108 protein-coding genes and 2 pseudogenes (1 of these 110 only partly in view) are annotated in these 111,372 nt (G+C 65.2%); 61 read left to right on the top strand and 49 right to left on the bottom strand.

Annotation, left to right across the window (positions count from 1 at the left end; all coding sequences use genetic code 11):
- The 3 genes in view from gsiD to AB4Y44_RS19675 are tightly spaced (each overlapping or abutting the next) and all read left to right on the top strand, a layout consistent with a single transcriptional unit that may run on beyond the window.
- Positions 1-141, top strand: the end of a protein-coding gene (gsiD, locus tag AB4Y44_RS19685; RefSeq protein WP_368700602.1) for a glutathione ABC transporter permease GsiD. 753 nt of this gene lie to the left of the window's left edge; the window shows 141 of its 894 coding nt (coding positions 754-894); its start codon lies off the left edge, out of view; it ends in the stop codon at positions 139-141.
- Positions 138-1,214 carry a P1 family peptidase gene (locus AB4Y44_RS19680; protein ID WP_368700601.1) on the top strand — a complete coding sequence of 359 codons (1,077 nt, stop codon included), beginning with the start codon at positions 138-140 and terminating at the stop codon, positions 1,212-1,214. Before gsiD ends, AB4Y44_RS19680 begins: the two co-directional genes overlap by 4 nt.
- Positions 1,211-2,044 (top strand): M55 family metallopeptidase, encoded by an 834-nt coding sequence (locus tag AB4Y44_RS19675; RefSeq protein ID WP_368700600.1) that lies wholly within the window; start codon positions 1,211-1,213, stop codon positions 2,042-2,044. Before AB4Y44_RS19680 ends, AB4Y44_RS19675 begins: the two co-directional genes overlap by 4 nt.
- 102 nt (positions 2,045-2,146) lie before the next feature.
- Here AB4Y44_RS19675 and glgX read toward each other — a convergent pair whose 3' ends face one another.
- The 3 genes and pseudogenes from glgX to AB4Y44_RS19660 all read right to left on the bottom strand — a co-directional run.
- Positions 2,147-4,324 (bottom strand): glycogen debranching protein GlgX, encoded by a 2,178-nt coding sequence (gene glgX, locus AB4Y44_RS19670; protein WP_368700599.1) that lies wholly within the window; start codon positions 4,322-4,324, stop codon positions 2,147-2,149.
- Positions 4,325-4,552: 228 nt separating this feature from the next.
- The gene (locus AB4Y44_RS19665) at positions 4,553-4,876 is read right to left on the bottom strand and encodes an antibiotic biosynthesis monooxygenase (RefSeq protein WP_069265901.1); all 324 of its coding nucleotides are present in this window, start codon (positions 4,874-4,876) and stop codon (positions 4,553-4,555) included.
- A 124-nt stretch (positions 4,877-5,000) separates the two neighbouring features.
- Positions 5,001-5,234, bottom strand: a pseudogene (locus AB4Y44_RS19660) (methyl-accepting chemotaxis protein); the annotation flags it as partial.
- On the opposite strand from AB4Y44_RS19660, the gene AB4Y44_RS19655 reads away from it, so the two are divergent.
- Positions 5,191-5,574, top strand: coding sequence for a hypothetical protein (locus AB4Y44_RS19655; protein ID WP_368700622.1), 384 nt, complete (start codon positions 5,191-5,193; stop codon positions 5,572-5,574). The pseudogene AB4Y44_RS19660 and the gene AB4Y44_RS19655 overlap by 44 nt on opposite strands.
- 165 nt (positions 5,575-5,739) lie before the next feature.
- Positions 5,740-7,866 carry a TonB-dependent receptor gene (locus tag AB4Y44_RS19650; RefSeq protein WP_368700618.1) on the top strand — a complete coding sequence of 709 codons (2,127 nt, stop codon included), beginning with the start codon at positions 5,740-5,742 and terminating at the stop codon, positions 7,864-7,866.
- Positions 7,867-7,879: 13 nt separating this feature from the next.
- Here the strand turns inward: AB4Y44_RS19650 and AB4Y44_RS19645 are convergent, their stop codons facing one another.
- Genes AB4Y44_RS19645 through AB4Y44_RS19630 form a run of 4 tightly spaced genes read right to left on the bottom strand, consistent with a single transcriptional unit; the run spans position 7,880 to position 11,351 of the window.
- Complete coding sequence (locus AB4Y44_RS19645) at positions 7,880-9,049, bottom strand: betaine/proline/choline family ABC transporter ATP-binding protein (RefSeq protein WP_368700598.1); 1,170 nt, start codon at positions 9,047-9,049, stop codon at positions 7,880-7,882.
- A complete protein-coding gene (locus AB4Y44_RS19640; RefSeq protein ID WP_368700597.1) occupies positions 9,046-9,699 on the bottom strand; it encodes an ABC transporter permease in 654 nt (217 codons plus the stop codon). Before AB4Y44_RS19640 ends, AB4Y44_RS19645 begins: the two co-directional genes overlap by 4 nt.
- Positions 9,700-9,714: 15 nt before the next feature.
- Entirely contained in the window at positions 9,715-10,638 is a 924-nt protein-coding gene (locus tag AB4Y44_RS19635; RefSeq protein ID WP_368700596.1) for a glycine betaine ABC transporter substrate-binding protein, read from the bottom strand.
- A complete protein-coding gene (locus AB4Y44_RS19630; protein ID WP_368700595.1) occupies positions 10,635-11,351 on the bottom strand; it encodes an ABC transporter permease in 717 nt (238 codons plus the stop codon). Before AB4Y44_RS19630 ends, AB4Y44_RS19635 begins: the two co-directional genes overlap by 4 nt.
- Between AB4Y44_RS19630 and AB4Y44_RS19625 the strand changes: the two genes are divergently transcribed.
- The 7 genes from AB4Y44_RS19625 to AB4Y44_RS19595 all read left to right on the top strand — a co-directional run bounded on the left by AB4Y44_RS19625 (position 11,350) and on the right by AB4Y44_RS19595 (position 19,151).
- Positions 11,350-11,649: a hypothetical protein gene (locus AB4Y44_RS19625; protein ID WP_368700594.1), complete on the top strand. Its 300-nt coding sequence runs from the start codon at positions 11,350-11,352 to the stop codon at positions 11,647-11,649. The two genes, AB4Y44_RS19630 and AB4Y44_RS19625, sit on opposite strands and share 2 nt — an antisense overlap.
- 617 nt (positions 11,650-12,266) lie before the next feature.
- Entirely contained in the window at positions 12,267-13,289 is a 1,023-nt protein-coding gene (locus tag AB4Y44_RS19620; protein ID WP_368700593.1) for a peptidoglycan DD-metalloendopeptidase family protein, read from the top strand.
- Positions 13,290-13,457: 168 nt separating this feature from the next.
- A complete protein-coding gene (gene eat / locus AB4Y44_RS19615) occupies positions 13,458-14,888 on the top strand; it encodes an ethanolamine permease (protein WP_368700592.1) in 1,431 nt (476 codons plus the stop codon).
- 27 nt (positions 14,889-14,915) lie between these two features.
- Entirely contained in the window at positions 14,916-16,313 is a 1,398-nt protein-coding gene (locus AB4Y44_RS19610) for an ethanolamine ammonia-lyase subunit EutB (protein WP_368700591.1), read from the top strand.
- Positions 16,310-17,110: an ethanolamine ammonia-lyase subunit EutC gene (gene eutC, locus AB4Y44_RS19605; protein ID WP_368700590.1), complete on the top strand. Its 801-nt coding sequence runs from the start codon at positions 16,310-16,312 to the stop codon at positions 17,108-17,110. The genes AB4Y44_RS19610 and eutC overlap by 4 nt, the downstream gene beginning before the upstream one ends.
- Before the next feature lie 225 nt (positions 17,111-17,335).
- The gene (locus AB4Y44_RS19600; protein ID WP_368700589.1) at positions 17,336-18,352 is read left to right on the top strand and encodes a helix-turn-helix domain-containing protein; all 1,017 of its coding nucleotides are present in this window, start codon (positions 17,336-17,338) and stop codon (positions 18,350-18,352) included.
- A 16-nt stretch (positions 18,353-18,368) separates the two neighbouring features.
- Positions 18,369-19,151 carry an alpha/beta fold hydrolase gene (locus tag AB4Y44_RS19595; RefSeq protein WP_368700588.1) on the top strand — a complete coding sequence of 261 codons (783 nt, stop codon included), beginning with the start codon at positions 18,369-18,371 and terminating at the stop codon, positions 19,149-19,151.
- Positions 19,152-19,166: 15 nt separating this feature from the next.
- Here AB4Y44_RS19595 and AB4Y44_RS19590 read toward each other — a convergent pair whose 3' ends face one another.
- Both AB4Y44_RS19590 and AB4Y44_RS19585 read right to left on the bottom strand, forming a co-directional pair.
- Positions 19,167-19,703 carry an N-acetyltransferase family protein gene (locus AB4Y44_RS19590; protein WP_368700587.1) on the bottom strand — a complete coding sequence of 179 codons (537 nt, stop codon included), beginning with the start codon at positions 19,701-19,703 and terminating at the stop codon, positions 19,167-19,169.
- Positions 19,704-19,719: 16 nt separating this feature from the next.
- Positions 19,720-20,292, bottom strand: a complete 573-nt coding sequence (locus AB4Y44_RS19585) for a helix-turn-helix domain-containing protein (protein WP_368700586.1) — start codon at positions 20,290-20,292, stop codon at positions 19,720-19,722.
- Positions 20,293-20,546: 254 nt separating this feature from the next.
- Here AB4Y44_RS19585 and AB4Y44_RS19580 point away from each other — a divergent pair.
- From AB4Y44_RS19580 to AB4Y44_RS19565, 4 genes and pseudogenes are all read left to right on the top strand, one after another.
- Positions 20,547-21,680: pseudogene (locus AB4Y44_RS19580) on the top strand (CBS domain-containing protein); the annotation flags it as partial.
- A 124-nt stretch (positions 21,681-21,804) separates the two neighbouring features.
- The gene (locus AB4Y44_RS19575) at positions 21,805-23,118 is read left to right on the top strand and encodes a putative bifunctional diguanylate cyclase/phosphodiesterase (RefSeq protein WP_368700585.1); all 1,314 of its coding nucleotides are present in this window, start codon (positions 21,805-21,807) and stop codon (positions 23,116-23,118) included.
- Between the two features lie 48 nt (positions 23,119-23,166).
- Positions 23,167-23,475 (top strand): hypothetical protein, encoded by a 309-nt coding sequence (locus tag AB4Y44_RS19570; protein ID WP_342922084.1) that lies wholly within the window; start codon positions 23,167-23,169, stop codon positions 23,473-23,475.
- A 15-nt stretch (positions 23,476-23,490) separates the two neighbouring features.
- On the top strand, positions 23,491-25,125 hold the full coding sequence (locus AB4Y44_RS19565) for a methyl-accepting chemotaxis protein (protein WP_368700584.1): 1,635 nt from the start codon (positions 23,491-23,493) through the stop codon (positions 25,123-25,125).
- A 4-nt stretch (positions 25,126-25,129) separates the two neighbouring features.
- Here the strand turns inward: AB4Y44_RS19565 and AB4Y44_RS19560 are convergent, their stop codons facing one another.
- Positions 25,130-25,873, bottom strand: coding sequence for a FadR/GntR family transcriptional regulator (locus AB4Y44_RS19560; protein ID WP_368700583.1), 744 nt, complete (start codon positions 25,871-25,873; stop codon positions 25,130-25,132).
- A gap of 390 nt (positions 25,874-26,263) precedes the next feature.
- Here AB4Y44_RS19560 and AB4Y44_RS19555 point away from each other — a divergent pair, with 390 nt between their 5' ends.
- The 4 genes from AB4Y44_RS19555 to AB4Y44_RS19540 are packed head-to-tail and all read left to right on the top strand — an operon-like array spanning position 26,264 to position 30,956.
- A complete protein-coding gene (locus AB4Y44_RS19555; RefSeq protein ID WP_342922081.1) occupies positions 26,264-27,391 on the top strand; it encodes a sugar ABC transporter substrate-binding protein in 1,128 nt (375 codons plus the stop codon).
- Between the two features lie 36 nt (positions 27,392-27,427).
- Entirely contained in the window at positions 27,428-28,996 is a 1,569-nt protein-coding gene (locus tag AB4Y44_RS19550) for a sugar ABC transporter ATP-binding protein (RefSeq protein ID WP_342922080.1), read from the top strand.
- Complete coding sequence (locus tag AB4Y44_RS19545) at positions 28,993-29,973, top strand: ABC transporter permease (protein WP_342922079.1); 981 nt, start codon at positions 28,993-28,995, stop codon at positions 29,971-29,973. Before AB4Y44_RS19550 ends, AB4Y44_RS19545 begins: the two co-directional genes overlap by 4 nt.
- Entirely contained in the window at positions 29,970-30,956 is a 987-nt protein-coding gene (locus AB4Y44_RS19540) for an ABC transporter permease (protein ID WP_368700582.1), read from the top strand. The genes AB4Y44_RS19545 and AB4Y44_RS19540 overlap by 4 nt, the downstream gene beginning before the upstream one ends.
- Before the next feature lie 56 nt (positions 30,957-31,012).
- Here the strand turns inward: AB4Y44_RS19540 and AB4Y44_RS19535 are convergent, their stop codons facing one another.
- Positions 31,013-31,816 (bottom strand): SDR family oxidoreductase, encoded by an 804-nt coding sequence (locus tag AB4Y44_RS19535; protein WP_342922077.1) that lies wholly within the window; start codon positions 31,814-31,816, stop codon positions 31,013-31,015.
- A 142-nt stretch (positions 31,817-31,958) separates the two neighbouring features.
- Between AB4Y44_RS19535 and AB4Y44_RS19530 the strand changes: the two genes are divergently transcribed.
- Positions 31,959-32,912 (top strand): GlxA family transcriptional regulator, encoded by a 954-nt coding sequence (locus AB4Y44_RS19530; protein ID WP_368700617.1) that lies wholly within the window; start codon positions 31,959-31,961, stop codon positions 32,910-32,912.
- 22 nt (positions 32,913-32,934) lie between these two features.
- Here the strand turns inward: AB4Y44_RS19530 and AB4Y44_RS19525 are convergent, their stop codons facing one another.
- Both AB4Y44_RS19525 and AB4Y44_RS19520 read right to left on the bottom strand, forming a co-directional pair.
- Positions 32,935-33,930, bottom strand: coding sequence for a GlxA family transcriptional regulator (locus AB4Y44_RS19525; protein ID WP_368700581.1), 996 nt, complete (start codon positions 33,928-33,930; stop codon positions 32,935-32,937).
- A 21-nt stretch (positions 33,931-33,951) separates the two neighbouring features.
- Complete coding sequence (locus AB4Y44_RS19520) at positions 33,952-35,367, bottom strand: MFS transporter (protein WP_368700580.1); 1,416 nt, start codon at positions 35,365-35,367, stop codon at positions 33,952-33,954.
- Positions 35,368-35,528: 161 nt separating this feature from the next.
- Here AB4Y44_RS19520 and AB4Y44_RS19515 point away from each other — a divergent pair, with 161 nt between their 5' ends.
- A complete protein-coding gene (locus tag AB4Y44_RS19515) occupies positions 35,529-35,816 on the top strand; it encodes a hypothetical protein (RefSeq protein ID WP_368700579.1) in 288 nt (95 codons plus the stop codon).
- 22 nt (positions 35,817-35,838) lie between these two features.
- On the opposite strand, the gene AB4Y44_RS19510 is transcribed toward AB4Y44_RS19515, so the two are convergent.
- The 3 genes from AB4Y44_RS19510 to AB4Y44_RS19500 are packed head-to-tail and all read right to left on the bottom strand — an operon-like array spanning position 35,839 to position 39,859.
- Entirely contained in the window at positions 35,839-38,133 is a 2,295-nt protein-coding gene (locus AB4Y44_RS19510) for a molybdopterin cofactor-binding domain-containing protein (RefSeq protein ID WP_368700578.1), read from the bottom strand.
- The gene (locus AB4Y44_RS19505) at positions 38,130-38,591 is read right to left on the bottom strand and encodes a (2Fe-2S)-binding protein (RefSeq protein ID WP_342922072.1); all 462 of its coding nucleotides are present in this window, start codon (positions 38,589-38,591) and stop codon (positions 38,130-38,132) included. The genes AB4Y44_RS19510 and AB4Y44_RS19505 overlap by 4 nt, the downstream gene beginning before the upstream one ends.
- Entirely contained in the window at positions 38,588-39,859 is a 1,272-nt protein-coding gene (locus AB4Y44_RS19500; protein ID WP_368700577.1) for a cytochrome c, read from the bottom strand. Before AB4Y44_RS19500 ends, AB4Y44_RS19505 begins: the two co-directional genes overlap by 4 nt.
- A gap of 168 nt (positions 39,860-40,027) precedes the next feature.
- Between AB4Y44_RS19500 and AB4Y44_RS19495 the strand changes: the two genes are divergently transcribed.
- The 13 genes from AB4Y44_RS19495 (at position 40,028) to yicI (ending at position 54,391) form a co-directional block, all read left to right on the top strand.
- Positions 40,028-40,927 carry a LysR family transcriptional regulator gene (locus tag AB4Y44_RS19495; RefSeq protein WP_368700576.1) on the top strand — a complete coding sequence of 300 codons (900 nt, stop codon included), beginning with the start codon at positions 40,028-40,030 and terminating at the stop codon, positions 40,925-40,927.
- 169 nt (positions 40,928-41,096) lie between these two features.
- A complete protein-coding gene (locus AB4Y44_RS19490) occupies positions 41,097-42,425 on the top strand; it encodes an MFS transporter (protein ID WP_368700575.1) in 1,329 nt (442 codons plus the stop codon).
- A gap of 34 nt (positions 42,426-42,459) precedes the next feature.
- Complete coding sequence (locus tag AB4Y44_RS19485; RefSeq protein ID WP_368700574.1) at positions 42,460-43,500, top strand: amidohydrolase family protein; 1,041 nt, start codon at positions 42,460-42,462, stop codon at positions 43,498-43,500.
- Positions 43,497-44,168, top strand: coding sequence for an RraA family protein (locus tag AB4Y44_RS19480; RefSeq protein WP_368700573.1), 672 nt, complete (start codon positions 43,497-43,499; stop codon positions 44,166-44,168). Before AB4Y44_RS19485 ends, AB4Y44_RS19480 begins: the two co-directional genes overlap by 4 nt.
- A gap of 80 nt (positions 44,169-44,248) precedes the next feature.
- The gene (locus tag AB4Y44_RS19475; RefSeq protein WP_342922066.1) at positions 44,249-44,641 is read left to right on the top strand and encodes a hypothetical protein; all 393 of its coding nucleotides are present in this window, start codon (positions 44,249-44,251) and stop codon (positions 44,639-44,641) included.
- Positions 44,642-44,778: 137 nt separating this feature from the next.
- Positions 44,779-44,952 (top strand): hypothetical protein, encoded by a 174-nt coding sequence (locus AB4Y44_RS19470; RefSeq protein ID WP_368700572.1) that lies wholly within the window; start codon positions 44,779-44,781, stop codon positions 44,950-44,952.
- Between the two features lie 314 nt (positions 44,953-45,266).
- On the top strand, positions 45,267-46,412 hold the full coding sequence (locus tag AB4Y44_RS19465; RefSeq protein ID WP_368700571.1) for a hypothetical protein: 1,146 nt from the start codon (positions 45,267-45,269) through the stop codon (positions 46,410-46,412).
- Positions 46,413-46,582: 170 nt separating this feature from the next.
- Positions 46,583-47,629 carry a substrate-binding domain-containing protein gene (locus AB4Y44_RS19460; RefSeq protein ID WP_342922063.1) on the top strand — a complete coding sequence of 349 codons (1,047 nt, stop codon included), beginning with the start codon at positions 46,583-46,585 and terminating at the stop codon, positions 47,627-47,629.
- 210 nt (positions 47,630-47,839) lie between these two features.
- Positions 47,840-49,051: a sugar ABC transporter substrate-binding protein gene (locus tag AB4Y44_RS19455; protein ID WP_368700570.1), complete on the top strand. Its 1,212-nt coding sequence runs from the start codon at positions 47,840-47,842 to the stop codon at positions 49,049-49,051.
- An 86-nt stretch (positions 49,052-49,137) separates the two neighbouring features.
- Positions 49,138-50,076 carry a carbohydrate ABC transporter permease gene (locus AB4Y44_RS19450; RefSeq protein ID WP_368700569.1) on the top strand — a complete coding sequence of 313 codons (939 nt, stop codon included), beginning with the start codon at positions 49,138-49,140 and terminating at the stop codon, positions 50,074-50,076.
- A 1-nt stretch (position 50,077) separates the two neighbouring features.
- Positions 50,078-50,908, top strand: coding sequence for a carbohydrate ABC transporter permease (locus AB4Y44_RS19445; RefSeq protein ID WP_368700568.1), 831 nt, complete (start codon positions 50,078-50,080; stop codon positions 50,906-50,908).
- A gap of 18 nt (positions 50,909-50,926) precedes the next feature.
- Entirely contained in the window at positions 50,927-52,006 is a 1,080-nt protein-coding gene (locus AB4Y44_RS19440) for an ABC transporter ATP-binding protein (RefSeq protein ID WP_368700567.1), read from the top strand.
- A gap of 54 nt (positions 52,007-52,060) precedes the next feature.
- Entirely contained in the window at positions 52,061-54,391 is a 2,331-nt protein-coding gene (yicI, locus tag AB4Y44_RS19435; protein WP_368700566.1) for an alpha-xylosidase, read from the top strand.
- A gap of 118 nt (positions 54,392-54,509) precedes the next feature.
- Here the strand turns inward: yicI and AB4Y44_RS19430 are convergent, their stop codons facing one another.
- Positions 54,510-54,776 (bottom strand): DUF4148 domain-containing protein, encoded by a 267-nt coding sequence (locus AB4Y44_RS19430; protein WP_069265932.1) that lies wholly within the window; start codon positions 54,774-54,776, stop codon positions 54,510-54,512.
- A 191-nt stretch (positions 54,777-54,967) separates the two neighbouring features.
- Positions 54,968-56,044: a diguanylate cyclase gene (locus AB4Y44_RS19425; RefSeq protein ID WP_368700565.1), complete on the bottom strand. Its 1,077-nt coding sequence runs from the start codon at positions 56,042-56,044 to the stop codon at positions 54,968-54,970.
- Between the two features lie 210 nt (positions 56,045-56,254).
- On the opposite strand from AB4Y44_RS19425, the gene AB4Y44_RS19420 reads away from it, so the two are divergent.
- Positions 56,255-57,508: a serine hydrolase domain-containing protein gene (locus AB4Y44_RS19420; protein WP_342922056.1), complete on the top strand. Its 1,254-nt coding sequence runs from the start codon at positions 56,255-56,257 to the stop codon at positions 57,506-57,508.
- 133 nt (positions 57,509-57,641) lie between these two features.
- Here the strand turns inward: AB4Y44_RS19420 and AB4Y44_RS19415 are convergent, their stop codons facing one another.
- The 4 genes from AB4Y44_RS19415 to AB4Y44_RS19400 all read right to left on the bottom strand — a co-directional run bounded on the left by AB4Y44_RS19415 (position 57,642) and on the right by AB4Y44_RS19400 (position 60,130).
- The gene (locus AB4Y44_RS19415; protein WP_368700564.1) at positions 57,642-58,328 is read right to left on the bottom strand and encodes a type 1 glutamine amidotransferase domain-containing protein; all 687 of its coding nucleotides are present in this window, start codon (positions 58,326-58,328) and stop codon (positions 57,642-57,644) included.
- Positions 58,329-58,400: 72 nt separating this feature from the next.
- Positions 58,401-58,634: a 4-oxalocrotonate tautomerase family protein gene (locus tag AB4Y44_RS19410; RefSeq protein ID WP_018442101.1), complete on the bottom strand. Its 234-nt coding sequence runs from the start codon at positions 58,632-58,634 to the stop codon at positions 58,401-58,403.
- A 103-nt stretch (positions 58,635-58,737) separates the two neighbouring features.
- Complete coding sequence (locus tag AB4Y44_RS19405) at positions 58,738-59,448, bottom strand: SDR family NAD(P)-dependent oxidoreductase (protein ID WP_368700563.1); 711 nt, start codon at positions 59,446-59,448, stop codon at positions 58,738-58,740.
- 259 nt (positions 59,449-59,707) lie between these two features.
- A complete protein-coding gene (locus tag AB4Y44_RS19400; protein WP_368700562.1) occupies positions 59,708-60,130 on the bottom strand; it encodes a VOC family protein in 423 nt (140 codons plus the stop codon).
- Positions 60,131-60,398: 268 nt separating this feature from the next.
- Here AB4Y44_RS19400 and AB4Y44_RS19395 point away from each other — a divergent pair, with 268 nt between their 5' ends.
- The 5 genes from AB4Y44_RS19395 (at position 60,399) to AB4Y44_RS19375 (ending at position 65,937) form a co-directional block, all read left to right on the top strand.
- Positions 60,399-60,836, top strand: a complete 438-nt coding sequence (locus AB4Y44_RS19395) for a MarR family transcriptional regulator (RefSeq protein ID WP_342922052.1) — start codon at positions 60,399-60,401, stop codon at positions 60,834-60,836.
- An 87-nt stretch (positions 60,837-60,923) separates the two neighbouring features.
- Positions 60,924-62,486, top strand: coding sequence for a DHA2 family efflux MFS transporter permease subunit (locus tag AB4Y44_RS19390; protein WP_368700561.1), 1,563 nt, complete (start codon positions 60,924-60,926; stop codon positions 62,484-62,486).
- 103 nt (positions 62,487-62,589) lie between these two features.
- Positions 62,590-63,027 (top strand): MarR family winged helix-turn-helix transcriptional regulator, encoded by a 438-nt coding sequence (locus AB4Y44_RS19385; RefSeq protein ID WP_368693785.1) that lies wholly within the window; start codon positions 62,590-62,592, stop codon positions 63,025-63,027.
- 56 nt (positions 63,028-63,083) lie between these two features.
- A complete protein-coding gene (locus AB4Y44_RS19380) occupies positions 63,084-64,607 on the top strand; it encodes an efflux transporter outer membrane subunit (RefSeq protein WP_368700560.1) in 1,524 nt (507 codons plus the stop codon).
- Between the two features lie 34 nt (positions 64,608-64,641).
- Entirely contained in the window at positions 64,642-65,937 is a 1,296-nt protein-coding gene (locus tag AB4Y44_RS19375) for an HlyD family efflux transporter periplasmic adaptor subunit (protein ID WP_368700559.1), read from the top strand.
- 269 nt (positions 65,938-66,206) lie between these two features.
- Here the strand turns inward: AB4Y44_RS19375 and AB4Y44_RS19370 are convergent, their stop codons facing one another.
- From AB4Y44_RS19370 to AB4Y44_RS19360, 3 genes are all read right to left on the bottom strand, one after another.
- Entirely contained in the window at positions 66,207-66,632 is a 426-nt protein-coding gene (locus AB4Y44_RS19370; RefSeq protein ID WP_368700558.1) for a nuclear transport factor 2 family protein, read from the bottom strand.
- Positions 66,610-67,638, bottom strand: a complete 1,029-nt coding sequence (locus AB4Y44_RS19365; protein ID WP_368700616.1) for an LLM class oxidoreductase — start codon at positions 67,636-67,638, stop codon at positions 66,610-66,612. Before AB4Y44_RS19365 ends, AB4Y44_RS19370 begins: the two co-directional genes overlap by 23 nt.
- A 120-nt stretch (positions 67,639-67,758) precedes the next feature.
- Positions 67,759-68,658, bottom strand: a complete 900-nt coding sequence (locus AB4Y44_RS19360) for a LysR family transcriptional regulator (protein ID WP_368700557.1) — start codon at positions 68,656-68,658, stop codon at positions 67,759-67,761.
- Between the two features lie 509 nt (positions 68,659-69,167).
- Here AB4Y44_RS19360 and AB4Y44_RS19355 point away from each other — a divergent pair.
- Entirely contained in the window at positions 69,168-69,809 is a 642-nt protein-coding gene (locus AB4Y44_RS19355; RefSeq protein ID WP_368700556.1) for a DsbA family protein, read from the top strand.
- 104 nt (positions 69,810-69,913) lie between these two features.
- Positions 69,914-70,276: a nuclear transport factor 2 family protein gene (locus tag AB4Y44_RS19350; protein ID WP_368700555.1), complete on the top strand. Its 363-nt coding sequence runs from the start codon at positions 69,914-69,916 to the stop codon at positions 70,274-70,276.
- A 59-nt stretch (positions 70,277-70,335) separates the two neighbouring features.
- Here AB4Y44_RS19350 and AB4Y44_RS19345 read toward each other — a convergent pair whose 3' ends face one another.
- The gene (locus tag AB4Y44_RS19345; protein ID WP_368700554.1) at positions 70,336-71,787 is read right to left on the bottom strand and encodes a PLP-dependent aminotransferase family protein; all 1,452 of its coding nucleotides are present in this window, start codon (positions 71,785-71,787) and stop codon (positions 70,336-70,338) included.
- A 434-nt stretch (positions 71,788-72,221) separates the two neighbouring features.
- Here AB4Y44_RS19345 and AB4Y44_RS19340 point away from each other — a divergent pair, with 434 nt between their 5' ends.
- The 6 genes from AB4Y44_RS19340 to AB4Y44_RS19315 all read left to right on the top strand — a co-directional run bounded on the left by AB4Y44_RS19340 (position 72,222) and on the right by AB4Y44_RS19315 (position 76,566).
- On the top strand, positions 72,222-72,425 hold the full coding sequence (locus AB4Y44_RS19340) for a DUF2970 domain-containing protein (protein WP_324156278.1): 204 nt from the start codon (positions 72,222-72,224) through the stop codon (positions 72,423-72,425).
- 194 nt (positions 72,426-72,619) lie between these two features.
- Entirely contained in the window at positions 72,620-72,784 is a 165-nt protein-coding gene (locus AB4Y44_RS19335; protein ID WP_368700553.1) for a hypothetical protein, read from the top strand.
- A gap of 184 nt (positions 72,785-72,968) precedes the next feature.
- A complete protein-coding gene (locus AB4Y44_RS19330) occupies positions 72,969-73,280 on the top strand; it encodes a DUF485 domain-containing protein (protein WP_368700552.1) in 312 nt (103 codons plus the stop codon).
- Positions 73,277-74,947 (top strand): cation/acetate symporter ActP, encoded by a 1,671-nt coding sequence (actP, locus tag AB4Y44_RS19325; protein WP_368700551.1) that lies wholly within the window; start codon positions 73,277-73,279, stop codon positions 74,945-74,947. Before AB4Y44_RS19330 ends, actP begins: the two co-directional genes overlap by 4 nt.
- Before the next feature lie 23 nt (positions 74,948-74,970).
- Positions 74,971-75,525 (top strand): cytochrome b/b6 domain-containing protein, encoded by a 555-nt coding sequence (locus AB4Y44_RS19320; protein WP_342922013.1) that lies wholly within the window; start codon positions 74,971-74,973, stop codon positions 75,523-75,525.
- Between the two features lie 3 nt (positions 75,526-75,528).
- Positions 75,529-76,566 (top strand): NAD(P)H-dependent flavin oxidoreductase, encoded by a 1,038-nt coding sequence (locus tag AB4Y44_RS19315; RefSeq protein WP_368700550.1) that lies wholly within the window; start codon positions 75,529-75,531, stop codon positions 76,564-76,566.
- 24 nt (positions 76,567-76,590) lie between these two features.
- Here AB4Y44_RS19315 and AB4Y44_RS19310 read toward each other — a convergent pair whose 3' ends face one another.
- Positions 76,591-77,541, bottom strand: a complete 951-nt coding sequence (locus tag AB4Y44_RS19310; protein ID WP_342922011.1) for a LysR family transcriptional regulator — start codon at positions 77,539-77,541, stop codon at positions 76,591-76,593.
- Positions 77,542-77,648: 107 nt separating this feature from the next.
- Between AB4Y44_RS19310 and AB4Y44_RS19305 the strand changes: the two genes are divergently transcribed.
- From AB4Y44_RS19305 to AB4Y44_RS19295, 3 genes are all read left to right on the top strand, one after another.
- Complete coding sequence (locus AB4Y44_RS19305; protein WP_342922010.1) at positions 77,649-78,320, top strand: MOSC domain-containing protein; 672 nt, start codon at positions 77,649-77,651, stop codon at positions 78,318-78,320.
- Positions 78,321-78,402: 82 nt separating this feature from the next.
- Entirely contained in the window at positions 78,403-78,855 is a 453-nt protein-coding gene (locus AB4Y44_RS19300) for a MarR family transcriptional regulator (protein ID WP_342922009.1), read from the top strand.
- Between the two features lie 14 nt (positions 78,856-78,869).
- Positions 78,870-80,093, top strand: a complete 1,224-nt coding sequence (locus AB4Y44_RS19295; protein ID WP_342922008.1) for an MFS transporter — start codon at positions 78,870-78,872, stop codon at positions 80,091-80,093.
- A gap of 22 nt (positions 80,094-80,115) precedes the next feature.
- Here AB4Y44_RS19295 and AB4Y44_RS19290 read toward each other — a convergent pair whose 3' ends face one another.
- A complete protein-coding gene (locus AB4Y44_RS19290) occupies positions 80,116-81,462 on the bottom strand; it encodes an MFS transporter (protein WP_368700549.1) in 1,347 nt (448 codons plus the stop codon).
- 418 nt (positions 81,463-81,880) lie between these two features.
- Between AB4Y44_RS19290 and AB4Y44_RS19285 the strand changes: the two genes are divergently transcribed.
- Both AB4Y44_RS19285 and AB4Y44_RS19280 read left to right on the top strand, forming a co-directional pair.
- Positions 81,881-83,440: a methyl-accepting chemotaxis protein gene (locus AB4Y44_RS19285; protein WP_342922006.1), complete on the top strand. Its 1,560-nt coding sequence runs from the start codon at positions 81,881-81,883 to the stop codon at positions 83,438-83,440.
- A 53-nt stretch (positions 83,441-83,493) separates the two neighbouring features.
- A complete protein-coding gene (locus AB4Y44_RS19280) occupies positions 83,494-84,588 on the top strand; it encodes a beta-propeller fold lactonase family protein (RefSeq protein WP_342922005.1) in 1,095 nt (364 codons plus the stop codon).
- A gap of 25 nt (positions 84,589-84,613) precedes the next feature.
- Here AB4Y44_RS19280 and AB4Y44_RS19275 read toward each other — a convergent pair whose 3' ends face one another.
- The 4 genes from AB4Y44_RS19275 to AB4Y44_RS19260 form a co-directional block, all read right to left on the bottom strand.
- Positions 84,614-85,906 carry an MFS transporter gene (locus tag AB4Y44_RS19275; protein ID WP_342922004.1) on the bottom strand — a complete coding sequence of 431 codons (1,293 nt, stop codon included), beginning with the start codon at positions 85,904-85,906 and terminating at the stop codon, positions 84,614-84,616.
- Positions 85,907-86,040: 134 nt separating this feature from the next.
- Positions 86,041-87,255 carry an MFS transporter gene (locus AB4Y44_RS19270; protein WP_368700548.1) on the bottom strand — a complete coding sequence of 405 codons (1,215 nt, stop codon included), beginning with the start codon at positions 87,253-87,255 and terminating at the stop codon, positions 86,041-86,043.
- The gene (locus AB4Y44_RS19265; RefSeq protein ID WP_368700547.1) at positions 87,252-88,043 is read right to left on the bottom strand and encodes a DeoR/GlpR family DNA-binding transcription regulator; all 792 of its coding nucleotides are present in this window, start codon (positions 88,041-88,043) and stop codon (positions 87,252-87,254) included. Before AB4Y44_RS19265 ends, AB4Y44_RS19270 begins: the two co-directional genes overlap by 4 nt.
- A gap of 127 nt (positions 88,044-88,170) precedes the next feature.
- On the bottom strand, positions 88,171-89,205 hold the full coding sequence (locus AB4Y44_RS19260; RefSeq protein WP_342922001.1) for a LacI family DNA-binding transcriptional regulator: 1,035 nt from the start codon (positions 89,203-89,205) through the stop codon (positions 88,171-88,173).
- A 251-nt stretch (positions 89,206-89,456) separates the two neighbouring features.
- On the opposite strand from AB4Y44_RS19260, the gene AB4Y44_RS19255 reads away from it, so the two are divergent.
- From AB4Y44_RS19255 to AB4Y44_RS19240, 4 genes are all read left to right on the top strand, one after another.
- Positions 89,457-90,515: a fatty acid desaturase gene (locus AB4Y44_RS19255; protein ID WP_342922000.1), complete on the top strand. Its 1,059-nt coding sequence runs from the start codon at positions 89,457-89,459 to the stop codon at positions 90,513-90,515.
- Positions 90,516-90,564: 49 nt separating this feature from the next.
- On the top strand, positions 90,565-90,888 hold the full coding sequence (locus AB4Y44_RS19250; RefSeq protein WP_342921999.1) for a Rieske 2Fe-2S domain-containing protein: 324 nt from the start codon (positions 90,565-90,567) through the stop codon (positions 90,886-90,888).
- Positions 90,889-91,000: 112 nt separating this feature from the next.
- On the top strand, positions 91,001-91,978 hold the full coding sequence (locus tag AB4Y44_RS19245) for a sugar ABC transporter substrate-binding protein (RefSeq protein WP_342922146.1): 978 nt from the start codon (positions 91,001-91,003) through the stop codon (positions 91,976-91,978).
- Positions 91,979-91,995: 17 nt separating this feature from the next.
- Entirely contained in the window at positions 91,996-93,243 is a 1,248-nt protein-coding gene (locus AB4Y44_RS19240; protein WP_342921998.1) for an FAD-dependent oxidoreductase, read from the top strand.
- Between the two features lie 100 nt (positions 93,244-93,343).
- On the opposite strand, the gene AB4Y44_RS19235 is transcribed toward AB4Y44_RS19240, so the two are convergent.
- From AB4Y44_RS19235 to AB4Y44_RS19190, 10 genes are all read right to left on the bottom strand, one after another.
- Entirely contained in the window at positions 93,344-94,474 is a 1,131-nt protein-coding gene (locus AB4Y44_RS19235; protein ID WP_342921997.1) for a patatin-like phospholipase family protein, read from the bottom strand.
- A 143-nt stretch (positions 94,475-94,617) separates the two neighbouring features.
- Positions 94,618-95,331: a GGDEF domain-containing protein gene (locus AB4Y44_RS19230; RefSeq protein ID WP_342921996.1), complete on the bottom strand. Its 714-nt coding sequence runs from the start codon at positions 95,329-95,331 to the stop codon at positions 94,618-94,620.
- Between the two features lie 49 nt (positions 95,332-95,380).
- Complete coding sequence (locus tag AB4Y44_RS19225; RefSeq protein WP_342921995.1) at positions 95,381-95,767, bottom strand: DUF1987 domain-containing protein; 387 nt, start codon at positions 95,765-95,767, stop codon at positions 95,381-95,383.
- An 18-nt stretch (positions 95,768-95,785) separates the two neighbouring features.
- Positions 95,786-96,349 carry a SiaB family protein kinase gene (locus tag AB4Y44_RS19220; RefSeq protein ID WP_342921994.1) on the bottom strand — a complete coding sequence of 188 codons (564 nt, stop codon included), beginning with the start codon at positions 96,347-96,349 and terminating at the stop codon, positions 95,786-95,788.
- A gap of 14 nt (positions 96,350-96,363) precedes the next feature.
- A complete protein-coding gene (locus AB4Y44_RS19215) occupies positions 96,364-97,596 on the bottom strand; it encodes a SpoIIE family protein phosphatase (RefSeq protein WP_342921993.1) in 1,233 nt (410 codons plus the stop codon).
- 176 nt (positions 97,597-97,772) lie between these two features.
- Entirely contained in the window at positions 97,773-98,081 is a 309-nt protein-coding gene (locus AB4Y44_RS19210) for a non-heme iron oxygenase ferredoxin subunit (protein WP_342921992.1), read from the bottom strand.
- 43 nt (positions 98,082-98,124) lie between these two features.
- Positions 98,125-99,195: a fatty acid desaturase family protein gene (locus AB4Y44_RS19205; RefSeq protein WP_368700546.1), complete on the bottom strand. Its 1,071-nt coding sequence runs from the start codon at positions 99,193-99,195 to the stop codon at positions 98,125-98,127.
- 131 nt (positions 99,196-99,326) lie between these two features.
- Complete coding sequence (alr, locus tag AB4Y44_RS19200) at positions 99,327-100,448, bottom strand: alanine racemase (RefSeq protein ID WP_368700545.1); 1,122 nt, start codon at positions 100,446-100,448, stop codon at positions 99,327-99,329.
- Positions 100,449-100,581: 133 nt separating this feature from the next.
- Positions 100,582-101,184: an alpha/beta fold hydrolase gene (locus AB4Y44_RS19195; RefSeq protein ID WP_342921989.1), complete on the bottom strand. Its 603-nt coding sequence runs from the start codon at positions 101,182-101,184 to the stop codon at positions 100,582-100,584.
- Between the two features lie 37 nt (positions 101,185-101,221).
- Entirely contained in the window at positions 101,222-102,115 is an 894-nt protein-coding gene (locus AB4Y44_RS19190; protein WP_342921988.1) for a LysR family transcriptional regulator, read from the bottom strand.
- 102 nt (positions 102,116-102,217) lie between these two features.
- On the opposite strand from AB4Y44_RS19190, the gene AB4Y44_RS19185 reads away from it, so the two are divergent.
- A complete protein-coding gene (locus AB4Y44_RS19185) occupies positions 102,218-102,643 on the top strand; it encodes a VOC family protein (RefSeq protein WP_342921987.1) in 426 nt (141 codons plus the stop codon).
- A gap of 26 nt (positions 102,644-102,669) precedes the next feature.
- Here AB4Y44_RS19185 and AB4Y44_RS19180 read toward each other — a convergent pair whose 3' ends face one another.
- Entirely contained in the window at positions 102,670-103,785 is a 1,116-nt protein-coding gene (locus AB4Y44_RS19180; RefSeq protein WP_342921986.1) for a linear amide C-N hydrolase, read from the bottom strand.
- Between the two features lie 155 nt (positions 103,786-103,940).
- A complete protein-coding gene (locus AB4Y44_RS19175) occupies positions 103,941-104,225 on the bottom strand; it encodes a hypothetical protein (RefSeq protein ID WP_342921985.1) in 285 nt (94 codons plus the stop codon).
- Positions 104,226-104,416: 191 nt separating this feature from the next.
- On the opposite strand from AB4Y44_RS19175, the gene AB4Y44_RS19170 reads away from it, so the two are divergent.
- Positions 104,417-104,899 carry a hypothetical protein gene (locus AB4Y44_RS19170; RefSeq protein WP_342921984.1) on the top strand — a complete coding sequence of 161 codons (483 nt, stop codon included), beginning with the start codon at positions 104,417-104,419 and terminating at the stop codon, positions 104,897-104,899.
- 105 nt (positions 104,900-105,004) lie between these two features.
- Here AB4Y44_RS19170 and AB4Y44_RS19165 read toward each other — a convergent pair whose 3' ends face one another.
- Positions 105,005-105,310, bottom strand: a complete 306-nt coding sequence (locus AB4Y44_RS19165) for a hypothetical protein (RefSeq protein ID WP_342921983.1) — start codon at positions 105,308-105,310, stop codon at positions 105,005-105,007.
- A gap of 352 nt (positions 105,311-105,662) precedes the next feature.
- Here AB4Y44_RS19165 and AB4Y44_RS19160 point away from each other — a divergent pair, with 352 nt between their 5' ends.
- Entirely contained in the window at positions 105,663-107,873 is a 2,211-nt protein-coding gene (locus AB4Y44_RS19160; RefSeq protein WP_368700544.1) for a TonB-dependent siderophore receptor, read from the top strand.
- A gap of 63 nt (positions 107,874-107,936) precedes the next feature.
- On the opposite strand, the gene AB4Y44_RS19155 is transcribed toward AB4Y44_RS19160, so the two are convergent.
- The 4 genes from AB4Y44_RS19155 to AB4Y44_RS19140 form a co-directional block, all read right to left on the bottom strand.
- Positions 107,937-108,602, bottom strand: coding sequence for a DUF2278 family protein (locus tag AB4Y44_RS19155; RefSeq protein WP_342921981.1), 666 nt, complete (start codon positions 108,600-108,602; stop codon positions 107,937-107,939).
- 161 nt (positions 108,603-108,763) lie between these two features.
- Positions 108,764-109,117 (bottom strand): RidA family protein, encoded by a 354-nt coding sequence (locus tag AB4Y44_RS19150; protein WP_342921980.1) that lies wholly within the window; start codon positions 109,115-109,117, stop codon positions 108,764-108,766.
- A gap of 55 nt (positions 109,118-109,172) precedes the next feature.
- The gene (locus tag AB4Y44_RS19145) at positions 109,173-110,354 is read right to left on the bottom strand and encodes an NAD(P)/FAD-dependent oxidoreductase (RefSeq protein ID WP_368700543.1); all 1,182 of its coding nucleotides are present in this window, start codon (positions 110,352-110,354) and stop codon (positions 109,173-109,175) included.
- On the bottom strand, positions 110,347-111,372 hold a 1,026-nt coding region (locus AB4Y44_RS19140), incomplete at its 5' end, for an FAD/NAD(P)-binding oxidoreductase (protein ID WP_368700542.1). The genes AB4Y44_RS19140 and AB4Y44_RS19145, both read right to left, overlap by 8 nt.

Genomic DNA, 111,372 nt, shown 5'->3' with positions numbered 1-111,372 from the left:
AACGAGGCGCGCGCCGATATGGTGACCGCGCCGCATATCGCGCTGTTCCCGAGCCTCGCCATCTTCCTCACCGTGCTCGCGTTCAATCTGCTCGGCGACGGTTTGCGCGATGCACTCGACCCGAAGCTGGACCGCGCATGAGCGGCTATCGTGGGGATACCGCGCCGCATGTCGGCACACTGGCGAGCGGCGCAACGGGCACGATTGCCGACGTCAGCGGCGTGCGTGTCGGCCATTGCACGCTCGATGCGGGCGAGGTGCAAACCGGCGTGACCGTGCTGCTGCCGCATGGCGGCGACCTCTTTCGCGAGAAGGTGCCGGCGGGCGCCTGTGTGATCAACGGATTCGGCAAGAGCATCGGGCTCATGCAGCTCGAAGAGCTGGGCGTCCTCGAAACGCCGGTCGCGCTGAGCAACACGTTCGCGGTGGGCGCGCTCGCCCAGGCGCAGATTCGCGCAGCGGTCGCGGCGAATCCGCAAATCGGGTGCGGCTTGCCGACCGTCAATCCGGTCGTGTTCGAGTGCAACGACGGGTATCTGAACGATATCCAGGCGCTGGCGGTTCATGAAGAACACTATGTTGCGGCCTGCGCCGCTGCGTATGCCGACTTCGCGCGTGGCAGCGCAGGCGCGGGGCGCGGCATGTCGAGCTTCGACCTGAAGGGTGGCATCGGCACGGCGTCACGCGTAGTGCAGGCGGCGGCCCTGCAGTACACCGTGGGCGCGCTCGTGCTGGCGAACTTTGGCCGCCTGCCGATGCTCACGATCGGCGGCGTGCCCGTGGGGCGCGAGCTGGCGGCGCGCGCGGCGCCCAATCGCGCGACGCAGGAGCCCGAGAAGGGCTCGATCATCATGCTGATCGCCACGGACGCGCCGCTCGACGCGCGGCACCTTCGGCGCGTTGCGATGCGCGCGGCGGCGGGTCTCGCGCGCACGGGGTCCGTCTATGGGCACGGCAGCGGCGATATCGCCATGGCGTTCAGCACCGCATACACGTTGGCGCACGACGCGCCGACCCACGCGTTGCCGCCCCTGCTCGCCGACTCGCAGCTCGATCCGCTGTTTCAGGCGAGCGCCGATTGCGTCGAGCAGGCGATTCTCGACGCCTTGTGGAGCGCGAGCACCGTGCACGGCCGCGATGGCCACGTGCGTCTCGCGCTGCGCGACGCGGCGCCCGATCTCGCCGATCTGCTTGCAGGCGGAGCGCAAGCATGAAGGTCCTCATTTCGGTCGATATCGAAGGCATCGGCGGCGTCTTCAACGTTCAGCAAACGCGCGCAGGAAACGCCGAGTACGAGCAGGCGCGCCGCTGGATGACGCTCGAAGCGAACGCGGCCGTGGAAGGCGCGTTTTCGGGCGGGGCGAGCGAGGTGTGGGTCAATGACTCGCATGGCGGCTTCAACAACCTGCTGCTCGACGAGATCGACGCGCGCGCCCGCGTGATACTCGGCAAGCCGCGCATGCTCGGCATGATGGCAGGCCTCGAGCACCGGCCCGCGCTCGTGTTCATGATCGGCTATCACGCCATGGCGCAAAGCCGCGGCATGCTCGCGCACACCATCAACAGCTTTGCGTTCGCGCGCGTGCTCGTCGATGGCGTGGCGACGGGCGAGGCGGGGCTGTATGGTGCGCTCGCGCAGGAATACGGCGCACGCGTGGCGCTGCTCAGCGGTGACGATGTGTTCGAAGGCGAAACGCGGCCCGCTTTTCCCGATGCGAAGTTCGTGGTGGTGAAGCGCGCCGGCGGCCACGCGAGCGGCGACCTGCTGACGCCCGCCGCGAGCCGCGAACGGCTTCGCGACGCGGCGCGCGAAGCCGCCGGGCAGGTCGCGCGCGACGGCGAATGGTGGGACCGCGCGTGTGCGGCGCCGCGTATGCGCACATGCGAGCTGCATACGCAGACCAATGCGCTGGCCGATCTCTTTGCACAGTGGCCCGGCGTCGAGCGCACGGCGGGCTGCGTGATCCGGTTCGCGGCGCCAACCGCCGAGGCCCTTGTGCGCACGCTCAATAGCCTGTCGGCGATGTCGGCGGTGCTGCGATGAGGCGCTCGCTATTCTCTGTATTGTGCAACTAACTGTCAGTCCCGCGACACGCCACACGACGGATTGGCGGCTTCGCCGCCAATCCGCGAAAAAGCCTGTCGCTCACCCCGTGAGGTCTTCCTCGAGCCGGTCGAACACCCGTTGCGTCGCGCCACGCGCGTGCAGCGCGAACAGCAGCAGCGAACGACCCGTCACCTGGTAGATATCACCCGCCTCGAATTCGGGCAGTTCGTCGCGCACGGGCATGTTCGTGTCGATGAGGCAGCTCCACTGATCGTTGCCCGGTACGGAGGGCAGCGTGAATTCCACCACGTCGTGATAGGCGTTGAACACGATGAGCATGGTCGCATCCGAGGCGAGGCGCATGATGCCGCTCGTTTGCGATCGTCCATCGATGAGCACGCCGAAACAACGCATCGCCGAATCGTCCCACTGCTCCTGAGCGAGCGGTACGCCGGCGGGCGAGAGCCATTCGACGTCGGTGACGTCGAGCGTGGCGTTGTGCTCGCCGATGAGAAACCGGTTGCGTCGCAGCACCGGCAGCGCATGGCGCAGCGCGGTGAGCTTGCGCACGAAGTCGGCGAGCGCGCGGCCCGAGTCGTCGATGCCCTCCCAGTCTACCCAGCTCACGTCATTGTCCTGGCAATACGCGTTGTTGTTGCCGCGCTGCGTGCGGCCGAATTCGTCGCCTGCGAGCAGCATCGGCGTGCCCTGCGAGAGCAGCAGCGTGGCGAGGAAGTTGCGCTTCTGGCGCTCGCGCAGCGCGCGGATCTCGGGGTCGTCGGTCGGGCCTTCCGCGCCGCAGTTCCACGACAGATTGTCGCCGTGGCCGTCGCGGTTGTCTTCGCCGTTGGCTTCGTTGTGACGCTCGTTGTACGAAACGAGATCGTTCAGCGTGAAGCCGTCGTGCGCGGTGACGAAGTTCACGCTCGACCATGGTCGCCGCCCGCGCCGGTTGAAGCTGTCGCCCGAAGCGCACAGGCGTGTGGCGAGCTCGGGCGCCTTGCCCTCGTCGCCTTTCCACCAGGCGCGCGCGGTGTCGCGAAAGCGGTCATTCCATTCCATCCACCCGGGCGGGAAGCCGCCCACCTGGTAGCCGCCCGGCCCGCAGTCCCACGGCTCGGCAATCAGCTTGACGCTCGCGAGAATCGGGTCCTGGCGGCAGCTGTCGAGAAAGCCGCCGCCTTCGTCGAAGCCATAGGGCTCGCGCCCGAGGATCGTCGCGAGGTCGAAGCGAAAACCGTCCACGCCCATTTCGAGCACCCAGTAGCGCAAGCTGTCCGTGACCATCTGCAGCACGCGCGGGTGCGAGAGGTTGAGCGTATTGCCCGTGCCGGTGTCGTTGATGTAGTAGCGCCGATCTTCGGGTAGCCGGTAGTACGAAGCATTGTCGATGCCTCGAAACGAGAGCGTCGGACCGAGTTCGCTGCCTTCCGCGGTGTGGTTGTACACCACGTCGAGTATCACTTCGAGACCCGCCTGGTGCAGGCGGTCCACCATGTTCTTGAACTCGTCGATCGAGCCGTGCGCGCCCACCGAGTAGCGCGGGTCCGGTGCGAAAAAGCCGATGGTGTTGTAGCCCCAGTAGTTCGTGAGACCGCGTTCGAGCAGGTGCGAGTCGTTCACGAAGGTGTGGATGGGCAGCAGCTCCACGGATGTCACGCCAAGCCCCCGGATATATTCGAGCACCGGCGTTTGCGCGAGCCCCGCGAAGGTGCCGCGCTCTTCGTGCGGCACGTCGGGATGGCGGATCGTGAAGCCGCGTACGTGCGTTTCGTAGATGATCGTGCGCTCGCGCGGCACACGCTCGCGCATCGGGTGGTGCCAAGTGAAGCCCTGATCGACCACGCGGCAGCGCGGCACATAGCGCGCGCTGTCTCGCGTGTCGAACGAAAGATCGCCGTCGCGGCTGCCGATCGTGTAGCCGAACACTGCGGGATGCCAGCGCAGCGCGCCCACATGCGCCTTCGCATAGGGGTCGAGCAGCAGCTTGTTCGGATTGAAGCGATGGCCCGCCTGCGGCTCGTACGGTCCATGCACGCGATACCCATAGATGGCGCCCGGTTCGAGTTCGGGCAGATAGACGTGCCACACCTCGTCGGTGTATTCGGGCAACTCGATGCGTTCGAGTTCGCGCAGGCCGCTCTTGTCGAACAGACACAACTCGACCTTGGTCGCATTTGCGGAGAAGAGCGCGAAGTTCACGCCGCGGCCGTTCCAGGTGGCGCCGAGTGGGAACGGCTGGCCTTCTACGATGCGGGTAGCGGTTTTTTTCTTCATGGGCTCGTCGGTTGGGGGCGCGAGGGCGCGCGCCGCCAACACCGTTGCGCGCGAGGGCAGGGGCTTCAATCAAGCAAGGTTTGGGCCTAAGAGGCCCGGCGCAGGGGGAGACGAGGGGAGAGGGGCCGGATGCGCGGGGCACCGCGGTGGTGCGCGCTGCAAGCGTGTAGCTTTGGCGCAGCGCGTGCACAGATTTACCGATTCTTTTGATGACTTCGCGTGCAGCGCCTACTTCACGGTTTGCACGACTTCGAAGCCTTCGAACTCGGGATGGCTCAAATAGACTGGACGGTTTGCACCGCCCGCGTTGCCCGCGTTTCGATGTGCCGCGCGAAAGGCGTCGGAGCGCGTCCAGTCTTCGAAGTGCGCGTGGCTCGCCCAGATCGTGTGGCTCGCATAGAGCACGTGGTCTTCGCGCTGCGGGCCTTTGAGCAGATGAAATTCGATGAAGCCGGGCACTTGCTTCAAGTGCGTGTCGCGCGTGGCCCAGACTTCCTCGAATGCGGCCTCGGAGCCTGGCGCGACCTTGAAGCGGTTCATGGCGATATACATGCGGCGTTCCTCTTCGCGTACGGAAAATCGATTTGCAAGGCGGCGGATGACTGTGCCCGCCGCTGCTTCGAGTTCCGATTATAAGAGGCCGTGATAGCGCCCGCGTCGCGGCGGGCCGCCGGCCTCAGGCCACGCGGAACACCTGTACGGTGCCGGCAAGCTTCGTGGATTGCGTGTCGAGCGCCTGGGCCGCGGCGGTCACCTGCTCGCCGGGCGCCGCGTTTTGCTGCGTGACTTCGTCCATCTGCGTGACGGCGGTGTCGACCTGTTCGATGCCGCTTTGCTGCTGCTCCGAGGCGGAGGCGATCTCGTTCATGATGGCGGTCACGCGCTGCACCGATGTGCGCAACTCGGCCATGCGCGCGCACGGCCTGGCTCAGATTGCCGGAGGAGATTTCATCGAGGCTCTTGAGCGCGTAGTTGAGCGGCTCCATGATCGCGCGGCGCAGCGTCACCCAGCCGAGGCCCGCGCCGAGCAGGCCGAGCGCGACCATGGCGGCGCTCACGCCCGAGAACAGATGGAAATTTGCTTCGGCCTCCTCATATCGCATCTTCGCGTTGTTGTAGAGGTACTTCTTGACCTCAGGGCGATGGAGAGGCTTTTGAGTCGGAGCGAGCAAATAGCGCGCAAGTTCGTGCGTTTTCGCAGCGTAATCGGCAACGTTTGCGAAAACGCCGCGCGCGCATGGCGGTTGTGAGCTGAAAGCCATCCGTCAAAATTCCCTTCCCAAATAGTAATGTTATAACGTAACATTCGCGTCGAGCTGCAGCCACAACAACTGCGCGGCGTGCGTCCACCCTGGGCCCCGGACGTCCGCCGCGCATCACTCCAACGACGCAAACAAGAAACCATCGTGGCGACCATTCCTTTTACGTCCTTGTCCGCGCTGCTGGCGGGGCTGCGCTTCGCGCGCGTCCTGCCGCTCGCTCCCTTGCCGCTCGCGCTCTGCGGTGCGCTGGCTCATGCCCAATCGCCGGCGACGAACGATGCCAATGCGGTGGCTGGCGACACCCAGCAGGGCGTCGCGACGCTCGCGCCGGTGTTCGTCACCGCGAACCCGCTCGGCAGCATCGCGCTCACGGCGCCTTCCACGGCGCTCTACGGTGACGCGCTCGTCCTGCGCCGCGCCAACTCGCTCGGCGAAACGCTCAACGGGCTACCGGGCGTTTCCACGACGACCTACGGTCCGATGGTCGGGCGTCCGATCATTCGCGGCATGGACGGCGACCGCATCCGACTGCTGCAGAACGGCGTGGCCGCGTTCGACGCTTCGTCGCTGTCGTACGACCACGCGGTGCCGCAGGACCCGCTCTCGATCGAGCGCGTCGAGATCGTGCGCGGGCCGGCCGCGCTGCTGTACGGCGGCAATGCGATCGGCGGCGTCGTGAACACGATCGACAACCGCATTCCGCGCGAGCCGGTTTCGGGCGTCACCGGCGCGGTGGACGCGAGCTACGGCGGCGCGAACGACGCGCGCGCCGGCGCGGCGCAGGTGGAAGGCGGCAACGGCGGCTTCGCCTTCCACGTGGACGCCTTCGCCCGCGACACGAGCAACCAGCGCATTCCCGGATACGCGCACTCGGCGCAGCAACGCGCGCTGGACGGTCCCGATGCTGCCCAGCCCTACGGCAGCATCCCGAACAGCGACGGCCGCTGGCACGGCGGCGCGGTCGGCTCCTCGTACACCTGGGCCGACGGCTACGCGGGCATCTCCTACAACAGCTTCGACGCGAACTACGGCTCCGTGGCCGAAGACGATGTGCGGTTGCGCATGCATCAGGACCATGTGGCGCTCGCTTCCGAGGTGCGCAACCTGCAGGGGCCGATCAGCCAGCTCAAGTTCGATTTCGGTTATACGGACTACGAACATCGCGAGATCGACAACGGCGAAACAAGCACGACGTTCCGCAATCACGGCTACGAAGCGCGCCTGGAAGCGCGCCACGCGACACTCGGACCGCTGCAGGGCGCGTTCGGTGTGCAGGTGAGCCAGAACACCTTCTCGGCGCTGGGCGACGAGGCGCTCGTGCCGACCACGCAAACCACCAATGTCGCGTTGTTCGGACTGGAAGAATGGAATGTGACGCCCGCGCTCAAGCTGAGTCTGGGCGCGCGCATCGAGCATGTGAAGCTCGATCCGGTGGCGGGCGAAGACGGCACGAAGTTCGCGGGCGTGTTGGCGCGCGACTTCAACGCGGGCAGCCTCTCGGCGGGCGCGCTCTACAAGCTCACACCAGTATGGTCGATGGTCGGCAACGTGGCGTACACCGAGCGCGCGCCGACCTTCTACGAGCTCTACGCAAACGGCCCCCACGACGCGACCGGCCAGTATCTGATCGGCAACCCCGACGCGCAGAAGGAAAAGGCTGTATCCACGGATCTTTCGCTGCGCTACGCGAGCGGCCCGAACAAGGCGAGCGCGGGCGTGTTCTACAGCCGTTTTCGCAATTACCTCACCGAGTACAACACGGGCCGCCTCGTGGACGACGACGACACGCCCGTGCCCGCCGGCACCGCGGATGCGCTCAACGAGGCCGTCTATCGCGGCGTGCCCGCGGAATTCTATGGGGTGGAACTGGAAGGGCGCTGGCGCGTGCTGGAGCGCGGCGCGCATCGGCTCGATATCGGCTTGGCCGCCGACTACACGCACGCGCGCAACGTGGACACGGGTGCGCCGCTGCCGCGCATTGCGCCGCTGCGCGCGACGCTCAACGCCGACTACGGCTACGGCCCGTTCGGCGCGCACGCCGAACTGGTGCGCGCATGGGCACAACACCGCGTGCCAGAAGACGATCTGCCGACCGCCGGCTACACCACGCTCGCGCTGGCGCTCACCTACAAATTCCATGTGGGCGCAGCGAACTGGCTCGCATATGTGCGCGGCGACAATCTCACGAATCAGGACGTGCGCTATGCCAGCTCCGTGGTGCGCGACATCGCGCCCGAGGGCGGGCGCAGTGTCATGGTCGGATTGCGCACCACGTTCTAGCGCGTCCTGCGGCTCACACGGCGGCAGCCGCCGGCCGCATCGCCGCGCTCGGCGGCTGCCCGGTCTGCTGCCGCGAGCGGCCCGAGCTCAGATAGTCGGCGATCGAATCCTGCGTGATCTCGCCCACGTAGGCGCCCTCGGCGTCGAGCACCGGCATCCACGAGGCGCGGAACTGGTACATCTTCGAGAGCACGATGCGCAGGTTGTCGTCGACCGACACGATGGCGGGGAAGGGCGTGATGCGATCGCCGCACACGCCTTCGGCCCCGCGCGCGGCGCGGCGCGCCACGAAGCCGAGCGCGTGCTGCGCGTCGTCGAGCACGGTGAGGTAGCGCGAGTCGCTTTCGTCCATCGCGGCGAACGCGTGCGAAAGCGGCGTTTCGGCACGCGCCGTTTCGGGCTGCGTAGCGGCGTCGCCCGCCTTCACGAGCAACAGGCGCTTGAGGGTGCTGTCCTGGCCCACGAACTGCGCGACGAAGTCGTCATGCGGGCGCGCGAGCAGCGTATCGGGATGGTCGTACTGCACGAGCTTGCCGCGCCGGAACACCGCGATGCGGTCGCCCAGCTTGATCGCCTCGTCGATATCGTGGCTGACCATGATGACGGTCTTCTTCAGTTGCCGCTGCATCTGGAAGAACTCGTTCTGGATGGCCTCGCGATTGATCGGATCGACCGCGCCGAACGGCTCGTCCATGAGCAGCACGGGCGGGTCGGCGGCCAGCGCGCGAATCACGCCGATACGTTGCTGCTGGCCGCCCGAAAGCTCGCGCGGATAGCGCTTCAAATACAGCTTCGGGTCGAGCGCGACCATCGACATCAGTTCCGCCGCGCGCTCGGCGCAACGCTTCTTGTCCCAGCCGAGCAGGCGCGGCACGACCGTGATGTTCTCCGCGATCGTCATGTTCGGAAACAGGCCGATCTGCTGGATCACATAGCCGATGCGGCGGCGCAGGTCCACTTCGTTCAGGCCCGTGGTGTCCTCGCCGTTGATGAGCACGCGGCCCGAGGTCGGCTCGATCAGCCGGTTGATCATCTTGAGCGTGGTGGTCTTGCCGCAGCCCGAGGGGCCGAGGAACACGCAGATCTCGCCTTCGGCCACCGAAAGGCTCACCGAATCGACGGCGCGTACGGCCTGGCCGCCTTTCTGCGTGAAGGTCTTCGTCAGTTGGTCGAGTTCGATCATGTCTTCTGTACTCCTTTCGGTGTCAATGCGCGCTGCAGCATCTGCAACAACAGGTCGGCGACGATCGCGAGCACGCTCACGAGCACGGCGCCCACGAGCAGCTTCATCATGCTGCTCTGGCCAATGGCGCGAATGATCAGCGTGCCGAGGCCGCCCGCGCCGATCACGGCGGCAATGGTCATCACGCCGATGTTCATCACGACCGCCGTGCGCACGCCCGCGAGAATCACGGGCACGGCCAGCGGCAAATCGACGAGAAGCAGCCGCTGCCACGACGTCATGCCGATGCCGGTGCCGGCCTCCTTGATGCCCGCATCGACGTTGCGCAGCGCGAGGTAGGTGTTGCGCATGATGGGCAGCAGCGAGTAGAGGAACACCGCCGTGATGGCGGGCAGCGCGCCGATGCCCTGGCCGAAGCGCGAGAACACCGGAATCATCAGGCCGAACAGCGCGATGGAGGGCAGCGTGAGGATGATGGTCGCCAGTCCCAGCAGCGGCGCCGCGAGCCAGTCGTGGCGGCTGATGAGCACGCCGAGCGGCACGCCCGCGATGATCGCGCAGCCCACGGCGATGCCCACGAGGTAGAGATGCTGGAGCGTGAGCTGCAGCAGCTCGGGCCAGCTCGAAGCGAGATAGTCGAATACGTTCATATGGCCTGGCCTCCTTCAGGGGAGCGAATGCGTGCGCAGGAACTCCGCCGCCACCTGCTGGGCGGGCTTGCCGTCCAGATCGACGGCCTTGTTCATGTCTTGCATCACGTCGTTATTGAGGGCGGCGGACAGCGCGTTGAGCTGCGCGGCCAGTTTGGGATTGCGCTCGAGCACTTCCTTGCGCACCACGGGCGTGGCGTTGTACGGCGGGAAGAAGTGCTTGTCGTCTTCGAGCGGCACGATGCCGAAGCCCTTTACGCGGCCATCGGTCGTGTAGACGAGGCCGATCTTCAGCTGGTTGCTATGCAGCGCCGTGTAGACGAGACCGGGGTCCATCTGCTTCATCTGCGAGCGGTGAAAGCTCATGCTGTAGGTGGCGAGCAGTGGCTTGAGACCGTCCGGACGATTCGCGAACTCGGCGTCCATGCCGAACACGTAACGCTTCGCGTCGGGGTCCGTCTTCAACCTTTGCGCAAGCTGCGAGACAGTGGTGATGCCGGTTTCCTCGGCGAACTTGCTCGGCAGACCGATTGCATACGTGTCGTTGAGTGGCGAGGCGTTGAGCCAGACTAGACCGCGCGGCGCATCGAGCGCCTTCACGCGCTCGTACATCGCTTCGGGCGAAAGCTTGTCCGTCAGTTTGTCGTAGACGAGCGCCGCCGTGCCCGTGTAGTCCCATACGAGGTCGAACTGGCCGTTCTCCAGCGCGCTGCGCATGAGCGTACTGCCGAGGCCGGAGCGCACCTCCACGGTATAGCCGCGCGCGCGCAGGTATTGCGCCGTGACCTCGGCGAGCACGTATTGCTCGGTGAAGTTCTTCGCGCCGAGTACGAGCTTGGGCTGCGCGAACGCAGGCGTGGCGGCGGCAACGAGCGCCGTGCCGATCACGCAGGCCCGAACGAAGCGGCGCAGGGATTTGAAGGGTGACGCGAACATCATGCGAGCCCTCCGTGACGCGAGAGCCACTGCTGGCTGCCGGCGGCGACCACGCCGTCGAGTACGAGCGCGAGCGCGGCCGTGAACGCGGCGCCGAGCAGCAGCAAGGGCTGATCGTTCAGATAGATGCCGGGGAAAATGAGCGAGCCGAGGCTGTCCGCGCCGATCAGATAAGCGAGCGGCGCCGTGCCCACGTTGATGGCGAGTGCGGTGCGCACGCCGCCCACGATGATGGGCAGCGCACCCGGCAATTCCACGCGCGTGAGCGATTGCCAGCCCGTCATACCGATGCCGCGCGCGGCTTCGCGCAGCGCGCCGGGGACGTTCTTCACGCCCTCATACGTATTGCGCGTGATGGGCAGCAGCGACGCGAGAAACAGCGCGACGATCGCGGGAATGTCGCCGATGCCGAACACGCCGAGTGCAATGGCGAGCACCGCGAGCGACGGAATCGTGTTGCCCACGTTGAAGATCTGCATGAAGCGTTCGGCCTGGCGCGCGAAGCGCGGCCGGCTGAGCAGCACGCCGGCGGGCACGCCGACCACGATGGCGAGCGCCATCGAATAGCCGACGAGCAGCAGGTGCCGCCCGGTGTAGTAAGCGAGGTCGCCTGCGTGGCTTTGCCACGTATCGGCGCCGATGGCGCGCGAGAGGGCCCACGCGATGAGGGCAAGGACGATCAGGCTGCCCGCGAGCAGGGCAGAGCGTCGAGTCATGAAGGTACGCCTCCTTGTTTTTTTGCCGCGCGGCGCAACGCTGCGCAGCGGGGACGCCCATGAGGATGCTCAAGGCGCCGCGAAGGAAGTTCGTGATCCCGGCATGGCCGCGATTGGAACCGACGAAAACAACGGACAAAAAAGCGGGCAAAAACGCGGGCAAAAACCAGTCCGCCCGCGCACGATGGCGACGTGGCCGCAGTGGTATGAACGCGCTTTTATGGCGTTCTTCTGGTTATCATGTTCAACTCAACGGCACCGAGCAGATCGATGCGCGCTGGAGCAGGAAACCGCCTGATGACGGCTTGGATGCGGCGGCGTTGAACCGCTACGCGAGGGCCGGAGGCCCATTTGAATGGCGCTTGCAACACAGCGGCCCTTTAGCGTGGACCGGGTATCTCAATGCGCACGAGAACGACTTCGTTGTGATCGAAACGAGATGAGTATAGATCATTCGATTAGGTGCGTCTACCTTGGGGAACGATCGCGAGTTGACGTATAACAGGTTGGGTTGCATTCGGCATGTCATTTCGGGAAATTAATCAGTTATCCGGATAAAAATATTTCGGTAGCATTTCCCGTTTCTTAAAAGTGACAGAAAGTGACGTACAGGTACGCGTTTTCTGCATCGTGGGCTTTAGCAAGCGGCGTTCCCGGTACTGCATCGAGGCACTGCGGCAGAATGTTCCGCTCTTTGTGCGATCTTAAGTTTCGTTTAAGAAAGGCCATTTAATTTGAAGCGCTTCGCATCATCGATGCTCGCCGGTTCAACGATGCGGCCATCGATCTCACTTCCGATTTCACCTCGAGAAGCGCGGCACGCGTGCGCGTTTCTCTGCTCTGCAATTCGTCATTCGATTCATGGCTTTTCGTGCAATAGCGGCCTCCCCGGGCCTGGCGGGGAAACTCATCGTTGTGTCAGCAATCGGTTTGACGAGCGCCGCGTGGCTCGCCCATCGACATGCGGAAGTTGCCGCCGACGATCCGCTTGCCGACGCGGCGACGATGACGCCCGCGGCGCCGGCGCAAGATGCGGCGTCGCAGGCGGCGGCCAGCGCGGCGCCCGCGAGCGCAAGCGCGCCGGCGTTTCGCGTGGAGACCGCCGTGGTCGAGCACAGCTTCTCCGAGGCGGCCCAGCGTCTCGGGGTGGATGCGGCGACGACAGCGAGGCTGGCGCGCGCCTTCTCGGGCCGGCTCGATTTCCGGCGCGATCTGCAACGCGGAAGCGAAATACGCTTCGTGTTTCGCGATGACAAAGACGGTGCGAACGGCGCGAGCGAAGCAAATGATGCAAGCGACGTGAGCGCTGCGAATGCCGGTGCAGCGCCACAGAACACAGCGTCTTCAGACGACACGCCGGTCGCGATCCGGATCTCGAACGGCAACGTCTCGCACGATCTCTTTCTCTACCGGAACCTCGCGGGCAAGGCGTTCTACTATTCGGCCGACGGTCATGCTGCCGCGCCATCGTTCCTGCGCTATCCCGTGAAGTTCTCGCGCGTGTCTTCGCATTTCTCGATGCGACGGCTCGATCCGGTCACGCATCGCGTGCAGCCGCACGAAGGCGTCGATCTCGCGGCGCCCGTCGGTACGCCCGTTCACGCGACCGCGCGCGGCACCGTGACGTTCGCCGGCTGGCAGACGGGTTACGGCAAGGTCGTGAAGCTCGAGAACTTCGGCCCTTACTCCACGACCTTCGCCCATCTTTCGCGCTTCGCGAAGCACTTGAAGGTCGGGCAGACGGTGAGCAAAGGGCAGGTGATCGGGTATGTGGGCGCGACGGGTTGGGCGACGGGTCCGCATCTGCACTATGAGGTGCACGTCGATCAGGTCGCGCAGGATCCGCTTACCGTCGACTTGCCGCATCGCGATTCCTTGCAGGGCGAGGACAAGCAGCGTTTCGCGCAGCAGGTTGCGCTCATCGACCCGCTGCTTTAGGCGCAACGCGCGAAAGGCCGTCGCAAGGAAGCCCGCAACGGCCTGTGCTGCGCCGCGGGCACGATTTGCCGATTTTCGATAACACGTCGATTAATGACTCAATAGCATGGTTCCACTCAACCGAGGCGGCCAGGGCCGGCCGCCCGGGCCACCCAGAGGGAGAAAACCATGCAAGGCGAATCGAACGCACGCCCCGCTGCAGTTGGCACCGTAGTCGGCAAGGCAGGCGGCGCCGGCGCTCCGGCGCTCAATCAGACGCTCGGCACGTGGCAGTTGTGGGGCATCGCTGTCGGCCTCGTGATCTCGGGCGAGTACTTCGGCTGGAGCTACGGCTGGGCCAGCGCCGGCACGCTCGGCTTCGTCGTCACGGCGCTGTTCGTCGCGGCGATGTACACCACGTTCATCTTCAGCTTCACCGAACTCACCACCTCGATTCCGCATGCGGGCGGGCCTTTCGCCTACGCACGCCGCGCGTTCGGGCCGACCGGCGGGTATCTGGCGGGTGCGGCCACGCTCGTGGAATTCGTGTTCGCGCCGCCCGCCATCGCGCTCGCCATCGGCGCGTACCTGCACGTGCAGTTCCCCGGGCTCGAGCCCAAACACGCGGCCATGGGCGCGTATCTCGTCTTCATGGCGCTCAATATCGTGGGTGTGCAGATTGCCGCGACCTTCGAGCTGATCGTCACGCTGCTCGCCATCTTCGAACTGCTCGTGTTCATGGGCGTCGTGTCGCCGGGCTTCGCATGGAGCCACTTCATGAAGGGCGGCTGGTCGGGTAACGATCACTTTTCGCTGGGTTCGTTTCATGGCATGTTCGCCGCGATCCCGTTCGCCATCTGGTTCTTCCTCGCGATCGAAGGCGTCGCCATGGCCGCCGAGGAAGCGAAGAACCCGCGCCGCTCGATTCCGATCGCCTACGTGGCCGGCATTCTCACGCTCGTCGCGCTCGCCGTGGGCGTGATGGTGTTCGCGGGCGGCGCGGGTGACTGGACCACGCTCGCCAACATCAACGACCCGCTGCCGCAGGCCATGAAGTTCATCGTGGGCGAGCACAGCGGCTGGATGCACATGCTCGTCTGGCTCGGGCTGTTCGGTCTCGTGGCCTCGTTTCACGGCATCATCCTCGGCTATTCGCGGCAGATCTTCGCGCTGGCCCGCGAAGGTTATCTGCCCGCGTGGCTCGCGAAAATCCATCCGCGCTTCAAGACACCGTATCGCGCGATTCTCGCGGGTGGCGTGGTGGGCATTGCGGCGATCTATAGCGACGAGCTGATCCAGTTCGGCGGCCAGACGCTCACGGCCAACATCGTCACGATGTCGGTGTTCGGCGCAATCGTGATGTACATTGTCAGCATGGCGGCGCTCTTCAAGCTGCGCCGCGTGCAGCCGGCAATGGACCGGCCGTTTCGCGCGCCGCTGTACCCGTTTTTTCCGGCGTTCGCGCTCGTCGCCGCGCTCGTTTGCATCGGCACGATGGTGTATTTCAATGCGCTGGTCGCGGGGGTGTTCGTGGTGTTTCTCGCGCTCGGCTACGCGTATTTCCTCGCCACGCGCACACAGCGCGAGGGGGTGCCCGCCGAGGGGTTGCTCGAGGAGTGAGCCTCCAGATTCGCAGGAGTCCAGCACATGAACTATACGGAGACGATCGGCGCGCGCATCTACCGCTTCGCGGACCTCAAGACGCTGCTCGCCAAAGCCAGCCCGCTGCGCTCCGGCGACCAGCTCGCGGGCGTGGCGGCGGCGAGCGAAGAGGAGCGCGTGGCCGCGAAAATGGCGCTCGCCGCAGTGCCGCTCAAGGCGTTTCTCGCGGAAGCGCTCGTGCCTTATGAAGACGACGAGGTCACGCGCCTGATCGTCGACGATCACGACGCCGCCGCGTTCGCGGCCGTTGCGCACCTCACCGTGGGCGACTTCCGCGACTGGCTGCTGTCCGGCGCGGCAACCGCCGAAGCGCTCGAGCGCCTGGCGCCGGGCCTCACGCCCGAGATGGTCGCGGCGGTGTCGAAGCTCATGCGCAATCAGGACCTGATCGCCGTGGCGAAAAAGCGGCCCGTGGTCACGCGCTTTCGCAACACCGTGGGGCTGCCAGGCCGCATGTCGGTGCGCCTGCAGCCGAACCACCCCACCGACGACGTAAAGGGCATCGCCGCCTCGATGCTCGACGGCCTGATGTACGGCTGCGGCGACGCAATGATCGGCATCAATCCCGCTACGGATAGCCTTGCGGCCATCGTGAAGCTGCTCGCGATGATCGACGGGTTTCGCGAGCGCTACCGCGTGCCTACGCAGTCCTGCGTGCTCACGCACGTCACCAACACGATCGCGGCGATCGAGAAGGGCGCGCCCGTCGATCTCGTGTTCCAGTCGATCGCGGGCACGCAAAAGGCGAACGCGAGCTTTGGCATTTCGCTGGCGCTGCTGCAGGAGGCGCGCGAGGCGGCGCTCTCGCTCAAGCGCGGCACGGTCGGCAACAACCTCATGTACTTCGAGACGGGGCAGGGCAGCGCGCTCTCGGCGAACGCGCACTACGGCGTGGACCAGCAAACCTGCGAGGTGCGCGCTTATGCAGTCGCGCGCAAGTTCGAGCCGTTCCTCGTCAATACGGTGGTCGGTTTCATCGGCCCCGAGTATTTGTACGACGGAAAGCAGATCATTCGCGCGGGGCTCGAAGATCACTTCTGCGGCAAGCTGCTGGGCGTGCCTATGGGTTGCGATATCTGCTATACGAATCACGCCGAAGCCGACCAGGACGACATGGACACCCTGCTCACGCTGCTGGGCGCGGCCGGCATCAACTTCATCATGGGCATTCCGGGCGCCGACGACGTGATGCTCAACTACCAGAGCACCTCGTTTCACGACGCGCTCTACGTGCGCGACCTGCTCGGCCTGCGCCGCGCGCCGGAGTTCGAGGAGTGGCTGGAGACCATGGAGATCGTCGACGCGAAAGGCGCGCTCCTGCCAGGCTCCGCGCGCGTGCCGCTGCTCGCGGGCGCGCACGAATGGATGGGGATCGACGCATGAGCGACGCCGTCGAAAAGAACCCGTGGGGCGGTCTCAAGGCGTTCACGAACGCGCGCATCGCGCTCGGGCGCGCGGGCAACGGCTTGCCCACGGCGCCGCTGCTCGCGTTCAATCTCTCGCACGCGCAGGCGCGCGACGCCGTGCATCACCCGCTCGACGCCGAAGCCTTGCGGCGCACGCTCGAAGCCGAGGGGTTCGCGACGCTCGGCGTGGAAAGCGCGGCGCCGGACCGGCAGCATTATTTGCGCCGGCCGGACCTGGGGCGGCGCTTGTCGGAGGCGAGCCGGGCCGCGTTGGTCGAGGCGGCGGGTTTGGCCACGGCGGCGCGTGAGGAGCCGCCCGAAGTCGTGTTCGTGATCGGCGACGGCCTTTCGGCGATTGCCGCCGCGAAACAGGCCGCGCCGCTGCTCCTCGCCGTGCGCGCGCGTCTTGCGGACTGGCGCATCGGCCCAGTGGTGGTCGCGCGCCAGGCACGCGTGGCGCTCGGCGACGAGATCGGCGAACTGCTGGGCGCGAAACTCGTGGCGATGCTGATCGGCGAGCGGCCCGGGCTCAGCTCGCCAGACAGCCTCGGCGTCTATCTCACCTACGCGCCGAAGGTGGGCTGCCATGACGCGCAGCGCAACTGCATCTCGAACGTGCGTCCCGAAGGGCTGCCGTATGAAGCGGCCGCGCACAAGCTCCATTACCTCCTCACGCATGCGCGGCGGCTCGGGCTGACCGGCGTCGGACTGAAGGACGATAGCGAGGCGACGCTGCCGGGCGTCGGGGCGGCTGGGCAGATCACGTCTGCATGAGGGTCCGCGCGCGGGCGGAGACTGCGTCTGCCGCAACCGTTGGAGCAGGCGACGCACCGCGGCGGTGCTGCCGCCTGTGCAGGGATTGAGCACTCCGCTCACCGCCATTGCGCCGCCGTGGAGCAGCGCGGCGCCCGGCATGGCCATTGCGCATACCGTTCTCGCTGGCGCGACTCTTGCATCAATCGACGATCGATCGAAGCAAGCGCGTGCTGGGAGGCAACCATGAACGAAACGGCAGAGCGAACCGAAACCACGGCCGGGCAGGCGCGATGCAAGGCGCCTGGCGCCCGCACCGTGGTCAGCGTGGCGCACGACGCCGACGAGCAGGCGCGCAACCTCGTGGGCTGGCGGCAGACCTACGACCAGCTGGCGGCGGGCCGCTTCGTCGGCACGCTCACGGAGCTGCCGCTCGACACCATGAAGGTGTTCCGCGAGACCACGAGCCACATGTTGCGCCAGGCGTGCGAGGTGCGCGGCGACGCCTGGTGGTTCGGCATACCGGTCGTACGCGAAGGCGAGGCGCGTGTCGACGCGCAGCCCATTGGCGCGCAGGCGTTTGCGCTGCGCCCGGGCAACGTAGAGTTCGAGTTGCTCACGCCGGCGCAATTTTCGATCTACGGCGTGGTCGTGCGCGGCGACGTGCTGCGCCACTATGCGGCCGCGGTCGAGCACACGGCGCTCGAAGAGCGTCTGCCGGCTGCACCCGTCGTGCAGGCGGGCGCGGCGAGCATCGAACGCCTTTGCGCGCGGCTCGCGAGGTGTCTCGACGATGGCGGCCACGCGCAGGAGAACGTGCCGAACGCACCGCTTTCGGACGCCGAGCGCAATGCATTGCAGGCGGAAGTGCTCGCCGCGTTGTTCGACGCCTGCGCGGGCAGCGGGGATGCGGTGGTCGAGCCCGCGTCACGGCGCCGCTGGATCGTTGCGCAGGCGCGCGACTACGTGCTCGCGCATCGCGCGCGGCCGGTCGGTGTGCCGGAGCTTTGCGAGCAGCTGCACGTGAGCCGGCGTACGCTCCAGTACTGCTTTCAGGACGTGCTTGGCATGGCGCCCGCCACCTACCTGCGCGCGCTGCGCCTGAACGGCGCCCGGCGCGACCTGTGCGCTCGCGCGGCCGGTTCGGTGCAGGACGTGGCCACCGCCTGGGGCTTCTGGCATCTGAGCCAGTTCGCCACCGATTACCGGCGCATGTTCGGCATGCGGCCTTCCGAGGCGTTGCGCGCGGAGGCAACGCCCTGAATTCGCGGACCGCAGTATGAACCCGTTCACCACTGATGACAGAGGGAACATTCTTCGCTACCTGGATTTATATTCCGGCACGCACTCCTCCGAGCCACTTCTGTTCATTCATGGTTTGGGTTGTGCGTCCAGCAGTGATTACCCACCGGTAACGGGCTCCCATTCATGCTCGAAACGCCGATCGCTCCTCGTCGATCTCACGGGGGCGGGGTTCAGCGACAAACCAGAGGACGGAAAATATGATTCGGATAACCAGGCGAATGTCCTCTCAAACTTCGTCACGAGCGAGCCCTTCACGCAAGTGAATCTCTTCGGTCATAGCGCTGGCGCGTTCATCGCGCTGAAGCTCGCGAAACGCCTGCCGGTCCAGGTGAGTACCGTGATCTTATGTGCGCCCGGTCTGAACGACTACGGCAAAGCAATGTTGTCGGAAATCACGTCGATGACCGAAGCGCAATTCGTCGCCGAAGGGTGTTCGCAACTTCTGGCGCAGTTGAGAGCCGCGGGCGGCAATGACGCCTGGCTGGGCCCATTTGCCGTCGCATCGCCTCATGCCATTTACCAATGGGCAAGATCCGCGCTGGACGACAACGCGCAAGACTGGCTCGGCGATCTCGCCAGGTTGAATGCGAGAAAAGGGGTGATTCTTCCGGATACGGTCACGAGTTGCGAAATTGCCCCATTCGAGCAAGCCGGCTGCGCCGTCGAACTCGTTGCCGACACCGAGCACATGATGGCGTACGACAATCCCGATGGCCTCGCGCTCGCCATCAGCAACATTCTCGAACGAGGCGCTTGAGGGAGCGGCGGCGCCTCACCGGCTCACCAGCTGCTTGTGATAGAACGTGGTGCCGCAAAACGCGCCGTCCGGCATCAGCGCGTAATTCGGCACGGCGCCCACGCGCTCCCAGCCCGCGCGCGCATAGAGCCGTTCGGCCGCACCGCCCGTCACGGTGTCGAGCACGAGCACCGATTTTCCGGCTTGCCTTGCCGCCTCGTCGATCGCGAGCATGAGGCGCAGCCCGATACCTTGTCCGCGCACGGCGCGGTGCACCAGCACCTTGGCGACATCGGCGCGATGCGGCTGGTTTTCCGGCTGCGCCGTCACGAGTTGCGCCGTACCCACAATGCGCTGCTGCGCGTCTTCGGCCGCGAACAGAATGCGGGCGCCTCGCGCCACGTCTTGCGCCACCCCGTGCCAGAACGCAAGCGCCGTCTCGCGCGCAATCGGCAGCATGAAGCTCACCGAGGCGCCGCCCTCCACGCAGTCGATGAGTACGTCCGCAAGCGCGGGTGCGCAGGCTTGCGCCTGTTCGGCGGTGAGGCGGCGTACCTCGATGGCTTCGCTCATGGAAATGTGAACCCGGTCAGTTAGTGGTCCTGCAGAGCGCGACGACGTAGCGCGCCGGCGCGTTCGTGGGATTGCGATAGGCGATGGGGCAGTCGAGGCGCATCGCGAGGCAGTCGCCGGTTTCGAGCCGCCACACGCGCTCGCCCACCGTCATCTCCATCGCGCCTTCCATCACCCAGACCTGTTGATGAATCTCCGCGTCGCGCAGGCTCGTGTCGTAGGCCACACGCTGGCCGGGCGGAAAGTGCACTTCCACGAGCTGGATGGGCGACCATGCGGGCGGCGAGAGATTGCGCCGCACGTAGCCCGACTCGGGATCGGTCCAGACCGCTTGATCCTGGGCCGCGGCGTGCGGGGAAGGGGCCTGCCGCGCATCGTCGCCCGGCGCTTCGAAGAGCGAGGCGAGCGAGACGCCGAGCGCCGTGGCGAGCTTGTCGAGCACGACGGCCGTGGGGCTGCTTTGCCCACGTTCGATGAGCGAGATGTTCGAGCGGCTCACCGAACTGCGCTCGGCCAGCGCTTCGAGCGACCAGCCTCTTGCGTCGCGCAGTTCGCGCAGGCGGCGGGCGATAGTGGTGTGAATATCCATGTCGTCCAGTTTAATGGATCTGTTCGTCTAGTAAACTAGATTATGCAATTCCGTATATAAAAGTTTATGCGCATCAAGTTTTGTCGCAGGCGTGCGACACATGATGTGTCCCTGATATTCCGGTTAGCCGGCACGCAAACGTTTGCGTCGTCTTGGGCGGTCAAAACCTTGATTTTCGTCAATTGACGGCCGTCTACCCGCTGTTAGTTTCCCGCTATCTCATAAAGACATCGCCGTGCGGTTCGGGACGCAACATGCAACACCACACGCTGGACCTGGAAATCGGGCAGCTACTTTCAGGGCCGCCGCTGGCCTGCGGGCCCGACGTGCCGATACGCGAAGCGGCGCGCATGATGAGCGAGCGGCGCTATAGCGCCATCGTCATTACCGAAATGGGGCGACCCGTCGGCATCTGGACCGAGCACGACGCGCTCGCGCTGGGCGAAGACGCCGCCGCGCTCGCGCTGCCCATCCGCCATGCAATGAGCCACCCGGTGCGCGCGCTGCCGGCGAGCACGCGTCTGCGCGATGCCGCCCTGCGCTTCAAGCGCGAGGGCATCCGCCATTGCCTCGTGGTGGATCAGGCGGGCCGCTCGCTCGGCATCGTCACGCAAACCGACCTGGTCATGAACCAGGGTCTCGAGTGCTTTCTGCGGCTGAAGACGGTCGGCTCGGTCAACGCGGCGATGCCGCTCGTGGTCGACGCGCGCTTGCCCATGCACGAGGCCATGCAGCGCATGCGCGCGCGGCGTCTGAGCGCGCTCGTCGTGAGCTATCCCGAAGGCGACTTCGGCATCGTCACCGAGCGCGACGTGGTGCGCCTCGCTGCCGACGGCGCGCTCGATGGCACGGCCGGCGCGCGTGCGAGCCGGCCGCTGCGCTCGCTCGCGCATTCGCAGAGCCTCTATGCCGCGCGTCAGTTTCTCATTGAGCACCGCATGCGCCACGTGGGGGTGATCGGCGAAGACGGGCGTCTCGCGGGCCTGCTCGACCTCTCTCATATCCTGCACGACATCGAAGACGGCTTCGTGCGCGAGTTGCAGATGGCGCTGCGTGAGCGCGACGACGCGCTGCTCGCCTCGCGCGCGAACCTGCGCCTCGCCGACCAGGTGGTGGAGTCGACGCTCGACGGCGTGATGATCACCGACCTCGACGGCACCATCGAGCGCGTGAATCCCGCTTTTACGCGGCTCACGGGCTATACGGAGCACGAGGCGCTGGGGCGCAACGCGAGCCTGCTCAACTCGGGCCGCCAGGGCCCGGCGTTCTACGGCGCGCTCTGGCGCAGCCTGCAGCAAAACGGCCACTGGAAGGGCGAAATCTGGAACCGCCGCAAGGACGGCGCGCTTTACCTGGAATACCTGACGATTTCCAGCATCTGCGACCCGAGCGGCCGCTGCACGCATTACGCCGCGATCTTCGCGGACATCACGCAGCGCCGCGATCTTCGCGGACATCACGCAGCGCCGCGAGACCGAGGAGCGCCTGAGCTACCTCGCGACGCACGACGCCTTGACGGGCCTGCCCAATCGCACGCTCTTCACCGAGCGCCTCACGCTCTCGCTCGCGCGCGCACGCCGCACGGGCAAGCGCGTCGCGGTGATGTTCCTCGACCTCGATCGCTTCAAGCTCATCAACGACACGATGGGCCACGGCGTGGGCGACGAGGCGCTCACCGTGATCGCCGCGCGCCTGCGCGAAGCCGTGCGCGAGACCGATACGGTGGCGCGCCTCGGCGGTGACGAGTTCACGCTGCTGATCGAGGATATCGAAGACATTCGCCACGTCGGGCAGATCGCCCAGGGGCTGCTCGCGCGCGTGGGCGCCGCGATGCACATCGGCGAGCACCTGCTGTTCGTCACGCCGAGCATCGGCATCAGCATGTATCCGGACGACGCGCACGATCCGCGGCAACTGCTCATGCAAGCCGACCGCGCGATGTACGAGGCCAAGGACGCAGGCAAGAACAACTTCCGCTTCTTCGCCACGCCGATGACGTCGTCGGCAATGGAGCGCATCGTGCTCGAAAGCGAGCTACACCATGCGCTCGAGGCGGGCGAACTCGTGCTCCACTATCAGCCCGAATTCGATGTGGCGAGCGGGGCGCTCGTCAATATCGAGGCGCTCGTGCGCTGGCAGCACCCGCGCCGCGGCCTCGTGCCGCCCGACCAGTTCATCCCGATTGCCGAGGAATCCTCATTGATCGTGCCGCTCGGCGCGTGGGTGTTGCGCGAGGCCTGCCGGCAGGCGCGCGAGTGGCTGGACGAGGGCTTCGATTTCGGCCGCATCAGCGTGAATCTTTCGGCGCGGCAATGCCTGCACGACGGCTTTCTGCATCAGCTCACGACCGTGCTCAGCGAAACGGGCCTGCCGGCCACGCGCCTGCAGCTCGAACTCGTGGAGAGCATGGCGATGATGTCGGGCCGGGGCGGCATCGAAGCGTTGCTGCAGGAACTCGCGGCGCGCGGCATCAGCCTCGCGATCGACGACTTCGGCACGGGCTATTCGTCGTTCAAGTACCTGCAGTCCTTACCGGTCGACACGCTCAAGGTGGACCGTTCGTTCCTCGCGGATATGGCCGAACCGGGGCCGGGGATGTCGCCGCGTGTGAAGAAAAGCGCCGCGCGAGACCGCTCGATCGTGCGCGCGATCGTCGCGATGGCGCGCTCGCTCGGTGTCACGGTGGTGGCCGAGGGCGTCGAGACGCCGCGGCAACTCGAGTTCCTGCGCGAGATCGGCTGCGACCGCGCACAAGGTTTCCTGCTTGCGCGTCCCGCGCCGGCTGAATTGATGCCGCGCGCGCTCGAGGCGTGCGTGGCGGGCTGAAGACGGTCTTTTCTTTCCCCCCTTTAGCCCAAGTATCCGGAGAATCCCGTGAGCACCAGTGACGAGATGCTGTTGAACTCGATGACCGCGCTAGTGAGCGCGCATGGCAAGGCCATCTCGCGCTTCGGCGCGAGTGTGGTGGTGATGACGAAGCTCGTCGAGGCGGTGCTGCCGCAACTGTCCACGGCGCAGATCGAGCGCACGATCCTCGCGTTTCGCGCGCAGCTTGGCGAAGCGATGGCCGTGGCCGACGACGTGCTGTTGCCCGGCGAATACCGCGCCACACTGATCGAACAGGCGAACATGCTGCTGGCCCGGCTGGGCAGCGATGCCGTGCCAACCACGTTGAGGCCCTGAAGCGGGAATAAGGCAATGCGTAATCTGACGATTCGAAAAGGGCTGCTGCTCGTGCTCTGCACGTTCGCGGCGATGCTGGTGGTGGGCGCAGCGGTAGGTGTCCAGATGATCGGTCGCGCCGACGACTCGGCGCGTTACATCCACGAAGTCGCGCGCCAGGACGCGCTCGCGCTCGCCTTGCGCGAGGACGCGGCGCTTGCGCAAACGGCCCTGGCGCGCGCGTATCAGGCCAGAAAGGAGAATGGCGCCGCCGACGCGCAACAGCGGGCGCAGCAGGACGCACGCGATCTCTTCGAGCAGGCCGCGAAGCACAGCGCCACGCTGCGCGAGAGCGCCCCGTTCGACGCCGATGCGGCCCAGCAGCGCGACGCCTTGCTCGGCGCGTGGAGCGCGCTCGCTCAGGCGCTGCAGCGTGCGGCCACGGCGCTCGAATCCGGCGACACGGCAACCTATGCCACGCTGGCCGCCGGGGATGTCGCCAGTGCGAATTCGCAGTTTTCGGCCAGCGTTGCCGCACTGCGCGCGAACGCCGATGCTGCCACGCGCGCGACGCTCGACCAGTCCGAGCGCGAGCACAACTGGGTGATGGCGATGGTGGCGGTGGGTTTGCTGGGTGCGCTGGCGCTCGTCGTGGCGACTCATATGGCGCTGCGCCGCCTCGTGACGGCGCCGCTCAAGGAGGCGGTGGAAGTGCTGAACCAGATCGCCGCGAACGATCTCTCGGTCCACATCGAAGGCGGCGGGCGCAACGAAATCGGCCAGTTGCTCGGCGCGATGCGGCGCATGCAGGGCGGCCTGAGCCACGCGGTGCGCAGCGTGCGATCGAGCTGCGATGCGATCAACACGGGCGCACGCGAAATCGCGGCGGGCAATCTCGATCTGTCGAGCCGCACGGAACAGCAGTCTGCGTCGCTCGAGCAGACGGCGTCGAGCATGGAGCAGCTCACGTCGAGCGTGCGTCAGAACGCGCAGCATGCGAACGCGGCGAGCGCGCTCGCCGCGGGCGCCGCGGATGTCGCGCAGCGCGGCGGACGCGTGGTCGAGCAGGTGATCGACACGATGGAGGAGATCAGCCGCAGCTCGGGCAAGATCGCGGACATCACGGGCATCATCGACGGCATTGCGTTTCAGACCAATATTCTCGCGCTCAACGCGTCGGTCGAGGCCGCGCGCGCGGGCGAGCAGGGGCGCGGCTTCGCCGTCGTCGCGGGCGAGGTGCGCATGCTCGCGCAGCGCAGCGCCGCCGCGGCGCGCGAGATCAAGTCGCTGATCGACGCCTCGGTGCACGACGTGCGCAACGGCCGCTCGCTCGTGGGCGAGGCGGGCGCGACGATGGCCGAGATCGTCGCTTCGGTGGACAAGGTGTCGGGCCTCATGAAGGAAATCGCCTCGGCCACCGTGGAGCAGAGCGCCGGCATCGAGCAGGTCGAGACCGCGGTGAGCCAGATGGATCAGGTCACGCAGCAGAACGCGGCGCTCGTGGAACAGGCGGCGGCTGCCGCGGAGTCGCTCGAACAGCAGGCGAGCCAGATGGCCGATGCCGTGGCGACGTTCCGCGTGAGCGATACGGCGGACACGCCGTCGCTGACGCCGCCCGTCACGCCGCTGGCGGTTGCGCACGAGGCAAGCGCGCTGCCTGCGGCGGCATGAGGGGCTAACGCCAGGCCTGCGTGAACTCGCCGATCACGCGTGCGAGATGCGCCTGCATCGCCGCACGCGCGGCGTGGGCGTCGCGCGCCATGATGGCCGAAAAAATCCGCTGATGGTCTTCCTGCGAAGCCGCGCGCAAGGCAGGCGTATGGAAGTGCTCCTCGATCTTCTTCCACAACGGGTCGGCGCGCGAGTTGTCCCACATCGCGCTCACCACGTGCCGCAGCATGTCGTTGCCGGTCGCGCCCGCGATCGCCAGATGGAACTCGCGGTCGGCGGCCTCGTTTGCGGCCTTGTCGTCCATGTTTTCGCGCATCGTGCGCAACGCGGCGAAGATGCGGTCGAGGTCCGCATCCTTGCGTTCGGTCGCGGCGAGTGCCGCGATCCCGCTTTCGATCACTTCGCGCGCGCGCAGCGTCTCGATCGGGCCCGGCCCGCGCGGCAGTTCGAAGGCGACGGTGCGCGCCTCCTGCGCGTCGGCTACATAGATGCCCGACCCCACGCGCACCTCGACCACGCCCTGCACTTCGAGCGCGATGATTGCCTCTCTGACCTGCGTGCGGCTCACGCCGAAACGCTCGGCGAGCGTGCGCTCGGAGGGCAGGCGGGTGCGAGGCGCGCCCGGCGCGCGCCCGACGTCGCCTGCCGCGATCAGGTCGTAGATTTGTTTCGCGAGGCCGACGTAGGAGCGGTCGGTTGCGTCCGCATCGGCGGCGCGGCCGATTGGCGTGTGCGAAAGATCGGCCATCCAGGATTCTCGAAAGCGTCGATGCCGCCGGAAGGCGGCTGAACTTCGCCAGAATGGTACACCAGTTGCCGCGCCGCCAAGCGTCGAGGCGACGCGGGTTTCCGCCCGATTGGCGCCAACCCGGATCCTGCGCGGATCCAGTGGTAAACCACTATCGCGCGCTGATTGGTATGCCAGTACTGTCAGACGGGGAGGCGTTCACGCATGCCCGTCGTTTTGCTTCGAGGGGACGCCTTTGAAGAGGTCATTCCGCTGGTCCGGCGCGTCCGGTCCAGTCCCGCTGCAGCACATCCAGCAAGATTCCCTGCGTCACGCACACGGTGTCGGCCATTCCCGACGAACCCGGTGTGCCGGCAATCAGTAAGTTCTATCCGACAAAAAGGAGACAACATGCTTTCAGGAATCCACGTGCTTCGAGCGGCGGCGACCGCGGCAATGGCGTTGTGCGCGAGCGCGGCATTCGCGCAGGCATCGATCGTTTCCGGTCCGTCCAGCGACCCCACCTGCATGGTCCCCTGGAAGACCGACACGAAATTCATCAAGTATCCGAAGAAGAGCGGGCCGTATCGCGTCGCGCTCGTGAACGGCTACATCGCCAACACCTGGCGCATCCAGATGATCAAGACGGCCAAGGCCTATACGGCGGAACCGGCCGTCGCCGCCAGGCTCAAGGAGTTCAAGGTCGTCTCGACGGGCGAGGACGTGCCCGCGCAGATCTCGGCCGTCAACAACTTCATCGACGCCGGCTACGACGCGATCATCGTCGACGCGCAGAATCCCGCCTCGTTCGGACCCGCGATCCGCCGCGCGAAGAAGGCCGGCGTCGTGCTGGTCGCGTTCGACAACACGCTCGACAGCGAAGACGCGATCAACGTGGACGTCGACCAGTACGGGCTCGGCGTGCTGTGGGCCAAGTGGCTCGCGACTCATGTGCCCAACGGCGGCAAGGTGCTGGAAGTCCGCGGCGTGGCCGGCACCTCGGTCGACACCGATCGGCACAACGGCTTCACGAAGACGCTCGACGAGACCGGCAAGAAGTGGAACGTCGTGCAGGTCTACGGCAAGTGGGACGACGCGGTCGCGCAGAAGGCCACCGCCGACGCGATCGCCGTGCAGGGCCATTTCGACGGCATTTCGGCGCAGGGCGGCGACACGGGGGTGGTGCGCGCGATGATCGATGCGAAACATCCGTTCGTGCCGTTCGGCGGCGAGACGGAGAACGGCTTTCGCAAGTTCTGCGCGCAGTACGGCGCCCAGGGTCTGAAGTGCACGTCGGCGGGCACCGGTCCCGCGCAGGTGGCCGTGGCGATCAAGACGGCGCTCGCGGCGCTCGATGGACAGACCATTCCCGTGGCGATCAAGCTGCCGCTGGACGTCACCGACGATTCGATGCTGAAGGCGGGCGTCAACTATTTCCCGAACGAGTCGGACAACTTCTTCGTGGGCAACTCGTTTCCCACTTGCGGCATCAACTTCTCCGCTCAGGCAATCATGAAGCAGAGCCAGGGCAACCAGTGACCGCGTGATTGCCGGCGACGAGACGGGAGACGAAGCATGCAGCAGGGTGCAGAGCAGCCGTTCTTTCAGATGTCTGGAGTGTCGAAGAGCTACGGCGGCGCCGTCGCGCTGGATCACGCGGAACTCGCGGTGCGAAAGGGCCGCATTCACGCGATCCTCGGCGAGAACGGCGCGGGCAAATCCACACTGCTGAAGGTGATGTCCGGCGTGGTGCAGCCGGACGAGGGTGTGATGCACCTCGATGGCCGTAAAGTCGCGTTCGCCTCGCCCGCGGAGGCGAACGCGGCCGGCATCGTCTGCGTGTATCAGGAGCTGTCGCTGATCCCCGACCTGAGCGTGGCCGACAACATCTTCGCGTCGAACCCGCCGCGCCGCTTCGGCATGATCGACCGCCGGGCCCAACGCCGCCAGGCCGAGGAAGCGCTGGCCCGCGCGGGTGCGGCCGACATCAATCCGCTCGCGAAAGTGCGCGACCTGCCGCTGTCGCGCCAGCAGATGGTCGAACTGGCCAAGGGGCTCGCGCACGAACCGCGCATCCTGATCCTCGACGAGGCCACCTCGGCGCTGACCGCCGCCGACGTGGCGCGCGTGATCGAGGTGCTCAAGCGCCTGCGTGAAGAGGGGCTCGCGCTGCTTTTCATTTCGCACCGCATGCACGAGGTGAAGGCGCTCGCGGACGAATGCACGGTGTATCGCAATGGCCGCCATGTGATGAGCTTCGAGGCGGGCACGCGCTCGGATAATGAGGTCATCGAAATGATGATCGGCCGCAAGTACCAGCACGTGTTCCCCGACAAACCCGCGGAAAAGGCCGAGCGCCCACCGGTGCTCGCCTGTCACGATCTCGCGTGGAGCGACACCCTGCAGGGCATCAGTTTTTCGCTGCAGCCCGGTGAAATTCTCGGGCTGGGCGGCCTCGACGGGCAAGGGCAGCGCGAACTGTTGCTCGCACTGTTCGGCGTGTTGCGCGGCTGCGCGGGCAAGATCGAGATCGACGGCAAAGCGGTGTCGATCGGCAGCCCGGTTGCCGCGCGCGCCAAGGGAATCGGTATGGCGCTGATCCCGGAGGACCGCAAGACCGAAGGCCTGATGCTGCCGATGTCGGTGCGCGAGAACCTCTCGTTTGCCGCGCTCGATCGCATGTCGACGGCAGGCGTGATTGATCGCACTCGCCAGCAGTCCCTCGTCGACCGGATGATCGAGCTTCTCGCGATCAAATCGCACAGCGTCGACGCGCCCGTGGGCTCGCTGTCGGGCGGCAACCAGCAAAAGGTGGTCATCGCGAAGTGGCTGATGCGCAAGCCCAGGATCCTGCTGCTTAGCGACCCGACGCGCGGCATCGACGTGGGCACCAAGCAGGAGCTTTATCAGCTGCTCAGGCGCCTCGCCGACGAAGGCGCCGCGATTCTGTTCTATTCGACCGACTACGACGAACTGATCGGCTGCTGCGACCGCGTGCTCGTGCTGTACGAAGGCAGGATCAAGAAGGAACTGGTCGGTCCGGCGATCACCGAACAGAACCTGATCGCGAGCGCACTGGACCTGCCGGTTGGACAAGTCGGACAGGTTACGCAGGGTTCGCCTTCCAAGGGAGTCGCGCCATGAGCGGGCTGCGTTACTGGTATGCGGAAAATCGCGGGACCGTGTTCGCGTTCGGCCTGTTCGTGCTGATGTTCGCTATTTACCTCGTCAACTATCCGTCGAGTCTGTCGGCGAACGTGTTTCAGACCGCGGCGAACAAGGCGGTGCTGCTCGCGCTGGTGTCGATGGGGCAGGCGCTCGTCGTGCTCACGGCCGGCATCGACCTCTCCATCGGCATGATGCTCGTGCTGACGAACTGCATCGGCTCGTGGATCGTCACGGGCGACGCGCTGCACAGCGCGCTCGGCATCGTCGGCGTGCTCGCGGCGGGCGCGTTGTGCGGCGCGCTCAACGGCGTGATCATCATTTTCGGCCGTTTGCAGCCGATCGTGACGACGATCGCGACGGGCGCCGTGTTTTACGGGCTGGCGCTGCTGCTGCGCCCCGTGCCCGGCGGCACGATCAACGAAGATCTCGCCGACGCCCTGACCGGCAAGGTCGCGGGCGTCGTGCCGGCGAGTCTGCTGATCCTGATCGCAGCCGTGGTGATCGTCTGGATTCCTTTCAAACGCTCGGCGGTGGGCCGCGCGGCGTATGCGACCGGCTCGTCCGAACCCGCGGCCTTCCTCTCCGGCATGCCGATCCGCCGCGCCAGGTTTGCGAGCTACACGCTGGCGGGCCTGCTCGCCGCCATTGGCGGCCTGTTCCTGACCTTCTTCACCGACACCGGCGAAGCGAGCCTCGGCAGCGCCAACTCGTACACGCTCTTTTCGATTGCCGCCGTGGTGATCGGCGGCGTGTCGCTGCTCGGCGGCAAGGGCAGTGCGATCGGCGCGATCTTCGGCGCGTTCGCGTTCCGCTCCATCGGCGACCTGCTGTTCGTGTTCAACGTCGACGCGCTCTGGCAGCCGCTATTCCAGGGCGTGATTCTCCTGCTTGCCGTCGCGATCGGCGCATGCGGGCTGTTCAGGGTGCGCAACCGTCTGGAGTGGTTCCAATGAGCGGCGTTTCTGCAAGCACCCGGACCACCTTCGTGTCGAGGCTCACGCGCAGGATCGACAAGCCGATCCTGATCTCGTTCGGGTGCATCGTTGCGCTCCTGCTCGTCGGCGGGATGTTTTCGCGCAACTTCACGTCGCCGGAATACATCCTGCTGCAGCTGAAGGTCGGCGCGTTTCTCGGCATCATCGCCACCGGCTTGATGATGGTGATTCTGCTCGGCCATATCGACCTCTCGTTGCCGTGGACGATCACGGTGGGCGCGATGATGGCCTGTGCCGTCGCCGGGCATGGCGAACTCGGGCAGATTCTCGCGATTCCGGTCGGCATTGGCTGCGGCGTGCTGATCGGCATCGTCAACGGCATTCTCGTCGCACTCCTGCGTATTCCCTCGATGATCGCGACGCTCGCGACCAACGCGGTCGCGCAGGGCATCATGATCGTCTATACGGGCGGCTCGTCGCCGCAGGATTCGGCGCCGCACGTCATGCGCTGGCTCGCCGCGGGCTGGCTCGTGCCGGGCGTGCCGAATGCCGTGGCGCTGTGGGTCGTGATCGGGGCCGCGACGATGTTCCTGCTCTCGCGCACGACCTTCGGGCGCACGCTGTACGCGATCGGCAACACCGAGCGCGCCGCGTATCTTTCCGGCATCGATACGCGCATCGTGACCGTGGCCGCGTTCGCCGTGTGCAGCGCCTTCGCGGCGTTCGGCGGCGTGCTGCTCGCGGGCTATGCGTCGAAGGCGGCACAGTCGATGGGCGACGCCTACCTGCTGCCCGCGATCGCCGCGGTGGTGCTGGGCGGCACCTCCATTCTGGGCGGACGCGGCTCGTACCTCGGCACCGTCGCCGGCGCGATCCTCATCACGCTGCTGCAGTCCATTCTCTCGGTCGCGCAAATGCCGGAGGCGGGGCGGCAGATCATCTACGGCGTGGTGATTGCCGCGATGCTGCTGCTGTACGGGCGCAGCAAGCGGGAAGTGTAGGGTGCGGGGGGCGGGCCCCCCGCTTCACGCTCAATCCAGCCGATCGAACCCGAGCGTCACTGCGCAATGCGATAGCGCGGCGCCGGCGTGTTGCTCGACAGTTGCGTCGACATCGACCGGCGAGCCGTCTCGAACGCGTTCCATTGCTCCACGTCGTGCAGCGAAGGAATCGTCACGGTTTCGCCGCGCTCGAAGCCGGTGAGAGCGGCACTCACCATGTCCTGCGCGGACATCACGATCGCGCTGTCGAGATGTTCGAGCGGCAGGCCGCCCGTCTCCCAGAACTCCGTGGCCGTGGCGCCGGGCAGCACCGCCTGCACGCGGATGCCCTTGGCCGCCAGTTCGTGATGCAGCGACTGGCTGAACGCGAGCACGAAGGCCTTGGTGCCGCCATACACGCCGTTGAGGATCTCGGGCGCGATGCTCACGATGGAGGCGATGTTGATGATCGCGCCCTGGCCGCGCGCGACGAAACCCGGCACGGCCGCATACGTGAGCCGCGTGAGCGCGGTGACGTTCAGCTCGATCATGCGCGTCATGTAATCGACGTCGCTCTCCACGAGCGGCGTGTGCGTGCCGATGCCCGCGTTGTTCACGAGCAGCGTGAGGCTGGCGTCGTCGCGCAGGCGCGCTTCCACGGCGGCGAGATCGTCACGGTCGTTGAGATCGGCGGCGAGCACTTCCACGTCGCGCCGGGTTTCGCTCGTGATGCGCCCGGCGAGCGCGGCGAGCCGCTCGCGATTGCGCGCGACGAGCACGAGGTCGTAGCCCTGGCGCGCGAGTTCGGCGGCGTAGACGGCGCCGATGCCGGACGATGCGCCGGTGACGAGCGCGGTGCCGCGATGGGTTGGCTGGTTCATGATCAGGCTCCTTGGCGTAGCGGCGCGGGTGGTTAGGTAACATGCAAGTGGCGCTGCTGTGAATGCATTCTGGCCGCGATTGACTGTGGCGCAAATGACGTATAGGGTCGTGATTCAGGACACGCAGCGACAGGAGCAGGACATGCACCGCATCGGCTACCTTTTGAGCGACGAATTCCAGGTGATGGCGCTCGCGACCCAAAGCGTTTTCGAATACGCGAACATGGCGGCCGGCTCGCCGTTCTACGCGATCGAGAACTATTCGGTGGAGGGCGGCGCGGTGCGTTCGTCGCTCGGCATGAGCGTGGACACGTTGCGCGCACCCACGCCCACACGCAGCCGCGTGGACACCTGGATCGTGGCGGGCGTGAACGACCCGCGTACCGTGGACACCGCGCCCGCGGTGCTCGCGTTCCTGCGCCGCGCGAGCGGCCGCGCGAGGCGGGTGGCGGGCGTCTGCACGGGCGGTTTCGTGCTGGCCGAGGCGGGCCTGCTCGACGGGCGCCGCGCCACCATGCACTGGTACTACGCGCGCGATCTGCAGCAGCGCTTTCCCGAGGTACGCGTGGAAGACGACCGCATCTATATCGTCGACGGGCCGGTCTGGACATCGGCGGGCATGACGGCGGGGCTCGATCTCGCGCTCGCCATGGTCGAACGCGACCTCGGCGCGGAGGTCGCGCGCTCGGTGGCGCACAAGCTCGTCATGCATCAGCGTCGTTCGGGCGGCCAGTCGCAGCATTCCGAAATGCTCGCGCTCGCGCCGAAATCGGACCGCATCCAGAACGCCCTCGACTACGCGCGCCGCAACCTGCGCAGCGCGCTCACGGTGGAGCAGCTTGCAGAGGCCGTGCACCTGAGCCCGCGCCAGTTCAGCCGCGTGTTCACGGCGGAAACGGGGCAGTCGCCGGCGCGCGCCGTGGAGGGCCTGCGCCTCGAGGCGGCGCGGCTCATGATCGAGCAGAGCACGCATCCGCTCGACGTCATCGCTCGCGAAACCGGCTTTCGCGATCGGCGGCACATGCGCGAGGCGTTCGTGCGCGGCTTTGGCGTGCCGCCGCAGGCGGTGCGGCGCGAGGTGCGCGCGGGGGCGTAGGCGCGTAGTTTCGACCGCGCGGCTACGACCCGGCCTTTGCGGTGCGTTTGGCCCTGGCGGTTATGGCGCCGAAGTGCGCGCGATATTGCTGCGGCGTGGTGCCCAGCTTGCGCCTGAAGGCCACGCGCAAATGGTCGGCGTCGCGCATGCCGCAGCGAAAGGCCACCGTTTTCAACGGCGCCGTGCTGTTTTCCAGCATCACGCGCGCCGCGTCGATGCGCGCGCTCTCGACGAATTCGGCGGGCGTCACGCTGGTGTCGCGCACGAAGATTCTCGCGAAGTTGCGCTTGCTCATCTTCGCAACGCCGGCGAGCACTTCGACGCCCAGATCTTCATTCAGATGCCCGAGCACGTACTGCTGCACCTGGGCAATGGGCGACGTCGCCTCCGCGTAGGGCGTGAGATACGGGCTGAACTGCGACTGGCCGCCCGCGCGCTGCACGAACACCACGAGCCGTCGCGCCACCTTCAGCGCGATTTCGGGGCCGTGATCCTGAGCGAGCAGGTACAGCGAGAGATCGATGCCCGCCGTCACGCCCGCCGACGTATAGAGATTGCCGTCCTGAATGAAGATGCGGTCGAATTCGACGTTCGCGGTCGGACACATCGCGGCGAGCGCGGCCGCGTCGTTCCAGTGTGTCGTCACCGTGCGCCCGTCGAGCAAGCCCGCGCGTCCCAGCGTCAGCGCGCCGTTGCAGATGGACCCGAAGCGCCGGGCGCGTGCGCTGGCTTCGCGCAGCCACGCGTGCGCCGCATCGGCGAGCGGCTGCTCTACGAGCGAGGGTCCGCCCGCCACGAGCAGCAAATCGTAATGGCCGCGTGCTTCGTCGAAGTAACTGTCCGCGCCGATGCGTACACCGCTGGAACAGCGCACGGTGTCGCGTTCCGTTGCGATCAGCTCGAGCTCGTATTGCGCCTCGGGCGGCAGCAGGCGATTGGCCTCCGAGAAGACGTCGGTGGGCCCGAACACGTCGAGGGCCTGGACGCCTGGGAAGACGAGAAGCGCAACGGTCAGCATCGTGTTGAACGCAGAACGGAGTCAGGGGTTGGAGGCGCGCGGGCGTCGCGCGAGAATGTGCGCGCCCGCGCTGCGCGGCAGCAGCACGCTGTCGACCACGCCCAGCGCCGCGAGCGCCGTGATGAACCAGAACGCGAGATGGAAGTCGGCGGCGCCCGCCGTGCCTGCATGCGCGCCGCGCAGCGCCTCGGCAACCGAAAGCGCCAGCGCGCCCACGGCGATCCCCATGCCGGCGTTCATCTGCTGCAGTACGGAGAAGAGCGTCGTCGCGTCGCGCATCTGCGCCAGGGGCACGTCGGCGAAACCGATGGTGTTCAGCGCGGTGAACTGCATCGAGCGCACGAGGCCGCTGAAAAACAGCAATGCGGCCACGACGACGCGCGGTGTATCCGCGCCGAGCAGCGTGAAGCCCGCGAAGCCGAGCGCGACCAGCGTGCCGTTGCCGATCAGCACGGTGCGAAAGCCGAAGCGGTTCATGACCCACGTGGTGCCCGGCTTCATGCACAGATTGCCGGCGAACAGCCAGAGCAGCAGCGCGCCCGATGCCACGGCGCTCCATCCGAACGCCACCTGGAACATGAGCGGCAGCAGAAACGGCGCAGTGCCGATGGCCGTGCGAAACAGCGAGCCGCCGAACACGGTCACGCGAAAGGTGTTGATCTTCACGGGCGCGAGATCGAACAGCGGATGCGGCACGCGCCGCAAATGCACGACGGCCGCCGCCAACAGCGCGATGCCCGCCACGCACGTGCCGATCGACACGGGCGCGGTGACGTCGGAGCGGCTCGCCATCTCGATGCCGCTCATGACGGACGCGAAGCCGAGGCCGCTCAGCACGAAGCCGAAGGTATCGAAGCGGCGCGGTTGCGTGTGCTCGTCGCGCAGGAGCAGCAGGGCGGCCACGAGCGCGGCCACGCCGAGCGGCAGGTTGAGCAGGAAGATCCAGTGCCAGCTCCAGTGCGTGCTGATCCAGCCGCCGAGCGGCGGCCCGAGAATCGGCGCGACCAGCGCGGGCCAGGTCAGGATCGCGATGGCGCGCACGATCTCGTGCTTCGGCGTGTCGCGCAGCACGACGAGCCGGCCCACCGGCACCATCATCGCGCCGCCCAGTCCCTGCAGCACGCGCGCGGCGGTGAAGGCGAACAGGCCCGAGCTCAGCGCGCACAGCAGCGAGGCCACGCTGAATACGGTGATGGCCGTGGCGAACACGCGCCGCGCGCCGAAGCGCTCGGCGAACCAGCCGCTCACGGGGATGAACATGGTCAGCGCGACGAGATACGCGGAGACGCCGATCGAGAGATACGCGGGCGCCGTGTGAAAGTCGCGCGCGATGATGGGCAGCGAGGTGGTGATGACGGTGGCGTCGAGGTTCTCCATGAAGAACGTTGCGGCCACAAGGAATGCGACGGCGGTGCGGCGATCGAGGGCGTGCGGCATCAGGCGTGTTCCAGGATTTTCCGGGCGTGCTTCTTCGTCGGCCGCCGGATTCGGCGCTCAGTGTCCCTCATTCTACTGAAGTTGGGCCCGCTTCCGCTGGCACGGTTCCTGCATGACCTGGCGCGACCATGCGATATCCATCGCGAAGGGAGGTCGATACGATGAGCAACCAGTCCGACGAGTCCGAACATACCGAAAAGCCCGACGATGCGCCGGAACCGCGCGGCACGGATCTGCCCAAGCCAATTGGGGACGCTGTGCCCGCACCGACCGAGCCCGGTCTCGACCAGCCGTTGCCGCCCAAGACGTTGCCAACTGAGGAGGCGGGCGAGGACCCGGGCGAGAAAGATCGAGCGTCGCCCAACGATATTTCCAGGCCGCTGGGCGACGCGGTGCCCACACCGGTCGAGCCGGGCCTCGACCAGCCTCTGCCGCCTAAAAAGCACTAGCGAAACAAAAGCGGCGGTTTGGTTACGCCTTGAGCGCATTGCGCGACTTCGCCCCGAGCAGCGGCAAGTCGCGGATTCTCACACCGGTCGCGTCGGCAATCGCGTTGGCGAGCGCCGCCGCGGCCGGTCCTTGCGCCGCTTCGCCCACGCCGAGGAACGGCAGGCCGGGGCGATCGATCAACAATACCTCCACGCGTCCCGGCACCGACGCAAAGCGCATGATCGGGTAAGTGCTCCAGTCGAAACTCGTAATACGTTCGCGGTCGAAATGCGTTTCTTCGAAGAGCGTCCAGCTCGTGGACTGCAAAATGCCGCCTTCGACCTGGTTGCGCACACCATCCGGATTGACGATCTGGCCGCAGTCGATGGCCGCGACCACGCGCTCGATGTGCACCTCGCCGGTATCGCGCACGACGGTCACGTCCATCGCAATGGCCAGGTAGGCCATCAGGTTCTTGTATTGGGCGAATGCAAAGCCGGAGCCGGACGCGTGCACGTCCGGGTGCTTCGCGCGTGCGGCATGCGCTTGCCAGCCGGATCGATCGGCCACGGCATGGATGACGGCTTGTGCGCGCGGATCGTCGAGATGCTTGAGGCGGAACGCGACGGGGTCCGCTTGCGCGGCACTCGCAAGCTCGTCGATAAAGCTCTCGATGGCGAACACGTTCATATGCGCGCCGAGCGAGCGCATGGCCGAAACGCGTATCGGCATGTCGGGCAGGAAGTGATGCTGCACGTGCAGGCTCGGCACGCGGTAGAGCGGAATGCTGTTGCGGTCGCCGCCGCCTTCGGGCATGGGAATCGGCTTGGGCGGCGCGGGCGTGAACGGTTGCGCGAGCAGCTGCGCGGGCAACAGCCGGCCCGCGTTCTCGATGCGGTTGTTATGGGTATTGCTCCATAGTTCGTATTGCCAGGCGACGATCGATCCGCCGGCATCGAGCGACGCGCTCGCCTCCACCGTCATCGCGGGACCGAGCGGCTCCCACATATGTTCCTGCTCGCGCATGAACTGCACGCGCACCGGGCGGCCCGGCAGCTCGCGGGCGATGAGCGCGGCGTCCCCGGCGGCGTCGTCCGCACCGTTGTGTCCGTAGCAGCCCGAACCTTCCACGTGCACACAGCGCACCTTCTCACGCGGCATGCCGAGCATCCCGGCAATGCCGGCGCGCAGCGGGTAGACGCCTTGCGTGTGCGTCCAGACCGTCATGACGCCGTTGTCGAGGTGCGCGAGCGCGCATGACGGCCCGATCGATCCGTGGGTCAAATAAGGCTTCGAATAGCGGGCTTTCAACGTCGCCGCCGGTTGTCCGGCGGCCGCGCCCTGGTCGGCCACCACGATTTCCTGTGCCGGCAGGCTCATCAGAAACGCGTGAATGCCAGCCGGATCGGGCAGCGCAGGGCCCGGTTGCCACTGCGCCGCGAGCGCGAGTTCGCGCATCGCGTCGATGGCGCGCCATTCGTCGTCGGCGACCACGGCGAGGTAATCGCCGTTGCGCACGACCTTGACGACGCCAGGTAGCGCCGCCACGCGCGCGCTATCGACGGCAACGAGCCGCGCGCCATAGGAAGGCGGCCGCACGACGCGCGCATGCAGCATGCCGGCGGGCCGCAGGTCCTGAACATAGCTCGCGCCGCCCGTGACCTTGCCCGGAATATCCACGCGCGGCAGCGTGTTCCCGATCACGGCGTAGTGCGCGGGCGGCTTTGTCGCGGCGTTGGGCTGCGCGTCCTGATGCAGGTTCGCGTGCTGCACCGCTTCGCCATAGCTCACGCGCCTTCCGTCGGCGGCGACGATTGCGCCGTCGCGCGTGGTGAGCGCGGCGGCATCGATGCCCAACTGCGCCGCTGCGCTTTCGACGAGCAGCGTGCGCACCTGGGCCGCCGCGTTGAGGATCGCCGTGCCGCTATCCGCCATCGTGTGGCTGCCCGCCGTGTAGCCCTCGTTTGGCGTGGCGGCCGTATCGGCCGTGACCAGTTCGATCGCATGAGGCGCGAGGTCGAGTTCTTCGGCGGCGAGTTGCAGGAGCGCCGTGCGAACGCCGGTGCCCAGTTCCACCTTGCCCGTGAATACACTCACGTGGCCGTCGGGTCCGACCTTGATCCACGCGTCGAGCGATGGCGTGGTCTTGAGGCTGCCGGGCAGCTTTGGGGCGCTCGCGTGGAAGGTGCCCGCTTCGGTGGTGGTTTGGGCGAGGGCGGCCATGCCCGGCACGATGGCGAAGCTCACCATCAGCGAGCCGCCCACGAGGAAACGGCGGCGCGCGGCGTCGTCGGGACCGCCAGGGTCGAGCGAAGACGATGGGCGTGTGCGGCTCATGACTGCGTGCCTGCCGTCACTTGCCGGATCGCCGCGAGAATGCGCATATGCGTGCCGCAGCGGCACAGATTCGGCTGCATATAACGGCGAATCTCGTCGTCGGTGGCGTGCGGCGTGCGCTCCAGGAGGGTTTGCGCACGCATGATCATACCCGCGATGCAGTAGCCGCATTGCGCGGCCTGCTGGTCGATAAAGGCCTGTTGCAGCGGCCCCGGATGATCCGCGCTGCCGAGTCCTTCGACGGTGCGCACGGGCCGCTCGCCCACGGCCACGACCGGCAGCAGGCACGAGAACACCGGCTCGCCGCCCACGCTCACCGTGCACGCGCCGCATTGGCCGAGCCCGCAGCCGAACTTCGCGCCATTGAGCCGCAACTGGTTGCGCAGCACATAGAGCAGCGGCGTGGACGGATCGGCATCGACGGTATGGCTGACGCCGTTGACGTTGAGCGTAATCATCGTGATGGGCTTTCCTTGCGTAGACGCGCCACGGCCTGAGCATCGAGCGCGGACCAGGGGCCAAGCGCGCTGAAGCGCGCGCGCGTGTAGTTGGCAAGCTCCGCGATCTGCGTGTCCGTGAAGGTACCGGCGAATGGCGGCATGAAAGACGCGGCTTCGCTCTCGTGCCAGGCGATGCCGTCGAGCAGGATGCGCACCATGTTGCGCGGGCTGTCGGCGTTGACGGTGGTGGAGAGCGACAGCGACGGACGATAGCCGTCGGTCGACATCGCCGCGCCTTCAGCGTGGCACGACGCGCAGGCCGCGGCAAACAGGGTAGCGCCGCTGGCGGGCGCGGTCGAGACATGGACGCTGGCGGCGGCAGGCGGCGCGGCGGCATGCGGGTTGGACGGCAGTGTCAGCAGATAGGCGGCGATGGCGTCGATGTCTTCGGGAGCGGCGTCGGCGAGCGAGCGCGTCACCGTACGCATCGGGCCCGTCGCCGCGCCGTGTTCGCTGGCGTAGCCCGTACGCAGATAGTTCGTCAGTTGTGCTTGCGTCCAGGGTCTTGGGCGTGCCGTGAGCTCGGTCAGCGCAGGCGCGTCCCAACCCTCGAGGGTGCCGCCTTGCAACGCATGGTCGCGGCGCTCGGCGTCGAGATGGTTGAGCGGCGTGTGGCACGCGCCGCAATGACCGAGGCTCTCGACGAGATAGCGGCCGCGCGCGATCTCGGGCGCTTGTGTGTCCGTCGAGGTAGCAGACGTAGCGGACTCGGGCGGCAGATAGAGGCGGTTCCATACGGCCATGAGCGGCCGGAACCCCAGCGGAAACCTCAGCGCATTGTGCGGCGCTGGCGCGTTGACGCTCGCGCGGCTCATCAGCCATGCATAGAGCGCGGCGATATCGGCGTCGCTCATCTGCGCGAAGTGCGGATACGGAAACGCGGGATAGAGCAAATGCCCGTCGCGTGACACGCCGCGCCGCATCGCACGCGTGAACGCGTCGAGCGACCAGTCGCCGATGCCGGTGTCCTTGTCCGGGGTGATGTTGGTCGAGTAGATCACGCCGAAGGGCGTTCGCAGCGGCAGGCCGCCCGCGAGCGGCTGACCGCCCGTCGCGGTATGGCACGTCATGCAGTTGCCGATGGCCGCGAGCTTCGCGCCGCGCGCGACGGCTTCGGCGTTGCCCGCCGGCAGCGAGGGCGCGGCCACCGGTGCGAGCTCGCGTTCCCAGGCGCGCGCAACGTGGCCGCCATAGGCGGCAGCGAGCGCAACAAGAACGACGGCCACGACCGCGATCCGTACCCGCCTGCCTTTCATCGAGCCTCCAGAGCCGAGAGGGCCATCGCTGCGCATGGCGATCGGCATGCGCCGTTCGATCGCGAGCAAATGACGTGCCTGGTCTGCTGCTTGTTCGCTGTATTACGATGCTGGGCAAATCGATACGGAGAGGACGAGATGAACGAGCTTCGGGGCCTGCAGTGTTTCGTGACACTCGCCGAGGAACTGAACTTCAGCCGCGCCGCGGAGCGTCTGCACATTGCGCAGCCGGCCTTGAGCCAGCAGATCCGCGCCCTCGAGGACCGGGTGGGCACGCAACTGATCGATCGCACGCGCCGCCCGCTGCGCCTGACGGAAGCGGGCCAGTACCTCGCCACCGAGGCGCGGCAGATTCTCGGTTCGCTCGCCGAGGTGACGCACGGCGCGCTGGAGATCGGCGTGGGCCGGCGCGGCTGGCTCAGTGTCGGCTTCACGCGCTCGTCGATGTACAGCGTGCTGCCGCCCGCGCTCAAGGCGTTTCATCAGGCGTATCCGCAGGTCGAGCTCAAGCTGTTCGAAATGCTGACCGACGAGCAGACCGACGCGCTGCGCGACATGCGCATCCATGTCGGCATCGGGCGCCAGCCGCTCGCCGTGCCCGGTTACACGACCTTGCCGCTGCTGCGCGAGCGGCTCGTGGTGTTGATGGCGTCGGATCACCCGCTCGCCAAACGAAAGAAGGTGCGCATCGACGAACTCGCCGATACGCCGTTGATCCTCTACCCGAAGCATCAGAACGCGCAGTTCAAGCGCACGGTTCAGGCGCTCTACCGCGATGCGGGCGTGACGCCCCTCGTCGCGCACCAGGCCTATGAGATCCAGACCGCCATCGCGCTCGTGGCGGCGGGGCTCGGCGTGACCGTGGTGGGCGAGTCAGTGGCGCGGCATGGCCGCGCCGACGTCGTGGCGCGCCACCTCGATGGCCCCGGCGCTTCACAGCGCACCGTGCTGGCCGCGACGTTCCGCAGCGACGACGCCTCGCCGCATCTGCGCGCGTTTCTCGAATGCCTGCCGCCGCCGCTCGCCGGCACACTATAAGCGCACGCTTATAGAAGCATAAGCATCGCGTCTTGGACTCGACGCCCCCCGCTTCTTATTATCGAAACTCAGGCGCCCTGTCTCGCGGGGTGCCGCCGGCAGCGCTCACCGCTGCCGGCCGATAACTATGCAGCGACGGCACTGTCCGTCGCCATGAAGCGGAGACAGCATGGGTCACTTCGATGAAGCAGCAACCATGCGAAAGGTTTACAAGCGGCTCGTGCCGCTCCTTTTCTGCATGATGTTTTTCAATTATCTGGACCGTATCAATATCGGTTTCGCCGCACTCGACATGAACTCGGACATGGGCTTCGACCCGGCCGTGTTCGGCTTTGCGGGCAGTATTTTCTTTGTCGGCTACATGCTGCTGGAAGTGCCCAGCAACCTGTTGTTGCACCGCGTGGGCGCGCGCCGCTGGATCGCGCGCATTCTGCTCACGTGGGGCGCCGTTGCGGCCGCAACGGCCTTCGTGTTCAACGCGTCGAGCTTCTACGTGCTGCGCTTTTTGCTGGGCGTGATGGAAGCGGGCTTTCTGCCCGGTATCGCCGTGTATCTGACCTACTGGTTTCCGGAGCGCTACCGCGCCCGCGCCGTGGGCGGGTACATCATCGCGGGATCGTTCTCGGCCGTGCTGGGCGGCCCGCTTTCGACCGCGGTCATGACTTGCGCGAACGGCGTGCTGGGCATGCACGGCTGGCAGTGGATGTTCATTATCGAAGGCGTGCCCGCCATGCTGCTCGGCCTCGTCACGCTGCGCATCATGACTGAGCGCCCGGCGGACGCCGACTGGCTTTCGGCGCAAGAGAAGCGATGGCTCGAAGCCACGCTCGCCACGGAGCGCGAGGCGCTGGGCGGCCATCGGCATTTCCCGCTGCTGAAGGTGGCGAGCGATATTCGCGTCTGGAGCCTCGCCTGCCTGTTCGGCTGCGCGCTGGTCGGCATTTATGGGCTGTTCCTGTGGCTGCCGCAGATCGTGAAAAGCCTTGGCCACCTCAACAATATCGAAGTGGGCTTCCTCTCTGCCGCGCCGCCGCTGCTGGGCGTGCTGGGCACGTACCTCGTGAGCCGCAGCTCGGACCGCACCGGCGACCGCAAGTACCACCTCGCATTCGTCTACGGCATGAGCGCACTGGCGATTGCGGGCAGCGCGTATGCGCCGAATCTGCTGCTGGCGTATGCGCTGCTTTGCGTGACGGGCCTTTTCATCTATGCGGGCAACCCGCTGTTCTGGAGCCTTGCCGCTTCGTTCAGAACCGGTGCGGCGGGCGCGGCGACGATCGCGCTCATCAACACGATCGCCCAGTTCGGCGGCGTGGTGGGGCCGTGGACCATCGGTCTCGTGCGTCACGCCACCGGCAGCTTCAAGCTCGCGCTGCTCACCATTGCCGCTTTCCTCGTGGTCGCCACGCTCATCGCCATCGTGATGCGCGTGAAGCCCGCCGAGCGCGGCGCCTCGAATCCGGCGCTCGTTGGCCACGACGAAGCGACGGAAAGCTGATCTCAATCGTCCGTCCACCTGATGGAATTGCTACATGATCATTGATTGCCACGGTCACTACACGACCTCGCCTCCGCAGCACGAAGCCTGGCGCGCCAAGCAGATCGCCGCGCTCAAGGACGGCACGCCAGTGCCGCCGCGCCCGTCGATCAGCGACGACGAGATTCGCGCAAGCATTGAAAACGGCCAGCGCCGCATTCAGCGCGAGCGTGGCACGGACCTGACGATATTCTCCCCGCGCGCCGCGGGCATGGGCCACCACCAGGCGGGCGCAGCGGCGAATGCGCTGTGGTCGGCCGAATGCAACGATCTCGTGCATCGCGTGTGCGCGCTGTTCCCGCAGCATTTCGTGGGTGTTTGCCAGTTGCCTCAAGCGCCGGGCGTGACGCCGGAAAACTGCATTCCCGAGCTGCGCCGGTGCGTGGAGGAACTGGGGTTCGTCGGCTGCAACCTCAACCCGGACCCCTCGGGCGGGCACTGGTCGGGGCCGCCCGTCACGGACCGCTCGTGGTATCCGCTGTACGAGGCCATGGTGGAGCTCGACGTGCCGGCGATGATCCACGTTTCGTCGTCGTGCAATCCTAACTTTCATGCGACGGGCGCACATTACCTCAACGGCGACACCTCGGTATTCATGCAGCTGCTGCAGGGCGACCTGTTCGCCGACTTCCCGACCTTGCGCTTCATCATCCCGCATGGCGGCGGCGCGGTTCCGTATCACTGGGGTCGCTATCGCGGCCTGGCGCAGGACATGAAGCGGCCGCTCCTGAAGGACTACCTGCTCAAGAACGTGTTCTTCGATACCTGCGTTTATCACCAGCCGGGCTCCGACCTGCTCGCCAAGGTGGTTCCGGTGGAGAACATCCTGTTCGCCTCGGAGACGATCGGCGCGGTGCAGGGCATCGACCCGGAAACCGGCCACTACTACGACGACACGCGCCGCTACATCGACGCGATCGAATGGCTCAGCGAGGCCGACCGGCAACGCATTTACGAAGGCAACGCGCGTGCGGTGTACAGCCGTCTTTCCGCGCAGATCGAACAACAAACCGCACTCGAAGGAATCACGAAATGAACCAGATTGGCTGGCGCGAACACGAGTCTGCCCCGCAGGCCAGCGCAGCGACGCTCGCCGCGTTGCGCGAACTGCAGGTGTCGCTCCTGAGCGACAACATGGCGCGCTCGAGCGGCATTCTCGGCTTGCAGCCGTTCCACAGGCCCAGGCCGATGGCGGGCACGGCCGTGACGGTGCGCACGCGTCCCGGCGACAATCTCGCCATCCATCGCGCCTTCGACTTCTGCAGGCCGGGCGACGTGCTCGTGATCGACGGCGCGGGCGAGCTGACCCAGGCCCTGATGGGCGACATCATGTCGAGCTACGCGGAAAGTCTCGGCGTGCAGGGGCTCGTGATCGACGGGGCGATCCGCGACGTCGGCGCCATTCGCCAGCGCGACTTCCCGGTGTATGCGCGCGGCGTGACGCATCGCGGGCCCTACAAGAACGGTCCGGGCGAAATCAACGTGCCGGTGACCATCGGCCGGATGGTCGTCAATCCCGGCGACATCATCGTGGGCGACGAGGACGGCTTGCTCGCCATCGCGCCCGCTGATGTGGAGGCCGTCATTGCGGGCGCGCGCCGGCAGGGCGAGAAGGAGGCCGCCGCCTTGCAGGCGATCGCCGAAGGGCGCTTCGACCGCGCATGGGTGATGCCGCACATCGAGCGCATGAGAAGCGGCGCCTGATGAACCCAGGCGGCATCAGGCGTTAAGATGCGCGCTGGAGCCCGTGCTCCCTCGCTCAACCGCAGATCCACTCTTGTTCCATGACCCGATACCTTGACGCTGCCGCGCTGCGCGAACTCGCCGAACACGCGGAGCAAACCGACGCGCCGCCTTGCACCTGCACGAAAACGCCGCTGGATGGCTGGCAATCGCAGCCGCTCTCGCTCGACGAGCGGCAACTGGAACAGATCGGCACGCTCGTTGGCGCGGACGAAGCCGAACCGACCTTCGCCGAACATCTGCCGGGAGAGACGGGCTACTGGTCGGAGAATGCGCCGATCGCGCCCCGGTACTTTCCGTATAACCGTTGCGGCGTGTGGAAATGCACGCTGTGCGGACGCCTTTATCTTCGTTATACGGAAGGCGGCGGCTATTTCGTCGATCAGCGCATCCGCGCCTTGAAAGCGCGTTTGATCGAGGATGTGCCGCTTTGAACTTCTGATTCCCGCGCGCTTATATTCCTGGTGAATCAAACAGAGGTCAGGCTTTTCCCTGGCCTCTATTGCATTTCTGGCGGATCAACATTCGAACGACCGCCAATGTCGCTTTCGACTTCACAACCGAATCTTACATGCGCGCGCCGTTCGCGCGGCTCAACCCGCACCTGCGTCAAACCCCGCATTTCGATGTGCCCTCGCATCAAAATCTCAACGACAAGCTGAACTGCGCGCTTCAAGGCCATCGTGGCACTGCAGGTGCAGGAAATGGCGCGGCGCAGCACGCCGAAATGATTTCCTCGATCTGATCAATTCTGAGTTTCATTCCAGAAGTAAAGCAATGAATCGAAACTTACTGGGCGCGTTGATTCTATTCGTCGAGAAGTTTCTTTAGCCATACATTCATAGCCGCTTTTAAATAGAAACGATCAATTTCTTTGCTGTGCATTATTACCGCTCCTTGCGCATCCTTACGTCCATATCGAAGCCCGCCGTTCGGCCGCTTCAAGAAAATGGATGACGTGAGCCGCGGTGCGATGACGTTTCATCGAGGCGCTCCCGCAGATTCCGTGAAGCATTCGCGTGTTGATCCAACTGTTCTGCTGCTCAAAGGAGCCGACTGATGAATAAACCCTTATTGGCCTTTCTACTCGCGGCGACGGTGGCCGTTGCCGGTTGCGGAGGCTCGGACTCCTCGAGTTCCAACCCGGCGTCGGCCGCGGCCACACCGTCCGCGCCCAAACTGCTCTCGAACATTGTCGTGCCCAATACGACGAGCCCGGCGTTCAGTTTCGATATCGGCTATGTCGAAGCGGGCCGGTACTATCTGGCCGATCGCAACAACAAGTCCGTCGATGTCGTCGATACCAAAACGAAGGCGCTGCTCGCGCAGATTCCGGGCAACTTCACCGGTGCGGGCGCGAGCACCGATGCGTCCGGACCTGACGGCATCGTGGGCGTGACGGGAACGAATACGCTGTACGTAGGGGACGTCGATAGCGTGAAGATCGTCGACACGTCCGCGATGCAAACGGTCAAGACGATCCCCATCAGCACGTCGGGCTCGCGCGTCGATGAAGGCTGCTACGATCCCGACGACCATCTCGTCATGTTTGCGAGCCCCGGCGACACGCCGCCCTACGTGACCTTCATTTCGACCACGACGCAAGCTGTCGTCAACAAACTGGTATTCAACGGCTCTTCAGGCCTGGAAGCCTGCGTGTACGATCCGGCCTCGAAGAGCTTTCTCATCAACAACGACGGCACCACCGCCAACCCCGACGGCGAACTCGACGTGATCACCGCGAGTTCGGTCACGTCGGGCGCGCCTGCGGTGAGCAAGGCGTTTGCGCTCGGCAAATGCGGCCCCTCTGGCATTGCGCTCGGTCCCAACAGCGACGTGCTGATTGGTTGCGATCCTTCTGCGGGCGATCCGCTCATTACGCTGATCCTCGATCGCAATACGGGTACGCAGCTCGCGTCGGTGCCGTTCGGCGGCGTGGACCAGGTGGCTTATGATCCCGCGTCGAATCGCTACTTCCTGCCTGCGCGCCACTACGTCACGAGCGGCACCGCGGCGTCTTCGGGCTTTACCCCGACCATGGGTGTGATCGACGGTGCGACGCGCAAGCTCATTTACACCGTGGCGGTGGGGACAGGCGCGCACTCGGTAGGCATCGACAGCGGCCTCGGTGAGGTGTTCGTGCCGTACCAACCCGGGTCGGCGGCATTCCCGAATGGCGGGATATCGGTGTTCTCGACGCAGTAGAGGCAAAGTTTCAGGCCTTGCCTGGCGCTCAGCCAGCGGACGTGAGGAACGTCCGCTGGCTTTTTTTGCTTTTCCGATTCCATCGGCCCTTCGCGAACTTACGGTTATGATGTTTCGCACCGTGCGGGCTCCGCGAGCCCGCACACATTCCAACATCATTCAACCAGCGCATGGGTATTCGGGAACTCGCCAAAGTACTGAAACTGTCTGTTTCGACCGTGTCGCGCGCCTTGAACGACAGCGACGAGGTGAGCGCCGAAACGCGCGAACGTGTGCGCGCCGCCGCGCTCGAGCATGGCTACGCGCCAAGCAAGTCGGCCGCGAGCCTGCGCCGGGGCAGGCTCGACATCGTCGGGCTGATGCTGCCGGTGCGGCGCGAGGAAGAGACCTACACGCTCGGCATTTTCATGAAGCTGGCGGACGGCCTGCAGTCGGTCCTGTCGCGCCACGGCATGGACCTCGTCATGTACTCGAGCGAGTCGTGGGACGACGAGTTCGCGCGGCTGCGGCGCATCGTCGATCGCCGTCACGTGGACGGCGTGATTCTCGCGGGCACGCGGCGGCACGACGAACGGCTCGACTACGTCGCGAGCCGCCATTTCCCGTTCGTGGCGCTGGGCCGCAGCGAGTCGGGCGGAAAGCACGCATGGGTCGATCTCGACTTCGAGGCGGCCGCCAGGGAGGGTGTCGAGCGGCTCGTCGCGCAAGGGCATCGCCGTATTGCGCTCGCCATTCCCGGTGGCGATGCGATGCAGGCGCATATCTACCTGCAAGCCTGGAAGAAGGCGATGAAGAAGCACGGGCTGCCGGTGCCCGAAGGGTTCGTGCAGCGCAATGAACTCTCCGAGCGCGGCGGCTATCTCGCGACCGAGGCGCTGCTCAAGCTGGGCGTGCCGCCCGATGCGCTCATGTTCCAGAGCGACTGCATGGCGATCGGCGCGTATCGCAAGCTGCACGAAACGGGCCGGGCGCCGGGCCGCGATCTGGCGATTTCGGGCGGCGTACTGGCGGGCGAAGTGTCGGAGTACCTCGCGCCGCGCCTCTCCGGTTTCACGCTCGACGCCTATGGGCTGGGACAGCGCCTCGCGCAGGCGCTGCTCGCGCAGTTCCCCGACCTTGGCGACACCTACCGCGCCGCGCGCGAGCCGTTGCTGTGGCCGCTGACGCTGCGCGAGCGCGACGACGACACGGTGACGTCCGAGGCCGCGCAACGCTAGTCCGCGCCCGCCGCCATCGGCATTGCGGTTTCCGCGAATCGGCATTGTGATTTTCGCAGGCAGCTTGACAGCGCTATCTGCAGAAGCAACTATTTGCCTGTTTCCGGAAACGTTTCCGGAAAATGCGGTTGCAGCGGCACGGGCCCCGCCTGGCCCCAGAAAAGAGCCTGGAAGAAAGCGCGATTCCCAACGCGCGAAAACGGAGACAGCATGAAGAAGCTACTTGCCGCATCCGCGGCCATTGGTTTGGCATTCTCGCTTTCCTGCGCGTCGCTGCATGCCGCGACGCTCTCGGTCTGGGCCGTGGACGAGCCCGACGACTACACCGCGAAGATGGCGCAGGAATTCGGCAAGCTGCATCCCGATGTCCATGTGCAGATCCGCAAGGTGGGCTTTGCGGCGCTCAACGACGAAACCATGCGCGCCGTGATGTCCGGCAACATGCCGGACGTCGTGCCGATCGACAACCCGAACACGGCGATGTTCGCTTCGAAGAACGCGCTGCTCGATCTCGACCCGTACCTCGCGAAGTCGAAGGTCATCGACGCGAAGCAGATCTTCCCCGGACCGCTCAAAAACGCCACCTGGAACGGCAAGGTCTATGCGATTCCGCGCGGCACGAACACGCTCGCGCTGTACTACAACAAGGACATGTTCAAGGCGGCCGGGCTCGATCCCGAGCACGCGCCGCAGACCTGGGATGAACTCTATACGGACGCACAAAAGCTCACGGACGCAAAGAAGGGCGTGTACGGCCTCGCGTTTTCCGCCATCAACACGGAGGAGGGCGTGTTCCAGTTCCTGCCGTTCGTGCAGGCTGCGGGCGCGGACTGGGACCGCATGAGCGACCCGGGCGCCGTGCGCGCGGCCGCCTTCTGGCAGAAGCTGCTCGACAGCAAGGTCGCGTCGCCGGACACGCTCACGCATAGCCAGTCGGAGGCGGCGGCCACCTTCATCAACGGCAATGCCGCGATGGACGTCGACGGGCCGTGGGAGCTGGGCGCCGTGGAAAAGGGCGCGAAGTTCAAGTGGGGCGTGGCGCTCCTGCCGGTCGAGAAGGCGGGCGGCCCGCGCGCCTCGGCGCTCGGTGAGCAGAATCACGCGATCCTGCGCGGCGCGAAGAACCCGGACGTGGCCTTCCAGTTCCTCGAGTACATGTATGCGCAGCGCGGCCGCGACTGGAACGAATTCGGCATGCTGCCGCCGTCGAAGGACACCGTGACGCCGGACCCGAAGTGGCCGCAGGCGTACAAGGTCTTCAACGAGCAGATGCAGTACGCGCGTCCGCGCGGTCCGAACCCGAACTGGCCGAAAATTTCGAAGTCGATTTCCGACGCGATCCAGTCCGTGCTGACGCATCAGGCCACGCCGCAACAGGCCATGGCGGCCGACGCGCGGACTGTCCAGGCCGCAGCCAGGTAAGCAGACCGAAGTATGGCATCGAGGTTGTTGCCGCCCGGGGAACTCCGGTTCGTCGGGCGCCGTCCCGCCTTTGAGCGAAGAACGCCATGAACACACTTTTGCACCGTGCTCCGCGCGACCCGGCAGCGGGATTCCTGCGCCGCTTGCCGCGCGCCCATGCCTTCGAGATCTCGCTGGCGGTGTTCGCACTGCTGTATCTGCTGGTGTTTGCGGGGCTGCCGCTGATCTACAACATCGTCCTGTCGTTTCAGCAGGTCGATCTGATGGCGCCCGCCACGCTGTTGCGGCCGTTCGTCGGGCTCGCGAACTATCGCGATGTGTTCAGTCGCCCCGAGATGCGCCAGGTGATCGTGAACACGGTGCTGTTCGTCGGGCTCTCGCTCGTTTTCCAGGTGGTGATCGGTTTTCTGCTGGCGCTGCTGTTCGCGCAGGACTTTCCGTTCGCGAGCCTCATGCGCGGCCTGTTTCTCGCGGGCTGGATCATGCCGGGTCTCGTGGTCGGCGTGATCTGGAAGCTGATTTTCGCAGGCGATTATGGCGTGCTCAATCATGTGCTGATGCAGACGCACATCCTGCAGGAGAAGATCTTCTGGCTCTCCGATCCGCACTGGTCGCTCTATGCAGTGATCGCCGCGAACGTGTGGCTTGGCGTGCCGTTCAACATGCTGCTGCTTTCGGTCGGGCTCGCGGCCATTCCGGCCGACCTCTACGAAGCGGCCGAACTCGATGGCGCAAATGCGCTGCAGCGTTTCATCGGCATCACGCTGCCGATGATGAAGGCCACGCTCGGCGCCGTGATCGCGCTGGGCGCGATTCTCACGATGCAGCAGTTCGACCTGATCGCGGCGCTCACGCAAGGCGGCCCGGCCAATTCGTCGCTGGTCGCGCAGTACTGGTCGTGGCAGCTTTCCCTGCAGACTTTCGAGGTGTCGGCGGGCTCGGCGGTGGCCACGGTCATGCTGGTGCTCGTGCTGATCGTCGCGGTGATCTACGTGCGCTCCACGCGCAACGAAAGGATGGTCTGAGATGAGGCGCTCAACCGGGACGAAGCGCTACGTACTGTTCGTCATCGCGCTGTGCGTCACGGCGGTTTATCTGTTCCCGCTCTACTGGATGTACATCACCGCATTCAAGAGCGCGAGCGAGATGTTCCAGTATCCGCCCACGTTCTGGCCGCAGCATCTGCAATCGCACCTGTGGCAGGTGTTCAGCAGCAGCGGCATGGGCAACTTCCTGTGGAACTCGTTCGTGACCGCATGCGGCACGGTGGCGGTGACCGTGTTCGTCGGCACCGGCGCGGCTTACGCGCTCGCGTTCGTGCAGAACCGCTGGACCAGTCTCGCGATCTTCGCGGTGCTGGTGCTGCAGGCGCTGCCGTCGAGCCTCATGGTCACGCCGATCTTCACGGCGTTCAAGATGCTCGGGCTGCTCGACACGCCGCGCCTCGCCATGGTGCTTGCGCAGATCACCAAGACGCTGCCGTTCTATATCGTGCTGTGCCGCCCGAGTTTCGTGCAGGTGCCGCGCGAACTGCGCGACGCGGCGCTCGTGGATGGCGCAACGCCGGCGCGCGCGTTCTTCGGCGTGATCCTGCCGCTCGCGGTGAACGGCATTCTCGTTTCGGCGATCCTCGTGTTCCTGCAATCGTTCGGCGAGTACGTCTACGCCCGCTCGCTGATTCTCGACGACCAGTATCAGACCGCCACGGTGGGCCTCTCGGCATTCGTCGGCGCGACCAAGGTCGACTGGATCGGCATCATGACCTACTCGGCCATTTTCGTTACGCCCATTCTCGTGGCGTTCATGCTGCTGCAACGCAAGATCGTCGCCGGGCTGACGGCCGGCGCGCTCAAGTAACGCATACGGAGAATCGCTGTGGATCGCATACAGATCGAGCGCCTGAGCAAGAGCTACGGAGCCGTGCAGGTATTGAAGGACATCGATATCAGCGTGCCCGAAGGGTGTTTCGTTGCATTGGTCGGCCCGTCGGGATGCGGCAAGTCCACCTTGCTGCGAACCATTGCCGGACTCGAACCGATCACGGGCGGCACGCTGCGCATCGACGGCCAGGTCGTCAACGACGTACCGCCGCGCAAGCGCGACGTGGCGATGGTGTTTCAGAGTTACGCGCTCTATCCGCACATGAACATCGAAAAGAACATGTCGTACTCGCTGCGGCTGCGCCGCGCTGCGCCGAAGGTCATTCGCGAAAGCGTCGACGGCGTGGCGCGTACGCTGGGTCTCGATCATCTGCTCGCGCGCATGCCGCGCCAGCTGTCGGGCGGCCAGCGTCAGCGCGTGGCGATGGGCCGCGCCATCGTACGCAATCCGAAGGTTTTCCTGTTCGACGAACCGCTCTCGAATCTCGACGCCGCCCTGCGCGTGCATATGCGCACGGAAATCCGCAAGCTGCATCAGCGACTCTCGGCGACTTCGGTGTACGTCACGCACGACCAGATCGAGGCGATGACGATGGCCGATCACGTGGTCGTGATGCGCGCAGGCGAAGTCGAGCAGCAGGGCGCGCCGCTCACGCTCTATCACCGGCCGGCCAACCGCTTTGTCGCGGGTTTCATCGGCTCGCCGTCGATGAACTTCATCGAAGCCGTGATCGGGCCGGACGGGCGCAGCGTGCAGTTCGGCGGCACGCAAGGCGGGGGCCTGCAGACGCTCGACCTGGGTCGCGCGCTGCCGGCGGGCGCCGAGGTCTGGATCGGCCTGCGTCCCGAGCATCTGCGGTTGCACCGCGAGGCGCATGGTCTGCGCGGCGTGATCGACACTGTGGAGACTACGGGCTCCATGAACTTCATCGCGGTGAAGCTCGACGGCGTCGCGGCGCCCGTGATGATCGCGCAAGCCGGCGCGTGCGCCATGCGCAGCGGCGATGCGATCGGACTCGACATGGCGGGCGAACATATCCACGTGTTCGACAGGAAGACCGAGCGGGCGCTCTAGACGCACCGCAGGTGGAGACGGATTGGCTGTTCAATGAGCTATGAGTACATCTAAATGAAAATCAGCGATGGCAACTGGTTGATCCGGGACGGCCTGAACGTCTCGTACTCGGCGTCGCCGCACAGCGTGGAGATCGTCGGCGACGAACTGCTCGTGCATGTGGCGCCCCGCGACGTGTCGAACCGCGAACGGCAGCTCGACACGGGCCTCTTCACGTGGCGCTTCTTTTCGCCGCAAAGCGGCGTGATCGGGGTGCGCGTCGAGCATTTTGCCGGCGCGCTCGACCGCGGCCCGCATTTCACGCTCCAGCGCACGAACACGGAAGTCGTCACGCACAACACCGGGACCGAGGCGAGTCTCACGAGCGGCTCGCTGACCGTGCGCGTCGTCAAGTCGGGCGACTGGTCGGTGGATTTCCTGCGCGACGGCGAGCGTATCACGGGCAGCGGCTTTCGCGCGAGCGGCCAGGTCCACGACGCCAACCAGCAGGGCGCCGCGTTCATGTTCGAGCGGCTCGATCTGGGCGTTGGCGAGAACGTCTATGGGCTCGGCGAGCGCTTTACCGCGTTCGTGAAGAACGGGCAGGTGGTCGAAAGCTGGAACCGCGACGGCGGCACGGGCACCGAGCAGGCGTACAAGAACGTGCCGTTCTATCTGACCAACCGCGGCTACGGCGTGCTCGTGAATCATCCGGAAAACGTGTCGTTCGAGGTGGCCAGCGAGAAGGTGGCGAAGGTGCAGTTCAGCGTGGCGGGCGAGCGGCTCGAATACTACGTGATCGACGGCCCGACGCCCAAAGCCGTGCTGGAGCGCTTCACGCAGTTGACCGGACGCCCGGCGCTGCCGCCCGCGTGGTCGTTCGGCCTGTGGCTCACCACGTCGTTCACCACCAGTTACGACGAAGCCACGGTGAATCACTTCATCGACGGCATGGCACAGCGCGGCATCCCGCTGCACGTGTTTCACTTCGACTGCTTCTGGATGAAGGCCTTCCACTGGTGCGACTTCGAGTGGAACCGCGAGACCTTTCCCGATCCGCAGGGCATGCTCGCGCGGCTCAAGGCGCGCGGGCTGAAGATCTGCGTGTGGATCAATCCGTATATCGCGCAACCTTCGCCACTCTTTGCCGAAGGCATGGCGAAAGGCTACCTCCTGCGCAAGCCCAACGGCGACGTGTGGCAGTGGGACCGCTGGCAGCCCGGTCAGGGCATCGTCGACTTCACGAATCCCGCTGCGGCACAGTGGTACGCGGGCCATTTGCGGCGTTTGCTGGAAATGGGCGTGGACTGCTTCAAGACGGATTTCGGCGAGCGCATTCCCACCGACGTGGTCTACCACGACGGCTCCGATCCGCAGAAGATGCACAACTACTACAGCTACCTCTACAACAAGGTGGTGTTCGACGTGCTGCGCGACGTGCGCGGCGAGGGCGAAGCGGTGGTGTTCGCGCGCTCCGGCACCGTGGGCAGCCAGCAGTTGCCCGTGCATTGGGGCGGCGACTGCAGCGCGACCTACGAGTCGATGGCCGAGACGTTGCGTGGCGGCCTCTCGCTGGGCCTGAGCGGCTTCGGTTTCTGGAGCCACGACATCGGCGGATTCGAGCACACCGCGCCCGCCGACGTCTACAAGCGCTGGTGCGCATTCGGGCTGCTGTCGAGCCACAGCCGCCTGCACGGCAGCAAGTCGTATCGCGTTCCATGGCTGTTCGACGACGAAGCCGTGGACGTGGTGCGCCATTTCACCGAATGGAAGTCGCGCCTCATGCCGTACCTGTTCGACGCCGCGCAGCAGGCGGTCGATCACGGTACGCCGATGCTACGCGCCATGCTGCTGGAGTTTCCCGGCGACCCGGCCTGCGAGCATCTGGACCGCCAGTATCTGCTCGGCGAATCGCTGCTGGTGGCGCCGGTGTTCAATGCCGCGGGCGACGTGGACTTCTGGCTGCCCGCAGGACGCTGGACGCATCTGCTCACGGGCCGGCAGGTCGAGGGCGGCAGGTGGGTGCGCGAGCGGCACGGGTTTCTGAGCCTGCCGGTCTACGTGCGGCCGAATACGCTGCTCGCGTTCGGCACCGAGGACCAGCGGCCCGATTACGACTACGCATCGCGCAGCGAACTGCACCTGTTCGAACTGGCCGATGGCGCGAGTGCGGCCGCGACGCTGCGCGACGAGCGCGGCGCGCGCGTGACCCACGTGAGTGTGACGCGGCGCGGCGACACGCTGAACGTGCGCTACGAAGGCGTGAAGGGACCGCTACCGCTGACGCTGCGGCAATGGCCCGAACTGCGCGATGTCGGAGGGTTGAAGTCGCAAGCCGGAGAACTGGGCGTGCGAGTGCAGTTGCCGACGGGCGACGAAGAGGTCGTGTTGCGCATTCAGGCTTAACAAGGCGCGACGCGAAGCATTGCGAACGCCAGAAATACAACTGGCCCGCCATCGCAACACACTGCGATGGCGGGCCAGAAGGCAACGACTACAAAGCGCGGCTTTTCAGCCGGGCAGCTTACTGCGCTGCCTGACCAGCTTGCGACGAACCGTTGTTCACGCCGCCCACGGCGCTGTTTTGCGCAGCGACGCGAGCTTCGGCAGCCTGAACGTTCGCCGGATATTCATTGGGGTTCGAACGTGCCGGATTGAAGCCGGCCTTTTCGACCTGGACCATGTCTGCACGGACTTGCGCGCGGGTCACGGGCTGGTTCGACTGGGCGAACACGGCAACGGGAGCGGCGAGGGCGGCAGCGATAACGACGGCTTGGACGAGCGATTTCATGACTAACCTCCAGATTTACTTTCTTCTTGAACTGCCTACAGGGTTGTAAGCAGCGGTGAAGTCAGTGTAGGAGGGTCGGGCACTAGGGTAAATACCTAATAGCCGAATTCACTGTTTCCGCCAGAAGAACAATCCGGGCATGACCGTGGCGCCGGCCCGCCATTTCCCGAACGAGACGGGAACGAGTGGGGTCAGACCATGCCGGGTGCGACGCCGACTGTATCGACGAACTCGGTCTTGCCCATGCCGCGCGACTTGGCCCGGTACATGGCGCTGTCGACGGCGCGCATCAGGGTTCGCGCATCGAGCGAGCGGCTGCCGCTGCCTTGCGTGAGCAGGCACACGCCGATACTGCACGACACGGTCACCGGATAGCCGGCCACGGTGCGCATGTTGGCGAGAATGGCGTGGATGCTGTTGGCGACGGTGAGCGCGTCGTTCTTGTCGTAGACGTGGCGCGCCAGCACCACGAACTCGTCGCCGCCCAGCCTCGCGAGCGTATCGCCGCGCCGCATGCGGCGCACCAGGGCCGCGGCGAAACTGCGCAGCAGTTCGTCGCCCACCGCATGCCCGAAGGAGTCGTTCACTTCCTTGAAGCCGTCGAGATCGACGAGCAGCATGGCGGTGCGATCGACTTCGCCGGCACGCGTAAAGAGCGTGCGCCTAATTGCCCGTTCGAGCCGCACGCGGTTGTAGAGCCCGGTGAGCGGATCGGTCGACGCCTGGCGTTCCAGCCGGTAGACGAGCACAGCCAGATAGACGGACGTCGCCACGATGCTCAGCGCAATGCCGAGTGCGGCCGTGATGTTGTCGCGCCACCACGGTTGCCAATGCATCAGTCCCATGATGCCGCCGATCGCCACGACACAGGAAAGGCCCAGCATGCGCTGGCCATAGCGGCAGCCCGCGCCGACCAGAAACCAGAAGGCCACCCACAGGAGCGGCAGTGCGGCCGTTCCGCCCACGGCCAGCGCGCCGGCGACGATGGCCTGATCGGCGAACGTGAAGAGCGCGAGGCGCACGGGCGAGCGCGTTGGCGCGACGGTGATCGCCACATAGGTGACGACGCCGAACGCCACATAAGCTGTGACCGCCAGAAGCGTTGCGTAGACGTGGGTCGAGCGATAGATCGAGCAGGCAACGAGGTAGGCGAGAAGCACGACGGAACCGAGTGTGATGCGCAGTACGGCCTGCTCCTTCTCTGGGTCCTTCGGAAATGCGCGAAACAACGCTTTCCCGGGCCAGGAATGTGTTTCCGTCTCGCCCATGGCAGCCCCCCGCTGTAATTCTGTATTTTGTCGCCCGGTAGTGTACCCCACACATACTGCGTGTCGAGGCGCTAAAAAACGAAATTTCGACGTGCACGATGGCGACGCGGGTGGCAATGCGACTTCGCGCCGAATGACCGATACTGTGACGCGCATCGCGTGCAATCCATCGGTTCCGAATTCGCTCGGTCAACCATCAAAGGAGGCGTCATGAGTAGGGAAGGTCTGGAAAAGCAGGGTATGTCGTGTGAGCGGCTCGCGCGGATCGAACGTTTTCTTGACGAGAACTACGTTGCGGCCGGCACGCTCGCGGGCACCGTCACGCAGGTGTGGCGGCGCGGCGAACTCGCGCTGAACTCGGTGCTGGGTCTCGCGGACCGCGAACGGCGCACGCCGATGGCCGAGGACTCGATCTTCCGCATCTATTCGATGACCAAACCCATTACGTCGGTGGCGATCATGATGCTGGTCGAGGAGTGCAGGATCGCGCTCGACGACCCCGTCAGCAAGTACATCCCGTCGTGGGAAAAACTTGCCGTGTACGCGGGCGGCTTCATGGAGAGCTTCCAGACGCGCGCGAGCGCGCGCCCGATGCGCGTGGTCGACTTGTTGCGGCATACCTCGGGGCTGACCTACGGCTTTCAGCAGAACACCAATGTCGATGCGGCCTATCGCAAGCTGAAGGTGGGCGAGCTTGCGACCGCGGGCACGCTCGATGAAATGATCGAGAAGCTGGCCACGCTGCCGCTGGAATTTTCGCCGGGCGACGCCTGGAACTATTCGGTTTCCACGGACGTGCTCGGCTATCTCGTCGGCAAGGTCAGCGGCATGGCCTTCGAGGACTTTCTGAAAACGCGGATCTTCGACCCGCTCGGCATGGTCGACACGGCCTTTTACGTGCCACCGGAGAAGGTGTCGCGTTTTTGCGCCTGCTATGCCATCGGCGCGCTCGGTTCGAAGGTCGTTTCCGAAAAAGGTCCGGAGCTGCAGGACGATCCTCACACGAGCCCGTATCGCGAGCCGCCCTCGTTCGTTTCGGGCGGCGGCGGCCTCGTTTCCACGGCGGCCGACTACATGCGCTTTGCGCGCATGCTGCTGCGGGGCGGCGAGCTGGACGGCGTGCGGCTGCTCGGGCCGAAGACCATCGCGCTGATGACCGCCAACCATCTGCCGGGCGGCGTCGACCTGCCGCGCCTCTCGCGCTCGATGTTCACCGAAGCGGCTTACGAAGGCGTGGGCTTCGGGCTCGGCTTCGCCACGACGATTGCGCCCGCATCCACGCTGATTCCGGGCAGCGCGGGCGACTTCTTCTGGGGCGGCGCGGCCAGTACCTTCTTCTGGGCCGATCCTCGCGAGGACATGATCGTGTTGTTTCTCACCCAGCTCCTGCCTTCGACCGCGTACCCGATTCGCCGGCAGTTGCGCACGCTCGTTTACAGCGCGATTACGGAGTGCGAACGCTGAGCAGCGCGTTTAGCTGCGCGAGTGGCAATGAAAATATAAGAGGCCTGTTACCTGGATTTTGGCGGTTGTTGTGGGGGGTGGGGCGGCCCCCGAGCCGGGCAGCCGCCATTATCCTGCTCTCGAGGGCCGAGACTCAGTGACGCTTGCCCAGCATCTCCAGCAATGCCTTGGCGGCCGGCCCGGACGACGCGGGATTCTGCCCGGTGAGCAGTAGCCCGTCTTCGAGCACATACGGCTGCCAGTCGGGGCCCTTCGAATAGTTGCCACCCTTCGCCTTGAGTTCGTCTTCGACGAGGAACGGCACCACCTTGGTCAGGCCAACCGCTTCTTCTTCGCTGTTCGTAAAGCCCGTGACCGACTTGCCGTTGACGAGCGGTTTGCCATCGGGACCCTTCACGTGCCGCAGCACGCCGGGCGCGTGGCAGACGAGATCGACGGGCTTGCCGGCTGCGATCGTGCGCTCGATCAGGCTGATAGAGTCAGGGTCTTCTGCGAGATCCCACATCGGACCGTGGCCACCGGGGTAGAAGACGGCGTCGAATGCGTCGTGGGCGACGTCCTTGAGCTTTGCGGTGTTGCCCAGATCCGCCAACGCAGCCGGGTCGGCTTCGAAGCGACGCGTCAGGTCGGTCTGAAAGTCCGGCTCGTTGCTCTTGGGGTCCAGCGGAGGTTTGCCGCCCTTGGGCGACGCGAGCACGATCTGTACGCCGGCGTCCTTGAACACGTAGTACGGCGCGGCGAGCTCCTCAAGCCAGAACCCGGTCTTGCGTCCCGTATTGCCCAGCTCGTCGTGCGAAGTCAAAACCATCAGAATCTTCATGACGCTCTCCTTGAATACGTACGTTTTCACAACGAATTGCGCGCGGCCCGCTCTCGAGCGGGCCGCGCGCGCTTACTTGATGAGTCCCTTCTGTCGTCGATAGACGTCGGTAGGCAGGCCGCCCCATCCCCAGTTTTCCGTTGGCACTTCCTCGATGACGACGAAGGTCGCCTCCAGCGGTTTGTTCAGCACGTCGAGCAGGAGCTGACTCACGCCCTTGATGAGCTGGGCCTTTTCTTCCGCCGTGACGGAGTCCGTGCCGGGCCGTGTGCCCTCGCGTGTAACCTGAATTGTGACGATCGGCATTTCGCTTTCCTCGATGGTGATCGTTGCAGGGAGCGCCGGCGAGCGGCGCTCCCTCGTCGGCCCGGTGGGGCCCCGTGGAGCGCAGTGCGCCCGCAGTGCGCCTTTAGTGGCCGGCGACCTGGCCGCCGTCGACGTGGAGGATTTCGCCCGTCACGAAGGGCGCCGAGTCGAGATAGAGGATGGCGTCGACGATGTCGCTCATCTCGCCCATATGTCCCATCGGGTGCAGCGCGCCGAGTGCGGCGTGGGTTTCGGGCGCGTGCATCGGCGACTTGATGATGCCGGGCGATACCGCGTTGGCGCGAATGCCGCGCTTCGCATATTCGATCGCCAGCGAGCGCGTGGCGGCGGCGAGACCGCCCTTGCTCAGCGAGGCCAGCACTGACGGCACGCCGTCGATCGCGTGATCGACGAGCGTCGTCGTGATGGTGAGGACGTGGCCGCTCTCGTGCTTTTCCATCTCGGCAATCGCGAGTTGCGTGATATGGAAGAAACCGTCGAGGTTGGTGCCCTTGATTGCCGCGTAGTCTTCCGCCGTGTATTGCGTGAACGGCTTCGCGATGAAAATGCCCGCGTTGTTGATGAGCGTGTCGACGCGGCCAAAGCGTGAGACGGCGGTTTCGATGACACGGCGCGCCGTGGCGGGGTCGGCGATATCGCCGGCCACTGCGACGAGATCGCTATCGTCAGTCTGTTTGATGTTGCGCGAGGTCGCGACCACCTTGTGGCCGAGTGCCCGGAATGCCCTGGCGGTTTCGGCGCCGATTCCTTGCGATGCGCCAGTGATCACGATGACTTTGGGGGATTGACTCATATGAACCTCGAAGTAAGTTGGACTCTGTTTCTGATCGGGCTTGCTGCTCCGATGTCGATCAATTTACGCATCCACGCCCCCGCTTTGAATACAGGACGCGGACAAACAGTTGTGAGTCGCAGGAACAAATGAGAGCAGGCTGGGCGCGACGGCGTGCGGCGGAAAATGACACGCGAAAGACGTCTATTTAACTTTGGATAACTGACTAAAAAGGGCGGACCCAGTTGCGTGGCTGCTCACACGCGGCTTGCTGCGTGGTTCAGGAGGTCTGCGCGCGCGGATCGTGGTCGAATTCGAGCCTGATCCCGCCCGGTTCGTACACCATGGTATGGCGTTTCGGCCCCGGACCGAGTTTTTCGGGCGCAAATTCAACTTGCACGCCCGGCCAGGCGGACACGCGCGAGAAGATATCGTTGAGCGCTTCTTCGCTGCCTACGCGCAAGGCAAGATGGTGCAGGCCCACATGGGTCTTGCGGTCGAACTCGACGAGGCGGCCCGGATCGGTCACTTGCCAGAGGGTCAACATGACGTGCCCGTCCGAAACGAACGCCGCAGGGTAACTGGGTCTCTCTCCGACCTGCTTCCAACCGAGGCAGTTCACGAAGAAGTCACGGGTGAGGTTCAGATCGCGCACGGTGAGTCCGACGTGATCAATGCCCAACGTAAGCGGTTTGTCAGTCATGCTTCGATTCTCCTGAATAAAGTGCGCGTCGATCTGGAGTTCCTCGCCTCACGGCTCAAACCTTCGCCGAAACAATATAGCTGCCAGCAACGACGCCGATCATTGCTTGCCGTTCACATCACTTTTTACATGGTGTATCGCGTTGGGCGCAGACGGCGGTTCGGCGGCGTATCTGGGCGCTGCTGCGTCTCTCGCGGCTTCGGAAACTCGCTTGCACACATCTGCAATGTCAGATATATTCCGCATCAGATATCGAGGAGGGAAATCGATGAACGATCCCGTGAATGAAGATTTCGAGCGCACGCAGAAGCTGGTGTTCGCGCTGGGTCAGGCGCATCACCTGATGGCCACCGAACTCAGGGCAGGCCTCAAGGACGCAGGGCTGAACCTGCAGGAGCGCGGCATTGTGCTGACGCTGGCCAGCGGTAGCGCGAAAACGCCGGCAGCACTGGCGAAGCTGCTTGGCGTCCACCCGGCCCGGATGACCCGCGTGCTGGACAAGCTCGAAGCCAGCGGGCTCGTGGAGCGTGCTCGCAATGGCACGGACCGGCGGCTCGTGGACGTTTCGTTGACGCGGGAGGGCCACCTGGTCGCGGCGCGAAATACAGATGTCGCGCCTGGCGCCTGGAGCGAGCGGCTCTCGCACCTCTCGAAGTCCGACTTCGACGCCTTGAGCACGCTGCTGTTCAGATTGCTTCATGGCTAGGACGGCATTTTTTTGCCCAATTATCAGACATGTCAGATAACTGCCCGTGGTTGACGGGACATTCGCATCCAGACGAGAGAACCTAAGATGAATTCATCGACTAACCCAGGCGGGCCGCCCCAGTTGACTGGCGCGAAATTCGCACTTGGCACCTTCGCCGTGGCGCTCGCCACCTTCATGAACGTGCTGGATTCGTCGATCGCAAACGTTGCGATTCCCACGCTCTCCGGCAACCTCGGCGTGTCGATCGACGAAGGCACGTGGGTCATCACGCTCTTCGCCGCGGCCAATGCGGTGTCGATTCCGTTGACCGGGTGGCTTACGCAGCGCGTGGGCCAGGTCAAGCTGTTCGTCTGGGCGATCCTGCTGTTCGTGCTTTCATCGGCAGCGTGCGGCATGGCCCCGAACCTGCTGATACTGCTGGTCGCCCGTGTCATTCAGGGCGCCGTGGCGGGGCCGCTGGTGCCGTTGTCGCAAGCCTTGCTGCTCGCTTCCTTCCCCAAGGAAAAGAGTTCGAACGCGCTGGCGCTGTGGGCGATGACCGCAACCGTCGGACCGATCGCGGGCCCGGCGCTCGGCGGCTGGATCACCGACAGCTACAGCTGGTCGTGGATCTTCTATATCAACGTGCCGGTCGGCCTCTTTGCCGCCGGCGTGGTATGGGCGATCTACCGCGACCGCGAGACGCCGGCACGCAAACTGCCGATCGACAAGGTCGGGCTGATCTCGCTCATCGCCTGGGTCGCGCCGCTGCAGATCATGCTCGACAAGGGCAGGGATCTCGACTGGTTCAGCTCGCCCGTCATCTGGGCGCTCACCATCGTCGCTGCGGTCAGCTTCGTGTTTTTCCTGATCTGGGAATTGACTGAGGAAAAACCGATCGTCAATTTGCGGCTGTTCACCAGGCGTAACTTCCTCGGCGGCACGATTGCGATTTCCGTCGCGTATGCGATCTTCTTTGCAAACCTCGTGATCCTGCCGCAGTGGATCCAGGGCTTTCTCGGCTACCGCGCGGTGGATGCGGGGCTCGTTACCGCGCCTCTGGGGATTTTCGCGGTGATCCTGGCCCCCATGATGGGCAAGGTCATGCCGCGCTCCGATCTGCGGGTGCTCGCCACCCTGGCGTTCGTTGGCTTCGCCGCCGTGTTCTTCATGCGCTCGAACTACACGACTGGCGTGGATGCCTGGACGCTGATTCTGCCGACGCTGCTGCAAGGCATTCCCACGGCGCTGTTCTTCACGCCGCTCACCGGCATCATCCTCTCGGGTCTGCGGCCCGACGAGATTCCGGCGGCTGCGGGTCTGTCCAACTTCGCGCGCATTTTTGCCGGCGCCGTAGGCACGTCGCTCATGAGCAACGCATGGAACGACCGCACGATCCTCCATCACGCCCGGCTCGCCGAGCAGACGAGCGTGGAGAATCCGGCTTTCACTGGCGCCATTGCGCACCTGCAGGCGACGCTGGGTGGCGGCATTCCGAAGGCCACGGCCTTTTACGCAACCTCGCTCAACGCGCAGGCCACCATGCTGGGGTTGAACGACATCTTCTGGATCTCGGCGGTGATCTTCGTCGTCATCATCCCGCTGATCTGGGTGACGAGGCCGGTCAAGGGCGGTGGCGCGGGCGCGGCAGCCGCTGGCGGACACTGAATCCTGCAGTTGAACCCGGTTCAGACGGCAATGCACTAGCGTGTTTATCTTGACAGTATCTGATAATGCAGATATTGTGCTGTTCAACACGGAGGATGTCGCGATGGACCACTATACGACGAAAAATTTCATGCTTACGGAAAGTGTCGGTTTCAGGATCGTCAAGGCGCGCAACGTGATCGTCGCGGAAATGGACGCGGCGCTCAAGGACCTCGGGATCACGGGCCAGCAAATGGGCATTCTGGTTTCCCTGATGCAGGATGTGGCGACCACGCCGTTCGAACTGTCGAAGTTGCTCGGCATCGATACGGGCCTCATGACGCGGATGCTGGACAAGCTGGAAACGAAGGGTCTGCTGGAGCGTTCCCGCGACGCAGACGACCGTCGTGTGGTCAATCTGCACCTCACGGCAAAGGGACTCAAAACGGCGGAGCAGATTCCGGAAGTCGCGCCGCAAGTGTTGAACGCACGCCTGCGCAAATTCACCAAGGCGGAGTTCGCCGAACTGAACCGCCTGCTTCGCAAGTTCGCAGACGACTAAACGGTGCGGCCGTGGTGCCGCGCTTTTTTTCGGCCATTAATCTGATATGTCAGAAAATGAAATCTCAGACTTCTAGAGCAAGCATCGGTGCCCGTACGCTGAAGCTGGGTGTATCGGCGATCGCAATGGCCACGCTGGCGGCTTGCGCCAACTACGCGGGCATCCACAGCGACAAGCAGATGGCCCAGCCGCAACAGTTCGAGACGGCGCAGAGCCTGCCGCAGGAACAGGGGCACTGGCCGTCCGCCGATTGGGTCGACCAGTTCGGCGACGCGCAGCTGAAGGCGCTGATCGCCGAAGCGCTGCAGGGCAGCCCGAGCATCGAGCAGGCCAAGGCGCGGGTGGCCCAGGCGCAGGCCTATAGCGAAACCGCGAAGGCGGGTACGCTGCCGCGCGTGGACGCCAGCTACACGCTGACACGCCAGCAGTTCAGCAGCACGGCGCTGATTCCGCCGCCGTATGCCGGCTCGTGGCAGACCGAGAACAAGGGGCTGCTCACCGCTTCCTACGATCTCGACCTCTGGGGCAAGAATCGCGAGGCGCTGCGAGCAGCCGTTTCGGAGACGGCCGCGAGCGAGGCCGACGAGGAAGTGGTCAAGCTCACGCTGGATACCTCGATCGCACGCACCTACAACCAGCTGGCGCGGCTCTACGCGCTGCGCGACATCGCGCAGGAAGAAGTCACGCGCCGCGAGCAGATCGACCGCATCACGGCGGGCCGCATTGCCACGGGCCTCGACACGCAGGTGGAACGCAAGACCGCGCAGGCGAACCTGGCGACGAGCCGCTCGCGGGTGAGCGCGCTCGACGGCAGCATTCTCACGACGCGCTACCAGTTGGCCGCGCTGTTGGGCAAGGGCCCCGACCGCGGACTCGCGATCACGCGGCCAACGCTCGGCGTGGGCGACGAGGTGCGTTTGCCGGACAACCTGCCCGCCGACCTCGTGAGCCGGCGCCCGGACATCGTCGCGGCACGCTGGCGCGTGGACGCGATCACGCACGAGGTCAAGGAAGCCAAGGCCGAGTTCTATCCGGACATCAACCTGAGCGCCGCGCTCGGTCTCGACGCGTTCGGCTTCGGCCGCTTCCTGACCGCCGCGAGCCGCACGGCGTCGGTGGGCCCCGCGGTCCACCTACCGATCTTCGACGGCGGCGAACTGCGTGCGCAGTTGAAGGGCCGCTACGCAGAGTTCGACTACGCCGTGGCCGCCTACGACCAGACGCTCATTGGTGCGCTCAGCGGCGTGGCCACGCAGCTCGCGCAGATCCATTCGAGCGATGCGCAGCTCGTCGATGCCGAAACCGCGCAGCAGGCAGCGCGCGACGCCGACCAGCTCGCGATCACGCAATACAAGGGTGGCTTGACCAATCAGCTCACGGTGCTCAACGCCGACGTCACGGCACTGAACGCCGACGAAGCCATCGCCAACCTGAAGATGGATCGCCGCGACGAGCAGATCGCGCTGGCTTCGGATCTCGGTGGCGGCTATGTCGATACTTCAGCCGATACCGGCCACCACGCCGACGTTGCCGCGCAATCCAACCCTCAAACCCATTCCGTTATTGCTGCCGCGCGTTGAACGGCACGTTTGCAAACCCGTCAGGAGAACTGAAATGAGCGAAACGATCACGACCGACCGCGAGCAGGTAGATCAACTCGGCGAGAAGAAAGGCGGCGCGCAAGCGGCCCCGGCCAACAACGACCAGCAGGGCACGCCCCCTGGCCGCCGCAAGCGCCTGATCGCGCTGCTCGGCGCCGTGACGTTGATTGCGGGCGCGGCATATGGCGCGTACTACTTCACGGAAGGCCGCTTTCACGAATCGACAGATGACGCCTACGTGAGCGGCAATCTCGTGCAGCTCACGCCGCAGGTCACGGGCACGGTGGTGGCCGTCAACACCGACGACACGCAGATCGTGAAGCAGGGCGACCCGGTTGTGACGCTCGATCCGGCCGATGCAAGAATCGCGCTGGCCGATGCCGAAGCGTCGCTCGGCCAAACCGTGCGCCGCGTGAGCGGCCTCTATGTCAACAACGACTTCTATGCAGCGAACGTGGCGCAACGCGAATCGGACCTGGCCCGCACCAACGACGATCTGCGCCGTCGCACGGCCGTCGCGGACTCGGGCGCCGTTTCCGCCGAAGACATCGCCCACGCGCGCGACGCCGTACAGGCCGCCCAGGCCGCGCTCGACGCCGCACGCCAGCAAGGGGCGGCGAATCACGCGCTGACCGATCGCACGTCGGTCGAACAGCATCCGGATGTGCAGGCGGCCGCCTCGAAAGTGCGTGCAGCGTGGCTTGCGTATGCACGCGATACCTTGCCCGCGCCCGTGACGGGTTATGTGGCGCAGCGCCAGGTGCAGGTGGGCGAGCGCGTGTCGCCCGGCACGCCGCTCCTGGCGATCGTGCCGCTCAACGGGGTGTGGGTCGACGCGAACTTCAAGGAAGTGCAGCTCAAGCACATGCGCATTGGTCAGCCGGTCACGCTCACTGCCGATGTGTACGGCTCGAGCGTGAAGTATCACGGTCGTATCGAAGGCTTTTCGGCGGGTACGGGCAGCGCCTTCGCGACGCTGCCAGCGCAGAACGCCACGGGCAACTGGATCAAGATCGTGCAGCGCCTGCCGGTGCGTATCGCGCTCGATCCACGCGAACTCGCGGCGCGTCCGTTGCGCATCGGCCTTTCGATGACGGTGGATGCCGATACGCGCGACGAGTCGGGCTCGCAGCTCGGTGCGGCGCAAAACACGCGCTATCGCACCGACGTCTTCGCACAGTACGACGCGCAAGCCGACGGCGAGATCGAAAAGATCATCAAGCAAAACGAAATGGCTGCACCGGCGACTGCGTCACAACCCTCGCCGCAACGTGTGGCTTCGCACGATCACAAGGGCAACGCGGGCTAAGGAAGTCTGGCGGCCCGGCAAAGCGCTTGCGCATCGGCGGCAAGCGCTTTGGGCACCGCCTCGCGCAGGTAATCCATGAACGTCCTGATCCTGGTGTCGAAGGAACGTTAACGTCGTGACGAACATGCAGGCATGTGTGAGCCTCGAGGTCCTGCACCGTGCCTGGCACGCCGTGGGTACTCAAATGGGCAGGTGCCGCACACAGCACGTTGTGGACATCGCCGAGCCGGTGCGACACGAGCAGCGAGTCCGGCAGATCCGGTACTAAATCAGAGGGCGGCAAACGCGGCAAGCGCGTGCAGGCGTTGGGTGGTCGTGATTTTCTGAACCCATTGGCTGCGCCAGGCGGGCGCTTCAAAGGATTCCGAAAAATATTGGGTCTCGTGAACGACCTTGCCGTCACGAAATTCCATGATGCTCACGGTGAAAGCGGATTGCCCCTGGTAGGCGATGGTGTATTCGGTTACCCAGAGATCGCCTTCGCCCTGCATGCGTCTGACTTCGAAACCGGACGGCTTGCCCGGATGATGTCCGCGCAGCGCCTGCAAATTCCTGCGCCCGAAAGTGCGTTCGCCCGATTGAGGGTAGTCGCAGATGGCGTCGTCGGCGTAGATGTCATGTTCGGCTTCGAGATCGCCGGCCGCCGACGCCTGCCAGTGCGCATTCAGCGCTTCACGTATGGACGCGTGTTGCATGAAACACCTCCGGGACAAAGTACGGCAGCACTTCGCTGTGCAACTCGTCAAGTACGTCGGCATACGGGCGCGGCGTGACTTTCGGATTCAGCGCGACGTGGCTCACGCCCGCTTCGCGTGCCGCTTCGAGAAAATGCCTGAGCGAACGGCTGCCGATGGCGAAGCCGCCCTTGATCGCGCGAAACGGGTAGTCGGGCCGCGGGTGCAGATAGAGGTAGCCGCCAAAGGCAACCGGCTTGAAGGCGTCGCGGCCCATCGACTGGGCGACCTCGTCTTTCCAGCTGCGCACGAACGCATCGAGCGCGGCGGGGCCGGGCACGAAGCCGAGGTAACCGTCCATGTGCGCCGCGATCCATTCGAGACTCTGCTGCGCCCGGCCAACGGCAATGGCCGGGGTGCGTCCGTACGGCGGCTTGGGCAGCATGTCGAGCGTGCCGCCCGATTTGCCGAACCGCGGCGAGGAGAACACCGGAAAGGGCTGCTCGCTGACCGTGCGGTACGTCTGAAACGCGTCGCGAAACCGCTCGCCACGCGTATCGAAGTCGATGCCGAAGACGGGATACTCGGAAGGTCTATCGCCGGAAGACATTCCTAACAGGAGCCTTCCGTTCGTCAACTGGTCGAGCGAATTCACCTGCTTGGCCAGCAACAGCGGTTCGCGCATCGGCAAGACGATGCCGGTCGTGCCGAGCGCGATTTCGCTCGTCACCGCTGCGAGGCTGGCGATATACACCAGCGGTTCGAAGATCTGGCCCGCATCGCCGTACGCGGGATCGTAGAACGGGATGTCGCGCATCCACAGCGCGGCCACGCCCATCGACTCGGCGCGCTGCGCCATGGCGACGTGGTCGCGCATGGTCGGGACGGGCGAGTCCGGATGCGTTTCGAGTGGCAGGATCAGGCCGACCGTGAGCGCGCCCTCGCGAAACACGCGCCGCCACGCGGGCTGCTCCGAAAGCGCATGTTCGACGGGCGCGGAAGTCTTCATGGCGGTGATTGCTGACATATCCATTGCGTTTCGCCTTGCGTTTTCCCATTTGTGAGCCAAGGGTACGCACGAACGGCGCTGACAAAAACCACCTGCGATGAATAACAGTTGATACTCGCGCTCAATAGCGCGGGGAATTCAAACGGCGGACATGCGCGCCTTGAGACGCGGCGACATGAAATCGAGAAACGCGCGCAGCTTGAGCGGCAGGGGCGCTTGCCCCGCATGTACGAGATTGACGGGCAGGGGCGCCGCTTCAAACGCGTCGAGCACGACGCGCAGCTCGTTGGCGCGAACGGCGCGTGCAACCTGGTAGGACAGCACGCGTATTAGCCCCACGCCGAGGATCGCGGCTTCGATCGCGGCGTCTGCGGTATTCACGGCAAGCCGCGAATGAACGGGTACGGACTGCTCCGACTTGCCGGAGCCGAACGCCCACGCGCGCAGGGACGCGAGCGCCTCGAAGGTAACGCATTGATGGCCGGCCAGGTCCGCGGGTTCGGCGGGCACGCCATGCTTTGCGAGATAGGCCGGGCTGGCGCAAATGACCCGGCGCACCATGCCCACGCGCGACGCGATCAACGTGCTGTCGGGCAACTCGCCGATGCGGACCGCGACGTCCGCGTGTTCATCCATCAGATGAACGACACGATCGGTCAGCAGGAGATGGATGTCGATCTCCGGATAGTGCGCGAGGAATTCTGCCACCACCGGCACCACGTGCAAGCGGCCGAACGCAATGGGCGCGGTGACCATGAGTTCGCCTTTGGGCGCGGCGTATTCCCCCGTTGCTGCGCGTTCGGCTTCGCCGATGTCTTCGAGAATGCGCCGGCACGCGGCCACGTATGCGCTGCCGGCTTCCGTCAATGAAAGCTTGCGCGTCGTGCGGTGAAAGAGGCGCGTCTTCAGGTGCGCTTCCAGTTCCCCAACCTTGCGGCTGACCGTGGCGAGTGGCATGTCGAGGCGCCGCGCGGCAGCCGAGAGACTGCCCGCGTCGGCGACCGAAACCAGGATGGCCATGGCATCGAGGCGATTCATGGACCCTATCAAATAGTGGAAGGATGAATCCTGATCGTGAGGGATTCTCTTCGTAAATGCAAGCGCGTAAACGTTCGACCTCAAACTGGATCGCGGCAAATCGCTGCTGTGGTCGCCGACATGGGGGGCGACGCGAAGGACATCGTTTTTTCGCTGATGCAAAGCGAAGCGCTCGTTCCAGCGCCTTTGACGTGGTTCGACCAGATCAGGGAACTGGAGCCGCACTACGACATGAAAGATGACCGCGCCAGCCTGCTCATTCAGCCGCCGTCACCGTCGATGTCGATCACAAGGGCATTTGGCGTCCGATCTGGGTGCCGATCGCTCACATGCGCATGAATTGCTCGACTCGCGCGGCGCAATGCGTCTTTCCGCCATGTAACAAAAGATGTTCTGGCTACGGCGTTTATCGAGTCAGGCGGCAACCCTATAGTCCTTCCGATGGCTGGGCGCGATGCGGGGCATGGGGTCCTGCGGGCCCCGCGTTGTCTCTTCATGAGCGAGCAAGAATGAAACTGATCTATGTTGGCGATCCGATGTGTTCGTGGTGCTATGGCTTTGGCAAGGAGCTTTCGGCGCTCGTCGCGCGCGTGCCGGACCTGAAACTGGAAATCGTGGTCGGCGGGATTCGCGCGGGCGCGACCGATGTGCTCGACACGGCCGGCAAGCGTTTCCGGCTGCAGCACTGGCAGCGCGTGGAAGCGCTGAGCGGCTTGCCGTTCAACCGCGAAGCGTTCATGGCGCGCGAGGGGTTCGTCTACGATACAGAGCCCGCGTGCCGCGCCGTTGTGGCGGCGCGTCGCTTCGCTAGTGGCGACGCGTTGCTTGCGGTGTTCCGTGCGCTGCAGAACGGCTTCTATGTGGAAGGGCTGGATACGACCGACGGACGCGTGTTGAGCGAAATCGCCGCATCGGCGCTGGATGCCGTGGGCGTTCAGGTGAGTGGCGACGTGTTCCACCAGACATGGGAAGCAGCGGAAACGAAAGAAGAGACGCAGCGCGATTTCGCCCGCGCGCGAGCGCTTGGCGTCGCGTCCTTTCCGACCTTGCTGCTCGAAGAACAAGGCCGGACGTACGCCGTGCATTCGGGCTATGCGAGCGTCAACGCACTCGAAGAAAGGCTCAACGAGATCGAGGGGCCGCTTGCCTGATCGTTTTGGACCGTGGTCGTTCGAAGCGGGCTGCGCAAGCGATGGTATAGCCCGCTTCGAATTTCCACGCAGCCGAGGCGGAAATCAATAAGGAGTGTGATGCAATGAACGACAGCAACGAAATCGTCGAACTTGTCCAGCGCTATTTCGATGCAACCTGGCGCGGCGATGTGGCGCAGTTGAAAACGGTGTTCGATGCGCGCGCGACTGTGGCGGGGGAAGTCAATGGCGAGCCCTACTACAAGACGATCGGCGAGTATCTCGCGGGTGTCGCAAACAGGCAATCGCCGGCCGAACTGGGCGAGCCGGTCGAAACGGAACTGCTGATGCTCGATGTTCAGAAGAACATCGCGACGGCGAAACTGCATGTCCGCATGCTGGGTTTCAATTACTACAATTATTTTTTGATTATGCGCCAGCGCGACACATGGCTCGTCATCACGAAGACGCTGACCAACGTGGCATAAGCGGCCACGCCCACGCCCCGGCGAGTTTCTGCAACCTGTTCTTTGGTAGTTAAGGGCTGCTATGGGTTGGCGCCGCGCGCATCGGTCGATGGCGATTGGGCGCACACATCGGGATGAACGAGCAGTTCACCGAGCGTGCGGATCGCTTCATCGATGCGCGCCGACCATGGATGCCCGTAATTGAGCCGTATACAGTTTTCGAATGCGCGTGACGCGGAAAAGAGCGGACCGGGCGCGACACTGATCCCGCGTTCGATCGCGAGACGATGGAGCGCCATGGCGTCGATGCGCTCGCGGAACGTAAGCCACAGAAAATAGCCACCCTCGGGCCGCGTGTACTGCGTGCCTTCAGGCAGCCATCGTCGGATCGCCTCGATCATCGCATCGCGCTGGGTCTGCATGGCCAGCCGGATCTTCTTCAAATGACGCTCGTAGCCGCCATGCTCCAGGTAGTCGGCAATGCCGGCCTGGGCGGGAATGCTGGCCGAGATCGTCGTCATGAGCTTCAGGCGCTGCACGCGTTCTGCGAAGCGCCCAGCGCTCGCCCAGCCTACGCGATAACCCGGCGCCAGGTTCTTCGAAAACGAGCCGCAGTGCATGACGAGGCCGCGCCGGTCGAATGCTATAGCGGGCGGCGGATAGTTCGGCGCGTAGTGCAGCTCCCCGTACACATCGTCTTCGATGAGCGGGACTTCGTGTTTCGCGAGCAGCTCGACGAGCGCTTCCTTCTTCTCAGCCGACAACGTGACGCCCGTGGGGTTCTGGAAATTCGTCATGAACCAGCATGCGCGGATAGGGTGCTTGTCCAGCGCTTGCGCCAGCGCCTCGAGGTCGAGCCCGGCGGCGGTATCCACGGGAATTTCGACCGCGCGCAGGCCAAGCCGTTCGATCGCCTGAAGCGCTGCGTAAAAGCCCGGCGATTCCACGGCGACGATATCGCCGGGCTGCGTGACCGCCATCAGGCAAAGATTGAGCGCTTCCAGCGCGCCGTTGGTGATGATGATGTCCTCGGCCGGCTGTGAGATGCCAACCCGCATGTAGCGCAGCGCAATTTGCCGCCGCAGGTTCTCGTTGCCGGGCGGCAGATCGACCACGGTGCTCCACGGGCTCACGCTGCGCGCGGCCTGCCCGAGCGATTTCGCGAGGCGCGACAGCGGAAACAGCAGCGGAGAAGGGAAGGCGGAGCCGAGCGGCACGATGCCGGGGCGCTTGGCGGCGTCGAGCACCGAGAACACCAGTTCGCTGATATCGACGGTGGCGGACTCGCCCGTCGTTGCGCGCGAATCCGTCTTGCTGGCCTTCGAGAGCGGCGCGACGTAGTAGCCCGAACGCTCTTCGGCGCGCACGAGGCCCCACTGTTCGAGCACGTAGTAGGCACGGGCGGCTGTGGACTGACTGACACCGTGCTGTGCAATGATTTGCCGCAGCGACGGCATGCGCGAGCCCGGCTTCAGGTTGCCGGAGCGAATCTCGGCGGCCATGCTCTGCGCGAGGCGTTCGTAGCGTGTCATGCGTGCCGGTTCTTCCAAAGAGGTCAGGGGTGGACTCGTGCTTCGAGCGATTTTCTCATGGTGCGCGCGACCGCGAATCCGATCTGCTACGGTCAATTATGCGTCGACTGCTTCTATACGCGCTTGCTGCGAGGGCGGATCATTGCGGCCAGTGCGCATCGCAGTCCGGGTCTGTTCTCCCGGGATGCGCCGGGATTACTGCGCGAGTGCCTGGATCATCACCTAAACCCGCAGAGCTTGCGGCTCTTTTTGCCTGTAGCGTGGCAAGCCTTTCGCCCCGGTGTGTGAGCACCGGGGCGTTTCTTTTTCGGGTTCTGCCAGTCGTGAACCGGCTGCGTCGCTCGAATCGTTCGTAACTGCTGCTTTTTTTGTCAGTGCGCAAGGTTGAATATCAGGCTATCCGATCGACCTGATCGACGTAACCGGAGTCAATGATGGAACTCGTTCAAATGATGCGCATGGTCCTGTGGAGCTTTTTCGGCGTGCGTAAAAGCGCGTCGCACGAAGCCGATTTGGCCAGCGTGAACTTCAAGTGGCTGCCGTTCGTGGCGGTCGCGCTGGCCGCGATGATCGGGGCTTGCATACTGGGTGTCGTGCTGCTGGTCGCGCATTCTACGGGCACCGCACAAGGCTTCTAAGCATCCGGTTTTGCCGAAAACCTGGGGCGCCGGCGAAGCATCGTGAGAGCTGAACGTAAGATTGTTCGGCGTTTCATAACGGTGATTTCGTCCGCGCCGCGTTGATCTTTGTGGTGCCGCGCGTAATCTGACTATCAAGAGGCGCTGCATTTCACGCGACGCGATTCACCCAGTTTTCAGGCAAGGAGTATGAGATGGATATCCTCAATCTCGCTCGAGAATCCGGCATGACGGTTGTGCTCGATGCACGCATCGGCCAGCAGGAATACCACTCCGTTCACAGCAGCGTGGCCGCGTTGGAACGGTTCGCCGCGCTGCTCGAGGCGCAACGGCAAGCCGAATCCGGCAAGCGGGTCTGATTGAATCGCGACGACAAGCGCCACGCTTCACTCAAACAGATTGAAGCCATCACGAAACATCATTTGAAGAGATTTTTGGTTCGACCTATTGTGAAGTTCACGAGAAGCGGCAGCCCCCGGTGGATCGACGGCGATATCACGGGCGAGGGCATGCCGGACACCTTCCATGGACGGAGACAATCGGATGAACCCCACGACCCTGCATGGGATTCGTAGCAATCCCCTGTTCGCCACGCTGGTCAAACGCCGGCGCAGATACATTGCCTGCCTGACCGCCATCACGCTGATTCCCTATTGCGGCTTCATCGTGCTGGTCGGATTCGCCGCCGCTTTGCTGGCCATCCGGCTTTCCGCAGACAGTATCGTCAATATCGGCTGGCCGATCGGCGTCGCGCTGATCGTCGGCAGCTGGTGCCTCACGGGCTTGTACGTTCGCCGCGCCAATGGCGAATTCGACGCGCTCACTGCCCAGATCCTGGCGGGAGCGAACCCATGAAGCGCGCCAGTCTTGCTCTCGTCTTCCCGCTCGTGCTGGGCGTCGCGACTCACGCGGCGGCCGCGGAGGTCCTGCACGGCGTCGAACAGCGTCCCCTCAATCTCACGGCGATCGCGATGTTCCTCGTCTTCGCCGTGGCGACGCTGGGCATCACGTACTGGGCGGCGTCGCGCACCCGTTCGATGGACGACTTCTACACCGCCGGGGGCGGCATCACCGGATTCCAGAACGGCATGGCGCTGGCCGGCGACTATATGTCGGCGGCGGCGTTGCTGGGCGTGACCAGCATGATCTTTTTCCACGGCTACGACGGCGTGATCTACGCGATCAGCTTTTTCGTCGCGTGGCCGCTGCTGCTGTTCCTGTTCGCGGAGCGCATCCGGAATCTGGGCCGCGTGACGATTGCCGACATCGCATCGTACCGGCTCGACCAGAACCGGATCCGGACGATGACAGCCTTCGGTTCGTTGACCGTGGTCTGCTTTTACCTGGTTGTCCAGATGGTCGGCGCGGGGCAGTTGATCCAGTTGCTGTTCGGTCTTCCCTATAACGACGCGATCATCGTGGTTGGTCTGCTGATGGTGGTCTATGTGACCTTCGGCGGCATGGTGGCCACCACGTGGGTGCAGATCATCAAGGCCGCGCTGATGCTGTTCGGCGGCACGCTGCTTGCCGTTCTCGCACTGTCCCGGTTCGGTTTTTCGCTGAACGCACTGTTCGAGCAGGCGGTCGCCGCGCACAGGAACGGCGTGCATATTCTGCTGCCGAGCAAGCTGGTGTCCGATCCCATCGCGCTGATTTCGCTCGCGATCGGGCTGGTGTTCGGCACCGCGGGGCTGCCGCATATCCTCATGCGCTTTTTCACCGTGCCGGATGCGAAAGAGGCGCGCAAGTCAGTGTTCGTCGCCACGGGCTTCATCGGCTTCTTCTATCTGGTCATCATGGTGCTCGGCGTGGCGGCGATCGCGATTGTCGGCAGCAACCCGTCGTTCTATGTGGGCGGCCTGACCGGAGGCAAGCTGATCGGCGGCAGCAACATGCCGGTCATGCATCTCGCCCAGGCGCTCGGCGGCAATCTGCTGCTGGGTTTCCTCTCGGCCGTGGCGTTCGCGACCATCCTTGCCGTCGTGTCCGGGCTCACGATGGCGGGTACGTCAGCCATCTCGCACGACCTCTACGTGATGGTGCTCAAGAAGAACCGGGCCGATCCCGCGAGCGAGCGGCGGGTCTCCAGGATCGCGTCGGTATGCATTGGCGTGGTGGCGGTGCTGCTGGGTATCGTGTTCAAGGATCAGAACATCGCGTTTCTCGTCGCACTGACGTTCGGCGTCGCCGCCTCGGTGAATTTTCCGATCCTCGCGCTTTCGATGTACTGGAAGGGGCTGACGACGCGCGGCGCGCTCACCGGCGGCATCGCGGGCCTGGTGAGCGCCGTCACCCTCGTCATTCTGTCGCCCGCCATCTGGGTCACGGTGCTGGGCCATGCGAAGGCGATCTTCCCCTACGACTATCCGGCCATCGTGTCGATGAGCATCGCGTTTCTGTTTGCCTGGCTGGGCTCCGTCACGGACCGCAGCCAACGGGCGCAGCGCGAGCGCGACGACTTCGGCGAGCAGGCCATCCGCGCGCAGACCGGCTTCGGCGCGTCCGGAGCGGTCAGCCACTAGAGAACGCCAACAAGGAGACAATCATGCAAATGCGTGACAACGGTCTGGGCTTTTCGCCCATCACGATCGCGCTGCACTGGATCGTCGCAGCGCTGCTGCTGTCGATCGCCGGATGCGGCGTCGGGCTCATGTTGACCGCGGAAGACGTCCAACGACTGAGCCTCGTGCGTACGCAGAATCTGCTGGGCGCCGTGCTGTTCGTCGTGTCGATCTATCGGCTCTGGGCACGCCTCTCTTCGTATCATCCGCTGCCCGTAGGCACGCCGAACCCCGTCGAAGTGATCGTCAGCCGCTCCGTTGCGGTGGGCCTCGCGCTTGCCATGGTGCTGCTGCCGGTGGCCGTATGGCTTTCCCGCGCGGCGGCCGGTGTCGCCGTCGAGTTGCCGGGGGGATTGGCGATCCCCACGCTCATCGAGCCCAACGTGGCAGTGCAACGGGTCGTGGACATCCTTTTCGATATCGGAGCGACGGCCTTTCTGCTGGGCCTCGCGTTGCATCTGTTCGGAGCACTGAAGAATCATTTCGCGCTGGGCAATGACGCCCTCAAGCGGATGCTTGGCAAACACGTGGAGCTTTGAGCGATGAGCGAATTCAAATCGGCCTTCGGCGGGAACGCGGTCACGCAGCTGTGCGGCGTCCGGTATCCCGTCTTTCTTGGCGGCATGGCGGCGATTTCCGGCCCGAAGCTCGTTGCCGCAGTGGCCAATGCCGGCGGCATGGGGACGCTCGGCGGGCTGCGTTTGCCGCCGCTCGCGCTGCGCCGGTGGATACGGGAAACGCGCGAGCTGACGGACAGGCCCTTCGGCGTGAATCTCGTGCCGAAGTTCGGCGGCCCGACCGTGTTCGAAGCCCAGTTCCAGGTCGTGTTGCAGGAGCGGCCGCGCATGCTGTCGTTGTTCTACGCCGAAGACTATGCGGCGGACATGATTCCGCGTGCCAAGGACGCGGGCATGGTCGTCATGGTCCAGGTCGGCTCGGTTGCGCTCGCGCGGCACGCGATCCGGCACGGCGCGGATATCGTCGTCGCGCAGGGCAGCGAAAGCGGCGGCCACCTCAACCGGGGGACGATCGGCGTCATGTCGCTGTTGCCCGCGATCTGCGAGGTCGCGCAGGGACGTCCGGTGCTGGCGGCCGGGGGCATGACGACACGCGACGATGTGCGGGCCGCGATGCTGCTCGGCGCTTCGGGAGTGCTCGTGGGCACCGCGTTCGTTGCGACCGACGAATCGAATGCGCACCCGCTCTACAAGCAAAAGATTGTCGAAGCCAGCGTGGACGACATCGAGTATCGCACCGGGTATTCGTTCGGCTGGCCGTACGGCACACCTCATTGTGTGATTCCGAATCGCGACAAATGGAACCTGCTGCGCTTCGTTGGCGGCGGCGCACGCATGATCGACAAACCGCGCATGGCGCAGAAGCTCTCGCTCTATGCGGGGCAGGGCGTCAGCAAGATCGTCGGCGTGGTGCCGGCGGCCGAGCGCGTGGCGGAGCTGGTGGCGGGGCTGCCGGCGTCGACGGTTGCGGCGAATGCCCAGGCGATGCTCGATGGTCTGGCATATGGCGCAAACCGGGCGTTGGCGCAAGTGGAGTCGGCCGAGTGCCGCGCCGCTTGCTGACCCTGACGCGGTGTTCGGCGGCGTTCAGGCCGCTGCCGTCGAACGCCGCGTGCTCTTGCGATTCGCCGGACTCGCGCGTTTCGCTTTCGTGTCGTCAGTGGACAGCGCGAGCTGGTCGCGCGCGAGCGCGACAAACGCGCTCAACGCCGGAGTCGCCAGTGTGTCGTTGCGGCGGATGAATACCGTCTTGACGTTGGCGAACTCGCGCGGGAGCGCGTGAAGGGCGATGGCCTCGCGCGCTGCGTAGTTTTGCGCAACGGCCTTTGGCAGCAGCGTCACGCCCATGCCTGCGGCCACGCATGAGAGGATGCCGTCGAGCGTGCCCAGTTCGAGCACCTGGTTGGGCACGAGCCCGACCTGATAGAACCAGTGTTCGAGCGTGGAGCGATAGAAGCAGCCCGTGCGGAAGACCAGCACCGTCTGCTGCGGCATGACCTGGATGAGTTCGCCGAGCGAGGCGAACTCGCAGCTGCTCACGAGGACGAGCTCCTCCTGGAAGACCTCGTCTTGCGCGAGCACCGGATTCTGGTGCAGACCGCCGACGAATGCGCCATCGAGGCGATGGCTTTCGACGGCCTTGATCAGCTCGGCGGTCGTGCCGGTGAGCAGAGACAACTGGACCTGAGGATACTTCCCGCGGTATCTGGCCAGTACCTGGGGCAGGCGGATTGCCGCCGTCGTCTCCATCGAGCCGAGCCTCAACGTGCCTGCCGGCGTGGCGGTATCGAGCAGCGCGTTGCGGCTCTCTTCGGTGAGCTGGAGGATGCGCTGGGCGTAGCCCAGAAAGGTTTGCCCGGCCGAAGTGAGCACCACGCCGCTCTTTTGCCGGATAAACAATGGCTGACCGAGCTCGGCTTCGAGTTCCTTGACGCGCATCGTGACGTTGGACTGCACGGTGTGCACCCTCTCGGCCGCCGCGGTGAAGCTGCCGTGCTCCGCCACCGCACAGAAAATCTTTAGCTGACGCATCTCCATGGCGAATTCCATGAATCATAAATAATGATGGATTTCATCATTTACCATCACTTTACTGGATTGAACGGCGCGGGCACAGTGTCGTAAACGCGAACCGGAGGATGCACGTGGTGACGGTGTTGACTACGAACATTGGGTGCCTGTTCGCCGGGGGGATGGGTTATCTGGACCACGAAGGGCAGCGCAGCGGCATTTTCAAGCGGCGCATCGCCGGGTCGGTTCGCATCGATGCGCAGGGGATCGTCGGCGACGAGCATGGCGACCCACGCATCCACGGCGGCCCGGAAAAAGCCGTCCATCACTACGCGGCGGAGCATTACGCGCGCATCGCGCAGGCGTTCGCGGAGTGCGCCGAGGCCCTGGTGCCCGGCAGTCTCGGCGAGAACATCTCGGCCTCGGGGCTGACCGAACGTAACGTGCACATCGGCGACACCTACCAGGTTGGCAGCGCCATGCTGCAAGTCTCGCAACCACGCAGCCCGTGCTGGAAGATCAATCATCGCTTCGGCGTCGAGCGCATGTCGATGCATATTGCCGAGGGGTGCATCACCGGCTGGTATTACCGTGTCCTGCGCCCGGGCGTGATTGCGCCGGGCGACGCCATCACGCTCGTCGAGCGGCAGACGGAACGGTTCTCCATCGACGAATTCTGGCAGGTGCAGTTGTCGCATCGTCCGTCCATCGATGCGCTGGTCGAGCTGATCGCCATTCCGGGCCTTGCGCCTGACTGGAAGCGGCGCCTGGGCGAGCGGGAAAAGTGGCTGCGGGCGCGCCGGTGACGCGTTCGGCCGCGCTTGCCACGTTGCCGGAGATATGAAGGTTAGCTTTGCAGTTTACCTTCATATCTCCTAGAATGCGGGGATGACCGAACGCGCCCAAACTCCCCCTCCCGACCTCGCCGCGGCGCTTGCCGGCGACCTGCGCGCCCTGGTCGGGCAGCTGCGCCGCCGTTTTCGCGAGCAGGCGATCCTCGGCGACTTCACGCCTTCCCAGATGGCCGTGCTGCAGCGGCTCGAACGCGAGGGGCCGTCCACGGTGTCGAGCCTCGCGCGCGCGGAGGGCATGCGCCCGCAGTCGATGGGCACGCTCATCGCGCCGCTCGAGGCAGCGGGCCATATCAGCGGCGCACCAGACCCCAACGACGGGCGCCAAACGCTCTGGTCGCTGACTGACACTTTTCGCGAGTGGCTCAAGGAGGGGCGCGCGGCGCGCCAGGACTGGCTCTCGCGCAGGATAGAAGCGCGCCTTTCCGGCGTGGAGCAGGAGCAGCTCGCCGCCACGATCGAACTGCTCAAGCGGCTCGTGGCCGACTAAATCGAGGCCGTCACATGGGCGCTCCAGCTTCCGGGTTCTTTCGTTCGCTCAGGACTTACAACTATCGCGTATGGTCGGCGGGCGCGCTCGTCTCGAACGTCGGCACGTGGATGCAGCGCACGGCGCAAGACTGGCTCGTGCTCACCGGGCTCACGCATCACAGCGCGGCGGCGGTCGGTATCGTGATGGGCCTGCAGTTCGGGCCGCAAATGCTGTTCATGCCCTGGTCGGGCTTCGCCGCCGATCACTTCGACCAGCGCAAGCTGCTCATGGTCACGCAGGCGTTGCTCGGCACGCTGGCCATTGCACTGGGCGTGCTCACGGCAACAGGTCTCGTACAGCTTTGGCACGTGTACGTGTTCGCGTTCCTGTTCGGCTGCACGACGGCATTCGATTCGCCGGTGCGGCAAACCTTCGTCTCGGAGCTGGTGGGCGACGCCGATCTCTCCAACGCCGTTGCGCTCAATTCCACCTCGTTCAACGCCGCGCGCATGATCGGCCCGGCCGTGGCGGGAATCGTCATCGCATCGGTGGGCGTGGGCTGGGCCTTCCTGCTCAACGGTCTGTCGTTCGTGGCCGTGCTGATCTCGCTTACGCGTCTGCGCGTGGACGAGCTGCGTTCGGCAAGATGTACGCAACCCGCGAAGGGCGGTATTGCTGCGGGGTTCCACTACGTGTGGGCGCGTCCGGACCTGCGGGCCATTCTCGTCATGCTGTTCCTGATCGGCACCTTCGGGCTGAACTTTCCGATCTTCATCTCGACGATGGCCGTGAACGTCTTTCACGCCGACGCGGGACGCTACGGACTCCTGTCTTCCATGATGGCGGTAGGGACCATGAGCGGCGCCTTCTTCGGCGCGGGGCGCAGCCATCCGCGTTTCATCTCGCTGCTGTTCGCGGCTACGGCGTTCGGGGTGGGGTGCCTGCTGGCTTCGGTTGCGCCGGGCTACTGGTGGTTCGGCGGCGCGCTCGTGATGATCGGCATCGCGGCGCTCACGTTCACCACCGAAACCAACAGCCTCATGCAGCTTTCCACCGAGCCCGGCATGCGGGGCCGCGTGCTGGCGATTCGGCTGGCCGTGGCGCTGGGCGGCACGCCCATCGGTGCGCCGATCGTGGGGTGGGTCGCCGACCACTGGGGGCCGCGCTGGGCCTTGCTGGTGGGCGCGGCTTCGGGCTTCGCGGCGGCGATCGTCGCGGCCCGCACGCTCGCGCGGCGGGCCCACGAGAAGCCATAGCGCGTCGCACGATCACACACAATCAGGCAGGCTTCAACTCCACGCGCTTGATGTCCTTCACGATTACGAGATAGCTGATCACCGTCACGATCGCGTTGATGCCGACAAAGGCAAGCGCGCCGTTGAACGAGCCGGTTTCCGCCACGAGATAGCCGATCACGATCGGCGTGACGATGCCGGCCATATTGCCGAACATGTTGAAGATCGAGCCCGAGAGGCCGATCGCTTCGCGCGGCGCGGTATCGGCGATCACGGCCCAGCCGAGCGCGCCCAGGCCCTTGCCGAAGAACGCGAGCGACATGAGCGCGACCACGATCCAGTCGCTGTTCACGTAGTTGCAGCCGACGATACACGACGAGAGCACCATGCCGCCGACGATCGGCACCTTGCGCGCCATGGTGAGCGAGCGGCCCGAACGGATCAGGGCGTCCGAAGCCACGCCGCCCACGACCCCTCCCAGGAAGCCGCAGATAGCCGGCAGCGAAGCGATCAGCCCCGCCTTCAGGATGGTCATGTGGCGCGCCTGCACGAGGTAGATCGGGAACCACGTGAGAAAGAAGTACGTGAGCACGTTGATGCAGTACTGCGCGAGATAGACGCCCAGCAGCATGCGGTTGCCGAGCAGCTGGCGGATGACCGCCCAGTTCGCGCCCTTGCGTTCGCCGCGCGCTGCGCGTTGATGCCCGTTCACGATGCCGCCGCCCGCCTCGATGTATTCGAGTTCCTGCTGGTTCACGCCCGGATGATCGGCCGGATTCTTCATGAACCGGATCCACGCGAAGGCGAGCACGAGGCCGCCCACGCCCATCACGATATAGACGTGATGCCAGCCATACGCGTGCGTGAGCCACGCCATGAGCGGCGTGAACACCACGGCTGCGAAATACTGCGCCGAATTGAAAATCGCCGACGCCGTGCCGCGCTCTTTCGCCGGGAACCAGCTCGCCACCACTTTGGCGTTGGCGGGGAAGGCGGGCGCTTCGGCCGCGCCCATCGCGAAGCGCAGCGCGAAGAGGCCCGCAATCGCGGCGCACGCGCTGCCGAGCAGGCCAATCGTGCTTTGCAGCAGCGTGAAGAGCGACCACAGGAAGATGCTGCCCGCGTACACGCGGCGCGCGCCGAAGCGGTCTAGCACCCAGCCCGCGGGCACCTGCGCGAGCACATAGGCCCAGCTGAACGCCGAGAAGATGTAGCCCATGTGGATGGCGTCGAGACCGAACTCGGTGCGCATGGCCGAACCCGTGACCGAGAGCGTGGCGCGGTCCGCGTAGTTGAGCGTGGTGATGATGAAGATCAGCGAGAGGATCAGGTAGCGCACCCTGGTGCGCCTGGCGACATCGGACTGCGTGGCGGTGCGGCTCAACGACATGTGGATCGACCTCTCTCGTGCGCGAGATGCTGGCCGCTGCGCTCACGCTGCGGCCAGCATCTGCTGTCTCCGGACGGCGCGCCTCGTGCGCGCCGCATCTACTTAAGCAAGAACGCGCCTGACTCGCGTCAGGCGCGTTCCGTTTGCGGACCTGATTAGCTGCTTGTTCAGCCAGATGTCGGAAAGTTGTTTGACATCATGGCCGGTTGTCTGAGCTAATCGTACAACGCCCGGGAAGCCGAAGCAACCAGACTGTATGCCTGTTGAGTCGGTATCAGGGTAAACTCGAATTTCAGGATAACCGCGCGATGGTGGGATGATGCGGTCAAGTTGTTGGACAACATGGCGTCTGCACCCTCAAGACTCCGGCGTTTGAGCCGTAAAGAAGAACACCATGGAAACCGGGGATTGAAGCAACATGCGCAACACGACGGTACGAGCCAGCCTCCTTGCAGTGCTGGTGATCTTTGGCGTGATGATCCTGATAGGCGGCTTCGCGGGCGTGTTCTCGCTCAAGGAGTCGAACGCCAGCGCCCAACGCCTGCATGAAATCGCGCGCCAGACCATTCTGGTCAACGACGCCTACAAGGACACCACGCGCACGCGTTCGGCGCTCGTGCGCGGCTACAGCGCGCTCAAGGAACGCAACGACACGGCCACGCGCGACTCCGCGCTGAAGAGCGCGGCCCATAGCTTCGAGCTTTCGGCGAGCGAGACCCAGGCGTTCGCCAACGCCCCGGCGTTCGACGGTATGGACGCGGACCTCAAGCGCCAGTTGCTCGAATCGGCGGCGCAACTCTCGAACACGCTCACGCGCGCCACCGACGCGCTGCGCAACGGCGACACGGCCGCTTACGTTGCGGTCAACGACACCGACATCACCGCCGCGGGCGCGGCCTATTCCGTGAACGTGGAGAAGTTCCAGAAGCTCGCCAACGCGCTCGCCGAGGCCACGCTCGACGACGGCAATGCGCGCTATGGATGGATCGTCACGCTCGTGGGCGTGGGCGTGGCCATCGCGCTGGCGCTCGTCGTCGTCACGCATTTCGCCTTGCAGCGCATCGTGTCGCGCCCGCTGGCCGACGCCGCGGCCGTGCTCGACCGCATCGCTTCGAACGATCTCACCGTGCGCGTGCCCGAAGCGGGCCGCAACGAAATCGGCCTGCTGTTCGCCGCCATGCGCCGGATGCAGGCGGGGCTCTCGCACACCGTGGCCGGCGTGCGCGACAGTTGCGACGCGATTCACACGGCCGCGCGCGAGATCGCGGCGGGCAATCTCGATCTGTCGAGCCGTACGGAGGAGCAGTCCGCCTCGCTCGAAGAAACCGCCGCGAGCATGGAAGAACTCACCTCCACGGTGAAGCAGAACTCCGTGAACGCATCCGAGGCCAGCACGCTCGCCACGGGCGCGGCCGAACTCGCGCAGCGCGGCGGCGACGTGGTGGGACGCGCCGTGCAGACCATGCAGGACATCAGCGCCAGTTCGCAGAAGATTGCCGAGATCACGAGCATGATCGACAGCATCGCGTTCCAGACCAATATTCTTGCACTCAACGCCGCCGTGGAATCGGCGCGCGCGGGCGAGCAGGGACGCGGCTTCGCCGTGGTCGCGGGCGAAGTGCGCACGCTCGCGCAGCGCAGTGCAGGTGCCGCGCGCGAGATCAAGGAGCTGATTGGCGCTTCGATGGAAGACGTGCGCAACGGCAACGCGCTCGTCGCGCAGGCAGGCGAGGCGATGAACGAGATCGTCAACTCGGTGCGCAATGTCGCCACCATCATGGCCGAGATCACGACGGCCACCGCCGAACAGAGCACGGGCATTCAGCAGGTAGGCATGGCCGTGAGCCAGATGGATCAGGTCACGCAGCAGAATGCCGCGCTCGTTGAGCAGGCGGCGGCGGCCGCGAGCGCGCTGGAGCACCAGGCGCAATCGATGAAGGAAGCGGTTTCGGTGTTTCGCGTCGGCGCGCTCGCGTGAAGATCGATACGCGCAAAACCATTCAATAAAACTAGCAAACCAGAAAGGACGACATGAAGAAGGCAATCTTGCGCAGTGTGGCGGGCGCCGCTTTCGGCCTCGCGGCATCGGTGGCCGTGCATGCGGCTAGCTACGTGTACGTGTCGAACGCCGACAGCCAGGACATTTCAGTGTTCCGCCTCGATGCGCAGAACGGCGCGCTGGCCGCGGTCGAGACCGTGCCGGTGGGCGGCACGGTGATGCCGATGGCGTTCTCGCCCGACCATCTTCACCTGTATGCGGCGCTGCGTTCGAAGCCGTATCGCGTGGTGAGCTTCGCCGTGAATCCGCTCGACGGCCGTCTCGCCGAACTGGGCCGCGCGCCGCTCGCCGAGAGCATGGCCTATGTGTCCACCGACGGCACGGGGCGCTATCTGCTCTCCGCTTCGTACGGCGGCAATCTGCTGGCGGTGAACCGCATCGGCGAAAACGGCGTGGCGGGCGACGTGCAGCAAACCGTGAAGACGGGCCCGATGGCGCATATCATTCGCACCTCGCCGGACAACCGCTACGCATTCGCCTCGGTGCTCGGCGCCGACGCCTGGCTGCGCCTGAAATTCGACGCCTCGACGGGCGCGCTCACCGAAGACGCGAAGCCCGCGTACTCGCTGCCGAAGGATTCCGGTCCGCGTCACTTCCAGTTTTCGCCGGACCAGCGCTTCGTCTATCTGATCGACGAACTCGACGGCAAGCTGCACGTGCTCGCCTTCAACGCGGCGAACAATACGGTCAAGCCGATCCAGACGATCTCGATCCTGCCCGCCGGCTTCTCCGGCGACAAGCCGTGGGGCGCCGACGTGCACCTCACGCCCGACGGCCGCCACCTGTATATCTCGGAGCGTACGTCGAGCACGCTGGGCGCGTACCGCGTGAACCAGCAAACGGGCAAGCTCACGCGCATCGGCACGTACGCCACCGAGAAACAGCCGCGCGGTTTCAATATCGATCCGTCGGGCCAGTATCTGTTCGCCGTGGGCCAGCTCTCGCCCACGCTGAGCGCATACCGCATCGACGCGAAGAGCGGCGCGCTGCATGAGCTTGACAAGTACCCGGTGGGCAAGGGGGCGAACTGGGTCGAAGTGGTGGACTTCGACGGTTCGAACGGCTAGGCAATGAAGGGCGGCTTCGGTCGCCTTACTCCTGCCGGTTCTCGGTCGCGAAGCGCATTGGCTTCACGTTGTGCGGCTCGGCTCGCGCCTCATCGAGTCCTTCGATCGAGCGCAGCCGCGCGGGCGCCGAGAACACGATGATCGCGAGCTGAAGGGCGAAACCGCACGCGGCGCCGACGAGGCAACTCGCCATGCCAAGGCGCGTGCTCAGGAACGCGCCGAGCAGGGCGCCGAGTGGACGTGCGCCGAACGTCGCCATCATGATGACCGACGAGACGCGTGCGATCAGATCACGAGGCGTAACGACCTGGCGCAACGCCGTGGTCGAGATGGTCCAGACAATCGGTCCGAAGCCGAACAGAAAGAAAGCCAGGAACACGGTGGCGCGCGAATGCGTGAGTACGGTGCTCGCCATCAACAGCGAGCCAAGCGCGGCGCTCGTCGGGCCGAGCAGGATTTGCCGCCCGAAGACGAGGCGCCTGGCGATGATCTTGTAGAGAAACGCGCCGCCTACCATCCCGAAGCCATATACGCCGAGTGCAGCGCCTACCGCCGATGGCGCGAACGCGAGCCGGTGTATCGCGTACCACGCGAACACCGCGAGCAGCAGATACCACGACGTATTGAAGACGAAGGCCGTCGCCACGATGGGCCGCAGATGCGTGCTGCGCGCGATGAACTGCACGCCGTCGAAGAGTTCGTGTGCGAGCGCGCGACGCGAATGCGGACGCGGCGCCTCGGCGGGCAGCCGTGCGAGACACCACGCGCTGGCGAGCGAGAGGGCGAACGCCGCGAGAAACGCAAACACGCCCGACGCCCAGCCCGCAAAAATGCCGCCCACGGAAGGCCCCGCCGTGTAGGCGATGCTGCGCGCGATTTCGAGCCGCCGGTTGGCGGCGAGCAGGTCGCCCGTTTCAACCATGGCCGCGACGAGCGAGGGCGCGGTCACGCTGAATACCACCGTGCCGGTCGCAATGGCGAAGCCCAGCGTGCCGAGCGTATAGAGCGAAAGCACGCGCGCATGGAACAACGCGAACAGCACGAAGAGGGCGGCGGCGCGCAGCAGTTCGGTTGCGATCATGAGCGGCTTGCGGCGGCTGCGATCGGCAATGAGACCGGCGGGCAGCGAGAGCAGCAGGAAGGGCAAGGTATTGACGGCCTGCAGTGAGGCGCTTTGCTGTGCCGTGGCGCCCAATGCCACCACGGCGACGATCGGGATGACCGCAATGGCCATCTGCTCGCTGAATTGCGCGGCGAGACTCGCGTGCGAAAGATTGACGACGACGCGCTGTGGCGTCGCGCTACCGGTTGTGCTCATTGTCGATGTCCCGAAGATCGATCCGGCGCGAGCCGGATGCGGTGGTTTGAGCTTCGGGAACGAGTCTACGCAGGGCGCCTGGGTGGAAATATCCGGATCTTGTGGTGATATTCGATGCGTCAGGCGAACGCAGGTCAGTCCGCCTCGATACGATCCGCGTCGCGCGAATCGTTGCGCATCTGCGCATGGGCTGCCGATTCGCCTCGCGACGCATCGACATCGCGAACCGCACGGCTACCCGCAAAGCACACCGCGAGCGTCGCGAGCACCAGCACGCCGAGCGCGAGCTGCAGCCCCACTAGCCCCGCGCCGAAGCCGATGACCGGCGGCCCCACGAGAAAGCCCGCATACCCCGCAGTGGCCGCCATCGACACGCCGGTCACGGGCGGATCGGTTGTACGCCCGGCCGCGCTGAAAATCACCGGCACCACATTGGCAAGCCCAATGCCGACGCAGATGAACCCTACCACTGCCGTGGCGAGCGCCGGCGCAGCGAGCACGGCCGCGAGGCCCGCAGCCGAAAGCAGGCCGCCCAGCGCGACCACACGCACCGCGCCCAGCCGCCGCACGAACGCGTCGCCCACCACGCGGCATGCCGCCATGGCGAACGCGAACGACGTATAGCCGATGCCTGCGCTATCCGCATGAGCGGGCAAGGCGTTGCGTAGATACACGGCGCTCCAGTCGGCAATGGCGCCCTCGGTCATCATGCACAGGAACGCGAGCGCGGCGAGCTTCACGACGCCCGCCTGCGGCAACGCGAAGCCGCCGCCCGACGCAGCCTCCGGGCGCGTGCCCACGTCGCGCAGCGAGAACAGCGCCGCGCCGACGATCAGCACGGCGATGGGAATGGCGGGCAGCGCAAGCCCGCTTAGCACGCCAAATCCTGCTTTTTGCAGCACCGTGCCAACGGCTGCGCCCGCCAGACCGCCCGCGCTCCAGGCCGCGTGGAACGACGACATGATCGGTGCATGCCAGATTTTTTCGATCGCGCTGGCGTGGCCGTTCATGGAAACGTCGAGCGCGCCGTTGAGCGCGCCGAGCAGCAGCAACGCGGCGCACAGCAGCGTCGCATTGGGCGCGAGCGCGGGCAACGGAAACGCGGCGACGAACAGCACGCCGAGCAGGGCGGTCGCGCGGCCGCTGCCGAACTTCGGCGCGAGACGCCCCGCAAGCGGCATGGCGACGATGGCGCCGAGCGCGAAGGCAAAGAGCGCGACGCCGAGCAGGGAGTCGCCAAGCAGCAGCTTGTCCTTCACGCGCGGCACCTCGACGGCCCACGCACCGATGCCGAAACCGTTCGCCAGAAAGACCGCCGTGGTGGCGTAGCGTTCGCGCAGGGGCCTCATCGCGCCACCGCCACGTCGCCGCATGCGGCTTTCAGTTGCTTCAGATGCAGTTTCGGTACGTCGGCATCGACGACCAGATAGTCGAGCGAGGCGCACGGCGCGATGACGAAGGGCGCGGATGTCATGAGCTTTTCCGTGGTGACTGCTGCCGCGATCTGGCCGCTTGCCGCGACCATCGCGCGTTTCATTTCGGCATCCTCCGCATCGAAGGCGGCGATGCCCTCGGACGGATCGAGCGCGCAGGCGCCGAGAAAGCAGAGGTCGGCCCTGATCTGCTGAATCTGCACGAGCGCCGTGGCCCCCAGCGCGCCCGCGGCCTGGGCGCTCACGCGCCCGCCGATCAGGATCACTTCGATGCCTGGGCGCTCGAGCAGGCGCACACAGGCCTGGGGCGAAGTGGTGACGACCGTGAGGCCGGCGTTCTCGGGCAGCGCCGCCGCGATCTCGACGTTCGTGGAGCCGGCGTCGAGCAGGATCACCTGGTTGGGTTTGACGAGCGCGGCGGCGGCGCGCGCAAGGCGCGCCTTGGCCGGCAGTTGCTCGCGCATGCGCACGGAGGCGGGCTTGTTGGCGGGCGAGATGAGCAGCGCGCCGCCATACACGCGCTTGCAATGCCCCGCCTCGGCCAGGTCGCGCAAATGGCGCCGGATCGTGTGCTCCGAGGTGTCGAGCTGCGCGGCGAGTTCGGTGGCCAGCACGCGGCCCTCGGCGCGCAGTTTTTCGAGGATCAGGCGCTCGCGCTCGTCGGGGAGCAGGCCTTCACTGGCCTCCAGGCGTGTTCGTTGCATGAGTTTCGGCTCCCGCTCGCTCGTTGGCTTGCCCGTTTAATCGAGCAAAAACGAGCATAAAGTATCGTAAACGGGCAATGCATGCAACCAGCCGTGCGGCGTTCGGGGCGTAGCCGCTTCAGCCGCGTCAGGGCAGGGAATAGCGCGAATAGGTCTCGATCGGCAGGAGCGCCTGCGCGGGCGGCGTGGCGCCGGCCGCCGCGTGGCGCATCTGTTCGACGGCCGTGCGCAGCAGCAGACGCAAATCTTGGGAGAGCAGGTAGTCGATCACGTCCGCGCGCAACAGCGGCTCCGTCACGGCGTTCACCTCATGCGTCACGTAGAGCGTGCGGCCCGCAAGCCCGCGCTCGCGCAGCGCCGCTGCGAGTCCTTCGTTGCCGCCCGCCACGTTGTAGATGCCGTCGAGCGCGCCGTGCATTTCCATGCAGCGGCGCGTGGCCTCGTAGGTTGCCGGACCCGAGTCGGCGCCCTTGATCACTTCGACCACGTTCACGTGGGGAAAGCGCTGGCGCAACAGCGAACGAAAGCCGATTTCGCGGTCTTCGTGACAGGTGTACGAGAACGTTGCGACCACAACGGCCACCGAAGGCGAGGGCCGCCCCTCCAGGTGCCGGCCGACGAGGAACGCGGCCGACTGGCCCGCGGCGCGGTTGTTCACGCCGACGTAGGTGTGGCGCGCATCGGCGTCGACATCGGTGATGAGCGTCACGACGCCCAGGCCCCGTGCCATGCATTCGCGCAGCGCCGACGTAATGGGCGGCGTGTTCGTGCAGATGATGCCGATGGCGTCGGCAGCGCCTTGCGCCGACTCGCGCACGCGCAGCGCGACGTCTTCGTCGCTGGCGCCCACGCAATTGACCACCTCGACCGTCACGCCCGCCGCCGCGAACTCGGCTTCGAGGCTCGCTGTCGTGCGCGTGAGTTCGGCGGTGAAGGCGTCGCCGGCCTGGAGGAGCAGGCGCACGCGCAACGCATTGGACGAGCTACGCGACGCCTCGGGCAACGTCTCGCCGTCGCCCGCGCCCAGTTGCCTGAGCGCCGCTTCCACGGCGCTGCGTGTGCGCGGGTGCACGCCGGGCCGATCGTTGAGCGCCCGGTCGATGGTCGCGCGGCTTAGCTGCGTGAGTTCCATTAACTGCTTCAGCGTAGGGCGGCTTTTCATCGGGGCTCCGCAGCGGGTGAGTATGGACTCATTTTGCCTCAAAATGAGTCTTTCGTCGCGAGTATTTGAATTTTATCTCCACGTGGAGAACGTTTTCAGGCACTCATGGCTTAGGTAAAAACCCTTTCATGCTCAAAATGAGTCATTTTAGTCTTTGACGATGGCTCATTTAGAGCCTGTAATTCGACTCAAGGATGAGCAAAATCAAAGCGGCTCATCAGCGTTCAATGTCATGCACGGGAGTTCGACTCATGTCCGCACAGCCAGGCTCGCCACAAGTCATCACGATGGACGATTGGTACCGTTGCCCGCTCGACCGCAAGGTGCTCAAGGAGGTCACGCGGCGCAACGACAGGACTGCCCTGACGTATTTCGGCGGCTTCATGGCGCTCGTGCTCGCGACCGGCGCGCTCGCCTGGTTTTCGCTGGGCACGCTCTGGTGCATTCCGGCTTTTCTGCTGTACGGCACGATCTACGCGTTCGCCGAGGCGATGGAGCACGAGTTGCGTCATCGCACGCCGTTCAGGAGCGAGTGGCTCAACGAGTCTGTGCACTGGGTGATCTGCTTCATGACCTGGCGCGAGCAGATCTATAGCCGCTGGTCGCACGCGCAGCATCACACCTATACGCACCTCACGGCCACGGTGCCCGCCGACGTTGAGATTGCCGTCAAGCGGCCGCCCAATTACCTCAAGCTCGCCACCGACTTCCTGCGCGTCTCCCATGGCATTCATCATCTCGGCAACATCGTGCTGCATAGCCTCGGCATCGTGACGAGGAGCGCGAAGGCCGTCGTGCCGGTGGTCGAATATCGGGCGATGCGCCGCAATTCGCGGGTCATGCTCGCGCTCTACGTGGCCGTTGGCGTGTGGGCCTTCGCAGCGCATAGCTGGCTACCGGTGGTGTTCCTGCTGCTGCCCCGCGCCTACGGCGCGTGGCTGCACGAACTGCTGGCCATTACGCAGCACACCGGCCTGCGCGAGAACGAACTCGATCACCGCTTCTCCACCCGCACGCTGCGCCTGAACCCGGTGCTGCAGTTCCTCTACTGGAACATGAACTATCACGTTGAGCACCACATGTTCCCCAATGTGCCGTTTCATGCGCTGCCTAAATTGCGCAAAGCGATCGAGGCCGACTTGCCACCCGCTTACGACGGTCTGTTCGACGCGTGGACGGAGATCGTGCACGTGTTGCGCGTGCAGCGCCACGACCCGAACTACATGATCACGCCGCAGGTGCCCGGCAAGACGGCGGGCGCGATGCGCGAGGCCGCCGCTGCGAATGCCTTTGCCGCCGATACGCAATGACGCCTGGACCTGTAGACCCTTTTCGAAAGATGACGATGGAGGAGACGACATGAACATTCTTCAATGGCATGAGGTGTGCGCGAGCGACGAACTCGAAGAAGAGGACGTGATGGAGTTCGAACACGAAGGCGAGCTGTACGCGATCTATCACACGCCCACGGGCTACTACGCGTCCGCGGGGGTCTGCACGCACGAAACGGCGCGTCTCGCGCAAGGTCTCGTGTTCGGCGACATCATCGAATGTCCGATGCATATGGGGCGTTTTCACATTCCCTCGGGCGCGGCCAGGGGGGCGCCGGTTTGCGTGAACCTCGCCACGCACCCGGTCAAGGTGGAAGGCGGCACGATCTATCTCGGGCTCGCCTCGGATTGATTCGGCATACGAATCCTTGAATCACCGCGATAACGACGCAACCTAGGAGACAGCCGTGAACGTTCCTTTCCTGAAGGTATTGCCGCTGGCGGCGACGGTGTTGGCACTCGCAATGAGTCCCGTAGCGCACGCGGACCCCGTGGCGCATTTCGACTTCATTTCGCACGCGCCCGATTCGGATGCGTGGTGGAATACCGTCAAGAACGGCATCAAGCAGGCCGATCAGGACTTCAATGTGCAGACCGATTACCGCAATCCGCCCAATGGCGATATCGCCGACATGGTGCAGCTCGTGAATCAGGCGGCCGCACGCAATTACGACGGCGTGGTGACGACCATAGCGGATTTCGATCTGCTCAAGGGCGCCGTGTCACGCCTGAAAGCGAAGCACATTCCGTTCATCACCGCGAATACGGGCACCGAGCAACAGAGCGCCGAGCTTGGCGCGCTCATGCACGTGGGCCAGCCCGAATATCTTGCGGGCAAGGAGGCGGGGCTGCGCGCGAAGGCGGACGGCGTGAAGACGTTCCTGTGCGTGAACCATTACGCCACGAATCCGCTTTCGTTCGAGCGCTGTCGCGGCTTTGCCGACGCCATCGGCGCGAACATGAAAACTTCGGTGCTCGATGCGGGCACCGACCCCACGGGCATAGAATCGAAGGTGAGTGCATATTTGCGTAATCACCCGGACACGCAGGCCGTGCTCACGCTCGGGCCGACCTCGGCCGATCCGACGATACGCGCGGTGAAGAGCCTCGGGCTGGCGGGCAAGATCTGGTTTGCGACCTTCGATATCGACCCGGACGTCGCGAAGGGCATCAAGGACGGCACGATCAAGTTCTGCACCGACCAGCAGCCGTATTTGCAGGGCTATATTCCGGTGGCCCTGCTGGCGATCATGCATCAGAACCACAACAACGACGTGCTGCAGGCGCGCACCGCGCTCGAGCAGAACCCGAAGTTCCAGCAGCGGCTGAAGGACTATGGACTCAAGCCCGTTTATGAGGCGCGCAATATCAGCTCCGGGCCGGGCTTCATCACGCCGCAGAATATTCAGCAGGTGTCTGCGCTCGCGGGGCAGTATCGTTGAGCGCGCAAGGAGTCAGCATGAGTGCGGGCGATGCCATGGTGGTGATCGGCGGCGGCCAGTGCGGCGCACGCGCCGTGCAGGTGCTTCGCGAAGGCGGCTGGCAAGGCGCGATCACGCTGATCGCCGACGAAACCGCGCAACCGTACGAGCGGCCGCCGCTTTCCAAGGCGGTGCTGCAAGGCGAGCGCACGCCGGAGCAGGGCGCAATCCACCGCGAGGCGTTCTATCGCGAACAAGGTGTCGATCTGCGCTGCGGTTGTGTCGCGAGCGCGATCGATCGCGCTGCGCACACGGTGACGCTCGCGAACGGTGAGACGCTTGCCTACCGTCGCCTGCTCATCGCGACCGGTGCCGAGCCTCGCCGCGTGAGCGTGCCCGGCGCAGATCTCGCGGGCGTGCACGTGCTGCGCAATGCCGGCGACGCGCTCGCCATCGCGGGCGAACTCGGGCCGGGGCGCCGCATCGCGGTGGTCGGCGCGGGCTTCATCGGGCTCGAAGTCGCGTCCTCGGCCGTGCAGCGCGGCTGCGCGGTCGTCGTGTTCGAAGCCGCGCCGCGCGCGTTGATGCGCGCGGTGCCTGCGGAGGTGGCGCAGTGCCTCGTGGACCTGCATCGCGAACGCGGCGTGGACGTGCGCTTCGACGTTCAGGTCCAGCGCTTCGAGGGCGAAGGGCGCGTCAATGCCGTCGTGCTCGGCGACGGAGCCGTCGTACCTTGCGATGCCGTCGTGGTCGGCATTGGCGTCGCGCCGCGTGTGGCGCTCGCACAGCAAGCGGGTCTCGAGATCGACAACGGCATTGCCGTCGACCCCATGCTGCGGACCGGCGACCCCGATATCTACGCCGCGGGCGACGTGTGTTCGTTCGTGCATCCGCTGTACGGGCGGCGCGTCCGTCTCGAATGCTGGCGCAACGCCGAGGATCAGGCGCGCGTGGCGGCGCTCAACATGCTCGGCCGCGACGAGGTGCACAGCGCCGTGCCGTGGTTCTGGTCCGATCAATACGACATGACGATCCAGATCGCGGGCTTGCCCGCATTCGGCTCGACGAAGGCCGTGCGTGCGACGGGCGCGGCATCGAAGGTGTTTTTCGCGTTCGACGAGGCGGGCCTGCTGGTGGGCGCGAGCGGCGTGGGACAAACGGGCGAAATCGCCCGCGACGTACGGATTGCGCAGGAACTGATTGCGCGCCGTGTGCGCATCGAACCCGAGCTGCTTGCCGACAACGCGACCAGACTGAAGTCGCTGCTCGCCGCTGCCGTGCACTGAACGAACGGATCGATCTGCTCGGCCGGTGGCTCCACCCGCCGGCTTTTTTCCACTGCCGTTCGAGTGGGGCGATATGGGCTTCGTGCTCTATCGCTTTCTTTTATTCTTCGTCCGCGCTGTAGACGCTGAGGCCTTCTATCGGATCCATCGGGGCATCCCAGGGCCTTGCGTCGATCGCGCGCATGGCGGCCTCGTAGCCCGCGCGCCGGCGCGCGGCAATGCCCGACGGCGTAAAGTCGATGTCCTTCAACTGGTCGTCGCCGTCGAGTCGTGGCGCCGCGAGCTTGATGAGCCGCATGGTGGTCTCGCAGCCCCATGCCGCCAGTTCCTTCACATCGAGCGCGTCACGCTCGTCGGCGGGCACGCGCTTCGCCAGTTCGCGGATCACGTGGCGCAAGCGGTGGATCTGCTGTTGACGCGCGATATGACTTTCGGTGCGGCTCGCGTACTGAATGTCCTTTTGCCGTTCTGCGATCTGCCAGATGCTTTGTGGCTCCGGGCCCGCTGGATTCCACACCTGCACCGAGAAGATCACGGAACTGTGGCGCGGCTTGTCGTCCAGCACGACCTCGACCGGCGTATTGGAATAGATGCCGCCGTCCCAGTACGGCTCGCCGTCGATGCGCACCGCCGGGAATGCGGGCGGCAGCGCGCCCGAACTCATGATGTGTTCGACATTCAGGCGCTGGTCGCGAGAATCGAAATAGCGCATGGCGCCCGTGCGTGCGTTCACCGCACCCACGGTGAGGCGTGGATGCCCGGCGTTCAGCAATTCGAAGTCGACCAGGGAAACGAGCGTGTCGTGCAGCGGGGCGATCTTGTAGTAAGACGCGCGATCGACGCCGAGGCGCGCGAGCGGACCGAACCACGATGCCGGGTTGGGCTGGAAGAACCCCGCAATGCCGCCGCCGATGATCATCAGCTTTGCAAACGTCTTGTCCCAGCCGGGCGCGAAACCAGGCCACGTGACTGGGACGTCGAGACGGGTGCGGTCGGTGACGCGGTGCCAGAATTCGACCAGACGCTCGAAGCGGTGCTCGGGTGCGTTTCCGGCGATCAATGCAGCGTTGATGGCGCCAATGGAAGTGCCGATCACCCAGTCCACCTGGATGCCGGCTTCGTGCATCGCCTCATAGACACCGAGTTGATAGGCGCCTAACGCGCCGCCGCCCTGCAATACGAGTACGACTTGCCCTGGCAATGCCAGGCTTGCCGGCTGCTTCGCTGTCATCGATCGCCTCGCTGTTTCGCTCTACCGACGCGCGATTTCGTGACATGCATTCTTCATACGCGTCGCCGTTTTCTCCGCACCATTGTAGTGGCGTTCGGAAAAGACGAGCGTTGCGTGGCAACGGCCCGAATGGCCGCCATCGCTCAACCGGCCGACGCGATCTGCCCTTCGAACGTCACGCAGTTGCGACCGCCGCGCTTGGCGGTGTACAACGCGGAATCGGCGAGTCCGTACGCCGTGTCGAAATCGGTGCCGGCCGGATTGTCGCTGACACCGAAACTGGCGGTAATGGCGCGGCACACCGGCGCGGGGAACGCGTGATTCGCAATGGCTTCGCGCATGCGCTCGGCGAGTTGCAAGGCGTCGGCAATGTCAAAGCCCGGCAAGACGACCGTGAACTCTTCGCCGCCAACCCGACCGATGATGCCGGTCTCGCCGAGAATGCGCCGCAGGCAGTTCACGATGCCCGAGATCACGCTGTCGCCGGCCGGGTGCCCGAAGTCGTCATTGACCTTCTTGAAGTCGTCGATGTCGAGCAGGATCATGACCGCCCGATTCGCGCGCAGCGCCTTCACCGTGCGTTCGATCACGGCGCTGCGATTGAGCACGCCGGTCAGCGCGTCGTGCGTCGCGCGATATTGCAGTTGCTGCGTGAGCGCCTGCATTTCGCGCTCGGCGCGATCGCTGCGCCCGATCAGGCGGCGCGTTTCGCGCATCAGGCGCTCGTAGTGCTGGATCAGCTCGATGAGCGCCTCGCGATGACTGTGCGCGTACGCCTCCGGAGCCTCGGCAATCATCCGGGCCCGCTCCAGCGCCTCGCTTTCGCTGCGGAACAGGTCGAGGTAGTGATCCTTCATTGCGTCCCGCAAGCCAGTCGTTTCCACGCGCGTCGTTCTCAAGGCATCCTCACGTTGCAACCGGGCAATCATTGAACTTGATTGCGGTGAAGTCGGTTTGCAGTTCCTCGCCGAATTCGAGGATCGTTTCGTCTTCTTCGTCGCGATACCAGTTCACCTGCACCTGGTTGCCCGCCGCGGCGGCGCGATCGAGGGCGTCGAACACGCTGAACAGCATTTTCGTGCTCGAACTGTTGAAGTAGGTGAGCGTGACCTCGACCGTGATCGCGGCGTTTTCGCAGTCCTTAAGCCAGAGATTGAGCCGCTCGATGATCGGCGCATAAAACGCGGCGGCATTCTCGGGATACGATTCGCCTCGCAGAGACAGCACGTTTTCGTCGAAGCGGAAGTCGATTTCCGGTGACGTTGCCGTGGCGGCGATAAAAAGGTTTTCCATTTTGTACGCGTGCCCTGGTCAGATGATGGTCTTGAGGCAAAACAGTGTGGTGCCCGCGTCGTCTTCGCGTGGATGAAACGCGAATTCGAGCGGCGCACTGGCGTCGCGCGCCATCGTCAGAAAACCCAGTCCCGCGCCTTTGCTGTCGGCAGGCGTGTCGGCGCGCAGCGACATCTTGTAGGCCTGCTTGATTTCCTCGATCGACATGTTGCGCAGCGGCTCCAGCTTCTCGCGCAAGTCGTCCACGGCCGCCGTGGCGATGGGATTCACGCATACCATGAGGTGGCGCTCGCCTTCGGCGGAAATGCACATCGCGCCTTCGCGTATTGCGCCGCCCTGGCCTTGATCTTCCGAGAGCGCGTCGCACGAGTAGTGCACGATATTGTGCGAAAGCTCGATGAACGAGGAGAAGATCCTTCTACGCGTAGACGTGCTCAGTCCCGCCACTTCCAGTTGCAGCTTGACGACCTCGCTCATCGCCGCGACGATGCTGTGCGAGAAATAGCCTTTGTGATAGAAGAGCAAACTGCGCTTCTGTGCGATTTCGAAGAAGCAGCAGTTTTGATCCAGAATTCCAGACATAGTGGTGAACTACCTCAAACTCGTGCGAAGAAAAGCGTGACGTCGTCGCGGCGCGCCTGGGAGCCTTGCCATTCGGCGAAGGTTTCGAGCAGGCGTGCGCAGATGAATGAAGAAGCGTTCTCGCGCGCGGCGAGAATGCGGTCGAGCGTTCGGCGTTTGCCGAAGGCGATCTTGCGCGGGCCGCCAATCTGATCGGTCAGGCCATCCGTGGAAACGAACAGCAGACTGCCGTGCGGCACAGCTACAGCGTGCTGGCTCCACGTGTAATCGGCGAGGCTGTCGACATAGCCCACGCCCATGCGGTCGCCGGCAATGCTTTCGAACTGTTGTGCGTCCGCACGCAAGACGTGCAGCGCGACCCGCGCACCCGCAAAGTGCAGCACCTGGCTGGCGGCGTCGAACCAGAAGAACGCGGCATCCAGACCATCGTTGGACTGCGGGGCGTCGCCCGCGCCGTTGATTTGACCGAGCAGGCCCTTCACATTGCGATTGACGGCTGCCAGCAACGCGGAGGGGTTGCGCGGGCCGATCTGTTCGAGGGCCTGCGAGAGCGACGCCGAGGCGAGCAAGGTCATGAACGCACCGGGCACGCCGTGTCCCGTGCAATCGGCCACCGCCCCGAACCAGCCGTCGGCGAACGCCGCGAAGTGGTAGAAGTCGCCGCCCACCACGTCGCGCGGCTCCCAGACGAGCGCGGCATCGGGCAACATGGTCGCGAGCGTCTCGCGCGAGGCGCGCAGCATGGCTTGCTGGATCACGCTCGCATACTCGATGCTCTGCATGATCTGCCGATTCTTTTCCGCCTGCATTTCCGCGACGATGGACAGCAGGCGCAAGCCGTTGCCCACGCCAGCGAAGCGGCCTTCGCGCGTCACGATGAAACCATCGACCAGCGCCTTTTCGCCGACTTCAACCGTTTTGAACGTGAGCGCCTCGATGCTCATGGCCGCATCGACGATCAATGGCTCCTTGTCCATGAATGCGATGCAGCTCTTCTTGTCGTAGAGCTCGCGGTGAAACGGCTTGCTCATTTGCGACAGAAAGATATCGCGATTGATGAGTCCGATGGGGCGATCGTTTTCGATCACCGCGAGACTGGCCATGTCGCGCCTCGAATAGAAAATCTCCATGACGAGAGAGTTTGAATCCGAGGCGTCGATGGCCGGCACTTCCAGAGCCAGTTCTCCGGCGCTGCGCGGGCCTACGGGAAGACCCGGACGACGAAACTGCGCGAGCGCGGGGTGCATGACTATCCATTCCGATTAATATGGAGAATCAGCACGCTAATGGCTATTTATGTCATTCTCGTTACATGGACGAGAGTAAGCGCTCAAGTTCGCTTGTTTAATACACCGTAACGATCGGCGAATGCCACGCTAACGTTTGCGCGTTTTTTCGCTTCCCTTTGCAAGGTTTCGGTGCGTCACACTTCAATATAGATCCGTCCGCCTTCGACCCTGGCCGGATACGTGGCGAGCTTCTCACATACCGGTGCACAAAGCGGCTTGCCGTCACGCACGTCGAAGCGGCCATTGTGCTTCGGACATTCGATCACATGACCCATGACGAGCCCGTCGCTCAAGTGCACGTGTTCGTGCGTGCAGAGCCCGTCGCTCGCGTAGACCTGGTCTTCCACGCGGTAGATCGCGAAGGTGCGTCCGCCGTGGTCGAAACGCATGACGTCTTCGTCTTCGATATCGTCGAGTGCGACTGCGTCGATCCATTGGGTCATCGGGTGTCTCCAGACTGGTATTGAAGGTTGTGTGCGCAACGGCTCAGGCTTCGGCGTGGCCCGGCACCGGGCGCGCCACGTGATAGTAGGGATCGCGTGTTTGCCGCACGAGCGCGGGAATGATTTCCGCGTACGCGGCAAGGCTGCTGCGATAGGGCGGCGGCATATCCATTTTCACGACTTCGTGCAGGCGCGGCAGCGCGTGAAAAGGAACCATCGGAAACATGTGATGCTCGACGTGATAATTCATGTTCCAGTAGAGAAAGCGGAACACGGGATTCATCATCACCGTGCGGCAGTTACGCCGGTGGTCGAGCACGTTCTCGGGCATGCCCGCGTGCTGCGTGAGGCCGAAGTAGAGATAAAGCCACGCGCCGTAGAGGCTGGGCAGGCCGATATAAAGCAGCGGAAGGGTGCTGCGAAAGCCGATGCACGCGCCAATCACGATCGCGTACACGAGCAGGCTCAGGCGCGCTTCGCGAATGGCCTTGGGCCATTCGGAGGCGGGCACGAAGCTTTGTTCTTCCGCGCCCAGGCGTCCGCATGCAGCAGAGATCATGCGCGGCAGCTCGCGCGAGGCGTGCTTGAGCGCGAAGATGTTGAGGGCGAGCGAGAGCCAGTCGGTGGGGCGCGGGGCGGCGATCTCGGGATCGCGGCCCACCACGAGCGTGTCGGTGTGATGACGCGCGTGACTCCAGCGCCAGATCGTCGCGCAGCGGAACACCTGGAACGACGCGCTCTGATAGAGCATGTCGTTCATCCAGCGCGTCTTGAAAGCGGTGCCATGACCCGCTTCGTGCCAGCGCGAATCGGCGGGGCTGCAATAAAGCGTGCCGTAGACCAGGAACGCGGGCACGGCCCACCACGAGTGCGCGTGCCAGAGGAACCCGGCGAGCACGCCGCCCGCGACGATGGCCGCATACCAGATCACGGTGTCGCGGATGGCGCGCGCGTCGCTGCGCTGCATCAACTGCTTCATGACGGGGCGCGGCACGGCGCACCGGTACCAGTCCGCGTTGACGAGGCCCGCTGCGCGCGCGCGTTCGCCTGCACCGCCGATGAGCCGGTAGTCCGCATGATGCGGCGCGTAGGCGTGAGTCTCCTGGTCGGCCACGGGTGTCTCCTTGAAGTGTTGGCAGTGCGCGGTGTGCGATGCACCGCGCGTGTCAACACAAAAATAGGTGACGCAAGGCCGGGGCTCAACCGGAAGTTTGACGAAATTTCGTCAGCGAGCTTTCGGCGTCGTCAGGCGGCCATGCGCTCGCCGTGTGATTGCGCAGCGCTGGCCGTATCCGCGCCGTCGGCCACGACCACCGGGACGCGCAGCGCGAGTGCGCACATCAGCTCGTAGCCAATCGTGCCCGACGCTTCGGCCACTTCGTCCACGCGCACCTGGTCGCCCCACAGCTCGACGCTCGAACCGATGCCCGCAGGCGGGCACGGCGTGAGATCGACCGTGAGCATGTCCATCGAGACGCGCCCGACCACGCGCGTGCGCACGCCGTCCACGGCAATCGGCGTGCCGGTGGGCGCGTGGCGCGGATAGCCGTCCGCATAGCCGCACGCCACCACGCCGATGCGCATGGGCCGGTCGACCTCGAAGGTGCGGCCGTAGCCGATGGTTTCCTGCGGTGCGAGCGTCTGCACGCCGATGATGCGGCTCGTGAGCGTCATGGCCGAACGTAGTCCGAAGCCTTCCAGGTGCCGCGCCACGCCCGTGGGCGACGCGCCGTAGAGGATCGTGCCGGGCCGCACCCAGTCGCGATGCGCGCGCGGGTGCCAGAGCACGCCCGCCGAATTCGACACCGACTGCTCGCCGGGCATGTCCTGCACCACCGCGTCGAAGGTGTCGAGCTGCCAGTCGATGTGGCCGTCGTCGGCGTTCGCGAAGTGCGTCATGAGACCGATCGCGCCGATCGACGCAATGCCGCGTGCGCGTTCCCACGCAGCGCGATACGCGTGCGGGCGGAAACCCAGGCGGTTCATGCCCGAGTTCATCTTCAGCTGGATATCGATGGGCTGCTGCGGCTTCGCTGCCGCGAGCAGATCGAGCTGCTCGTCGCAGTGCACGGCCACGGTGAGGCGGTATGCTGCGGCCAGCTCGACGTCGGCGGGTTCGAACACGCCTTCGAGCAGCAGCAGCGGTTTGGTCCAGCCCAGTTCGCGCACGCGCACGGCTTCATCGAGGTCGAGCAGGGCGATGCCGTCGGCGCCCGCGAGCGCCGGATAGATGCGCTCGATGCCGTGACCGTACGCATTGGCCTTGATCACGGCGAAGGCGCGCGAGCCGGCCACGATCTGCTTTACGAGCTGCAGGTTGTGACGGATGGCGTCGGGTTGAATGCGGGCGACGATGGGGCGCGGCATAGGCGTTCCTGTGGGTTGGATGGCGACGATCTAGTGATTTGTGCAATCGTATTGATTTTCGTCCAGTTATTTTTAATGTATTTTTCGACGAATTTGGTCGAAACGACTGTCGCTCGTCCCGCAGGGCAACGGGTCAGCCCGCCGTCAGATGGGCATCCACGAGCGGCGCCAACGCCTGGGCGTGGACGCTCGCGAGATCGTGCTCGCCGCCGCGCACCACGTGCAGCGTGGAATAGGCGAGCAGCGCGTTGAGCCGCTCGCCGACCGCGACAGGACTCAAGGGATCGTTGTCGCCCCACAGCAGCAGGGCCGGCTGGGTGATGCTGGCGATCTGGTTCGAAAGGTCCGTATGGAACGAGACGAACCACTCGGGGAAGGCGCTCGTGTCGCCCGCGCGCCAGTTCTGCGCGCCGAGCGCCGCGGTGTCGATGCCGCCAGACGTGACCGAGAGCACCAGATGCGTGACGAACCGCGGCTTCTCGAGCGCCGCGCGCATGGCGATGACGCCGCCCATCGACTGGGCGATCAGCGCCGTGGGCCGATCGAGCATGGCCAGCACGCGCTGCACGATGGCGTCGATGCTGGCGACCGCCGGGTCCGGCGGCTCGCCGCCAAAGCCCGGATAGCCGACGAAGCGGCGCGCTGCCGGCGTGGCGAGCCGATCGGCCAATGGTCGCCAGAAGGCCTTGTTGCCCGAGGCGCCGGGCAGGAAAAGCAATTGTTCGGGAGTGCGCACGTGTGTTTCTCCAGTGGGCCTGCAAGGCATGACGGGTTCATGGCGCCTCGTCCGCCGGCTGTTGCGCACGGGCGCGCGATTCGAGCAGGTCGATCAGCAGGCGTGCGGGGTCGCTCAGCGTGCCCGGCGCGCGATGCACGAGGCCGACGTCGCGGTGGAACGTGTGCTGCCCGAGATCGATCGCGCGCACCCTGGCCGGCCAGCGCCGCCACGCCGACGTTTGCGGCACGAGCGCGACGCCCACGCCGTTCGCAACCAGTCCGACGATGGCTTCCAGCTCGTCGAGCTCGCTCAGGTCCTGCACGGTGTAGTGCATGCGGCGCAGGAAGCGGTCGACCTGGCGCCCGCCAAACGATGCCCGATCGTAGCGGATGAAGGGTTGCGTCGCCAGCAGCTCGGCCCAGTCGTGGCCTTTCACGTGGCGCGGCACGATGAGGCGGAACGGCTCGCGTGCGAGCGTGGTCCAGCGCAAATCGCTTTGCAGTGCGAAGGGTGGCCGGATGATGGCCGCCATGTCGATTTCGCCCGCATCCACGAGATTGTGAAGCTCCATCGAAACGCCGGGGATCACGCGCGTGCGGCAGCCGGCACAACGTCGGTGGAATTCGGCGAGCGCCTCGGGCACCAGCGCGCGCTGCACGGAAGCGATCGCGCCGAGCGTGACGCGCCCGGTCGCCGCGGGCCCGGCCGCGCTCGAACTCAGGTTTTCATAGAGCCGGATGACTTCGTGCGCCTGGGCGAGGATCTGCTGGCCCATCGCGTTCAGGCGCGCCGCGCGCCCCTCGCGGTCGAACAGCGCGAAGCCCAGCTCCGCCTCGAGTCGCTGCATTTGCGCGCTCACGGCAGCCTGGGTCAGGCCGATCTTCTGTCCCGCCGCGGCGAACGTGCCTTCTCTCGCCACAGCCACGAGGGTTCTGAGTTCGCGTATCATTCATCAAGAATATTTGTGAATCAGAAAATTATATATTGATTTTGTTTTTGATTCGGCCTGTCTACCATGGCGGGATCGCTTTCAAAGACAGTGGAGACATGCATGTCGCTTTCCCCCTTTCACCTCGCCATTCCCGTTTATGACCTCGCAGCAGCGCGCGACTTCTACGGTCGCGTGTTCGGCCTCGCGGAAGGGCGCTCCAGCGCGCAGTGGGTCGACTTCGACTTCTTCGGCCACCAGCTCGTGATTCACGAGCACCCGAAAACGGCCTCGCAGGACCACGCGCACACGAACCCCGTGGACGGCCACGACGTGCCGGTGCCGCATTTCGGCGTCGTGCTGGGCTGGGGCGACTGGGAGGCGCTGGCCGAGCGCCTCAAGACCTTCGGCGTGAAGTTCGTGATCGAGCCCTACGTACGCTTCAAGGGGCAGGTGGGCGAGCAAGCCACGATGTTCTTGCTCGACCCGTGCGGCAACGCGCTCGAATTCAAGGCGTTCAAGGACATCGGTCAGCTGTTCGCCAAATAAGCGCGAATCGAATCGCCGCGTGGCGATCAAGGCGCGGGCGCAGGCATGAATTTGAACGACGGCGTCGCCACGAAATTGCCCGACACCTCGCCCGAATACACCTGGCCCGAATCGATCGTGAGCTTCATCACGGGCGCGCCGGGCTTGAGGTCGAGCTTGCTCAGCGAGATCCAGAACGTGTCGGGGCGGGTGGCGGAATCGAAGTAATAGACGCGGTTCGTCTGGTCCGCGACCGTGCGCCAGATCGTCGACGAGAGATTCGGCATGTTGGGCGTGGTGATGCCGAGCGGCACGCTCACCGAGCGCATGAGGCTCATCACGCTCGCCACGGCCTGATAGTTGGCGTTCTGCTGCGGCACGCCCGCCATATAGGCCGGGTCGGGCTTCTTCGGAATGGCGTCGAGCAGAAACGAGGTGCGCACGAAACGGTCGGCCGCGCGATTCGTGCCGGGCAGAAAGGCGAGACCGCCCACACCTTTCCAGTACGTATCGAGCGCAAGCTGTTCGGGGTAGATCGGCGAGTTCGTCATCACCTTGTACGCCTTGTCGTGCATGATCACGAGCTTGCCGTCGATATATTCGAGGATGGCCGAGTCGCCTTGCGAATCGGAAAGTGCGAGGTGGATCGAGATCGGTTTGCCGTCGGGCAGCGGCGGCGCGATGATCTGGAACGGCTCGTGGCCAAGCGCATCGACGGCCTCGCCAACCGTGGCGAAATTGTCGAGCACGTATTGCGCCCACAGGCTGATGGCAAGCGGCTGCCGCCCCGAATTGGGCTTGCCGTAATCGGTTTCGGCGAGATAGAGCGCGTTGGCCACGAGGCCACGCTCGTTCATGCCGTCCACATTGCCGATGTCGTAGCCCGAGACCACCACGCTGCCGTATTTCGAGCGCCAGTGCGGCGAGCGCGGGCCCGCGTTGCCGTCGCGTTCGATCCCGGCCGGAAAGACCCAGAGGTTCGAGCGCATGTCCTCGGACCAGTCCATCGAACGCCCCGTGATGACGAGACCGCTGTCGCCCACGTAGAGCGCGCGCGTACAGGCAAGCGCAGGGTCAATGAGGAGCGGCGCCGCCAGCAAGGCGAGCGAAGTAGCAAGCACGCAGACTTTCAGGCGCAGACGCGAACGAACCAGACGGGACATGATGGCGTTCCAGTTGCAGGACGCGCCGATCATGTCATGGAACGCGCTTTGAGCCGTTCCAGCATGGCCGAAGCACAAGCATGCCCTCGCGCGCGCTATGCGGCGCGGATAGCCTGGTGCAGATGCCGCTGGCCGGTTGGCCGTTTATCGGCGGCTCAGTGGTGCAGATACAGCACGGCGCGCGAATGCGAGTGCGCGGTCATGCCCGACTGCGACATGCCGCCTGGCACGCCGCCCACGCCCCAGAGCGTGGCATCGTCGGCGCCGCTGCGCGTCGCGACGCGGGCTTCGGCGGCGTGCACGTCGGCGGGAAGCTGCACGTGCGCCGCGGGGCCGCTGTTCAAATCGAGCTGGGCGTAAGCATTGCCGCTTTGCGCGAAGGCTGCGGCTGGCAAGATCAGCGCAGCAACGAGCGCGGTTGAACAGATTCCGGTTTTCATGATCCGACCTCCATCGTGTTCGCCGCGATGTCGCCGGCGAAGGGCCCGGCGGCTCGCAAGAGCGGATTCTTGACCGTGGATTAATGCCAGCGCACCGGCGCGTTTTAAGCGATTTTTAAGTCTTGCTCGACATAGTAGAAAACGCCTCCCGGCGCAAACCGCGCGTGGAGACTCGAACAATGGAGGATGAGATGCGTTTTCGCACTGCTATGGCGGCGGCCGCACTGGTGTGCGCACCGGCCCTCGCATTGGCGGCCCAGCCGCTTTTCGTCAACGTCGACGGCCACTTCGTTCCGGCTCAGGGCGAGACCCATGTGGTCCAGACCTCGGCAGGCCCGGTCAAGATCAGTACGTGGAGCTGGCATAGCCCGAACGGCGCCAGCAGCATTCAGGTTCAGAGCAGCAGCGGCGGACCGCCGCCCGCGTGGGCGCTGCAGCAGATGCGCGCAATGACCACGCAGATGTGGGCCATGCAGGCCCAGATGCAGCAGCTTCAGCAAGCGGCATTCAACGGTGCGTTCGCGATGCCCGCACCGATGCCGGTGCTGTTCGCGGTGCCCGTGTGGGCGATGCCGGGGCCGGTGATCGTCGTCTATCCGGGGCATGCGCCGGCGCCTGCATCGGGACAACCGCCCGCGGTCGTGCCGCCGCACACGCCGGCAGTGAAGGCGTAAGCGCGCAACACAGTGAGGGCAGAGCCGCCAGTTGATGCTGGCGGCCGACAACAATAATCAGGAAAACTGACGATTGTACGTGTGCAAGCGTGCAGCGTGTGAGTGCTAGGGTTGCTGCCAGTGGAAACGATCGCCGCGAAGGGGCGCGCCTTCATCGTCGAGCTTTTTATCGCCGCCCGGGAGCGCTTCGAAATACGTCTTGTCGTCTTTCTGGGTCCCCGTATGCAACGCGGCGCGCGAAATGCCCGGCGGGATGGACGAGGGGGAGGCGGGAGGCCAATGGAGCGTGGCAGACGCCGCGCTCTGGGGAGAGGGCAGATCCGTGTTTTCGTTCGCCGCGGCGAGGCCCATGGCCCATGCGGCCGGGACCGAAGCCAGAACGATCAGCACGGGGAACGTAGCGTGTCTCATACGCGGTCACCACGTGAATGCACTGACTGGGCCTCTATTTTATGTCGCGGCTTAGCGAATTTCCAGGCGCCGGCATCACGCAAAGTAGCAATCCGGGCACGGGCGCGCCACCTTTCGTGCGGCTGTCCAATCCAGACGATTTCCGGTGATTCTTGCGCAAAATAGACACTATTTGGTCGCTTCGAGTCCGTTTTGAGCAGTATTTCGAGGGAATCCATCAAATCTGACGAATGAGCCGCGGGTTCTAGGAAAAGTCGTAAGGGTTTGTTAATATCGCCCGCCAGTGAAAATGCGAATGCTTCTCATTGAAGTATCCTGGCAAGCACTGGCGAGACGACCCTTCGAAAACGACATGAACAACCGAGAACACGCGCGACAAGCGCGACGCACGCTGCCGCGGCCGTTGCATATTGCGGCCTGGCTTACTTTCGCGGCGGCTCAAGCCGCTGTTGCCCAAACGTCGACGCAGGACAGCGGCGCGACGAGCGCAGCCCCAAAGACGCCTCAGGCCGCCGCCGCCTCCGGTACGGCCGGCAAGGACCAGGCGCTGCCCGCCGTGAAGGTGAGTGCGAGCCAGGTCGCCGATTCGCCGCTGAACCTGAGCACGCCGGTGAACAGCGGCGCGCTCGGCACGCGCTCGCAGCTCGACACGCCGTTCTCGACCACCGTCGTGACGGGCGAGAATCTGGCCGAGCGCCAGGTCTACAAGCTCGGCGACGTGTTTGCCGGCGACGCCTCGGTCACCAACAACAGCAACGCCTATAACGCGTGGGCCACCTACATCACGATTCGCGGCCTGCCCGTGGACTGGCAGAACGGCTTTCGCATCGACGGCAATCCGTTCATTTCGTACGGCATCACCATGCCCTACGAGCAACTCGAGCGCGTGGAACTGCTCAAGGGCCTGGGCGGCTTCATGTACGGCTTCGCGCAGCCGGGCGGCCTCGTCAACTACGTGACGAAGCGGCCGGAGAAGGACCCCGTCACGAGCCTCGACGTGGGTTATCGCATGGACGGCGTGCTGAGCACGCACGTCGACCTGAGCCGGCGCTTCGGCCCGGACGACATGTTCGGCGCGCGCCTGAACTACACGAAGGAAGCGGGCAAGACCTATAACGCCGGCGATATCAACCGCAACTCGGTTTCGCTCGCGCTCGACGGCCAGCTCACGCGCGACCTGCAGGTGTGGTTCAACGCGCTCTACCAGACGATCCGCTCCAGCGGCCAGACGCCCGCGATCTACACAGGCAGCTACACGGCGTCGAGCCTGCCCGCGGTGATCAGCGGCGGCAGCAACCTGCTCGGCGGTACCGACCAGCACATCAACACCAACCTGCAGCTCTACACGGCGGGCGTGCGTTACCAGCTCACGCCCGACTGGTCGTTCGCGACCTCGGGCAGCTACAGCAAGTCGGCGCGCGACCGCAACGAGAGCACGCTCACGCTGCTCAACCAGCAAGGCGACTACACCGACGCGCGCTGGAATGGCGACGAAGCCCACCAGGACATCTACTGGCAGGGCATGTTCGAGGGCAAGGTCAAGACCGGGCCGTTCACGCATCAACTCGTGATTGGCGGCGCGTACCAGCACCAGACCAACAACTACGCGTTGAACTCGATTTATACGGTGCTCGGCAACGGCAATCTGTATCAGCCCAACCCGTGGCGCTTCTATTCGGGCGGCGGGCTCGAAACCTACCGCACGAGCGACATCACACAGGCGTCGGCGTTCGTGAGCGACACGATGCAGATCACGAGCCGCTGGGCGGTGCTCGCCGGCCTGCGTTACACGAACTATAGTCAGAACAACTACGCAACCACGGGCGAAAAGACCTCCCAGTACAGCCAGAACGGCGTGCTCACGCCGACCTTCGCGCTCATGTACAAGCTCGAGCCGAACACGACGCTGTACGCGAGCTACGTCGAGGCGCTGGAGCAGGGCGCGATCGTGGACAGCATCTACGCGAACGGCGGGGCGATGCTGCGTCCGCTGCGCTCGCGCCAGTATGAAATCGGCATCAAGAGCGAACACGAGCGCTGGAGCGCCACGGCGGCCCTGTTCCGCATCGAGCGCGGCGCGGCCTATGCGAACGCCGACAACGTCTACGTGCAGGACGGCAATTCGATCTACGAAGGCGTCGAGGCGGCCGGCAGTGTGCGGCTGGGCCGAAGCTGGCAGGTGGCAGGCAGCGTCACGCTGCTCGATACGTGGTACGCGAAGGGCCAGTCGTACAACGGCAATCGCGTGGCCGGCGCGCCAACCTTCGTCGCCGCGGGCCGCGTGACTTACGACGTGCCTTATGTACAGGGCCTGCAGCTGGCCGCGGACGCGAAGTTCACGGGCAGCACCCAGGTGCGTCCGGCAAACAATCTGGAAACGGGCGGCTATATGGTCGTGAACGTGGGCGCGAACTACTTCACGCGCATTGGCGGCCACGACGTGACGCTGCGCGCGGCCATCGACAACATCACGAATCGACGTTACTGGATGTTCCAGTACTCCGATTACATCGCGCCGGGCGATCCGCGCACGGTCAGCCTCAACGCGAAGATCGACTTCTAAACGAGTCGATCCGTTTCAACGGGCGGGCGCATGGCGGGATTCCGGCATGCGCCCACGCGCCGTTTACGAAATCGGCTGCGAATCCGGCGTGGGGTTGCCGAGATTGTCGGTGGGCACGTATTGCTGATCGAACGCCGCCACATACAAGGCCCATTCCGGGTCGCCCAGATCCACGAGCAGCGCGCCGTCCTGCCAGATATCGTTGTGGTCGTTCGCGTCGTTGCCGGCCTTGTGGATGAACTCGCCCTTCGAACCCTGGTTCATGTGGACGTCGTGGATGCCGTCGCCTTCGCTGTAGAAGCGGCCAAACACGTAGACATCGAGCGACGATTGTTGCGCGCGCAACAGCAGGCGCTGCAGCGAGGCGACGGGCTCCACCTGATCGGAGCCGTCCATTACATCGCTGTTGCGCCATGCGCCCGTATTGGCGAGGAAGTCGCTGCGCTCGAAGTCGATGGCCGGCAGCGCGTCGGTGCCCGTAAGATCGGTCGAGCCTTCGGCCGCGCCCTCGAGCGTGGAGAGCACGTTGTGGTTGAAGTCGAACACGAGCTTGTACTTGAGCAGGTCGTCCGCGTCCGTGGTGCCCACGTTCACGGCGATGTCCCAGCGCGTGCCATCGACCGTCACGCCGAAGTGCAGGTGGTACTGGACTTCGTGTGGCCGCCGCGTGGCCTTCAACTGCGGTGCGGAAACAATCTTCGCCTTGACGTAACCGTAAGGAAGGGCCATCGCGCGCTCCTCTAAGTTCGGGTGGGTCCGCCATTGTGCCGCGCGAACGTGAACTTGCGCTTACAGCGTGCGCGCGATGCCGTGCCCATCGCTTTACGGTTGTTCGACTGTGGCTGTCGACGCGCTTTCACGGCAGCGCCGGCAGCCATCATGCGCGGTGCTTAACCCAGCGCCACGACCGCGATTTCCACGAGCAGTTGCGGCGACGCCAGCTGCGCCTGCACTGTCGCGCGCGTGGGCGCGCAAGCTTCGGGCACCCATGCGTCCCACACTTCGTTCATGCCCGCGAAGTCGCGCGCGATATCGGCGAGCCAGACCTGCGCGGAGACGAGCCGGGTCTTGTCGATGCCGGCCTTGGCGAGAAAGCCGTCGATTTTCGCGAGCACGGCGGCGGTCTGGATCTTCACGTCGGGCGACGGATCGGCGGATGTTTGGCCGCCCACGAACACGAGTCCGGCGGCCTTCACGACGCGGCTCATGCGCTGACTGGTTTCGATACGAACGATATCGTTCATGTGTCTGCAAGCTCCTTCGCCGCAAGGGCGACACAGGGTGAGGAAATCGATGGCGTCAATGCGCGGCAACGCCGGCCAGCGGCGCTTGCACCGCGGCGCGCTCGAAGCGGTCGATCGCGAACGCATCGAGCGAAAGCGAAGGCGCGCCGTCGAGCACGAGTTCGGAAACGAGGCGCCCGCACGCGGGCCCGAGTTGAAAGCCGCTGCCGCAATAGCCGAACGAGTAGTAGAGATTCGCGGCGCGCCGGCTCGCCGAGATGATCGGCAGCGAGTCGGCCGTGAACGCTTCCACGCCGGCCCATGCGCGGTTCACGCCCAGATGGCGCAGATGCGGAAACAGATCGACGACGGTCTGCGCGCTTTTCACGAGCCGCATGAAATCGACTTCGCCGTGCCGCCCCGGCAGTTCCGCGATGCCGATCAGCTTGCCGCCGATCACCACCGTGCCGTTGTCGAACTGCTTGAACGAGAGCGGCCGGCCCGTTGCGCCGAGCGTCGCGCGGCAGAACGGCGCCACGCGGTGCGTGACCATCAGCATGAGCCCTTCGGGGTGCACGGGCACCGGCTCGCCCGCCTGGCGCGCCAGTTCGCCCGACCACGCGCCCGCCGTGACGAGCAGCTTGCGCGCGGCAAAGGTGCCGCGCGGGGTTTGCGCGATCCAGCGCTCGCCGCGCGGCTCGATGTGCGTGACCGCCGTGCCTTCGTGAAAGCGCGCGCCGTGCTTTTGCGCGGCGAGGCGAAACGCCGTGGTGGTGCGAAAGGGCAGCGCATAGCCGTCGCGTTCGACCCAGATGCCGCCCGTCACGTGCTTCGCCAGTGCCGGTTCGAGTTCGAGCACCGTCTCGCGGTCGATCAGCTTTTCGTGCGTGAAGCCGTGCGCTTCGAGCAGCGCGACGCGCTCGCGGCACTCCTCCAGTTCGGCCTCGGTCTCGGCAATCTTCAGTTGTCCAGAGGGAACGAAACCGCCGTCGTGGCCGATGGTGTCGGGCAGCGTGTGCCAGACTTCGCGCGACATGAGGGCGAGCGGGATCTCGGGGAGCGGGCGGCCGAGCGTGCGCACGCCGCCCGCGTTGACGCCCGACGAATGGCGGCCCACGTAGTCGGCTTCGAGCACGATCACGCTTGCGCCGCGCCGCGCCATGTGAAAGGCGCTGCTCGAACCGTGCAGGCCGCCGCCGATCACGAGCACGTCCGCTTCCTGCAGGGCGCTCGCAGGGGGAGTTCGGGCGTCATTCACCGGCGAGTTCTCCGAGCGTGAGCGGTTTGATGGGCGGCCGGATGCGGTAGTAGCCCACCTCGGCTGGCGGCACCCTGCGCGCCTCGGCGATCACTTCGGTCACGGTGAGGCCGCACATGCGGCCCTGGCACGGCCCCATGCCGCAGCGGCCGAACGACTTCGCCTGATTCGGGCCGAGGCAGCCCAGGCCGACGAAGCCGCGCAACTCGCCCGCCGTCACTTCTTCGCATCGGCAGACGATGGTGCTGTCGGCGGGGATGCGGTTCGCATCGCGCGGGCGGTAGAGGCTGTCGAGGAACGGACGGATGCGCATTACGCGCTCGAGTTCCGCGCGATGGGGGCCCGCCTCGCGATCGCGCGCGGCGGCATCGATCGAGCCTAGCTGTGCGGCGGCGGCGAGCGCCGCGAGTACACCCTGTTGCGCCGCGGCCTGGGCGCCGCCGATGCCCGCGCCGTCGCCCGCCACGAAGATGCCGGGCACGTCGAGTTCGCCCCATGCATCCGTTTGCGGTGTGAAGCAAAGCTGCCCGTTGTCCCAGCGATGCGTGGCGCGCAGCGCCTGCGTGAACTGCGTGTTGGGCACCACGCCCTGGTGCAGCAGGATCACCTCGGCTTCGACGCGGTGCGCGCGGCCTTGCGACGTGAACGTGAGCGCTGCCGCGCGCTGCACGCCGTCGCTGCCCTGACGGCCCTCCACGGCGAGGTCGTCGGCGGCTTCGAAAATGGGCACCCTGGCCTCGCGCAGCGTGCGGATCAGGTGCAGGCCCTTGCTCAGGAACGGCCACGAGCGCAGCGCGGCAAGCAGGTGGCGTTTCGCGCGCCAGCGGTCTTCGTGGCGCGTGGTGTCGACGAGCGCGCGAATCGGCACGCCTGCCCGGACGTATTGCCAGCCGAGCAGGTAGAGCAGCGGCCCGCAGCCCACGAGCACGGCTGGCGAGGCGGGCACTTCGCCCGCGCTCTTGAGCTGGATTTGTGCGGCGCCCGCCGTGAGCACGCCGGGCAGGGTCCAGCCCGGAAT

The organism is Paraburkholderia sp. BR10937 (genome assembly GCF_040965695.1).
In the GTDB taxonomy this organism is placed as follows: Bacteria; Pseudomonadota; Gammaproteobacteria; order Burkholderiales; family Burkholderiaceae; genus Paraburkholderia.
The sequence above is the reverse complement of the archived record's forward strand: the minus strand, read 5'-3'. Positions and strand labels throughout refer to the sequence as shown.

What these genes read in the sequence shown, in the direction of transcription:
- AB4Y44_RS19680 (WP_368700601.1), top strand. Translation starts at nt 138, where the DNA reads ATGAGCGGCTATCGTGGGGATACCGCGCCGCATGTCGGCACACTGGCG.
- AB4Y44_RS19675 (WP_368700600.1), top strand. Translation starts at nt 1,211, where the DNA reads ATGAAGGTCCTCATTTCGGTCGATATCGAAGGCATCGGCGGCGTCTTC.
- glgX (WP_368700599.1), bottom strand. Translation starts at nt 4,324, where the DNA reads ATGAAGAAAAAAACCGCTACCCGCATCGTAGAAGGCCAGCCGTTCCCA.
- AB4Y44_RS19665 (WP_069265901.1), bottom strand. Translation starts at nt 4,876, where the DNA reads ATGTATATCGCCATGAACCGCTTCAAGGTCGCGCCAGGCTCCGAGGCC.
- AB4Y44_RS19655 (WP_368700622.1), top strand. Translation starts at nt 5,191, where the DNA reads ATGATGGCGGTCACGCGCTGCACCGATGTGCGCAACTCGGCCATGCGC.
- AB4Y44_RS19645 (WP_368700598.1), bottom strand. Translation starts at nt 9,049, where the DNA reads ATGATCGAACTCGACCAACTGACGAAGACCTTCACGCAGAAAGGCGGC.
- AB4Y44_RS19640 (WP_368700597.1), bottom strand. Translation starts at nt 9,699, where the DNA reads ATGAACGTATTCGACTATCTCGCTTCGAGCTGGCCCGAGCTGCTGCAG.
- AB4Y44_RS19635 (WP_368700596.1), bottom strand. Translation starts at nt 10,638, where the DNA reads ATGATGTTCGCGTCACCCTTCAAATCCCTGCGCCGCTTCGTTCGGGCC.
- AB4Y44_RS19625 (WP_368700594.1), top strand. Translation starts at nt 11,350, where the DNA reads ATGAAGGTACGCCTCCTTGTTTTTTTGCCGCGCGGCGCAACGCTGCGC.
- AB4Y44_RS19630 (WP_368700595.1), bottom strand. Translation starts at nt 11,351, where the DNA reads ATGACTCGACGCTCTGCCCTGCTCGCGGGCAGCCTGATCGTCCTTGCC.
- eat (WP_368700592.1), top strand. Translation starts at nt 13,458, where the DNA reads ATGCAAGGCGAATCGAACGCACGCCCCGCTGCAGTTGGCACCGTAGTC.
- AB4Y44_RS19610 (WP_368700591.1), top strand. Translation starts at nt 14,916, where the DNA reads ATGAACTATACGGAGACGATCGGCGCGCGCATCTACCGCTTCGCGGAC.
- eutC (WP_368700590.1), top strand. Translation starts at nt 16,310, where the DNA reads ATGAGCGACGCCGTCGAAAAGAACCCGTGGGGCGGTCTCAAGGCGTTC.
- AB4Y44_RS19600 (WP_368700589.1), top strand. Translation starts at nt 17,336, where the DNA reads ATGAACGAAACGGCAGAGCGAACCGAAACCACGGCCGGGCAGGCGCGA.
- AB4Y44_RS19595 (WP_368700588.1), top strand. Translation starts at nt 18,369, where the DNA reads ATGAACCCGTTCACCACTGATGACAGAGGGAACATTCTTCGCTACCTG.
- AB4Y44_RS19590 (WP_368700587.1), bottom strand. Translation starts at nt 19,703, where the DNA reads ATGAGCGAAGCCATCGAGGTACGCCGCCTCACCGCCGAACAGGCGCAA.
- AB4Y44_RS19585 (WP_368700586.1), bottom strand. Translation starts at nt 20,292, where the DNA reads ATGGATATTCACACCACTATCGCCCGCCGCCTGCGCGAACTGCGCGAC.
- AB4Y44_RS19565 (WP_368700584.1), top strand. Translation starts at nt 23,491, where the DNA reads ATGCGTAATCTGACGATTCGAAAAGGGCTGCTGCTCGTGCTCTGCACG.
- AB4Y44_RS19560 (WP_368700583.1), bottom strand. Translation starts at nt 25,873, where the DNA reads ATGGCCGATCTTTCGCACACGCCAATCGGCCGCGCCGCCGATGCGGAC.
- AB4Y44_RS19555 (WP_342922081.1), top strand. Translation starts at nt 26,264, where the DNA reads ATGCTTTCAGGAATCCACGTGCTTCGAGCGGCGGCGACCGCGGCAATG.
- AB4Y44_RS19550 (WP_342922080.1), top strand. Translation starts at nt 27,428, where the DNA reads ATGCAGCAGGGTGCAGAGCAGCCGTTCTTTCAGATGTCTGGAGTGTCG.
- AB4Y44_RS19545 (WP_342922079.1), top strand. Translation starts at nt 28,993, where the DNA reads ATGAGCGGGCTGCGTTACTGGTATGCGGAAAATCGCGGGACCGTGTTC.
- AB4Y44_RS19540 (WP_368700582.1), top strand. Translation starts at nt 29,970, where the DNA reads ATGAGCGGCGTTTCTGCAAGCACCCGGACCACCTTCGTGTCGAGGCTC.
- AB4Y44_RS19535 (WP_342922077.1), bottom strand. Translation starts at nt 31,816, where the DNA reads ATGAACCAGCCAACCCATCGCGGCACCGCGCTCGTCACCGGCGCATCG.
- AB4Y44_RS19530 (WP_368700617.1), top strand. Translation starts at nt 31,959, where the DNA reads ATGCACCGCATCGGCTACCTTTTGAGCGACGAATTCCAGGTGATGGCG.
- AB4Y44_RS19525 (WP_368700581.1), bottom strand. Translation starts at nt 33,930, where the DNA reads ATGCTGACCGTTGCGCTTCTCGTCTTCCCAGGCGTCCAGGCCCTCGAC.
- AB4Y44_RS19520 (WP_368700580.1), bottom strand. Translation starts at nt 35,367, where the DNA reads ATGCCGCACGCCCTCGATCGCCGCACCGCCGTCGCATTCCTTGTGGCC.
- AB4Y44_RS19515 (WP_368700579.1), top strand. Translation starts at nt 35,529, where the DNA reads ATGAGCAACCAGTCCGACGAGTCCGAACATACCGAAAAGCCCGACGAT.
- AB4Y44_RS19510 (WP_368700578.1), bottom strand. Translation starts at nt 38,133, where the DNA reads ATGAGCCGCACACGCCCATCGTCTTCGCTCGACCCTGGCGGTCCCGAC.
- AB4Y44_RS19505 (WP_342922072.1), bottom strand. Translation starts at nt 38,591, where the DNA reads ATGATTACGCTCAACGTCAACGGCGTCAGCCATACCGTCGATGCCGAT.
- AB4Y44_RS19495 (WP_368700576.1), top strand. Translation starts at nt 40,028, where the DNA reads ATGAACGAGCTTCGGGGCCTGCAGTGTTTCGTGACACTCGCCGAGGAA.
- AB4Y44_RS19490 (WP_368700575.1), top strand. Translation starts at nt 41,097, where the DNA reads ATGGGTCACTTCGATGAAGCAGCAACCATGCGAAAGGTTTACAAGCGG.
- AB4Y44_RS19485 (WP_368700574.1), top strand. Translation starts at nt 42,460, where the DNA reads ATGATCATTGATTGCCACGGTCACTACACGACCTCGCCTCCGCAGCAC.
- AB4Y44_RS19480 (WP_368700573.1), top strand. Translation starts at nt 43,497, where the DNA reads ATGAACCAGATTGGCTGGCGCGAACACGAGTCTGCCCCGCAGGCCAGC.
- AB4Y44_RS19475 (WP_342922066.1), top strand. Translation starts at nt 44,249, where the DNA reads ATGACCCGATACCTTGACGCTGCCGCGCTGCGCGAACTCGCCGAACAC.
- AB4Y44_RS19470 (WP_368700572.1), top strand. Translation starts at nt 44,779, where the DNA reads ATGCGCGCGCCGTTCGCGCGGCTCAACCCGCACCTGCGTCAAACCCCG.
- AB4Y44_RS19465 (WP_368700571.1), top strand. Translation starts at nt 45,267, where the DNA reads ATGAATAAACCCTTATTGGCCTTTCTACTCGCGGCGACGGTGGCCGTT.
- AB4Y44_RS19460 (WP_342922063.1), top strand. Translation starts at nt 46,583, where the DNA reads ATGGGTATTCGGGAACTCGCCAAAGTACTGAAACTGTCTGTTTCGACC.
- AB4Y44_RS19455 (WP_368700570.1), top strand. Translation starts at nt 47,840, where the DNA reads ATGAAGAAGCTACTTGCCGCATCCGCGGCCATTGGTTTGGCATTCTCG.
- AB4Y44_RS19450 (WP_368700569.1), top strand. Translation starts at nt 49,138, where the DNA reads ATGAACACACTTTTGCACCGTGCTCCGCGCGACCCGGCAGCGGGATTC.
- AB4Y44_RS19445 (WP_368700568.1), top strand. Translation starts at nt 50,078, where the DNA reads ATGAGGCGCTCAACCGGGACGAAGCGCTACGTACTGTTCGTCATCGCG.
- yicI (WP_368700566.1), top strand. Translation starts at nt 52,061, where the DNA reads ATGAAAATCAGCGATGGCAACTGGTTGATCCGGGACGGCCTGAACGTC.
- AB4Y44_RS19430 (WP_069265932.1), bottom strand. Translation starts at nt 54,776, where the DNA reads ATGAAATCGCTCGTCCAAGCCGTCGTTATCGCTGCCGCCCTCGCCGCT.
- AB4Y44_RS19425 (WP_368700565.1), bottom strand. Translation starts at nt 56,044, where the DNA reads ATGGGCGAGACGGAAACACATTCCTGGCCCGGGAAAGCGTTGTTTCGC.
- AB4Y44_RS19420 (WP_342922056.1), top strand. Translation starts at nt 56,255, where the DNA reads ATGAGTAGGGAAGGTCTGGAAAAGCAGGGTATGTCGTGTGAGCGGCTC.
- AB4Y44_RS19415 (WP_368700564.1), bottom strand. Translation starts at nt 58,328, where the DNA reads ATGAAGATTCTGATGGTTTTGACTTCGCACGACGAGCTGGGCAATACG.
- AB4Y44_RS19410 (WP_018442101.1), bottom strand. Translation starts at nt 58,634, where the DNA reads ATGCCGATCGTCACAATTCAGGTTACACGCGAGGGCACACGGCCCGGC.
- AB4Y44_RS19405 (WP_368700563.1), bottom strand. Translation starts at nt 59,448, where the DNA reads ATGAGTCAATCCCCCAAAGTCATCGTGATCACTGGCGCATCGCAAGGA.
- AB4Y44_RS19400 (WP_368700562.1), bottom strand. Translation starts at nt 60,130, where the DNA reads ATGACTGACAAACCGCTTACGTTGGGCATTGATCACGTCGGACTCACC.
- AB4Y44_RS19395 (WP_342922052.1), top strand. Translation starts at nt 60,399, where the DNA reads ATGAACGATCCCGTGAATGAAGATTTCGAGCGCACGCAGAAGCTGGTG.
- AB4Y44_RS19390 (WP_368700561.1), top strand. Translation starts at nt 60,924, where the DNA reads ATGAATTCATCGACTAACCCAGGCGGGCCGCCCCAGTTGACTGGCGCG.
- AB4Y44_RS19385 (WP_368693785.1), top strand. Translation starts at nt 62,590, where the DNA reads ATGGACCACTATACGACGAAAAATTTCATGCTTACGGAAAGTGTCGGT.
- AB4Y44_RS19380 (WP_368700560.1), top strand. Translation starts at nt 63,084, where the DNA reads ATGAAATCTCAGACTTCTAGAGCAAGCATCGGTGCCCGTACGCTGAAG.
- AB4Y44_RS19375 (WP_368700559.1), top strand. Translation starts at nt 64,642, where the DNA reads ATGAGCGAAACGATCACGACCGACCGCGAGCAGGTAGATCAACTCGGC.
- AB4Y44_RS19370 (WP_368700558.1), bottom strand. Translation starts at nt 66,632, where the DNA reads ATGCAACACGCGTCCATACGTGAAGCGCTGAATGCGCACTGGCAGGCG.
- AB4Y44_RS19365 (WP_368700616.1), bottom strand. Translation starts at nt 67,638, where the DNA reads ATGTCAGCAATCACCGCCATGAAGACTTCCGCGCCCGTCGAACATGCG.
- AB4Y44_RS19360 (WP_368700557.1), bottom strand. Translation starts at nt 68,658, where the DNA reads ATGAATCGCCTCGATGCCATGGCCATCCTGGTTTCGGTCGCCGACGCG.
- AB4Y44_RS19355 (WP_368700556.1), top strand. Translation starts at nt 69,168, where the DNA reads ATGAAACTGATCTATGTTGGCGATCCGATGTGTTCGTGGTGCTATGGC.
- AB4Y44_RS19350 (WP_368700555.1), top strand. Translation starts at nt 69,914, where the DNA reads ATGAACGACAGCAACGAAATCGTCGAACTTGTCCAGCGCTATTTCGAT.
- AB4Y44_RS19345 (WP_368700554.1), bottom strand. Translation starts at nt 71,787, where the DNA reads ATGACACGCTACGAACGCCTCGCGCAGAGCATGGCCGCCGAGATTCGC.
- AB4Y44_RS19340 (WP_324156278.1), top strand. Translation starts at nt 72,222, where the DNA reads ATGGAACTCGTTCAAATGATGCGCATGGTCCTGTGGAGCTTTTTCGGC.
- AB4Y44_RS19335 (WP_368700553.1), top strand. Translation starts at nt 72,620, where the DNA reads ATGGATATCCTCAATCTCGCTCGAGAATCCGGCATGACGGTTGTGCTC.
- AB4Y44_RS19330 (WP_368700552.1), top strand. Translation starts at nt 72,969, where the DNA reads ATGAACCCCACGACCCTGCATGGGATTCGTAGCAATCCCCTGTTCGCC.
- actP (WP_368700551.1), top strand. Translation starts at nt 73,277, where the DNA reads ATGAAGCGCGCCAGTCTTGCTCTCGTCTTCCCGCTCGTGCTGGGCGTC.
- AB4Y44_RS19320 (WP_342922013.1), top strand. Translation starts at nt 74,971, where the DNA reads ATGCAAATGCGTGACAACGGTCTGGGCTTTTCGCCCATCACGATCGCG.
- AB4Y44_RS19315 (WP_368700550.1), top strand. Translation starts at nt 75,529, where the DNA reads ATGAGCGAATTCAAATCGGCCTTCGGCGGGAACGCGGTCACGCAGCTG.
- AB4Y44_RS19310 (WP_342922011.1), bottom strand. Translation starts at nt 77,541, where the DNA reads ATGGAGATGCGTCAGCTAAAGATTTTCTGTGCGGTGGCGGAGCACGGC.
- AB4Y44_RS19300 (WP_342922009.1), top strand. Translation starts at nt 78,403, where the DNA reads ATGACCGAACGCGCCCAAACTCCCCCTCCCGACCTCGCCGCGGCGCTT.
- AB4Y44_RS19295 (WP_342922008.1), top strand. Translation starts at nt 78,870, where the DNA reads ATGGGCGCTCCAGCTTCCGGGTTCTTTCGTTCGCTCAGGACTTACAAC.
- AB4Y44_RS19290 (WP_368700549.1), bottom strand. Translation starts at nt 81,462, where the DNA reads ATGTCGTTGAGCCGCACCGCCACGCAGTCCGATGTCGCCAGGCGCACC.
- AB4Y44_RS19285 (WP_342922006.1), top strand. Translation starts at nt 81,881, where the DNA reads ATGCGCAACACGACGGTACGAGCCAGCCTCCTTGCAGTGCTGGTGATC.
- AB4Y44_RS19280 (WP_342922005.1), top strand. Translation starts at nt 83,494, where the DNA reads ATGAAGAAGGCAATCTTGCGCAGTGTGGCGGGCGCCGCTTTCGGCCTC.
- AB4Y44_RS19275 (WP_342922004.1), bottom strand. Translation starts at nt 85,906, where the DNA reads ATGAGCACAACCGGTAGCGCGACGCCACAGCGCGTCGTCGTCAATCTT.
- AB4Y44_RS19270 (WP_368700548.1), bottom strand. Translation starts at nt 87,255, where the DNA reads ATGAGGCCCCTGCGCGAACGCTACGCCACCACGGCGGTCTTTCTGGCG.
- AB4Y44_RS19265 (WP_368700547.1), bottom strand. Translation starts at nt 88,043, where the DNA reads ATGCAACGAACACGCCTGGAGGCCAGTGAAGGCCTGCTCCCCGACGAG.
- AB4Y44_RS19260 (WP_342922001.1), bottom strand. Translation starts at nt 89,205, where the DNA reads ATGAAAAGCCGCCCTACGCTGAAGCAGTTAATGGAACTCACGCAGCTA.
- AB4Y44_RS19255 (WP_342922000.1), top strand. Translation starts at nt 89,457, where the DNA reads ATGTCCGCACAGCCAGGCTCGCCACAAGTCATCACGATGGACGATTGG.
- AB4Y44_RS19250 (WP_342921999.1), top strand. Translation starts at nt 90,565, where the DNA reads ATGAACATTCTTCAATGGCATGAGGTGTGCGCGAGCGACGAACTCGAA.
- AB4Y44_RS19245 (WP_342922146.1), top strand. Translation starts at nt 91,001, where the DNA reads ATGAGTCCCGTAGCGCACGCGGACCCCGTGGCGCATTTCGACTTCATT.
- AB4Y44_RS19240 (WP_342921998.1), top strand. Translation starts at nt 91,996, where the DNA reads ATGAGTGCGGGCGATGCCATGGTGGTGATCGGCGGCGGCCAGTGCGGC.
- AB4Y44_RS19235 (WP_342921997.1), bottom strand. Translation starts at nt 94,474, where the DNA reads ATGACAGCGAAGCAGCCGGCAAGCCTGGCATTGCCAGGGCAAGTCGTA.
- AB4Y44_RS19230 (WP_342921996.1), bottom strand. Translation starts at nt 95,331, where the DNA reads ATGAAGGATCACTACCTCGACCTGTTCCGCAGCGAAAGCGAGGCGCTG.
- AB4Y44_RS19225 (WP_342921995.1), bottom strand. Translation starts at nt 95,767, where the DNA reads ATGGAAAACCTTTTTATCGCCGCCACGGCAACGTCACCGGAAATCGAC.
- AB4Y44_RS19220 (WP_342921994.1), bottom strand. Translation starts at nt 96,349, where the DNA reads ATGTCTGGAATTCTGGATCAAAACTGCTGCTTCTTCGAAATCGCACAG.
- AB4Y44_RS19215 (WP_342921993.1), bottom strand. Translation starts at nt 97,596, where the DNA reads ATGCACCCCGCGCTCGCGCAGTTTCGTCGTCCGGGTCTTCCCGTAGGC.
- AB4Y44_RS19210 (WP_342921992.1), bottom strand. Translation starts at nt 98,081, where the DNA reads ATGACCCAATGGATCGACGCAGTCGCACTCGACGATATCGAAGACGAA.
- alr (WP_368700545.1), bottom strand. Translation starts at nt 100,448, where the DNA reads ATGCCGCGCCCCATCGTCGCCCGCATTCAACCCGACGCCATCCGTCAC.
- AB4Y44_RS19190 (WP_342921988.1), bottom strand. Translation starts at nt 102,115, where the DNA reads ATGATACGCGAACTCAGAACCCTCGTGGCTGTGGCGAGAGAAGGCACG.
- AB4Y44_RS19185 (WP_342921987.1), top strand. Translation starts at nt 102,218, where the DNA reads ATGTCGCTTTCCCCCTTTCACCTCGCCATTCCCGTTTATGACCTCGCA.
- AB4Y44_RS19180 (WP_342921986.1), bottom strand. Translation starts at nt 103,785, where the DNA reads ATGTCCCGTCTGGTTCGTTCGCGTCTGCGCCTGAAAGTCTGCGTGCTT.
- AB4Y44_RS19175 (WP_342921985.1), bottom strand. Translation starts at nt 104,225, where the DNA reads ATGAAAACCGGAATCTGTTCAACCGCGCTCGTTGCTGCGCTGATCTTG.
- AB4Y44_RS19170 (WP_342921984.1), top strand. Translation starts at nt 104,417, where the DNA reads ATGCGTTTTCGCACTGCTATGGCGGCGGCCGCACTGGTGTGCGCACCG.
- AB4Y44_RS19165 (WP_342921983.1), bottom strand. Translation starts at nt 105,310, where the DNA reads ATGAGACACGCTACGTTCCCCGTGCTGATCGTTCTGGCTTCGGTCCCG.
- AB4Y44_RS19160 (WP_368700544.1), top strand. Translation starts at nt 105,663, where the DNA reads ATGAACAACCGAGAACACGCGCGACAAGCGCGACGCACGCTGCCGCGG.
- AB4Y44_RS19155 (WP_342921981.1), bottom strand. Translation starts at nt 108,602, where the DNA reads ATGGCCCTTCCTTACGGTTACGTCAAGGCGAAGATTGTTTCCGCACCG.
- AB4Y44_RS19150 (WP_342921980.1), bottom strand. Translation starts at nt 109,117, where the DNA reads ATGAACGATATCGTTCGTATCGAAACCAGTCAGCGCATGAGCCGCGTC.